Raw genomic sequence first — 115,343 nt, forward strand, 5'->3', positions numbered from 1 at the left:
GCCTTTCAACTCATTGCCGATGACCCCCGGCACCGGGGTTACTTCGAGGACCTTGAATGGGCCATTCTGCACGGCACGCCAAAACTGCCCAAAGCCGTGGACTTCGAGGCTTTTTCCGGCGACATCATGCGTACGCGCAACCTCGGCGGACTGGACCCGGCTATGGAAGAAGACCTCATGCCCTCCCAGTTGGAATGCATGGTGCTCTAGGCGGTTCCGCTGCGCCGGCCGCACCATGCACGGTGGCGCGCGGGCTTCCATGACGTTCAAAAAGCAGGGAAATGCGGATGGCGACGCCATGCTTTGGGCTATCCTGTTTTTCGGCGCACTCTGCCTGGGCTTTCTCGTCGTTCTTGGTCTCGTCGCCGTCTCATACCTGTACCGGCTGAGGGATTTCAGCGAGATTGTCGCCCAGGGGGTGCCCACGGAGGCGATGGTGGAACGCAAGTACGGAAGCCATCGCGTCGTCATCACCTACCGGGATGCGGGCGGCTGGATGCACCGGCACAGCCGGAAGCTTCTGCCCAGCGATTTCCATCGCCTGCAGGAAGGCCGCCTGGTCCGTGTCCTGTACCTGCCACATCGCCCGCACGTCTGGGCCTTTGCCGAAGATGTCGAGCAGGCGCGACGACTTCAGAGCCGCCAATAGGCAACAGGGGTGCAGAGCCACAAGGCCACTCACGGCATTCGCCAGCCGGGCTTTGGAGGGCACTGCATTGAAGCCCGTTTGTGTCTTCGGCTAGGCTGCCTCTGCTGCCGTCTTTGCCTGGCAGCGGCACTCCAGAAACACACCCAAAGGTGAGGTATGGCGGCCGAAGACTTTGTTCACCTGCATCTGCACTCCGATTACAGCCTTCTGGACGGCGCCATCCAGCACGAGGCGCTGGCCGAGCAGGCGCAGCGCCTGGGTTTCAAAGCCATTGCCGTCACCGACCACGGCAACATGTTCGGCGCGATGGGCTTCGCCAACGCCATGAAAAAAGTCGGCGTCAAGCCCATCATCGGCATGGAAGCCTACGTCGCCCGTGGTTCGCGCCATGATCGTGGCAAACCCGACACCGACGGCGAACGCGGCACCAATCACCTCATTCTGCTGGCTCTGGACGAAACGGGATACAAAAACCTCGTCCGGCTCGCCTCGCTGGGCTATACCGAGGGCTACTACTACAAGCCCCGGATTGACAAGGAAGTGCTCGCCCGGCACGCCGAAGGGTTGGTGGCCCTTTCGGCCTGTATGTCCGGCGTGCCCGCATCGCTCATCCTGCGCGACCGGGTTGAACAGGCCCGGTGTGAGATCGGGGAATACAACGAAATCTTCGGCCGGGGACGCTACTTTCTCGAACTTCAATCACACCGTGGGCTTGAAGACAACCAGACCAAGGTCAACCGGGCGCTCACCGAACTGGCAGCCCGGCTTGACATACCGCTCGTTGTCACCAATGACGCCCATTTTCTGACTCAGGATGACTACAAAGCCCACTGCGTGCTGATGTGCCTGCAAACCGGCAAGGCATTGCGTGAGGGCAGCTTTCACTACTCACCTGACCACTACGTGAAAAGTGCTGCCGAGATGTGGGCCCTGTGGGGCAATGAAAACCCGCAGGCGCTGCGCAACACACTCAAGATTGCCGAGATGGCCACCTTCGAGTTTGGCAAGGCCCCCAACTACCTGCCGGTGTTTCCCGTGCCGGGAGAGTTCACCCTGACGGGCTACTTCGAGCATGTCGTCCGGGCCGGCCTCGAGGAACGGCTGCGGCACATCGCCCCACCCAACCCGGAGCAATACCGCGCCCGCCTCGACTACGAAATCAGCATCATCGAGCGCATGGGCTATGAGGGCTACTTTCTCGTCGTCTGGGACTTCATCCGGCATGCCCGCGAGCGGGGGATTCCGGTTGGGCCCGGACGCGGCAGCGCCGCCGGTTCGCTTGTCGCCTACAGCCTGCACATCACGGATGTTGACCCGCTGGCGCACGATCTGCTCTTTGAGCGGTTTCTCAACCCGGAGCGCGTCTCCATGCCCGATATTGACGTGGATTTCTGCATGCGGGGGCGCAGTGCGGTCATCGAGTACGTCAGCCGGTTTTACGGGCGCGAAAACGTTTCCCAGATTGCCACTTTCGGGACCATGGCTTCACGGGCGGTCATCAAGGATGTCGGGCGCGTGCTGGAAATGCCCTACCCGGAGGTTGAGAAAATCGCCAAGCTCATTCCGCCGCCACAGCGTGGGCGCAATGTCTCCATTGACGACGCCCTCACCATGGTGCCTGAGCTGAAGCAGGCCTACGAGAAACGGCCCGAAGTCAGGAACCTCATCGATCTGGCCCGCCGACTCGAAGGCGGCGCCCGGCATTCGTCCATCCATGCCGCCGGCGTGGTGATCTCACCGCAGCCGGTGGCGGAACTCGTGCCGGTGTTCAAAACCAAAACCCGCGACCGCGAGCGGGGTGAAGTCGAGGTCATTGCCACGCAGTACAACATGAATGACCTCGAAAAAGCCGGCATGCTCAAGATGGACTTCCTGGGGCTGACCGCCCTGACCATCATCGAGGACTGCCTGACGAGCATCGAGCGGGAAACGGGCCAGCGTCCTGACCTGACGCAAATCCCCACAAACGATCCGGCAGCGCTCAGGCTCTTTGGAGAGGGCGAAACCGACGCCGTGTTTCAGTTTGAGGGGGACGGCATCAGCGAAATTGCGCGACGGCTCAAACCCAGCGGGCTGGATGACATCGTGGCGCTCAATGCGCTGTACCGTCCGGGGCCGCTCGATTCCGGGATGGTGGACGACTACATCGAGCGACGCCACGGCCGGCGGCGGGTGACGTACGACTTCAAGGAACTCAAGGACGTGCTGGAAAACACCTACGGCGTGCCGGTTTTCCAGGAGCAGATCATGGCGATTTTCCAGCGCCTGGCCGGGTATTCCCTGGGCGAAGCCGATCTGGTACGGCGGGCGATGGGCAAGAAAAAGCGCGAGGAACTCGACGCCCACAAAGCTAAGTTCATTGCCCAGGCTGTGGCGCGCGGACACGACCGCGCCAAACTCGAAAAGCTCTGGCAACAGCTTGAAGGCTTTGCCGACTATGCCTTCAACAAGTGTGTCACCGGCGAGGCCACGCTGCGGGATGCTGTCACCGGTGCGGCCGTTTCAATTGCCGAACTGGCCAGCCGTGACGTGGAGGCGGCCGGCGCACCCTTCATCACCTGGAGCTGGAACGGCCGGGAAGTCGTGGTCAACGAGTTGGTTGAGGTGTTTCCCACGGGTGAAAAGGAAGTCGTCGAAATTGAACTCGAAGACGGGCGGACGCTGCGCTGTACGCTTGACCACAAGTTTTACACCCGTGATGCAGATGGGCAGGGCTGTTTTCTCCCGTTGCAGGAGATTCTGGCGCGGGGGCTGGCGCTCTACACATGCGACGAACCTGCGGCTGAAGCCAAGACGCCGCCGACTGGTACGGAGAAACCGCATCCCGGACAGCCCTGCGTTCAGGACACACAAGCTGGTGCGCAGGGCCTGTACAGGTAAGACTGGAAGACGATGCCAACGAAACGCAGCATTCTCATTGTGGACGATGAGAAAAATCAGCGCGACATCCTGGACATGATCCTGTCGGCGGAGGGCTATCGGACGGCAACCGCGCCCAGCGCCGAAGCTGCCCTGCGCATGGCCCGCGCCGAACGGTTTGACGTGGTGCTTACCGACCTGAAGATGGGAGGGCAGAGCGGGCTGGACTTGTTGCGCGCCCTGACCCAGGCGGATTCGTCCCAGTTGGTCATTCTCATGACGGCGCACGGCTCGATTGAATCCGTCAAGGACGCCCTGCGGCTCGGCGCGGTGGATTACCTGGAAAAACCACTCGACCGTGAACGGCTGCTGACCGTTCTGGCGCAGGCCCTTTCCCGTCTGGATGCGCTGGATGCCGACCTCATCGGCAACAGCGAGCCGATGCAGAAGCTCAAGAAAATCATCCTGAAGGTGGCGGCTTCGGATGAAACGGTGCTTGTGCGCGGCGAAAGCGGAACGGGCAAGGAACTCGTGGCGCGCGCCCTGCACCGGCACAGTCCGCGGGCGGCCGCCGTGTTTCACGTCGTCAACTGTGCCGCCATCAATGAAAACCTGCTCGAATCCGAACTTTTCGGACATGAAAAAGGGGCTTTCACCGGCGCGGTTGCTGAGAAGAAGGGGCTGTTTGAAGTCGCCGACCGGGGCACGCTGTTTCTTGACGAAATCGGCGAACTCAACGTGGCGCTCCAGGCGAAGCTGCTCCGCGCTCTGCAGGAGGGGGAAGTGCAGCGGGTTGGCTCGACCAGGGTCATCCGGGTGGATGTGCGGGTGGTGGCCGCCACGAATCGTCCGCTCGAAGACATGGTGGCCGCCAAAACCTTCCGCGAAGACCTCTATTACCGGCTCAATGTCATTCCCATTCACCTGCCGCCGCTGCGCGACCGGCGGGAGGATATTCCGTTGCTCGTCGAGCGGTTTCTGGCCCGGCAGTCGCGTGGCGCAACGCATTACACCATCGCGCCGGAGGCTCTTCAGGTGTTGCAGGCTTACGACTGGCCCGGCAACGTCCGGCAGCTTGAATCGGCGCTCAAACGCGCGGCCCTGCTGTGTGAAGGGGATACCATCGGGGTGGAAGACCTGCCAGTGGAAATCCGCCAGGCGACAGGCGTTCCGGCATCCGCGCCGGCGCCGCCTTTTCAGTTCCGCCTTCCGCCCGAAGGTATTTCCTTCGAGGAAGTCGAGCGGTCGCTCATCGTCCAGGCGATGGAAAAAACCGACTGGAACATCACCCGTGCCGCCAAACTTCTGGGGCTGACCTTCCGCACGTTACAGTACCGGCTCGAAAAGTTCGGCCTGCGGCGTCCGAGCGATACTCCGTCCGACGACGCTCCGGCGGCGGAGGCTCCGCCGGACAGAACCGGGTAAGGGATTGTCCATGGCTTCTGCTTCCGAACCGCCTGATGAGCCGTCATACCTCAGCCCGGAGGCAACCGAACGGCGTGTCCGGCACCTGACCCTGATCATCACGTGCGCTATGGCGGTTGGGGCCGGTCTCGTCTGGGAAGCTGGAGTGGGGGCCGGGGTCGCTGTTGGCGGCGGACTGGCCTACCTGAACTTTGTGTGGATGCGGGCGAGCCTGCAATCCATCGTGGCGACGGCCGCCGCCGGTGATGCCGGCCCTGCCCGGCGGCCGTCACGTCTTCAGATGGCCAAGTTTTTTCTGCGCTGGATGGTCATCGGCGTGGTCGTCTGGCTGTCCATACAGGTTGCGTCCGGGCTGGTGGTTGCCATAGTATGCGGTCTTTTCGCATTGCCGCTGGCCGTCGTGGTGGAAGCTCTGGTGCAGGTCTGGTATGGGCTGAACGACGAGCCGGTTACGTAACTTCCGGGGTGTGTGCCAGTACGCCCGCTCACTATGGCTTTGACTATGGCATCGTCCATGACCTTTCTCCCGTTTCCACTGGCGCTGGCCGATGAGGGTGCAGCGCATGCCCATCCTTGGCTCGTGGAGCAGGTGTATCACCTGACCGGCCTTTCAGACCGCGAATTGCCGCCCCACGTCATCATGCTGCTCATTGCAGCGGTGATCTGTGTCGTCGGTTTCAAGCTGCTCGTCGGCAAGCCATCGGTGGACAAACCGGGCTTTGGGCAGCAGATTGTCGAGATCATCGTGCTTCAGGTCCGCGACATGGTGGAGCAATCCACAGGGAAGTACGGGTTCAAGTACCTGGGCTATCTGCTTCCGTTGGCGGCGCTCATCCTGACCTCAAACCTGATGGGGCTGTTTCCCCTGTTTGAGTCTCCGACGGCCAACTTCAACGTCACCCTTGCGCTGGGGCTGATGACGTTCGTGTACTACATGTTCATGGGCTTTGCGCAGCAGGGGCTTGGCTACCTGAAGCACTTTACGGGCGGACTGACGGCCGGGTTGATGGCCATTATGGGCGGCATCATTTTCATCTTCGAGATGTTCAGCAATGCCATCCGGCCGGCGACGCTGGCGCTGCGGCTCATGATCAACATGTTTGTGGACGAGCAACTGGGCATCGCTTTCGGGACCATCTACCAGATACTCGTGCCCGTGCTGCCCATGCTGCTTGGCACGTTCGTCGCCGTGGTGCAGACATTTATTTTCGTGCAACTGTCCATCATTTATCTGAGTGAAACCGTGCCCCACGATGACCACGGCCACGAAGACGAACACGCCCATGCCTGAGTGTGTTGACCGGCCAACTCCCGCTGTCGTTGCGTGGGCCGGCCGGTCATTTCTTTCCCTGGCGCCTCACGTTGCCTTTGGTGCTATGCCAATGCCCTTTTTCGTGTGTTGCTGGAACGCTGTACGTCCCAACGTCACAGGCTGCAATCCCGGACACACGGCACTTATGATTAGGCGTAGGCCGCGGGCAGGTTGGGCGTCGCTGCTGATAACCTTTTGATGTTCCCTGACTTTTCTGGAGACACACCCATGACGAAAAAACTGTTCCTGAAAACACTGGCGACGGCATCGTTCCTGATGGCGATGTCCCTTCCTGCTCTGGCTGCTGAAGGTGGCAGCGGTGGCGGTACGTACAAAATTGCCTTGGGGGCGCTTGCCGTGGGCATTGCGGCCGTTGGTTGCGGTCTGGGCGACGGCAACGCCATTGCGGCGGCCTGTGAAGGCACGGCGCGCAATCCGGGCGCGGGGCAGCGCATCTTCACCACCATGCTCATCGGTATGGTGCTCATCGAAACCCTCGTGCTGTTTACCTTCCTGGCGGCCTACCTGGGCTTCTAAGGCGGCCGTCACCACAACCGGAATCCCCGGCAAGCCACCGTTGGTCACCGATAACCGGAGGCTGGCGGTGGCTTGCTTTTGTGTTTTAACAAACCAATTGACGGATGCCGTGACACGGGTTACTTTCGCGCTGCTCACATACAAACCGTTGCTTGCCAATGCTGTCCAAGGCCGTCACTACCTGCAAGGGCAGGGGTATGTCTGGACACAGGGCGCCGGGAATGTACGTCGGGCGCGGCCCGTGTCTGACCGACACGGACGACAAAAAAGCATTTCTTTTCGGGAGGGAGTCCCCCATGTCACGCACCACAGGCAAAGTCAAGTGGTTCAATAACAGCAAAGGTTACGGCTTCATCGAGAATCCGGGTGGGCACGATGTTTTCGTGCATTACTCAGCCATCAAGGAAGACGGTTATAAATCCCTCAGCGAGGGGCAGATCGTCGAGTATGAGATTGTGAACGGCCCGAAGGGGCCCCAGGCGGAAAACGTCATCAAGACGGCCTGAGCATCCGCTCTTTGTCATTGTTCTCCTCGTTGTTGATGCGCCTTGCAGGATGACCGGCAAGGCGCTTTTTTGGCGCTATTGCCGGGTGATTCAGCCGGTTTGCCGGCCCAGTGGGCGTGGTCGGCGTCTGACAGCGCACCGCCCCGGCGGATGCAGTTTGAAATGCGGCGGCGTTGCCTGCCAGATGCGAATTGGCCGTGGTTTCGGGCTTTGGCATGGCGCACGGTCATGTCAAGATGCAGCCGGTCAACCACTCTCATGGCTCCCCAAAGCAGGCGTGAACATCGTGGATGTGCTGGAAGGTCAGATTACGATTCGGGCCCGACCGGAAACCATTTTCCCCTACCTGGTCGAACCGACGCTTCTGCCGTTGTGGTCGCCGACCGAAGCGCGGGTGGCCCGGGTCGGGCGTAAGAAGCACGGCGTCGGCGCCAGACTGCGCGTGGAGTTCGTGGCCCACGGGCTGGACCCGGTGGAGTACGAAATCATTTGCCAGGAAGCCACCCGTCTGGTCAGCCGCTTTACGGGCACGATGTCCGGCGAGGACATCTGGACGCTGACGCCCGACGACAGACAGACGAAGGTTCACAACCGGATGGTTTTCCACCAACCGGAGGATTTTCTGACTTTGGTGGGGTGGAAAACGGTTGGGCGGATGATTGCCGAACGTGACGTGCGCAACAAAATGCCGCTTCTCAAACGCGCTGTCGAAGAACAGTGGCGTCCCGCAGAGGACTGACGGGCCCGGCGGGTCTGAGCCTTGCTTCGGTTGTGTGCCACGCGAGGCTTTCTGTCCGGCTGTTTTTGGGCCGGTTGTTTTTTGGAAAGGAAAAAAACGATGGCAAATGCAGGTGGAGCGCCGGATACGCGCGAAGCAGTCTCTGAAACGAATAGCAAGCCCAAACGCGCGCCGGAACTGGTCCGTCCGCCGATTCTGCTCGCCGAAACCCAGGGCATTGTCCGGCGCATCGAAGCCCGGATCGGCGAGACCTTTCTGGTGTACTGGAACTCGCCGGGCGGTTCGGTGTGTCAGAACGACGTGGTGGGCTTTTATGAACTGCTGCGGGGGATCGGCAAGCAGGACCGGGTGACACTGTTCATCAAATCCGACGGCGGGGACGGCACCGCCTCGCTGCGCATCGTCCACCTGCTGCGGCAGTTTGCCGCGCATATCACCGTGGTTGTGCCGCTGGCCTGTCTTTCAGCGGCGACGATGATTGCGCTCGGCGCGGATGAAATCCGCATGGGGCCGCTGGCGCACCTGTCGGCTGTGGATACGGCGCTGACCCACGACCTCTCACCCATTGACAAGGACAACCTGCGGGTGCGCGTCAGCCCCGATGAACTCAACCGCATTCTGGCGCTCTGGCGACAGGAAACGCGCGGCGAAACGGTCAACCCGTACGAAAACATCTTCAAATACGTTCACCCGCTCGTCATCGGTGCGGTGGACCGGGCCAGTTCGCTGTCCATGCGGTTGTGCACGGAAATTCTGTCCTATCACCTGAAAGACGCGGAAAAGGCGCGGGCGATCAGCCACACGCTCAACGCGGAATATCCTTCGCACGTCTATCCCATCACCCTGCGCGAGGCGCAGCGGATTGGTCTCAACGCCCGTGAACTCGACCCGGAACTCAATGATCTGCTCATTGAACTCAACGAGATGTATTCCGAAATGGGACAGAAGGCGATTACGGACTTTGACGAGCAGAACTACCACGACAACGGCATTCTGAACATTCTGGAATGCCGCACGAGCCAAATCTTCTACCAGAACGATACCGACTGGCACTACATGATGAACGAACGGCGGTGGATTCGGCTCAACGACAACAGTTCCTGGCGCAAGGCGGAGCTGGTCAACGGGGAAGTCGTGCAGAGCGTCTTCCACATCCGCTAGGCACATCCGCCAGGCCGCATCCTGCGGGCCGCATCCTGGCGGGCCGCATCCTAGCCGCGCTTGAAGTTTTGTTTGAGCAGGGCATTGACCTGGCTGCGGGTCATCTGCACGGTGGCGGTGAGGCGCTTGCCGTCGGCTTTGATTTTGGTGTTGTTGAGAAAAGCAGCCGTGTCGCCCCGGCGCGGCACCAGCAGCAGCCCGGCCGTGATGAGGTTCTGCAACCCGCTGGCTTCGAGCGGTGAAGCCGCAAAGCCGGCGATGCGCAGGGTGGTGAACTGCGGGCCGACATCGAGGGTCAGCGTCGTCGAGGTCAGAATGTGCAGCGGGCCGAGCGCCTGGGACGCACTGACCGCCTGGGCAATGTTCAGGGCGGCTTCATCCACTTCGTCAATGCCCGACGATTTCACAATCCGAATGCCCGACAGCCGTCCGCTGGGTTCCACCCGAAACGCCAGCGTAATGCTGAAATCCTGGTTTTCGATGTCGAGCTGCCCGGTTTCGCTGAGGCTGTAGAGCTTCGTGACGATGGCCTTGATGGGCCCAATGTCCACTTTGCCGAAGCTGGGCGGCCCGCCGGGCTTGGGTGGTTCGTCCGCGGTGCGTTCCCGGTTTTCCCGTTCGGCAGCGCGGCGCGCTTCGGCTTCGCGTTCGGCTTCCCGTCGCCGGCGCTCGGCTTCAGCGCGGCGGCGGGCCTCTTCTTCCTCACGTTTGCGGCGGGCCAGCGCGGCGGCGCGCGCCTGGGCATCCGGTTTGGCCGGCTGGTCAGTCGGGGGCGCCACCCAGCTCTCCGGGTTGGGCAGGGGCTTGTAGCGGGGATCGGTGAGCGTGATCCAGTCCACGTCGTATTCACGCTCCACCACTTCGACTTCAAACGGAGCGATGAATGTCCGGTAGGCCAGATAGCCCAGAAACGAAAAGTGCAGCAGCAGGGCCAGCGTCAGTCCCAACCGGAACCCGTGCCGGACCCACCAGCCGGGTTCTCCCTCGAAGTCGAGGGTATGCGGTGTGGCATAGATGAAGCCGCGCAGGATGTAAGCCCTGGGCGACGGCGCGGGATTGTCTGAAGTGAGCGAAACCGGGCGTTCATCGTTCATGGCGCAAGTCAGGACGTTGCATCGTGGAAAAAAGTTTCCCACGTTGCAAGCACATTCCCGGCTCTCCCAGTCGCCGGTGCCGGCGTTGATATTCGTCCGTTGCTTGTCACACTGCACCTGCTTTCGTACTATCGGCGTGTCCGTGCAACAACGACCCCGTATGCACGGCGCGTCCGGCTGTAATTATCGTTTCACGCCATGCCATGTTGTCCGACGTGACGCTTCAGGGTTCTCCGGTCAGTCCCGCACTTCGCCCATCTTCCGTCCCCACGCACCGTTCGGTGTCCGGGCGTTACCAGGTTGCCCGGCGGGCGGCTCAGGTTGTTGGGGCGGCCACGCCGCTCATTCTGGGCTACTGGCGCGACGAGCAGCGGTTCTTCTTCTTCGGCGGCGCGCGTGAGGTGAGTGAGGCGACGCATCAGTACCGGGCGCGCCGCATCCGGCTGGAAATCGAACGCCTGGGAATCGGGTTCATCAAGGTCGGGCAGGTCATCAGTACGCGCGGGGACCTGCTGCCCAAGCCCTACCTCGACGAACTGCGTACGCTCCAGGACAGTTTATCCCCTCTGACGTTCGGGGAAGTCCGTGCGACGCTCGAAGCCACCTACGGCTGTCCCCTGGAAGACGTTTTCGAGCACTTTGAGGAAACACCCATTGCCACGGCGAGCATCGGGCAGGTTCACCGGGCGCAGTATGCCGGGCAGTCGGTTGTGGTCAAGCTCATCCGTCCCGGCATCCAGCATCAGCTTGCCACCGACTTCCGCATCGTGACGGCGCTGTTGCATTTTCTCGATGAGCAACTCGTGCGTTTCCGGCAGGAAAACTCGGATGTGCACGTGCTGACCCGCCTGTTTTCCCAGATTGTGACCGAAGTCAACGCCGGACTGCGCGAGGAAATGGATTTTGTCTTCGAGCGCGCCAATGCCGAGCGGCTCGGCGCCCTGCTGACCGATAACCCGCTCGTCGTCGTTCCACAGGTGATTGGGGAACTGTGCCGCCCGAACGTGCTCGTGCTGGAATACCGGCCGGGCATCAAAATCAGCGATGGCGACGCTCTGCGGGCCGCCGGTTTCGAGCCGCTGAAGATTGTCGAGCGGCTGGTTGAGGTCTATCTCGAAATGATACTGGTTCACGGCGTGTATCACGCTGACCCGCATCCGGGAAATGTCGCCGTGGATGAGCGCGGGCGCATCATTTTGTATGATTTCGGCATCGTACGGACGCTTTCGGCGCGCATTCGGGAGAGCCTGCTCAAGATGACACTGGATGGCCTGCGCGGCGATGTGCCGGCCATCGTGGATGAACTCTACCGCATGGGCGTGGTGGACCCGGCGGCAGACCGGGCGACGGCGCTGCGCGTTGGCGAGAAGTTCCGGGAACTGTACTTGCGGGACATGCCGACGGCTGAACGGATTGAGGGCGTCGGACGCTACATGCGCGATGCGTTTGGCTATGTTCCCCTGCGCATGCCGAAAGAAATGGTGTATGTCTTTCGTGTCGTTTCCATGCTCGAAGGGCTGGGAACGTGCTTCAAACCTGGTTGGAACATCATGGCGGACGCTTCGCCCGCCGTTCAGCGAGGCATTCGTAAAATGATGATGGCCAGTGAAACCATCCGGTGGCCGGAACTCATTGCCCAGTGGGTCGGGCGGTGGTTCCGGGCGCTCTTTACACGCCCGGCCTAGAGACCAGGGGCAACTGGCTGCACCCAGACGGCGGCCGGGCCCGGGCCCCCGTGGCCGGGCAAGTGAGGAGGACTGTTCATGCGGTATTATGCGAAGCAGTTTGGGCATTATGCGAAGCAGTTTGGATACGCCGGTCTCCGTCTGTGCGGGCTGGCGCTCTGTGTGGGATTGCTGGGAACGGCGGTGTGGGCCCAGAACGGGGCAATTCGGGGAACGGTGTATTACCAGGAAAACGCCAACGCCAAGCCGAAACCGCGGCCGGGCGTCGAGATTCTCATCCTGCGGCAGGACATCAAGGGCCAGCTCAAGACGAAGACCGACAAAAAGGGGACGTACTTCTACACCGTTCAGGCGTTTGGAACGTACGTCGTGGTAGCTCACGGGGCGGGATACAAGCACCAGGTGAAGCCCCCCGTGCGCATCACCAGCACGGAACCGGTGCAGATTGACATCACGCTGACGCCGGGCGATGGCCGCCTCCCGCCGGTGGAACAGTTGTTGGCCGAGGCCCAGGGTGGCGGAACGCCGGAAACACCACCCCCGGCTCCGGCCGCTCCGCCAGAGCCAACAGCGGAAGAAAAGGAAGCCGCCGCCAAACTCAAGGCCGAACGGGAACGCATCGAGAAGGAAAATGAACGCGCCCGGAACATCAATGAGCAGCTTCGCACTTTGATGGATTCCGGCAATACCGCCTTCAACCGGGGCGACTACGAAACGGCGGCCAGCGATTACCGGAAGGCCTTGGCGCTCGATGACAATCAACCGGGCTTTCTGGGCAACCTGGCTTCCGCCACCCTGCAAATCGCCGTGCAGCACTTCAATGCCAAGCGGCGCGATGAGGCACGGAAGGCGTTTCAGGAATCAGGTGACGCAGCCGCGCGCGCGGTGGCGCTCAACGATGCCCAGCCGGCCGACCGGCGCGATCCCACCTACCGCAGCAAAGCGGCTGAAGCTTACCGCTTCCTGGCCGAACTCTATGGCGATGCCGAAGCCGGCGAAAAGGCCGCCAAGTTTTACATCGAACTCGCCGACATGCAGACCGATGCCAAGAAGCGCAACGAAATGCGGGTTCGCGCCGGTGATTCCTACCGCTTTGCCGGCAAATTCAAGCAGGCGGATGAGTTTTACCGCGCTGTCCTGCAGGAGGATGCCAACAACATCCCGGCTATGAACGGACTTGCCATGTCGCTGCTGTCGTCTGACCCGGAGTTGCTTGACCCGAACAAAGCCGGGGAAGCCATTGCCCTGTTCGAGATGGTGGCAGCCAAGGCAACCGATCCCAACCTGAAGCAGTCGGCACAGGCCAGCGCCGAGTACATTCGGACAACTGCCAAGGAAATCGTCCGTCCCAAGCCGGGGCGGAAGAAAAACTAAGCTGGTGCGGGGCCTGTCCGGTGGCCGGCCCCGCATCCACACACGTCGAAGGATAACCCTATGCCCATTGCTCCCCGTCGGCGCTCAGTGCCGGTCAATGTCGGCGGCGTCATCATCGGCGGCGGCGCGCCGGTCGTCGTCCAGTCCATGACGAACACGGACACGGCCGATGTGGCCGCCACCGTCGGGCAGGTGGCGGCCCTGCATGCCGCCGGTTCGGAAATCGTGCGCATCACCGTCAATGACCGCGATGCGGCGGCGGCCGTCCCGGACATTGTGCGTGGTCTGCGGGCGCGTGGTGTGGAAGTCCCTCTGGTTGGCGATTTTCACTACAACGGCCACACGCTGCTGCGCGACTTCCCGGAAACGGCCCGCCTGCTGGCCAAGTACCGGATCAATCCTGGCAATGTCGGTTTCGGGAAAAAGCACGATGAAAACTTCAAGGCCATCGTCGAGCTGGCGATTCAGTACGAAAAGCCGGTACGGATTGGCGTCAACTGGGGCTCGCTCGACCAGGCGATGCTGGCGCGCATGATGGACGAAAATGCCCGGCGCGACCCACCGCTTTCCGCGCGTGAGGTCATGCTGGAAGCCATGTGCGCCAGCGCCCTGGAGTCGGCCGCGCTGGCCGAATCCATCGGCCTGCCGCATGACCGCATCATCATCAGCACGAAAATTTCGGAAGTGCAGGACCTGGTTGAGGTCTATCGGGCCATTGCCGCCCGGTGCGACTACCCGCTGCACGTCGGTTTGACCGAAGCCGGCATGGCCACGAAGGGTATTGTGGCCAGCGCCATCGGTATCGGTTTGCTGCTTCAGGAGGGCATCGGGGATACCATCCGCGTGTCCCTGACGCCGACCCCCGGCGGCGACCGGACTGAGGAAGTGCGTGTCGCCCAGACGATTCTGCAAACCATGGGCATCCGCAGCTTCACGCCCTTGGTCACAGCCTGTCCGGGGTGCGGGCGCACGACGAGCACCCTGTTTCAGGAAATGGCGCAGGACATCCAGACCTATTTGCGGGAACAGATGCCCGTCTGGAAAACCCGCTACCCGGGGGTTGAAACGCTCAAGGTGGCCGTCATGGGGTGCATTGTCAACGGCCCCGGCGAATCCAAGCATGCCGACATCGGGATTTCGCTGCCGGGCACCGGAGAAGACCCCAAAGCTCCGGTCTTCGTGGATGGCGTCAAAGTCACCACGCTCGAAGGCGAGCGCATTGTTCCGGCATTCATTGACATTCTCAATGACTATGTTGCGCGGCGCTTTGGGGCGTCTGCGGGTGTAGGTCGCTGAGCCTCATCTCTGGAGCGGAACGGCACGCGGCTCAGGTGTCGGACGGCTCAGGGCCTGAAAACGCAGGAAAAACAGGACAGCCGCCGTGGCCAGCCCGACGACATAGCCCATCCAAATCCCGACTTCCCGCCAGCCCAGCCGGAACGCCAGTCCGTAGCTCGTCGGCAGCGCCACCAGCAGGTAGGCAATGAAAGCCAGAACGGTGGGCAGCAGGGCATCGGTCATGGCACGCAAGGCGGACAGGAGCACCACCTGTAGCCCGTCGAAAAGCTGAAATACCGCCGCGACCAGCAGGAGCGTGGCGGCGATGCTGACTACCGCCGGGTCGGTGGTAAACAGGGTCGGCAGCCAGTGCCGCAGCGCGACGAAGACCAGCGCTGTAAAGCCCATGTACACCAGGACGATATGCATGGCCGCCAGTCCGGCGGCCCGCATGGCGCGCCGCTCGCCCGCGCCAAGGTAGTGACTGACCCGGATCGTTGCGGCGGCGGCAATCCCCGAAGCTCCCATGAATGTCAGCGAGGCCAGCCCAATGGCAATCTGGTGCGCGGCCAGTTCAAGCTTGCCGAGCCAGCCCATCATGACGGCTCCGGCCGCGAACGCACCCACTTCAAGCACGAACTGTCCGCCCAGCGGCAGGCCCAGCCGCAGGTAGCGCCGGATGGCGGCCCCGTCCCACGGTGTCCGGCGCAGGGCCGCGCGATAGGGGGCAAACATGCGGAGGCGGATGAAGCACAGGGCGAAGGTCCCCGCCAGGACCATGCGCACGAGCAGGGTGGCCACTCCGGCTCCCACGATACCCAGGCGCGGGAAGCCCCCGTGCCCGAAAATCAGCAGGTAGTTCAATCCCACATTGAGCAGGACTTCCAGAACCGTGATGAGGGCCGCGAGGCGCGTATTCCCCAGCCCTTCCGTAAACTGCCGGAACGTCTGAAAGACCATGACCGGCAGCAGCGAGGCCGCCAGAAGCAGGTAGTAGGGACGGGCCGTGGCCGTCACCTCCGGCGTCTGGCCAAACGCATCGAGCCACGGGTAGAGCGCCAGCAGCACAAGGGTGATGAGCAGCGCCACCGCCACGTTGACCGCCAGCCCGTGGCTGAGCCACTGCGTTGCTGCGCCGACATCCCCGGCCCCCCGCGCTGCGCCGACAAGGGGCGTCATGGCCAGGGTAAAGCCCACACCGAAAACCAGCCCGATGACGAACACGCTCTGCCCAAAGGCGGAAGCCGCCAGGGCGGTCGTGTCGTAGTGACCGAGCATCAGGCTGTCTGTAAGCTGCACGATGAGGTGGCCCATCTGGGAAAACATGACGGGCAGCGCCAGTTTGAGATGGGCGGCGTAGTGACTGGCCGGGCGGTGGTGGCGCGTGTCGGCCGGCGCGCAGCCGGAAGCAACCGGGACGGAAGCCATAACCAAAGGCGTCTGAAGACCAACGGCTGATTCAATGGCCAGGGGTGGCAGCAGGCATCATCCCTGACCACGTACCGTGCGTCTAGCTCGCCGTGGTGAGGTAGTGGGCTTCGGCGGGTGAAACAACAGCCGGAGCCGAAGCAGCCGTCGGCGCAATGATTGTCTGACGAACCGCCGCCAGCAGGTTGGAACTGGGTTCGCGTCCGATGACCACCAGCGAGCTTTCCGATGCGGCAGCGCAGGGGTTGAGGCTCATCGCCTGCCCGGCGTATTCCAGCCGCAGCCAGCCGCCGGTGGTTTTGAACACGCCTTTGGCGCGGGAGATGTCGCCAAAATCTCCGGCCGTCATTGCCTCGAACACCTGCTGTAATCCGGCCGCGTCAAAGACGGCCGAGAACGTTTCCGAGATTTGCCGGAAGGCCAGGCGTGGGGCAAGGGTTTCGCCCAGGCAGGCGTCATCCTGCGTGTCGCTGAGGTCGCGGAGATCAAGCCGCCCAAAGCTCGTGTAGATGACCTTGGCTGCAGGGTTGCAACCGGCAAGGCGCTGCTGGAGCCGGGCCAGTTCCACCTGTGAAAGACTGTCGCACTTGTTGATGACGACCGTGGCTGCCGCTTCAACGTAGGCGGCAATGGCCATCTGTACGGCACGGTCAGCCAGCAGCCACTGTTTGCCGTCCACAACCGCCACGACGCGAATCGGGCCGAGCAGTTCCCGGCAGCCCGGCTGGTGGAGCGTTCCCAGCAGGTCACTCAGGGCGGCCGCGCCAGAGGGTTCAATGAGGATGCGTTCCGGCGCATGCTCCCGGATGATGCGCGAAAGCGTGGCCGCGACATTGCGCGACAGCGTGCAGCACAGGCAGCCACCGGCGAGTTCGACCACGGGGGCGTCTTCGGTGCTGCCCTCGCGCAGGCGTGCGCCATCCAGTCCGACATCGGCAAACTCGTTGACGAGCACCACGGTCTTGTCGCCAAGTTGCGGCAGCAGGTGGCGCAAAAGTGTCGTTTTGCCGGAGCCAAGAAAACCGCCGATGACATCCACAGTGGGTTTGACTTCCGGCGCGCGGCGCGACAGCAAGCCCCACGCCCAGACGCCAACCGGCTGCGGCAGGATGAGCCACCAGTGCTCCAGAATCGCCAGCGCCATCAGGACACTCGCCAGCCCGTAGGCCGTGGCTGTAAACGCATCGGGCGCCTGCAGGGCGCGGTAAAACAGCCAGTGCGCCCAGGCGGTCGAAATCGTGACCGAGAAGGGGAAAAACCAGTTGATGGGGCGTTTGGAGAAAAACTGCGTCATCCGGCGCAGGTGCTCCGGCAGGTATTCCTCATTGAGGTTGCGGACGCCAAAAAACACGTTGAGCTTGGCCGACTGGTGCATCCACCAGTGAATGGTGAACGTCCACAGCGCAACCTGGTTCGGCCCGGGTGTGGCCCACCAGACGAGTGCAAAGCCGACAAAAATCGAAAGCTCGTGGTAGAGATTGGCTTTGACGCCATGGATGAAGTGCCGCCAGCCACCGCACTGTGGCGGACACGGCGGCACTTCCATGCCGACGACATAGCCGGTGTAGTAACTCGTCTCAAACCATCCCCAGGCGACAATCCCGGCCAGAAATCCCAGCGCCGCGCCCAGTGGTGTCGTCATGTGGCTGATGGCAGGCATCCCGGCCAAGGCTGCGACGGACACTAGGGATGACAGCACGATGACCGCCCGCCGCCAACTGCGACGCCCGCAGGCAAAAATGATGATGACCGTGGCCGCCCACCAGACGGCGACGGCAAACAGGGAGAGTCCGAGCCAGAACAGCCAGGGAGATTGCAGCAGGGTGAAAGCCATGAACACGACCGGGGGCGCATCAGGTTCGTCGGGCGCAAGCGCCAAAACCTGTCACCAACCTACTTTGCCCCTGGCACAAGCCGCAATGAAAACCCTTGTGCAGAACCGGCTGCCCCGCTGCCGGCGCCGTTGACCGGCTAGGCCGGCGGCGTTCCGGCGATGAACCGGACAATGACCTGGGCGAGTTCTTCGCCTTTGTCTTCCTGCAGGAAGTGTCCCGCGCCCCGGATGGTCGTGTGCGGCTGGTGGCGCGCGCCGGGCACGAGCTTCTGAAACACGGCGTCACCGCCCTTTGTCACCGGATCGCTGTCGCTGAACGCCGTCAGAAACGGTTTTTCCCACTGCTGAAGGCGTTGCCATGCCTGGCGGTTGGCTGGGGCTTCCGGGTCGTCGGGCGTGGTGGGCACCAGCATAGGGAAAGCACGTGCGCCGGCCAGGTAGCGTTCATCGGGGAATGGCGCATCGTAGGCCGCGATGACTTCCGGGGCGAGTTCCGTCACACAGGCCCCTTTGACGATGCCGCCGGCGTGAAAAACCGGCGTGGTCTGGGAGTAGTCCCGCCAGCGGAAAAAGGCTTCCGGCAGGGGATGATCGCCGGTTGGCAGGCCCGTATTGCCAACGACGATCCGGGCAAAGCGTTCCTCCAGGGCAACGGCCACGCGCAGCCCGATGAGTCCGCCCCAGTCCTGGCCAAAGAGCGTGACCCGGTGCAGATCGAGCGCCTCAACAAAGCGCGTCATCATGGCGACGTGAAACCGGTAGCTGTAGTCCTCCCGGTGGAGCAGCTTGTCCGAGCGCCCAAACCCGATGAGATCAGGCGCTACCGCGCGGTAACCGGCCGCCACAATGACCGGAATCATCTTTCGGTAGAGATAGCACCACGACGGTTCGCCATGGAGCAGCAAAACCGTTTCGGTGGCGTCGCGCGGGCCCTCATCCAGATAGTGCATCCGCAGACCGTCGAGTTCGATGTAGTGCGGCGCAAAGGGAAAGTCCGGCAGGTCGGCGAAGCGTTCGTCGGGGGTACGCAATACGGAGGCAGCAGACATGGCGCTGTACCTTACGGTGTGGAGTGTGACCGGCAAGACGGCATCAGACCGCAACCGCGGCCTATGGTGTGCAAACTGTAATGTCAAGCCGGCTGCGGAGCGCCGGGCGCAGGTCGGCGGAACGTTCCGGCGGCCTTGGGGCTTATGGAAGGGGCGGCCGCCTCTGCCGGGTCTGGCTTGACACGCTGCGGGGGACTCCATAACTTGTACAAGCGATTCAAACAGTTGTTTGAATTCTGTGTGCTTTCTCACCAAGTGGAGAACAAACGTCATGTGGCGGATTGGTCTGAAAATGCTGATGGGCGACCGCGCCAAGTATTTCACCCTCGTGGGCGGGGTCTCGGTGGTCGTCTTTCTGTTCGTTCAGCAGGGATCGGTCTTCTGCGGTCTGATTGGGCGGACAGCCAAGCCGGTGGAAGCCATCGGCGCGCCCATCTGGGTGGTGGACCGCAACCTGCAGGTCGTGGATGAGTTCAAAGGGCTGCTGGATACCGACCTGCTGCGGGTGCGGAGTGTGGAAGGCGTCAAATGGGCGGTGCCGCTGTTCATCCGCCAGGCCCAGGTACGGCTGCCGAACGGCAAGTTCCAGGCCGTACGCCTCGTCGGTATTGACAGTGCGACACTCGTCGGGCGGCCGCCACGTTTGCTTGAAGGAAACATCGAAGACCTCAACGCGCCGGATGCTGTCATTGTCGGACGCGCCGAAATGGAGCGGCTGGGCAGTCCCAAAATTGGCGACACCTTTGAAATCAATGACCGCCGGGCGCGGGTGGTCGGCATTGCCGACGTGCCACGCGATTTTCTTTCCAACCCGTACCTCTACACGACGTTCGAGCGAGCCGTGCAGTACGTGCCGCGTGAGCGCAAGCTGATGAACTACATTCTGGCGGCGCCGAAAGAGGGGTACACCACTCAGCAGGTGCTGGAAAACATCCAGCGCACGACCGGGCTGGCGGCCTACGACGAAGATGGCATGCGGTGGTTGACGATGAACTACTACATGCGCAACACCGGTATTCCGGTCAACATCGGCATTTCCGTCGTGCTCGTGTTTCTGGTCGGGATGGCCGTCATCGGACAGACTTTCTACGCCTTCGCACTGCAAAACGAAAAGTATTTCGGGGCGCTCAAAGCCATGGGCGCCGGGAGCGGGACGCTGGTCGGGATGATCGTCCTGCAAAGCATCATCGTCGGGCTGATTGGCTACGGCATTGGCGCGGGCGGTGGTTCGCTCGTCGGCTATCTGGGCGGGCGCGGCGCGGGCAAACTGGCCTTTTACACCCCCTATCAGCTTCTCATTATTTCCTTTGCCGCCACGATGCTGATCTGCGTGCTGTCCAGTCTGCTCAGCATCCAGCGGGTGTTGCGGCTTGAACCGGCGGTCGTTTTCCGAGGATAGGTCGAGGATAGGTTATGGCAAAAGCAACGGCGATCGCCGCCGCAGGTGAACAACCGACAACAATCATGGCCCCGGCCGTTTCCCTTCAGCATGTCAACAAGAGCTTCGGGGTCGGCAACACGTACCTGTCGGTGCTCAAGGACATCAGCCTCGACATCCGACGTGGCGAACTGCTGCTGCTGGTCGGGCCGTCGGGCTGCGGGAAAACCACACTTTTGTCGGTGATGGCCGGCATTCTGGATACCGATGACGGTGTGGTGGATGTGTTCGGTACACGGGTGGATCGGCTGTCGCAGTCCCAGAAAACCCGTTTCCGGCAGCAGACCATCGGGTTCATTTTCCAGCAGTTCAACCTCATTCCGACCTTGACCGCGACGGAAAATGTCGCCGTACCGCTCATCATCAACGGGCGTCCCTACCGGGAGGCGCTGGGCCGCGCCGAGCACTACCTGGACCTCGTGGGCTTGGGAAATCGTCTGGATCACTTCCCAACCCAGCTTTCCGGCGGACAGCAGCAGCGGGTGGCCATTGCGCGGGCGCTCGTGGCCGAGCCACGGCTGGTTGTCTGCGATGAGCCGACGGCGGCGCTCGACGGCGCAACGGGACAGATGGTGATGGAGATGTTCCGCAAGGTGGCCCTGAGCGCCGACCGGGCCATTGTGGTCGTCACGCACGACAACCGCATTTTTCCCTACGGCGACCGCATTGCCGAAATGCTCGATGGGCGCATTGTGGATGTGCATGACAACCCTGACCACATCAAGTGAGATACAGCCGTGATCAAGAAAGTTTTGTCCGTGGTGTTGCCGATTATCGGTTTGAGCTTTGCCATCTGGTGGGTCATTGCCACGGCGCGGCAGCCGATAGCGGCTCCGCCCGTTTCCCCACCGGCCGAAAGCCGCTTTGACCGCCGTATTGCCGGAGCCGGGATTGTCGAAGCCGCCACGCGCAACGTCAGCGTTGCGCCGCCGCTTCCGGGACTGGTCACGGCGGTGTTTGTCAAAGAAAACGACGTGGTGCGTGCTGGCGACCGGCTCTACCAGATTGATGACCGGGAGCAGCGCGCCCGGGTGGCGGCCGCGGAGGCCAACATTGCCCGCGCCGAGGCCGCTGTCGCCACGGCCAAGGCTGACCTGTCCAATGGACAAGAAGCCGTCCGCGTTGCCCAGTCCAACCTGGACAGCGCCCGTGCCAATCTCGCCGCCGTCGAAGCACAGTTGGTGGATGCCGAGCAGATTGTTGCCCGCAACGAAAAACTTTATGCCGCCGGCGACATTGCCGAACGGGTGCTCATTTCAAGTCGCGCGGCCAGGGATGCCGCCCAGGCGCGGGTGTCCCAGGCCCGGGCGCAGGTCACTCAGGCGCAGGCGCAGATTGCACAGGCCGAAGCCCAGGTGCGGAGCGCCGAAGCCCGGCTGCACGAGGCCGAAGCCCAGGTGGCCGTGCTGCGCGCCCAGCGCACCGAACTCACGGTGAACCTGTCGCGTCTGACCGTCGTGGCCCCCCAGGATGGAAAAGTGCTTCAGGTCAATGTCCGCGTGGGTGAGACCTTGCCCATGACGCCTGCCACCCCGCCCGTGCTGCTCGGCAATACGGACTACCTGCAACTGCGTGTGGATGTGGATGAAATCAACGCCTCGCGGATCAAGCCCAACCTCAAGGCCACGGCCAGCCTCAAGGGCGACGCCACGAAAACCGTGGATTTGGAGTTCGTGCGCATTGATCCCTACATCCTGCCGAAGCGCAGCCTGACGGGGGACAATGCCGAACGGGTGGATGTACGGGTGCTCCAAGTGATTTACCGTTTCAGGCCGCCGGCCTTTCCGGTCTATGTCGGGCAGCAGATGGATGTCTTCATTGATGCCGAGTAAGCCGGGTCCCGCTGGGGCCGCCGAATGAAGCCGGCACGCCGTCAGAGCGCGCCATACATCCGGGCGTAGTACTGGCGATACTCACCGCTGCGCGCACGCGCCACCCAGGTCGGGTGTTCCCGATACCAGGCAATGGTTTGCGCCAGCCCTTCCACAAAGGGAATCTGCGGCCGCCAGCCCAGCTCGCGTTCGATCCGGGAACAGTCCACAGCATAGCGCCGGTCGTGCCCCAGGCGGTCGGCGACTTCGGTCAGCAGGGAAGCCGGCTTTCCAAGCAGGTCCAGCAGGGTCAGCAGCACCGTCCGGTTGGGGAGCGGAGAGCGCCCGCCGATGTGGTAGGTTGCGCCGGGTTGACCTTTTTCAAGAACGACCCGCAGCGCCGCACAGTTGTCGTCCACGTGAATCCAGTCACGTACCTGCTGGCCGTCGCCATAAACCGGAATCGGACGGTTTTCCAAAGCATTGGTCAGCGCCAGCGGAATAAGCTTTTCGGGAAACTGATAGGGGCCGTAGTTGTTGCTCGTACGGGTGATGACGGCATCGAGACCGAACGTGTGGGCGGCCGCGCGCACAAGGTGCTCGGCGGCGGCTTTGCTGGCTGCGTAGGGGCTGCTCGGCACGAGTGGGTCATCCTCGCGGAAAAACCGTCCTTCGGGAAGGCTGCCGCCCACTTCATCCGTGGAAATGTGCAGGAAGCGCCGGACGCCCTTTTCCCGCGCCACATCGAGCAGCACCTGCGTTCCCAGAACGTTGGTCAGGATGAACTCACGGGCGCTCAGAATGCTGCGGTCCACGTGGGATTCCGCCGCGAAGTGAACAATGGCGTCGCATCCGTCGGGAATGGCGGCGCGCAAGGCTTCGGCGTCGCAGATGTCACCGTGGATGAAGCGGTAGGTTGGGTGGCGTGCGGCTTCGGCCACGTTGTCGAGGTTGCCGGCATAGGTCAGTTTGTCAAAGTTGATGACGGTTTCAGCCGGATAGCGTTCGATCCACGTCCGAATGAAAGCCGAACCGATGAAACCGGCGCCGCCGGTGATGAAAAGCGCCATGGAAGTGCCTCGTGAACAGATTTGCGGAGGATATAGCACGCACCCAGTTGGGTGCACAGTTTTGCGGCCAAAGGCGGACAAGTCCGCGCGCGGCCGTCCGGGCCGCCGGCAGGGGTGGTGTCCGTGCCAGGCATGAAGTAAGAGAAGGAAAAGGGGGCCGCCACGTGTTGCCCCTCCGGCCGGCGCTCGGTATAGTTTCACACGTTTAGCCACGACCGCCGCGTGGCGCTGTCCGTCCGGTACCTGTTGGTTGCCCTGCGCCCGCTCCCCCCGACGGCAAAGCCTGCGTATGTTTCACCCACCGAGGATTCGCAATGTCAACTGATGCACTCAAACTGGAGTCGTCCCTGACTTCTTCGCCCTCATCGCCGGAAGCCAGGGCATCAACCTGGCCGCGCAGTCTGCTGTTTGTCGTTCCCATTCTGGCGGCTACCGCTTTGGTTCTGGTGCGCGCCTCCGGGACGGCCCCGACCGTGCTCAGGGAAGGGAATCTCACGGTGTTGGCGCTGCTTGCCTACCTGGGGGCGACAGCGGCCTTCGTCATGTGGATGCTGGGACGCGAGTCGCTGCTTCAGCGCATTGGCATCGGCACGATGGCCTTTGGCTACGTCATGAACCTTGCCGCGTGGGGCATCCGGTGGATTGAGTACATCGAGTTTGAGAAGACCAAGCCGGCGATGCAGGCCATCTGGCACACGCTGCCGCTGATGGAAAAGATTACGCACACCTATCCGCTCAACAACCTCTACGACATCGGCCTGGCTTTTACGGGCTTTGCGGTACTTTCCAGTCTCATCCTGACCACGCAGGACAAATACCGTTTCATCGGCGCCATGACGATGCCGCTGGCGGCGCTGACGCTGACGCTCGTCGTCTTTCTGGGCAGCGAAGTGACCACGTTGCAGCCCATTTTGCGCAGCTACTGGCGTCCGATTCACGTCAGCATTGCGGCCATCAGCTATGGCGTCTGTCTCGTCAGCTTTGGTATCGCGCTGCTGTATCTGCTCAAGGATGGAGTGCGGGTCGAAAGCACGGCGTTGTGCGTGGCAATCTTCGGGCTTGTCACCTACGCCACGATTGGCGACTTCAAGGTGCTGACGACCGGCACGTACGGGTTGGGTGTCCGCTGGATGGGCAGCGGTCTCAACCTGTCCGGCGGCGGCGCGCTGCGGGCGACACTGCCCGGTGTGGGCACGCTCATGCAGCTTGGCTGGCTGGTGTATGCCGCCGCCGGCATCGCGCTGGCGGTCTATTTCTTCCGCAATGACCAACTGGCGCGGCAGTGGGGCAATCGCCTCATGGTGGCGGCGCTCATCGTGCAGGTACTCATCTTTGGCGCCATTTTCTACCGGATGAAGTCGCCGATGGACATCAACGCGGCCATTCATCCGGGGCAGCATCAGGCGTTTGGGGCCTGGCTGGCGAAGCGTTCCGACATTGACCCGGCGACGCTCGCCCCACAGCAGCTTCAGGCGGAAGGCGCGCGCTGGCTGAACCAGAATGCCAGTGCCCTGGAAATCAGCTTCAACTCGAATCCGGTCGAGCTGGCGACCATTCTCACCCTCATTGCCTGTACGGTTTTTGTCGTCCTGTTTGCCTGGCGCGGCGCGGCGATGCTCGAAAAACTGCCGAATCTCGATACGCTCGACGATCTGACCTACAAGACGGTTTCGGTTGCTTTTCCGCTGCTGCTGATGATGCTGGTGACGGGTGCGGTCTGGGCGAATGAGTCGTGGGGGACGTACTGGAGCTGGGACCCGAAGGAAACCTGGGCGCTTGTGACCTGGCTGGCCTATGCGGGGTATCTCCACACGCGGATCGTGCACGGGTGGAAGGGACGCACGTCGGCTTACTTTGCCGTTCTGGGCTTTATCTTCGTGCTGTTCACCTACCTGGGCGTGAGTTTCCTGTTGCCAGGGCTGCATTCCTACGCCGGCGTGGACTAAGCCCAACCGGTCAGTTCTTCGCACAGCAGCCCAAAGCGGCCGTCCGTCCACTTCGGGCAGGCTGCCTTGGGCGCGTTATGCTGGCGTGTCACCAGGGCGGCGCTGGGCCAGAGCGGCCCACCATTCGCCGTCGGTCTGCGTCTGCCGCAGGTCAAGCCCGGCGGCCGTCAGGGCTGCCGCTACGCCGGCCTGGCGCTCGCTGAGAATGCCGGCCGCGATGAGGTGCCCCTGCGGACGCAGAACACGCGCCAAATCCGATGCCAGCGCCGTGATGACTTCGGCGGTCAGATTGGCCAGCACCAGGTCGAAATAGCCGTCCGGGTAGGCGGTGACGCTCCCGACGTGCGTCTGAAGGCGCCCGCCAACGCCGTTGTCCTGGGCATTGACCGCCGCAATGGCGACGGCATCGGGGTCGGTATCGCAGGCGCTGCACACCGCGTCGGGAAACCGCTTTGCCGCTGCAATAGCCAGAATGCCGGTCCCGGTGCCCACATCGAGCAACCGCTCCGGTGTTGTGGGGAGCTGTTCAAGCAGCGTCAGACAGGCCCGGGTCGTGGCGTGCGTGCCGGTGCCAAAGGCCATGCCGGGTTCAATGACAAGAGGCAGGCGGCCCTGCCATTCGGGATTGGCTGCGGCTTCAGCGCGTTGCCAGGGTGGAACGATGAGCCACCGTTGTCCAACAGGCTGAACCCTCCAGTCGGCTTTCCACTTCACCAGCCAGTCTTCATGCGGACGGCGCTCGATGGCGAAATCCCGGAGATGCCCTTCGTGGTCGTCAAATGCCGCCAGTGTGTGTTCGAGCGCCGCCAGCAGGTTTTCGGCCGCCGGGGCTTCCGGGAAGTAGGCGCGCAGGGTGGTGCTGGTGTCCGTCTCGGCGACGGTTTCGAGACCCTGGGCGCCAGCCTGCCAGAAGGTCTCGCCAATGGCTTCAGCGGTGTGGGCCGGGACGGTGACGTGAACGATATGGAAGTCCATACTCGAATCCGGTAAGGGGCCAGTGACGCCCCGGAGAAAACGCCGGTTGCCCACGGGAAGCCGGAACCGACCACAACACGGTCAGCCGCACATCCTGGCGCAGGCAGCCTAGCGAATCCCCAGCTCGTCGAGGCGGCGTTCGTTGTTGCGCCAGTGTGGCTCGACCTTGACGAAGATTTCGAGAAAAACGTGGCGGCCCAGCATGGTCTCGATTTCGGTGCGGGCGGCGGCGGCCATATCCCGCAGGCGCAGGCCGCCGCGCCCCAGGACAATGGCGCGTTGTGACTGCCGTTCCACAAGGATGACACAGGCCAGGTGAAGGCTGCCGTCTTCCCGCTCCTCCCACTTTTCGACAGCCACCGCCACGACGAAAGGCAGTTCGTCGGAAAGCTGCCGGAGCAGTTGTTCGCGCAGAAATTCCGCGACGAGGGTGCGCTCGGTCTGATCCGTCAGATCGTCTTCGGCAAAGGGCGGCGGCGCGACGGGGAGATGGTCCAGCAGGCGGTGCAGGAAAACGTCTGTTCCTTCGCCCGTGAGCGCCGAGATGGGAATGTAATCCAGAAAATCGTGTTCGTGGCGATAGAAGTCAATCAGCGTCAGCAGCCTGCTTTTGTCGCCGAGCCGGTCAATCTTGTTGAGCGCCAGCAGCGCCGGGCGTCCCGACTGTTTGACAAGGTTGAGCACAAACCGGTCGCCGTTGCCCGTGGAGACGGAGGCATCGCGCAGAAGCACGACGATGTCCACCGTCGCCAGCGCGTCAAGGACAGCCTGCATCATCCGTTTGTTGAGCCGGTAGCCCGGCTTGTGGACGCCGGGCGTATCCACAAACACGATTTGCCCTTCCGGGCGCGTGACGATGCCCAGGATACGGGTGCGGGTCGTCTGGGGCTTGTCGGAGACCGCCGCGATTTTCTCTCCAACCAGGTAGTTGATGAGCGTGGATTTGCCGGCATTGGGGCGCCCGATGAAGGCGACGAAGCCGCTGCGGAGGGCAGGCGAAGCCGGAGACTCCGGTGCAGACTCCGTGGCAGGTATCAGCGGGGCATTGGAAACTTCGTGCTCCATGGAATTCAAGGTGCTGTCGTCGCCGCAGAATGCGGACTGCTGGAGAAACGTTACTGCGAGGGGCCTGATTCCGAGGCCGGTCGGGTGATACTGCCCGGCACGAGACTTTCCGCCGCGGCTTTCAGTTCATCGAACATCACCCGTACCCGCTGCCAGCAGGCCGTGGCAAATTGTTCTTTCGTCGGAAAATCGGTGGGCAGCAGCGGTTGGCCGTACTTGATCCAGACCCGCGTCGTGAGCTGTTCAATAATTTTTTCCGAGCCGAAAATGGCAATCGGGACGACAGCGATGTTTTCCTGCCAGGCCGTCCAGATGAGGCCCCAGTGCGGTTCGGGCTTGGGTTCGCCGGTTTTGCTGCGGGTGCCTTCGGGAAACAGGTAAATCGAGCTGACTTCGCGGATACGCCGGATGGCGTCGCGCTGGACGCGCTTGCGGTCTTCCGGGTCGGCCCGGTCGAACAGCAGGTTGCCGCCAATGTTGCCGGCAAAGGCAATGATGGGAACGCGCAGCACTTCCTTTTTGCCGATGAAGGGATAGGGACTCAGCGAGAGCAGCAGTGGCGTATCGGCCAGACTCAGGTGGTTGCTGATGAACAGGTGATTGCGCGTCAGCGGCCCACGGGTGTGCTCGTGGCCTTCGGCCGTCAGCCGCACCCCGAAAACCCACCGCAGCAGGTAGGAAAAGAACTTGAACGGGTACGTCATGATGCGCGTCCGCATGGGTTGCCGGAAGGGAAGGGCAATCCAGGCCGGAACGAGCAGAATCAGTGCCGCCAGAAGAAGGGTTGCTGCCAGGCGTAACCCGGTGATGATCTTCATACTTTTCCTTCAGAGGTTTTCGGTTTCCCAGCTCTTGAGGTGTGCCAGGGCGCTGCGGTCGGTGAGGTCATTGCGCAGGGGGGTGATCGCCACCAACCCTTCGGCAATGGCCGTGTAGTCCACGTCCGGCGCTTCGTCGCGTCCGTCGGCTTCCGTACCAATCCAGTAGTAGGGCCGTCCGCGTGGGTCAAACCGTTCCTCGATGTTGGTACAAAGCAGCTTGGTTCCGGTCCGCGTGAACCGGTAGCCGCGAATCGGCCCTGGCGGAATGTTGACATTCAGCAGGGTGTGTTTGGGAAGGCCGGCCTGCAGGACTTTGCGGGTCAGGCGGGCAGCAAAGGGCGCTGCGTGGGTGTAATCAAACTCTGTCCGCGAAACGAGCGAGAAAGCAAGGCTTGGGATGCCATTGACTGCACCTTCGAGCGCCCCAGCCACAGTGCCGGAATAGGTGACACTGTCACCCAGATTGGCGCCGCGATTGATGCCGGAAACGACGATGTCCGGGCGGGGCTGGCCCTTCAGAAGCCAGTGCAGCGCCAGCACGATGCAGTCCGTCGGCGTGCCTTCCACGGCATACCATCCGTCCCGCTCGCGCTGTTTGCGAATGCGGAGTGGGCGCCCCAGCGTCACCGAGCGGGAGCAACCGCTGTGTTCGCTGGCCGGGGCAACGACCATGACTTCGCCCAGGGGCTGAAGCTGCTCAACCAGCGCGCGCAGCCCGGAGGCATAGATGCTGTCGTCATTCGTGACCAAAATGAGTGGCATGGCGTAGTCAATAGCGCAACTCGGTAACTGTGCCAAGTGTGTTTGGCACTGTGACAAAGCAAAACGGCGAGGCGGGAAGTCCCGTCTCGCCGTGTGAAACGTGGTCGGGATGACTGGATTTGAACCAGCGACCTCACGCACCCCAAGCGTGCGCGCTACCAGGCTGCGCCACATCCCGTCAGGCGTGCCGCCATCAGCGACAAGCCGCCATTCAATCACAAGCGACGCCGCTTGTCACGCCTTCACTGTCCTTGGTTGGCTTGGTTCTTTCACTCCGGCAAAATCAACTTTTTGTGGAGTGGTTGCGTGTCAGGGCTGGTGCTGGCGTCAGTCGGCGACCGCACCAGCAATTGGGTTGGCGATCGCTCCAGCAATGTGTCTTGCGATGCTTCCTGCATCATCTCCTCTTTTTCGGCCGTGTTGGTACGGGAAGGGAAAGACACCCGCCCGGTCGTGGCCGTGACACCCCGGTAAGGTTGCATCCCGGCCGCCGCCGCGAGACGATTGCCAAACTCGCGCGCCGTCGGACGTTCGTCAGGTGACTTGGCCAGCGCCTGCAGAACCACGTCGGCCACTTTTGCCGGGATACCTTCCAGCGGCGGCGGGGGCTGCCTGAGGTGTCCGATGATGACGCCCAACGTGCCTTTGCCAGTGGATGGGAAGGGCACCCGCCCGGTGAGCATCTCGTACAGCACGACTCCGGCGCTATAGACATCCGAGCGCCCATCGTAGGGACGATCATCGAGCCGCTCTGGCGACATGTAGATGGGCGTTCCCACGACGCCGCCGGTTTCGGTGATCCCGGCCAGCGGGTCGTCGGCGTCCGGCTCCAACAACTTGGCAATGCCGAAATCCACGACCTTGACGACTTCACCCTCCGGTGTCTGGTGCAGAAAGATGTTGTCCGGTTTGATGTCGCGGTGAATGACCCCGGCCTCATGCGCCGTGGCCAGCACGTCACACACCGGCAGCATGATGGCGATGCTCCGTTCAACCGGGAGCGCCCCGCAGAGTTTCAGTTCCGTGGCCAGGGAAACGCCCTGGAGCAGTTCCATGGCCAGATAGGCAATGCCATCCTCCGACACGCCGAAGTCAATCACACTGACCGCATTTGGGTGATTGATGCGGCAGGCCGAAATGCCTTCGCGCCGGAAACGCTCGACACTGGCTGTCGTGGCGTTTTTGCCGCTGGGACGAAAAATCTTGACAGCCACCGGGCGTTGCAGAGCAACTTGTTCCGCCTGATAGACGACGCCAAACCCGCCCCCGCCAATCTTTTTCACCAGTCGGTACTTGCCGGCGATGACCGTTCCCGGCAGGACATCCGTCAGGGCGGTGAAAATCGCGTTGGCCTGGCGGTGTAGCTCCAGCAACGCCTCATTTTTGCGGCCCAGTTCCCGGTTTTTGAGGTTGGCTTCCTGCTGGGCCGCCTGAATTTCCTGGAGTGCGCGTTCCAGCGCCGCATTCTTTTCGTTGAGCTGCGCCGTACGGACAGCAACCTGTCGCTCCAGTGCAGCCGCCCGGCGCTGGAGCGCCAGGTTGCGCCAGCGAAATCCACCCAGAACCAGCAGACTGAGCACCAGCAGCCCCAGCCCACGGGCCCAGAGGGTCTGGTAAAAGAACGGCTTGACCACGAGGGTCGCTGTTGTGCCGGACTCGTTCCACACGCCGTCGTTGTTGCAGGCCGTGACATGGAACCGGTACGTCCCCGGCGGGAGGTTGGTGTAGTAGGCCGTACGGCGCGTCGCCGCTTCCACCCAGCTTTCGTCAAAGCCTTCGAGCCGAAAGCGGAAGCGCATCCGTTGGGGCGCCAGAAAGCTGAGCGCCGTGTAGTGAATCTCGAATTTCCCGGTGCCGGGTTCGATGACCACCTGGGTCGGCGCCAAAAAGGTTTGTCGTTCCGTGATGACACTTTCGATGACGACGGCCGGCGGCTGGGCGTTGAACGGCAGCCGTTCGGGAGCCAGCAGGGCAAGTCCGCCGATTGTGGCAAAGGCCAGCCGTCCGTCCCGCAACCGCATGGCGCAGGGTTGGGACGTGCCGTTGCACTGGTTGGCCCCCATACCGTCGCTGAGATCAAACGTTGTGCAGTTGACCTGGGATTGTGCGCCGGACAAAAAGGCTTCGCGTTCCCGCCGGTCGAGACGGAAGATGCCACGGTTGCAGCTCATCCAGAAGTTGTCGGCGGCATCGGGAAGGATGGCAAACACGGTGTCGTCGAAGAGTCCGTCTTTGTGAGTGATCGTCCCAAAACGTCCCTCGCGGTACCAGGCCAGTCCGCCGCCGGTGCCAATCCACAGTGTGCCATCGGCAGCTTCATGAAGGGCAAAAACCAGATTGCTGGGGAGCCCTTCCTTGACGGTGAAACGGGTGATGTCCTCACCCTGGACGCGAATCAGACCGCGCCCGTTGGTGCCAATCCACATCGCGTTGTCGCGCAGTTGCGCGATGACGCGAATGTTGCCACCGGTGATGTTTTCACTCTGGGCGTCAATGGTGCGGATGACTTGCCCCTCCCGCAGAACATTGATCCCGCCGCCGACCGTTCCGACCCAGAGCGTTCCATCCTGTGCGGCACAGACGGCATAGACGTTGTCGTTGGTGAGGCCGTCGGCCGTTGTGATGGAGCGCCACCGTCCATTGGTGAAACAGAGAATGCCTCCCTGGTTGAGTCCGAACCAGATACGCCCTTGGGTGTCTTCGGTGATGGACCGGACGCCCAGGGTTTTCATGCCGGTTTCCAGCCCGTAGTGCTTCCACTGTCCTTTTTCGAGGCAGTCAATGCCAGCTTCATCGAGACCGACCCAGAGCCGGCCCTGGCTGTCCTCCAGGACGACGCGCACATTCGCATCGGTCAGCCCATGGTACGTGCTCAGGTTGACGATCCTGGCTTCACGCAGGCGGTTGAGACCGCCATTCGTGCCGACCCAGCAACTCCCTTCGTGGTCGCGGCAGATGGCCCGTACGAACCGGTGCAGAAGCCCATCTTTGGGGGTGCGCCAGTCCCATTGTCCCTGCGAGAAGCGCCCCAGTCCGCCATTTTCGATGCCGATCCAGAGCGCGCCGTCGGTATCTTCATACAGGGCATGAACGGCATCATCGGGAAAACCCGTTTGGCGTGCATACTGGGCAAGCACATGTCCTTCGGCATCGAGGTGCAGCAGCCCCTGCTGGTTCGTCCCGGCCCACACCGTTCCATCCCGCGCAACGTGCAGGGCAAAAACGATGTCGTTCGGTTTGCCGCCGTTGAGGGAATGATTGTGAAAGACGCCGTTCCGAAAGGCCGACAGGCCACGCCCGTACGTGCCAATCCAGAGCGTTCCGTCGGGGGCCAGGGCAAGCTGCTGGAGGCTGTCGAGGGGGAGTCCATCCTTGGTCGTCAGTGTTTGCCACTGGCCTTGATGCCAGCGGGTCAGCCCACGGCTGGTAGCGAACCAGAGCGCACCATCCGGGGTTTGGGCAATGTCCAGCACGAAGTCACTGGCCAGTCCCTGTTCCGTGGTCAGGGGTTCAAAAACGCCATCCCGGTAGCGCACGACGCCGCCGCCAAACGTCCCAATCCACAGCGTGCCGTCGCGGTCCTCAAAGATGCACCGGATGTTATGGTTGCGGAAGGCGGGCGTGGTGCGCTTGTCAAAAGTGGCGAAGCGGACGCCATCGAAGCGCACCAGACCTTCGTAGGTGCCAATCCACAGGTAGCCCTGGCGGTCCTGCGCCAGCGCCAGAACGGCGGCCTGTGGCAGTTCATCCCGCCAGGCATCCAGCGTGTAGTCACGCAGTGAACGGCCCTCGGAGGCCATTCCGAGCGCCCACCACAGGCACACCCAGATACCGATTCCGAACAGATGCGCACTTAATCGGGACATGTCATCGGGAAGCCGTCGGCCGGCTGTTCAGGCTTTGTGGGACAGGCTGTTATATGCCGGGGGACGTGAGAACAGGGACACTGCCCACCAGATGTGAGTGATGGCTTCACCGTTTAGATGTTCATGGCCCAGCGGGGCAGAATTTTTGGGTCATCGTACCATGTCAGCAGCGGAACGGGCAGGTGATACACGCCTTCAAGCCGGATGACTTCCGAACCTTCCAGCGCCATGCAGGGTTCCGGCACGATGCCATCGCCCCAGACATCCCCCGGCGCACCCAGCAGGCTTTCATACAGGGCATAGGCTGTCCGTTCAGCCAGCGTTCCTTCACGGTTGCCCCGGATGTACCGGCTGATCACGCTCACATAGCGGATTTTCGGAGCAAAAAACGCGCCGGGATAGTGCTCATTGGCCCAGCGGGTCGAGACCGAACTGGCCGGGGCCGAGCTGTGGTGCGGCGTGCCAAGGCAGACCAGCGTGGTGACGAAGCGATGGCCGGCGTAATGGCGTCCGCAGTAGTCATCCTCGCCGAGAAACTTCCGTGTCAGCCGCCCGCCGGCGCTGTGGCCGATGACCGTGACCGGCGCACCGGTCTGTTCAGCGACGGTTTCAATGCACTGCGCGATCACGTCAATGACCGGGCGGAAGTTGGCCCCGGAGGACTGCCACCAGTGGTACGGCTCGATGGGAGCAATCCACACCTGCCGGTTGAAGGGTTCGGCCCGCAGACGGTTGGCAAGGGGAAGATAAGCCCGCCATTCAAGGAAGTGACCGGCAACGATGACAATGGGGGAAGGCATGGTTGTGTTGGGAACGGGCTGGCGGGTGACGTTCCGGGTTGCGTTTCCCCGGACTGTTGTTGAATATAGCGCATACACACGCTGTGGCCGCCGCTTTTGCCCATTTGTGGGCTGCCTGCCAGGTTTGGCGGTCTTGTTTTCCAGGGCCTGATTTCGAGGGCCTGACTTTCCAGGGACTAAACCAGGGTTTCGAGCCAGGGGTTTCCAGGGGAACTTCCGCTGGAGGTAGTGTGTGTCGTGACCCTCGATACCGTCGTGCACGGCGATTGCCTGGCCGTGTTGCGCCAACTGCCGTCGGAAATGGCTGACCTGACCTTTGCCGACCCGCCTTTCAATCTGTCCAAAAAATACCGGAGCTATGATGACCAGCGGAGCAGTGACGAATATCTCGACTGGTGTCGGCGGTGGTTGCAGGAACTGCTCCGCATCACCAAACCAACGGGGAGCATCGTGGTTCATAACATTCCCCGGTGGTTGACTCACTACGCCGCCTTTCTCAACGAAAGAGCTGACTTCCGCCACTGGATTGCCTGGGAGGCGCTGGGGATGCCGTTGGGAAAGACGCTCATGCCGCGTCACTACGGCATTCTGTTTTATGCACGGGACAAACGGCAGCAGAAGTTTTATGAAATCCGCCACCCGCACCGGCGCTGTCGCAAGTGTGGTGTCCTGCACCGGGACTATGGCGGGAAAAAACACGGGTTGCATCCTTTCGGGCCGCTCGTTTCGGATGTCTGGAGTGACCTCCACCGTGTCAAGCATGCCTCACGCCGTGACTCGCATCCCTGCCAACTGCCGGAAACCCTGCTCGAACGGCTGCTGCTGATGACGACCGACGCCGGAGATGTCGTCGTTGATCCCTTTGCCGGCACGGGCACGACGCTGGTTGCCGCCAAAAAGCTGGGGCGGCGCTATCTGGGGATTGAGATTGACGCCGGCTATGTCGCCGTAGCCCGCGAACGGTTGTCCCAGACCCAGGCCACGTCACGGATTGGGGAAGTCTGGGTCAGTCAGGTACGTGGTGCTCTGGTGACGATTCGGGATTGCGACTGGCCCTATCTGCAAGCGTACTACGCCATTCCTGCGTCAGCCGCCGCCATCGAGGCGGCTCCGATTGCTTTTGACCAGCGGTTGGCGCCCATGATTGCGCGGTCAGGCCCGACGCTGACGGAAACTTCAGCCACGCCAGCCATGCGCCGGCGAAAAACGGCTTGACCGGGAAACGGGTTGTTGCACAGGCTGCATTTCCAGTCTGCCGTTGCGTGGAAAGGCAGCACGGAACCCAGCCCATGTCCCTGTCTGTCACCAGTGGTTTGCGTCTGCCCTTTGCCGTTTGGGGGCCGCTGGCTGCCGCCAGCCTGTTTCCGGTCTGGTGTGGCTGGGGGCAGGGGTTCAACCTCAACGACGACGCCTACATCACCCTGACCTACGCCAAAAATCTGGCTGCCGGACGTGGTTTTGTGTTCAACCACCCGCCGCCCACCTTTGGCACGACGACCCCGCTGCTCACTCTGCTCGTCGCGGCGCTGGCGGCGCTGCTGCGCCAGATTCCGGTGGATGTGGTGGCTGTGTGGGCAACGGTGCTGGCGTGGCTGGCGGCCGGGTGGATGTTCTGGGTGTTTCGCCGGGTCTGGCATCTGGATGACCGGTCAGCCTGCCTTGTGGCGGTGTCCGTGCTGCTTGGTGGCTGGGCCGGGCCGCTGGGGGTTCTCGGCTCGGAGGTCTTTCTGTTTCACGCTTTGTTGATCCTTGCCCTGTCACTGCACCTGGCCGGGAAAGCCTTTCCGGCCGGAATCGTGGCCGGGTTGCTGTTTCTGACCCGTGGCGAAGGCGTGCTGGTTCTGGGGGTCATGGGGCTGTCCCTGGGGTATCGCCGGTTCGTCGGTTCCGAAGGTGAGTCAGAACCGGAAGACTGGCGGGACTGGGGCAAGTATTTCCTCGCGCACGTCGGGCGGCTGCTGGCCGGTTTTATGCTGGTGTTGACGGTATGGGCGATCTATGCCTACCGCACCTTTGGGCAGGTACTGCCGGCGACGCTGGCCGCCAAGCGAACTCAGGTGGCGTTGGGATGGCCGAGCTTCACGCATGAGCTGCTGACCAACTGGTGGCGCACCTGGGGCGGGGCAAGCGTGGGGCATCCCCTGCTGGGTTTGTGGTGGGTGCTGGTCGTCGTGGGGTTGGTGACGGCCCTCCGGTGGCGGCCCCGCTGGGGACTGTTTCCCCTGTGGCTCGTGGGGTATGTGGGGGGATATGTCGTGCTGGGGGTGGCCGGTTACTGGTGGTATCAGGTGCCGGTCTTTCTTTCGCTTCAGGTACTGTTTGCGCTGGGGTTGGTCACGTGTTGGGAAATGCTTGAAAGGCGTTTCACGCGGTATGGACACCGGATGGGGCTGGCTGTCGCCATCTGTGGGTTGGCCTGGATACTGTGGCCGGCCGCCAGAGCCGTGGTCATGTACGATGGCGACTGGCGGGCGGCTTCCTACCGGACGCTGGCGGCCTGGTTGCGTGTCCATGCCCGACCCGCGGACCGGGTTGCCTTTCATGAAGTCGGCTACCTGGGGTTTTACAGCGAGCAGCGCATCGTGGATTTGTGCGGTCTGACGACGCCGGAAGTTCTGCCGCACTTTGCCCGCCGGGACCTGACCTGGCCCCTGCGGACCCTGCTCCCGGAGTGGTATGTTGCCAGTCCCACGTGGGACATCCTGCCGGCGCTGCGTGAAGACGGTTGGCTGGACCGGCACTACCGCCGCGTCGCCGCCCTGCCGGCCCCCGATGGCGGGCAACTCCAGATTTTTCAACGCTTTGAGTCTCCTGAAAGCCAGGTGAACCACCATGCCGACGTTGACGCTGGGCTATTCGCCCTGTCCGAATGATACGTACATTTTTGGCGCGCTGGCCTTGGGGATTGTCCGCGTTCCGGGGTTGGCGTTCGACATCCGGCTGGCCGACGTTCAGACCCTCAACGAGTGGGCGCTGGAAGGCCGGCTGGATGTCACGAAGCTTTCGTTTGCGGCGTGGCTGACGCCGGAGGTCTCGGCGCCGTACGCCCTGCTGGAAGTCGGCGCGGCGCTCGGACGCAACTGCGGCCCACTGGTCGTTGCCCGTGAGCCAATGGAACTGGGGACACTACGCAACAAGCAGGTGGTGACTCCGGGAAGGTTGACGACGGCCCACCTGCTGCTGCGTCTTTTCACCGGCGACGCGCCGATTGCTGCTGAACTGCCGTTTGAGCGCATCATGCCGGCGGTGGCCGGGGGGCTTTACGATGCCGGCGTCATCATTCACGAAAGCCGCTTTGTCTATCCAGACTTTGGGTTGGTCTGCCTGGTGGATTTGGGCGAATGGTGGGAACGTCAGACCGGGCTGCCCCTGCCGCTGGGGTGCATTGCCGCCCGGCAGACTCTGGATGACACCACGCAGGCGCTTGTGACCCGGGCCATTCGGGAAAGTCTGGTCTATGCCGATGCCCATCCAGAGGTCATCTGGCCCTACATTGCTGCTCACGCGCAGGAAATGTCGGCGGAAGTTCAGGCGCAGCACATTGCCCTCTACGTCAACGATTTCACGCGGGAATTGGGCGCCGAGGGCCGGCAGGCCATCGAAACCCTGCACCAGTATGCCCGGCGACTGGCATCACCGCCGGGTGCCAGCCAGGCGGTTTAGCCGGGTGGCAGCCATGAAAGCACCATGGCGGTGACGAGTCCGGTGGGTGGCTCGTTGAAGAAATCGAAGCCGCTGACGCGCCTGAACCCCAAGGCTTCGAGGCCACGGTAGCGCGCCAGTCCCGTAACCCGTGACCAGTAGGCAAGCACGGTTCTGGCCCCGGCCGCGCGGGCGGCTGCCAGCCGGATGTCGTCGAAGCGCCGGCTCAGTCCCTGACGGCGGACGTCAGGGTGCACCACCAGCCGGTTGAGGGAAGCAATGGGTGGCGTGAGCTCGACGGGAAGCTGGGCAAACAGGTGTCCGCCGGGAGCTTCTGCAAGGCGTTCGTGGATGGAAAGCCGTCCAGCGGCAACCAGTCGCGCGCCGGCAAAAGCCGCCCAGTGCCGGAACGGTGGCTGTTCCTCGCCGGGATCACACCACTGGCCGTCAGGAAAAACGGTTGCCGGAAGCCCGGTTGTCATCCAGCACTCCGCACGCAGGCGCTGAATGCGCCGGATGGTGTCGGGGTCGGTCACTTCCGCAATGCGAAGCTCGTCATTGATCACGGCGTGTGTTCTCCTGGCAACCAGAGTGGATCGTGTCCCAGCGTGGGCCAGCGGCACCGGATGACCGGAGTACCGCCGGGAATAGGGCATTGCCGGGAGAGGTTGACCAGCACCCGCGTGGTGTGGGGCAGGCTATGCTGACTGGCGTGGCGCAACGGTAAAGGTTGGAATACTCCCGCCGCCAGCGCTGACATTGATGACGGCGCTCTGGGATGTCCGCACGACCGCTCCGGCAATCTGCCCGCCAAGGTAGAACGGGTTGGCGTTGTATTTCATCGGCTCAAACGTGAATGTCCCGTCCGCGTGATGAATCGGGAAGGTCTCGACGGGTGTTGCCACCCGTTGCTGCACCACCCAGAGGGCATCATCCCGGACGGCCCGGCGCAGCGCCTGCTCCCATGTGGCGTCATCGGTTTCGCTGCCGACATAGACATTGGTTCCGCCATAGGCATCGGCCGGTTTGAGTACGAATGCTGCGCGGTGACAGGCGACATGCTCGCACAGGTCCACGCGCTGGCCATTGGGCAGGGTGGTGTGCTGCTCCGCCACGATGCGCGTCCAGGGAAGATGCTTCAGCAGCGTGGCGCGGGCCTCGTCAGAGAGAAAGGAAAGCTGGGATGGGTCGGTGAGAAAAGCGAAGAAAGCTTTGTTTTCGCTGACGCGACAGCGGAACGAGTTGATGAAGCAGGCCGCCCGGATTTCGTAGGCCGTTGTGAAGTCACGGGTTTCATCGAGTCTGGTCAGCAGTTCACTCGTCACGACGCGCCGGTAAACAATATCCAGGCGGGTATCCCCGGCGTAGAGCCGGCCGTCCCGCAGTTCGACTTCGCGCGGATCGGCAATGACCGCGTGGTAGCCTTCGCGGATGAAGTAGTCCCGCAGGATGATCTGGTCGGCGGACGTGCGAACGTCCGTCCAGTCCACGATCCCGATGTTGGGATGTTCCTGCCCGCCAAAGTCGCGGTAGGTCGTGAGCAGCGCCGCCAGCAGCGCCGGACGTGGTTCGTCGGATTCGAGGACATACTGTTCGGCAAAACGCCGGACGATGGGCAAATCCAGATAAATTTCCGTCATCGCGGCCGAATAGCCGACACCGGCCGGTGCATCGTGGTTGAATTCCAGGAAAAATATGCCGTCTGGCGTTGGAAAAGCGTCCAGACGGGTCCAGACCACCGGGTTGTCATAGCCTGGATCGGTTCGCAGCAACTGGCGCTCGGCATCCTGAATGCGGAGCGCCTCAAAAAGGGCTTCCCGGTTGCCCCCGAACAGCCCTTTTTCAGCCGCAAGGGCGGCGTGAAGCACACTGGCGGCAGCCGTTTCAAGCTGGCGGCGCTGCTCGCGGGAAAAGAAGTGTGGACGCAGATGGGCTGGCATCGCTTTGCCGGCAAACAGGATGCCACGGGCGATGAAGGCAGCATCAAGTTGTTCGACAGCCGCCCGGGCCGCCACAACATCTTCCATAATGAGCCGGTGAAAGTCATCAATAGCAGGTTGCATGGCGGATAGACACAGCCGATTTCAGCCGGCTTACGATTGCTTTTCAGCCAAATCGCCCAGGAGCGGCAGCTTGGTCATTTCATTACCGTACGCCTTGACCATCAGGAAAATGGAAGCGCCAAGGGAGGCCAGAAAAATAACCAGGCCAAAAAGCGTCGAAAGCAGCGACAGAACACCGCTGATTTGACCGAGCACCCTGCCCAGAATTGAGTTCAGAATTTCAATGACGACTACGATGAGGTGAAAAAACAGTCCCTGCCAGGCATGAAACTTGACAAAGCGGTTGGATTTTTCCACGACAATAAAAATGATGGACATAATCAGCCCAATACAGCAGGGAGCATAAGCCAGCAGTCCGGCGACATTGGGTTGCAGCCCCAGGGGGCCGGGAGGTTGTCCGCCGCCAGGCATCATGGGGGACGGCTGGTATGGCTGGGAGGGCGGATAAGGCATCTGCCCGTAGGGATTCTGCGGGGTCATAGGGTAGCAAGGGTCTCCTTGTGGAGATTACCACTCGGCTGCGAGTGGATGTGGCGGGCTGAAACGCAGGGATTATTTCTTTTCGATGGGGGTGGCGGCAACCGTATATTCTTTTTCTTCGCGGCGGATGCGAATCTGGATGGCCGTTCCCGGACGGCTGCGGGCAATGAGCCGGTTGAAGTGACCACTCGACATCACTGGCGTTCCCTCGACGGCAACAACGATGTCGCCACGTCGCAGACCAGCCTGATCGCCGGGCAGCCCCCGCTCGACCTTTGCCACCCGTACCCCACGGACAGCGCCGGCAAGACCGGTTCCACGCCGGTCCAGCGCCGATATATCCACGGCTTCGACGCCAATCGAGCTTCGGCGCACCCGGCCAATCGAACGCAGATCGGGGAGCAGTTCTTTCAGAATGTTGACCGGAATCGCAAAGCCCAAGCCCTGGCCACGGGCGAGCACGAGCGTGTTGATGCCGATGACCTCGCCTGTGAGCGCCACCAGCGGGCCGCCTGAGTTGCCAAAGTTGATCGCCGCATCGGTTTGCAGGAAATCATCATAGGCGCCGTCGAGTCCACTCCGCCCCTTGCCGCTGATGATGCCGACCGTCACCGTGTGGTCGAGTTCAAAGGGGCTGCCAATGGCAATGACCCAGTCGCCGACGCGCACGGCGTCGCTGTCACCGAGCGGCAGCGTTGGAAGGGGTTGCCGGCCGAGGTCAACTTCCAGCAGAGCCAGATCGGTAGCTTCATCGTAGCCCCGGACACTGGCCGTCAGGATACGACCATCCTGGGTGACGGCCAGAATGGGGCCGCCAATTTTGAGAGCATCCCGGATGACGTGAAAGTTGGTGACGATTTCGCCTTTGGCGTCGAGGCAGAAGCCACTGCCAATCGAAGTGCCGCCGTCTTCGGAAACCGACTGGATGTTGACTACGCCGCCGTTCGTGCGGGCCACAACATCAGCAATGTTGGGAAGCTGCGGCGTCGGGAGCGTTGTCTGTGATTTGGCGCGCGCGCCGGGTTGTTGTTGCGCAAGGGGAAACGATGCAGGCAAACCCAGCCATATCAGAAGACAGACAGCAAACTGAAGACGGAACAAGGTCATTGGCTCGACGGCGATTGCACCCAGAGGGGGAGAGAATCGGAGGTCGGCTCATCGGAGGAAGGCCTGGACGGTGTGTCTTCACGCCGCAGCCGGGCCGCAAGCTGTTCGGCGTCATAGCCACAGACTTCGGCAAGTTGTTCCCGAATGGCGTGAAGTTTCTCCAAAAAACGTGGCTTGCGATACATCAGCAGTTGGTCTTCCGGCTTCAGTGGGGTGTCGTGGTCAGGCGAAACACGTTGATCAGTGTGCGCGGCGTCTGCCGTTCGATGTTGACGTAGGCGTGGGCGGCTGGCACCCAAGCGTCGTCGAGTATCATACCGCGTGGCTGGTATTCGGCAATCGGCAATCCGTCTGAAATCAGCGAAATCCGCCCGGAAGCGTGAAAAAACGTGACGAAGTGGGTGTGGTTTTTCGTGGCATAGACGGCCTCACCCAAATCCATTTCCGCCAGTTCGCGGTCGCCGGCAAAGGTGGCCAGGCGCATCGGCTGCTGGTCGCCATCACCAAAAAGCACCAGGTGGAAATCACCCCCCACCGACGAGGGCATCAGCGCCAGCGCCGGTGAACCCAGCGGAATCTGGTACTTGATGCGGCCGGAGGCATCCAGACACATCACTTTGGGGCGAATGGGGCCGGATGTCACCAGGATGTCATCGTCACCCAGCACCAGAAGCTGTGGTGCCTGCAAGTAGTTACACACTTCCAGTTCCCAGCATTGCCGTCCCTCCGGCGAGTAGCCGGACAGGCGCGTGTCGTTGGCCAGAAGAAACAGGTTTTCGGCCGGGGTCACCGCCAGACTGGTTACAGGAAAGGGGAGTGAAAACAGTCGCCGGGGCGACATGTCACCGGCCGCAAGCGCGTACAGGCTGCGGTTTGTGGCGAAATAGCTTGTTGTCGCCTCAGCGTGGGGCACTGTGGTCGCCGTAATGCGCTCCGGCAGAAAGTAGGGCACAAAGCGCCGCCGGTCGAGTTCCAGAAAGCCGGTCGTGCGGGCATCCACGATATAGACAGCCGGGCGTTGGAGTGGGTTGATGACAAAGAGCTGCTGGCTGCCAGCGAGTTCGAGGGTAAACCAAGGGTCGAGTTGCTGGGTTTGCGCGATCACCGTGGCCGTGCCGGGTGCATCGCTGGCTGTATCAGGAGCACACGCGGCCATCGGTGCCGCCGGATCGTCGAGTGTGTCGAGGGCTTCCAGGAGAGCCTGGGCCGACTTCATCCGTTCTCCGGACGTCTTGTGCAGGAGCGCCGCCACAATGGGGCGCACCGGCTCTGGAATCCGGCTCAAATCAGGTGGTTGCTTGGCATGTTTGGTGAAAAGCTCCTCCGGCAGACCATGGAAAGGACGATCACCGGTCAGAAGTTCGTAAAAAATCACGCCCAGGGAGTACAGGTCGCTGGCATAGGTTGAAAAGTCATAAAACTGCTCCGGCGCCATGTAAGCCGGCGACCCGTTTGGCTTTTGCTGATCGAAAACATTGGCCAGGTGATTGGCGATGCCCAGGTCCGCAATCTTGTAGCGGTTGGCGCCGGTGGGCGGGTCGGGAAAGACCAGGATGTTTTCAGGTTTCAGATCGCGGTGCAGAATCTGCCGGCTGTGGGCATAAGCCAGCCCGGCGGCCACATCCCGGATCACCCGGACGGCTTCCGCCACCGGCAGTACGGTCTGCTGGTTGAGAACGTCGCGCAAGCTACCACCGGCGGCATATTCCAGCACCAGCTTGTTGCGCGTGTTGCCCTGTCCGTAAATGAGGTCAACGCAACGGACGACATTCGGATGTTGCAGGGTCGTCAGGGAAGCCAGTTCACGGAAAAAGAGTTGGGCGGCTCTGCCGCCGCCCAGAAACTCCTTGATGGCATACAGTTCACCGGTGGTTGAGTCGCGCGCCAGATGGACAATGGCATGAGCGCCGCTACCGATAACCTTGAGCGTTTCGTACGTCATGGCGGGGGGATGACCAGCGGGCAGGATGAACGCTGGGAGTAAGCCTTATGGATGAACAACCGGCAAGTGACGGCCAAACCATACCGGCCCGGTGGGCAGACCAAGTACGTACCGGGGGAGTACAGAAGCCGGGTGTGCATACCAGAAAACTGGCCGGAAAACCAGCACTAGACGGTTTCAACAACCTGCTCGTGCGTCATGCCGGACTTGATTTTTTCACTGATTCCACGCAGGCGCGCCGCGCCGGTCACCACAAAGCGGCTGGCTTCGGCGCCACGTGAAATACACTCTGTCTGGACACCATCAAGGTCCTGGCCGCTCATATAGCTCAGCATGCCGGCGAGAATCCCGGCGATCATGGGGTCTGAAAACTCATCTTCGTCCCGGATGACCTCGGCGAAGATGGAGTCTTCGAGTGCCGCCGTCACGATGCCTGTTTCACGCGCCCGTGAGACATCAATCGTCATCAGGCCCCAGCCGTGATAGACGAAGTATTCGCGGAAAAACCGCAGGAACATGCTCACCGGCAGTTCACGAATCTGGAGGTTGCCCACCACCTGGGCTTCCCGCTCCAGACGGCGCATGATGCGTTCGCCCCAGATGCGCCCACAGGTTTTGAAAATAACGGGCCAGGCCGGGCCGGCTTCATCCTTGACCGCATTATAGACCCCGGTCAGGAAATCATTGGAGAGCAGGCACAGGCGCGTCTTGGCGGGATTCCACAGGACGCCTTCGCGCAGGTCAAAGCCAATCCGGCCTTCGTCAAAAAAAGTCTCCAGACCTTCAAGTAAATCCGTCGTCGTCATGCTCCGTAATCCTCCGACAAAACATTCATGGCAAGGTCAAGATAAGGGGCCATCAACCGGAAGCTCGTGGGCTGCAATTCCTGCTGACACTCGCGCTTGATGACGAAATACATGTGGTAGATGGACTTGACCTTGCCCTTGAAAGACTTGAGTTTTGCCGCCAGTGTCGGATCAATCCTGGAAAAGGCTTCCCGCATGGCTTCTGTTTGACCGGTTTCCGGGAACTCAAAGGACTGGAGAATGGTCTTCATCCAGATAAGCAGCTTGTCTTCAAACCAGCGCGGGTCATCAATAAGCATGGAGAGCGTGGCGTACGAAAGCACGTAGCGCGCATCACGGACACATTTTGCCGTGGCATGCTCATGGTGCTGTTCGTAGGGGTACATCGTGTAAATCTCTTTCACGCTGCGCCCCACGATGCCGGTTTCCTTGGCGCGTATGTCTTTGGCTGCCTCGATGTGCGCCTTGAGGTTGGGGTAAAGACTTTCCAGCTTGGCAAACTCGGCATCCGTGAAGTATTTGCCTTCGGCTTGCCGGAACATGTTCGCCAGCTCAGGATGACGATGTGGGGGAAGTGCCACGGCAGGTGATGTCATAGATGTGGATGACCTCCAAAAAAGCCTTGGTGCGGGAAGCCCAAGCACTGCTGACAAGCACGACAGCCCGCAGACATCTGTGGGGTCTGGTGCGCGCAGGGCGTGGGGTCAGTTTTTGGATTTTGAAGCGCGCACGGCGCTTTCCGTCGCTGCGCGCAGGAAGTCACTTGTCCCGGCGCCTGACCAGGGGGAGCGCCCGGAGCGGGTACTGCCGCCGCCTGGGTTCCAGGGAATACTCTGGAAGAAGGCCAGTGCCGTTTCTTCGTCAGCAGTCGTGGTATCGGCGGTACCCACAACCAGGGAGGCGGCGACCGAGGCTGCTACCGCGGCCGGTGGTGTGACAGCCGGCGCCGGCGCGGAGGCCGCGCCAGACGCAACCCCAGATGCGACGGCTGTCGGAAGCGGCGGCAGCGCACCGGTGGTGCGGGCGGCAGCCGTCAAACGGGTTGTGGACGGACGAACGACGACGGATCGCACCGCAGCCGCGCCACGCTGGGTCCAGGGCACCATTTCCGTGAAGAAGACCTCGGCCGTGTCTTCCAGACTCAGTGCCACACGGGCGCGCTGCATCGCCAGGTTGAGTTTCTCACGGCACCGTGCGATGCGTGCCAGCAGGGCTTCCTGTTCGTCGAGCAAATCTTGGGGGAGTGAAAGGCTCAGTGTTGTCATGGAGTTTTCGATGTGTGCGTGATGTCGGCAGATAATGTCAACGGCGGTGGATGACGGACACCACCGCCGGTGTTGCACGCAAGGCAATCAGTCAACGAGCTTTTCCATGATTTCTTTGGCTGACGCACCTTCACGGCGCCAGAATTCAGCCGCATTGACCTTTTTCTGCGAGCCAACAATGAACTTGCAGCAGTCATTTCCCATCGAGTAGCACTGCACTTCGATACCACCCCGTTCCTCGCGGTCAAACACGCTGAAAACACCGGCAAACATGCCGGCATACATGTAGCAGACCGGTTTTCCGACCTGCTCCATAGCTTTGGCAACGGCTGAATTCTTGATGGTGACAAAGACCATGCCCTGCTTTTCAAAGCTGAAATCAATTGCCCAGGCTCCCCAGCCTTCAGTCGTCAGCGGCCACCACCAAGACTCCAGTACGAACTTGCGGTTCATCTGCCATATATCGAGCTTTCCGCCGCCAAATTCATGACGCATTTTTTCGGCAAAACGCTTCATGTCGCTGACGCCCCATTCGTAGCCGTTTTTGTACATGACAAGGCTGGAAGCGTCACCGACTTCTTCATCGAGTCCGGCGTGGAGGCTGGTGATGAAATCTTCAGAAGCATAGACACCACGCTGCCCATCCCGAAGCCGGATGGTGCGGGTGCGTGAGTCACGGGAAAGGAAGTCTTCAGGGACAAAGTAGTTGTGGTAGTTCTTGATACCACCATCGGCCACATTAATTGCCATGGGCGGACACTCCTCAGCAAGGTTGGGGTGAAAATGGATGCGTTGGCGGGGTGTTATGTCTGATGCTGTGAACGTTACTGCTTTTTTTAGCCGTTGTCAATTTGTTTTAGATCGGGCTGCTTGACATCGTGCCCGGCTTTTTCAGGCGGCTGACGCCACGTTCAGGAAGCTGACGCCGCGAGCTTCGACATGTCAAAATCTTCGCCTTCCAGCTCCAGGATTCTGGACTTCGTGATGATTTTCCCGCGTTCAATGAGCACCCGACCATCGCGGGGGTGCAAAATTGGCACCTCGGCCCGCTTGCCGACGAGCACGCGGAGGTCTTCGATGTCCTGGAGATACATGCCTTCAGGGAGTTCGACGACCACGCCATCACCAATGATGCGCGCCTGGCAGGAGAGCCGTGACCGGGCCGTAGCGCCGGTAATCGTGCCCAGCGTGCGAATCTCCCGTTCGGTGCGGGGCGTGAGACTTTCCTCACCCTTGATGACAAACACGTGACAGGTTGCACACAGACCCATGCCGCCGCACGCCATGGCCACTTCGCACTGTGAGGCCAGCAGGGTGTCGAGAACCTTGGTGTCCGTTTTGACCGAAATCGTTTTGTTGATCGGTTGCAGGGTGAGAGTTTTCATGGGGCTTAGCTCCAGCGTTCGACAAAAATACTTGTTTTGGGAATCTCAGCCGACTGGAGAGTTTGCTGATAGAACTTTACTTCAGGATATTCACCGGCGACGTAAAATTTCGTATTGGGATTTTCAAGGTAAAGGCTTCCCACCATGACCGGCGTGACACGTCCCAGACCTCCGAACCACCCTGCCGGGCGGGTTGGCTGGTCGAGCAGGATGACACGGGTCAGGGGACTGTTCTGCTCAAAATGCTTAAACTCAGCATCGTAGAGTACCTGACTGGGATCAGTGACTTCATGAAAGAGCGTCATGCGTCGTTCCGGCTGACGGACAAGCATGTAGTAAAAAAAGCTGCGTGCGGCCGGAATACAGTAGTTACAGCCAATGAAACAGACCGGATCGAGGCTGTCTGTCTGAAGCTTGAGTTGTCCCATCGGACGCCCGATGGAAACGGTGTCTCCAACCTGCATCCGGTCGTAAAACTGCGTGCCAAAGTTGCCGGTCCTTTTGACCGTTAGCTGGAAGTACTTTTGATCGTGAGGAGATGAACTGATGGTCAGCGGCGCCTGGTGTTTGTCATCAAGATGAACAATGATGAACTGCCCCGGTATGAAACCAAAAGGTTGATCGCCAAAATCAAAGATAAATGAACGCACGTCCGGCGTTTCCTGGATGATACGGCGCAGGATGTAAGGGTGCGTTTTCATGAGTTAACTGCCACAAGCTTGGGTTATGCCGGGGTGGCGAGGCGATGGTACCGATGGGAATGCGGTGAAAACTTGGTATTCTGAGTTTCAGTGTTGAACTAGCGGGAGCGCAGGCTGGCCAGTTCCTGTTCCAGCGCCCGGATGTGCTTCGCCGTCATTTCATTGGTCTGGGCCGCTTCTGCAACAAGGGTATCTATTTCTTGCGTGAGCCGTGCATTTTCGGCGAGAGATTCACCATACACCCGGGCAAACAACCTGTGTTGACGATGTACCTGCTGGGATAGAAGGTCAAGTTCACCTTCGGTTTCTTTCGCCACTTCAAGCATGCCAAACAACGCCAAGTCGGCAACCTCAATCCGCCGTCCAAGCTGCTGAAGATGGCGGCGCACCGCCAGTTCGAGATCGTTCAGATCGGCCTGGACCTCCTCCATGTCCACAGCCGCTTCCTGCAAGCGGTATTGAAGCTGGAGAATGTCACCTTCACGCTGATGGAAATAGTGACGCACGGTCTCTTCAATATCGTCCAGATCAGCCTGGGCTTCCTGCATATCCATTGCGGCTTCCTGCAAACGGTACTGAAGCTGAAGGACATTGCTTTCGCGGTGGGACAGATGTTCGGCAACGTGCCTGTTGTATGTCAACAACGCCTGCCGGATGTCCTCCATCTCGCGGGTGACTTCGCTGACTACCGAGAACAGGTTGCGTACGGCGGTGTCGTAATGCGCCAGTTCCTGGTTGCGTTCACGCAGAAAACCCAGCGCTTCATCCCGTTCCTGGCGGAGACGGCGGATGGTCATTTCGGCTGCCTCAAGGCGGCTAATTCCGTGCTGAAGTGCCGGGAACCGCTCCAGGGTGCGATTGATGAGACCCACACACCAGCGGTACACCAGGCGGGTCAGGGCTGGCAAAACCTGAAGGGAATCTTTCGGCCCGCTTTCCGGTGGGGATGAGACCGGGGACAGGGACGTATCGCTGACAGACATGGGGGCTGACATGGCGTGCGTTACCTGCTTTGGGGGATGGTATGCGAAACAGACTCACCGGGGCTTATGATGACCAGACACCCCTGCCACCCGTGGGTCTGACGGCCTGCTGCGCCACTCGGACGGAGGGGCCACTTCACAGGCAGGTGAGGTGCAGGCTGGTGATTCGGCATCACACCGGAGACTCCTAGCATAGCTGGATTTGCGAAAAAGTCACGGTATTTTTCCTGCCACTTGTCCGGCGCATGTACGCTGGGATGGCTGTCGGGTGCCGTCATGAGAGCCTTGCCTGGGAGCCTTTTTGTGTTCACTCCGTGGTTGTGGGTGCGGCCTCTGCCCGTGCGAGCTGGTCTGCGGGGGTGGTGTCGTGTGCTTCATGCAGCAGGTCAAGGGCCTTCAGCCCATTGGCAAGAAACTTGAGAACGGCGGCCTGGTCAGGCAGGGGGGCTGCAATCTCCCCAAACGTGCGCTGTCCGTCGAACAGGTGCAGCAGGTGGGTTGCCTGCTGCGGGAAGTCCGCGGATGCAAGACGGTGCGACAGTTCGGGCGCCAGGGCGTAAACCTTCGACGCCTCGACGGGGGACGCCAACATGTGATCGGCCAGAGTCAGTATCAAGGCAGCGGCTTTGAGCGCCGCTTCGGTCATCTGGCGTTCCGTGGCTGGCACGGCAGTGAACGGCTGCCCATTCACTTTGTCTTCTTCCTGATCACCCGGCGGCTGGGGCGCTGCCATGCGTCCGGCTTCCACGTCTGGCTGGGGTGGACGGTGGGGCGCTGCGCCGGCCCGGGAGCGGGCTTCCTCGGCTTCATCCCGGCGGCGGAAGGCTTCCATCAGCAGCCCCATGAGGCGGTCATGGAGTGTTTTCGGAGGGGGCGTCGCTGGCAGTGTCGCCATCTGAAGCTTGACCGCTTCCCACAACAGGATGTCGTATGCTGCGGTTTCACCGGAGCTTTCGCCGGTTTCGGCGTGAAAGAGGTCGCCGTCGCAGAAGTAGAGATACCCCACGCGCCCGTTGGCCGTAACCCGCAGGGCGCAGCTTTTGCGCTCAGTTTCCAGAAGCTGGAGAAATGAAGGCAGGGTCAACCCCTGGATGACACCCTGCTGACGGGCGTCGAGTTCATTGCAGATCAGGTTATGGAGCGCCGTGACGCTGAGCGGCTTGCGGATGACCGGAAAGGCGCCGACGCCCTGCAGGCGGTTTTCGACAGCGCTGACCACCATGGCGGTCATGATGATGATGGGGATGTGGACCTGCTCGCTGAGCAGGTGGGCAATCAGCTCGAAGCCATCCATCACGGGCATCTGGAGGTCCGTCACCACGACATCCACGGGTTGGTGCATCAGGATGTCAAGCGCCTCCCGTCCGTGTTCGGCCGTGATGATGGTGAAGGTGTCCTGGTAGCGGCTGAGCCACTTGGATACAATCTGGAGTACGGCCTGGTCGTCATCAACCAATAGAACTCGCTTCATGACAGTGCGTGAGCCTCTCCGGCGAAGGATGTCGTCAGCGTGGGCGCTAGATACCGGTCATCACCAGAAACTCAGGGGTTACGATGATGGGGCAGGGAAAGCCGCTGATGAGGTTGAAGCGCCGCACCCGTGCCTGTCGGTGGATACTGGCAATATGCCCGAAATTCCACGTCACAAAAAAGTCTATGTTGTGAACTGAGGCCAGGGCGACGTGAAAGGCATCGGCCAGAAACCGCCGGTGAAAGATACCGCCGCCAACGTAGCCAGCGGCCAGCATGGTGGCTTCATCCCGGAGCGGCAGTTGTGGGAGCGGACGGATGAGGTTGAGGTAGGCGGAGCGGTACGGTTCGGCGAGTTGCTCCAGTTCGTGGTAAACTAGCGGCGAGACAAACGCCTGGTATTCCCCCATGTCATACTCCCACCACCGCAGGGTGAGGTCACGGCGGAAGGGGTCATCGTTGTCCAGGTACGCGCCAACAACCGAAGTTTCAAGATAGAGTGTCAGTTTCACCGGAAGCCCTCAAGCCGTTCCATCTATGTGACAATTGACGCTGACGCCGAATGCGCCCATACTTTTCCCGCATCGTCAGCCTGCGTCCCCGACGCAGCTACCCCGCGCAGTCTGTTTGCGCCTGATGTCTGCATCTCATCGTCCGTGACGGGAGTCGCTACCATGTCTGATACCGAAACCTCAAAGCCCGATATTGCCCAACTTTTGGAAGCACACCGGCGTGATCGTGCTTCGCTGCACTGGGAAGGGACGTTCCGTGAGTACTTTGAAATGGCGGTCAAGCGGCCTCAGCTCACGCAACTGGCACATGCCCGCATCTGCGACATGATTCTGGCTGCTGGCACGACGGTCATCAATCCAGGCACGCGAGATGAGATCACGCGCTACAACTTTTTCAGCGAGGAGCTTTTCGGCATTGATGAGGCGATTGAACAGTTGGTCGAGTACTTCAAGTCGGCGGCCCAACGCCTGGAGGTGCGGAAGCGGATTCTCCTGCTGATGGGCCCGGTCGGGGGAGGAAAGTCCACCATCGTCACTTTGCTCAAGCGGGGACTGGAGAAATGGACACGCACCGAGGCGGGCGCCGTGTATGCCATCAAGGGCGATCCGATGCACGGCGACCCCATGCATCTCATTCCCCAGGAACTGCGCCCCGAAATCCAGAAGCACTACGGCATCTACATTGAAGGTGAACTCAGCCCGCAAGCCCGCTACGATCTGGAGCACACCTACAAGGGACGGCACGAGGATGTCATTGTCGAACGGATTGTCTTTTCGGAAAAAGATCGGGTGGGCATTGGCACGTTCGCACCAAGCGATCCCAAATCCCAGGATGTCTCCGAGCTGACCGGCTCGATTGACCTTTCAACGATTGGCGAAGTCGGAGTGGAAAGCGATCCACGCGCCTATCGCTTCGATGGCGAACTCAATGTTGCCAATCGCGGCATGATGGAGTTCATCGAAATCCTCAAGTGCGATGAGAAATTTCTCTACTCACTGCTGACACTGTCGCAGGAGCAGGCCATCAAAACCGGCCGGTACGCGATGATCTACGCCGACGAGGTCATCATTTCGCACACCAACGAAAATGAGTACCAGGCGTTTGTCGGCAACAAGAAAAATGAAGCCTTGCAGGACCGGATCATCATGATCAAGGTGCCCTACAACCTCAAGGTTTCAGAGGAAGAGCGAATCTACAAAAAACTGCTCTCGCAAAGCAGCCTGCAGGGCGTGCACATTGCCCCTTACACCCTGCGCGTCGCCGCTATGTTCGCCGTGCTGACCCGCCTCGAACCACCCAAGCGCGCCAATGTGGACCTCGTCAAGAAAATGAAACTCTACGACGGGGAGGATGTGGATGGCTTCAAGAGCAAGGATGTCAAGGAACTCAAGGCCGAAACCGTCCGGGAGGGAATGTTTGGCATCTCGCCGCGCTACATCATCAACCGCCTGTCCAATGCCCTGGTGCAGGAATCAAAGAAGTACATCACGCCGATTGATGCGCTGCGGGCCATCCGGGATGGTTTCGAGCAGCACACCGGAATTACGGCTGAAGAGCGCGAGAAGTACCTCAACCTCATCACACTGGTGCGCAAGGAGTACGACGAAATCGCCAAGACCGAAGTGCAGCGGGCCTTTGTCTATTCGTTTGAAGAAATGGCCAAAAACATCTGCGACAACTACCTGGATAATGTCGAGGCTTACTGCAACAAGGAAAAAATCAAGGACGCCATCACAGAAGAGGAAATGGAGCCGGATGAACGGCTGATGCGCTCCATTGAAGAGCAGATTGGGATTTCAGAAAATGCCAAAAACATGTTCCGGCAGGAAATCCTCATCCGCATTTCGACGTATGCGCGCAAAGGCAAGCGGTTTGAGTACAATTCCCACGAGCGGCTCAAAGAAGCTATCGAGAAAAAGATATTTGCTGATTTGAAGGACATCGTCAAAATCACCACCTCGACCAAGTCACCGGATGCTGATCAGTTGCGGCGGATCAACGAAGTCATTGACCGGCTGGTGAAAAAGCATGGGTACACCCCCGAAAGCGCCAACGAGCTGCTCAACTACGTGGGGAGCCTGCTGTCACGGTGACCATGGCCGCAGAGTCTGGCATCGCCCGGCGTCTTGAACCTGTCCGGCGGCTGCGGGGAAAGGTCAGCCTGCCCGGTGACAAATCCATCTCGCACCGCATGGCGATACTGGCTGCCATTGCTGAAGGCGAGACCTTCATCGAGGGCTATTCGGAGAGTGCGGACTGTGCCGCGACCTTGGACTGCCTCCGCCGACTTGGCGCCAGCCTTCAAGTAGCAGACGGCGGTGTGCGTATCCGCGGGGTGGGAAGAACCGGCTTGCAGCCGAGCGCGGAGATGCTGGATGCCGCCAACTCCGGGACAACCATCCGCTTGCTGGCCGGTATCCTTGCCGGCCAGCCCTTTGAGACGAGCATTACGGGGGATGCCTCGCTGCGCCGCCGTCCCATGCGCCGCATCATTGAACCCTTGCGGCAGATGGGGGCAACTATCTCTGCCACGGACGACAATCTCGCCCCGCTCACGATCCGGGGTGGGGCCTTGCGTGGCATCACCTACGAGCCGCCGGTTGCCAGCGCCCAGGTCAAGTCCTGCCTGCTGCTGGCCGGCTTGTTTGCTGAAGGTGAAACGACAGTGCTGGAGCCGGTTCCGACCCGTGACCATACCGAGCGTCTGCTCCGTGCTTTTGGTGTATCCGTCACCTGCCGGGGCGCAGCGCGTACCGTGAGCGGGCATAGCCGGTTACAGAGTCCCGGACGGCTGCGCGCGCCGGGAGACTTTTCTGCCGCAGCGTTTTGGTTGGCCGCCGGCTTGATGGTTGAATCGGCTGAACTGGTCCTCGAAGATGTCGGACTCAACCCGACCCGGACCGGGCTGCTGACTGTGCTTCGGGAAGCCGGATGCGCCATCGAGGTCGTCAATGAGCGTCTGGTTGGCGGCGAACCCATCGGTGACTTGCAGGTGAACGCCGGAACCCCGCGTCCGTCGCAGCCACTGCGGCTGAAAGGGGCGTTGACGGCCAATGCCATTGATGAAGTGCCGGTGCTGGCCGTTCTGGGGGCGTGTTTCCACGGAGTTGACGTTGCCGATGCCAGCGAGCTGCGGGTCAAGGAAAGTGACCGCCTGGCGCTGATTGTGCGCAACCTGCGCGCCATGGGCGTGGAGGTTGAAGAGCGTGCCGACGGCCTGACGGTGCCCGGCGGCCAACACTTTCGGGGCGCCAGCATCGAAACAGCCGGCGATCACCGGATTGCCATGGCCTTTGCCGTTGCCGCGCTGGTGGCAGACGGGCCAACCACCCTGGATGATGCTGGCTGTGTGGGCGTATCATTCCCAAACTTCTTCACTGTTTTGGAACAGCTCCGGGGCTAGGGGCCGGTGTGGCTGTGCGTTGGGGTTGAAACATGCCAAGGAAAGGCTCGCTGCTGGTTGTTGATGATGAGGAAGTCATGCGCGACGTGCTGGAGACGTTGCTCTCCAGCGCCGGGTACAGCGTCAAGCTGGCCCGAACCGGTGAGGAAGGGCTGAACCTTTACCGGGAGCACGTTTTCGATGTTGTGCTCCTCGACGTTTCAATGCCGGGGATAGGGGGGCTTCCCACCCTGGAGTCCCTGCTGGCCCATGACCCGGAAGCTGTCGTCATCATGATTACCGCCTATGCCACGTTTGAAACGGCCGTCAGTGCCTGGCAGCGTGGCGCTTTCAACTGTATCCGTAAACCCTTTGAAAACGAGGATATTTTGCGGGTTGTCGAGGCCGGTATCCGGCGCCGGCGCAAGGACGAAGAACACGCTCAGCTCAGACGCACCCTTCAGCAAAGTGCCGACAAGCTGGGCATCATTGCCCGCAGCGCCGCCATGCGGGACATCCTGGCCCTCGTTGAGCAGATTGCGCCCGCCCGGACGACGGTTCTGATTCAGGGGGAATCAGGAACCGGCAAGGAACTCATTGCGCGTGCCATCCACTTTGCCAGCCCACGGGCCAAGACCGGGCAGTTCGTTCCCGTCAACTGTGGCAACATTCCCACCGAACTTCTGGAAAGCGAACTTTTCGGTCATTCACGGGGCGCTTTTACCGGCGCTTTTACCGCCAAAAAAGGTCTCTTTGACATTGCCGACGGCGGGACACTGTTTCTGGATGAAATTGGCAACATCTCCTTTGAAACCCAGAGCAAACTGCTGCGCGTCATCCAGGAGCGGGAGTTCATCCCACTGGGGGAAACCACACCCCACCGGGTGGACACCCGCATCGTGGCCGCCACCAATCTCGACCTGAAACAGGCCGTGATGGACGGCAAATTTCGGGAAGACCTGTTCTACCGCCTGAATGTCATCAACATCAAGCTCCCGCCCCTGCGTGAGCGCCCGGAGGATATTCTGCCGCTGGCGCGGCATTTCATCCGCAAGTACAACGCAGAAAACCAGCGTCAGATGTCAGAAGACATTGACCCCGACGTGCTGGCGCTGCTTGAAGCCTATCCCTTTCCGGGAAACGTGCGCGAACTGGAAAATGTCATCGAGCGGGCCGTTGTCATCTCACGGACGAACTCCCTGACCATGGAGTGTCTGCGGGATGAGATTCTCAACCCTCCGGTACAGGGAGAGCTTCAGTCCCTGCCTGGTGGGTTGCTGTCATCCTCACTCGACATTTCCCATGGCATACGTTTTTACGATGTCGTGGCACAGTTTGAGATTGAGCTGATTCGTCGCGCTCTGGAGCTGACCCGCAACCACCAGAGCCGTGCGGCCAAGCTGCTGGGTCTCAATCCAACCACCCTCAACAGCAAGATAAAAAATTACAACATCAAGTAACCCGGCTGCCGATTGGAGCTGCTGCTGCCTTGCTTATGAATCCCATCCTGCCTGATTTGAATACAAACGGTTTTGTTTCCCTGCTGGAGAGCGCTGCCCGGATGCTGCCCGGACTGGAGAGATTTTCACGTACTAACAACATCAGCTACCTGTACACCTCGGACGCACTGGACTGGACAATTTTCATTCTCTACTTTGGACTGCTGTTCATCCTTGCTGTTTACGGTGCTTATCGCCTGAGAATCACGTACCTGTTTTTACGTTATCACCAGTTCCGTCCGCAGCCGAAAGCCCGTTTTGACGAAGATAATCTGCCACATGTGACCGTTCAGCTTCCGCTGTTCAATGAAATGTATGTGGTCGAGCGCCTGCTGGCTGCCTGTGCGGCACTGGATTATCCAAAGGACAAGTTGGAAATTCAGGTCCTTGATGATTCAACGGACGAAACCCGGGCCATTGCCAAAGCGGCTGTTGAGCGGTATGCCGCCCAAGGATTGGATATGGTCTATCTTCACCGGACGAACCGTGCCGGTTTCAAGGCCGGGGCGCTCAGCGAAGGTCTCAAGGTGGCCAAGGGGCAGTTCATTCTGATTTTTGATGCTGATTTTCAGCCCAAGCCCGACTGCATCCGTAAGATGATTCACTATTTTACGGAGCCACGGGTGGGGGTTGTCCAGTTCCGGTGGAGTCACCTCAATGCTGACTACAATCTGTTGACCCGTGTGCAAAGCGTCATGCTGGATGGGCACTTTGTCATCGAGCACACGGCACGCCACCGCAGTGGCGGCTTTTTCAATTTCAACGGAACGGCCGGCATGTGGCGGCGGGAAGCCATTGTCTGGTCGGGCGGCTGGCAGGCTGATACCCTGGCCGAAGACACTGACCTCAGCTATCGCGCCCAGCTTCTGGGGTGGAAATTTGTTTATATTCTCGATGAAGACGTACCGGCTGAACTTCCGGTTGACATCAATGCTTTCAAGGTTCAACAGCGTCGTTGGGCAAAGGGCTATACGCAGGTGGCCCTGAAAATCCTGCCCCGCCTGGGTGGATTGAACCTGCCGCTTCATGCCAAAATTGAAACCTTCTTTCACCTGTCAGGCAATCTCATCTACCCGCTCATGATTGTCTTTCACCTGCTTCACCTTCCAGTCCTGATTGTGCGCTACAATCAGGGGTTGTTTCATCTCATGCTCCTGGATGTCCCCTTTCTGCTGCTCTCAACGTTTTCAGTGACATCATACTACTTTATATCCCTCAAAGAGCTTCATGGGAGCACCTGGAAGAACCTGCTGCTCATATATCTGGCCATGTCCATCGGAGTTGGGATTTCAATCAGCAACGCCAAGGCTGTTTTGGAGGCATTGCTCGGTATTCAGAGCGGTTTTGTCAGAACACCAAAATATGCTATTGATGAGAAAACACAGGAAAAAAGCTGGCAGCAGAAAAAATACCGCAGGACGATGGGCTGGCTCCCCCTGCTTGAGATTGGCATGACCCTGTACTTTGTGCTGACGATTGCCTATGCCGTTCACAGTGAAATCTGGGGTGTGCTGCCGTTTCTTTCCATCTTTGTCCTTGGCTACGGCTATGTTGGCGTGGCCTCACTGCTCAATGGTCTGGGTGTGAGGAAGTCCACCAGCCTGCCGGGTGGTCATCAGCTTTCACCAGCTACAGACTGATGGATGCCAAATTGGCTTCACTGCCAACACTTTGTGAGCACATTGCCAATCGCCGGAGCCTGAACGGCTTTCCTGGAGAAAGGAAAATGACGATGCCAGCATTGTTTTTCCCAAGATTTTCAAGAGTCTTTGGTATGGGTTTTTCGCGTCCTGGCTGGGCAGCCATTCAGGTTGTTTGCTGGACGTGGCTATGGGGTGTGGGCTGGTTGTAGGGCAGACGACAGACCAAGCTCCCAATGAGTACGATGGGCAAGGTTGGAAAACGCAGATTGCCAAACAGTATGGCGTCACGGCGATTCCTTTCACGTTACTTATTGGACGCGATGGCAAGATCGCGGCTGTTGACCCCCGTGGAGAAAAGCTCGAACCAGCCATACGGGCGGCGCTGGCCAAGTAAGTTTCTGTTGGCATAAGCGGCTGCCGGGTGCACAGCAACGTCCCTGTTATGTGGGATGTCCGCCGTCTGGCAGCCGCATCCGTCTCTTTCAAGTCTCTCTGGCAGGACGACTTAGGACTGCGGCTGACGCCCGAACTTGGACTGGAGACGGGCTTCGACAATCGGTGGCACGAACGGCTGGACCGAGCGCCCAAGGAAACAGATTTCCTTGACCAACCGTGAACTGACGAAGCTGTACGTGTCGGCTGACATCAGAAAGACCGTCTCGATGTCGGGTTGCATGTGCCGGTTCATCTGGGCCATCTGGAGTTCGTATTCGTAGTCGGAAACCGCGCGCAAGCCGCGAACAATACAGTTGGCCCGCTTGCGCTTGGCGAAGTCCACCAAAAGCCCTTCAAAACTGTCCACCTCGATGGTTGTCCGGGTGGTTTCAGCCAGGGGCGTGACGACAGCCTGAATCATCTCGATGCGCTCCGCTACAGTGAACAGCGGGCTTTTCTGTTCATTGTTGAGAACGCCAATGGTGATGTGATCAAAGAGCATGCAGCCCCGACGGATGATGTCGAGATGCCCGTTGGTGATAGGGTCAAAGGACCCCGGATACACAGCACGGCACACAGCGCGCAGTTACCTTTCCAAAAGGGCGGAATAGCTCAGGGACAGGTGCTGATCGGTCGTAGCGATGCCGTGCAGCAAGGGCTTCCTGAAACCTGAAAACTGCAAGTGTACTGTGTCCTTCAGGGCTTGTCGAATCCCGGCCAGGCGACCCTTCAGCCGGCCGGATTGCCAACGGCTGCATGGGCTATCTCGCGCAGGTCTTCCGGGAAGCACAGCCGACGCAGGCGGTAGGGACGCAGGCCCTGCACGGCCGCCGAGACTTCGGAAATCTCACGCGGGCGGGGGTGCGTCTGATGGTCTTCGACGATGATGTACCGTTCGGGCGCATCGGGCAGGTAGGGGTCAAAGTACGGTACGTCTCCGGCATCGTCTTCGAGCAGGTAGAACTCCGGCGGCCAGCCGCGCCGGGCCAGAGCTGCTTCCAGAGTCATCCGAAGCTCTGCGATGGCTTCTGATGAGAGGGCCGAAACGTCGAGCGACTTGAAAAGCCGCCGCTCCAGAAAACGTCCGGCCAGGTCAGACAAAATAGGGTCGGGGTCGCGTTGCCACTGCTTGATGTGAAACAGCACGTCGGCGTCGTCGAGGCTGAGATATTCGGTTGTCGTCAGCGGGGCGCCGGTGATGAGTTTGTCCATGGCGGTGCCGGAAAGCCGAAAGGCGAGTCGGCCTTCGTGGGTCAGCGTCACAGCCCGCCGGAACATGGCCACCAGCATGTTTTCGGCCGCCCGCAGGGCGTGGTGGAAATACACCCGGCGGAACATGTGGTAGCGCGCAAACAGGTATTCCTCCACGGCCAGCACCCCCCGCGCACGGACGATGAGGCTGTCGTTGGTGGTATCCACCGTCAGGGCATGGAGAATCCACGGCAGGTCATAGCCGCCGTAACTGACGCCCGTCATGAGGCTGTCCCGCAGCAGGTAGTCGAAGCGGTCGCAGTCAAGTTGTGAGGAAACCAGTTGTGCTGCGAAGCGCGGGCGAAACTGGCCCTCCAGCAGGGCAATCAGGGTGTCCGGCAACTGTGGGTCGTGATCGGTAAGCCGTCCGTGAATGGCGGTTGCCGGATCGCCGATGATGCGTTTGGTCCAGTCTTCATGGCGCTGGTGGAGAACTTTCTCCATGACGTGCGAAAACGGCCCGTGGCCGATGTCGTGCAGAAGCGCCGCCAGACGCGCCAGCCCGCAGACCTGGGCATCGAGCCGGACGCCGCTGCGCTGTAGCGTATCCAGCGCTAACGTCATCGTGTGCATCACGCCAAGGCTGTGGGCAAACCGGCTGTGTTCGGCCCCCTGAAAAACGACAAAGGCCAGTCCGAGTTGGCGAATCCGGCGCAGCCGCTGAAACTCCGGCGTGTCAATGAGCGCCATCAACAGCGCATCAAAGGGCAGGCTTCGGTCGAGCGTGATGATGCGGTGTACCGGGTCGCTGTAGCGGCGCAGTGCCATAGCTAACACCTTGTCCTTCGGACTGGCCGGCCTCTTCCGGTTGTCCGTGCTCAGGGCTTCAGCATTTCAGTAGTCAAAACCATTTTTCCGAATGCGAATCATCGGCTCGCCCTCGCTCGTGACGCTTCCGGCTACGACTTCACCCAGAAACAGGATGTGGTCGCCAGCGGTGACTTCCTGCCGCAGGACACAATCCAGATAAGCCAGGGCTTCCGGGATCACCGGCACGCCTGTCACAGCCGGCTCATGGGGAATCCCCTCGAACGCCGGCTCATCGAGTGCGAACCCCTTGGCAAAGTGCGCCACGAGTTTGCCGTTTTGCTTGTGGCAGATGTTGACGGCAAAAGCGCCGCTTTCCCGCAGGCGCGTCAGGATGGGCCGTCCCTGCCGCACCGCCGCCATGACCATCGGCGGGTGAAAGCTCACCTGCTTGATGAAGGAAGCCAGCATCCCGGTCGCCTTGGGACCGGCGCCGGTGGTGAGAATGAAAATGCCACTGGAAATCCGGCCGAGCGCCGCGCCAATGGATGCCTGTTCGGTCGGCTGTGTGTCTGTCATCGGATTGTCTCCTGCTGGAAAGATTCTGGGAAAGTTTCGCCGAAATTGAACGACCAGGCTGTGGTCGGCAAGATTTTCGTTGTACGTTGGGGCAGGGATTGAGTACGCTAGGGGCACCCTACGACGGATCATCTTTCACACGGCGTCCCCGACACAACCTACGACGGCATTCCGGCTGGCTTTGGCCCCTGACGGCTGATGCAGGGAAAAGGTCACAAGGCCCGGAATGCATAGCCAGTTTACGTGCGAGGTACGCAGTCGTTATGAGCGAAACCACCGCCCTCCCTCCTGTGACCGAACGTGGCTTCACCAACCTGATGATTACCGGTTTCGTCTATCCGATGACCGTGCTGCCGGTAACACCGCTGCTTGGTATTTACCGCTCCGGGAAAGAAACCTACCGCTTTCTTGAAGGGACGCCCTTTGGCAGTAATGACTTCATCCGCATCGGGGTCACTGTGCTGGCCACCCCCTTCGTGGCGCTGTTTATGCTCTGGCCCTTCGGCATTATCGAGGGGACAGAGCTGATCTCTGACCAGGTGGCCCGGCTGGGCCTCGACAAAGCCGTAGAAAACACCATCCACGGCGTGGCCGACAGCATCTTTGGCACGATTGGCTCGCTGCTTCCCAAAGAGTAAGTCTGGTTCCAGTTATCTTGACAAGACGCGGGGACTGGCTTCAGCCCCGCGTCTGTGACTGCCGGCGAAGGCGTACCGCCTGGGCCAGTTCGGCCAGAAGCTTCTCCGTTTCCTCCCAGCCAATACAGGCGTCGGTAATGCTTTGCCCATAGACCAGTGGCCGCCCTGGTACGTGGGTTTGTTTGCCTTCGACAAGGTGGCTTTCGATCATTGTGCCAATGATTGCCCGGTTGCCTTCCGCAATCTGGGTGGCCACATTGTGGCACACCACCGGCTGCCGCCGGTGGTCTTTGCCGGAGTTGGCATGGCTGCAATCAATCATGATGCGTGCCGGCAGGCCGGCGCTTTCCATCAACTGAACGGCTTCCGCCACGTGGTGCGCGTCGTAGTTGGGCACCCGCCCTCCGCGCAAAATGATGTGGCAATCCGGGTTGCCTGTCGTACGAAACAACGCCGAGCGGCCGTCCTTGGTGTGTGACAGGAAGGCGTGGGGTTCGCGCGCCGAGCGCACGGCATCCACTGCGATTTGAATCGTACCACCAGTGCCGTTCTTGAAGCCGACCGGGCAGGACAGCCCGGAAGCCAGTTCACGATGTGACTGGCTTTCCGTGGTCCGCGCACCAATGGCCCCCCAACTGACGAGTTCGGCCGTGTACTGTGGGGAAATCAGGTCCACGAACTCACTCCCGGCCGGAACCTGCATTTCAGCCAGCTCCACGAGCAGGTGGCGGGCCAGCCACAGGCCGCGTCGTACATTGAACGTTCCGTCCAGGTTGGGATCGTTGACGAGTCCCTTCCAGCCGACGGTCGTGCGGGGTTTTTCAAAGTACACCCGCATCGTAATCACCAGATCATCAGCATATTCCTGACACAGGGGGCGCAGGCGGGCAGCATACTCCATCGCCGCCTGTGGGTCATGAATAGAGCAGGGGCCGACCACCACCAGCAGGCGGTCATCTTCGTGGCGCAGGATGCGCTTGATGGCTTCACGGGTACGGTACACCGTCTCGGCAGCCCGGTCGCTGACGGGAAGGGCGTCCCGCAGTTCACTTGGGGTTGGGATTGGCTCGAAGGATTGAATACGAACGTCGTCAATGAGATGGCGCATGGCAAAAAGCCCCATAGCCGGATGGGGGGCCGGAAGCATAGGGTTACACACGGGCTGATGAGCGTAAACAAGGCATAGCAGTTATGCTCCGCGTGGTGCAACGGCCCGGTGACGTAGCCACTGCTGATAGACCTGGCGGCGGGGGAGTCCGTAACGCTGTGCTGTCTGCCGGATGGCTTCTGTGGCGCTCAGCCCGTGTTCCGCGATGCCCCGTTCGATTTCCGCCAGAAGTCCCCCGTCGTCCGGCGGTGAAGGTGGCGCTGTGGGCTTCCCGTCAATGAGGACGACAATCTCTCCACGCGGTGCCTCCGCCCCGAAATGCGCCGTAAGGGTGGCCAGCGTCCCCCGGACGTAGGTTTCGTGGAGTTTGGTCAACTCCCGCGCCACGACGGCCGGGCGGTCGCCCAGTATGGTCAGGGCATCCTGCAGGAAAGCCAGCAGCCGGTGGGGCGCTTCGTAAAACACCAGGGTGACCGGTTCCTCAGCCAGCCCTCCCAGCGCCTTGCGCCGGGCCGCCGACTTGGGCGGAAGAAAACCGACGAAGTGAAACCCCTCGGCCGACAGTCCGGCGGCGCTCAACGCCGTGGTGGCGGCACAGGGGCCGGGCAGGGCGCTGACGGGCAACCCCTCATCAATGGCGGCGCGCAGGAGCTGTCCGCCCGGGTCTGAAATGAGCGGCGTGCCGGCGTCGCTGACCAGGGCTATTGTGTCGCCCGCCCGCAGCCGTTCCAGCAGTTCACCTGTCCGCAGCCGTTCGTTGTGTTCGTGATAGCTGACGAGTGGCGTCGAAATGCCGTAGTGGTGCAGCAGTTGGCGCGTCCGGCGCGTATCTTCGCAGGCAATGAGGTCGGCTTCGCGTAAGACCCGAACAGCGCGGTAGGTGATGTCTTCCAGATGGCCAATGGGGGTTGGCACCACGTAGAGCGGCATGCAGGGCGGTTAGCTGGAGAGAAACTGTCTGGCCAGTTGGTTGAACCGGTCGGCGTGTTCGTCGTGCGGCAGAAGCGCGCAGTTCTCAAACAGGATGAGTCGGGTCTCCGGTTTGCGTGCGAGGAAATCTTCGGCCTGACGTGCCGGTGTGGTACGGGCGTTCCGGCCCCAGACCAGTTGCACCGGCTGCGGAAGCCGACCGAAGGTATGGCTGATGTCGCAGTTGGCCATGCCGGTCAAAAAGGCGATGGGGGCATATTTGGCATTTTTGGCCCGCATGGTGCGGTAGAGATAGTCGGCGTGCTCGTGTGTGAAACACCGCGCATCATGAAAGCCCTGGTTCGTCATGAAGTAGCGGATGACCGGCCGCGTGCTGAGCACCCGGAAGAACAATGTCCCCACCGGGGAAAACAGGATGTTGCGCGCCGTTCGGCGCAGGCGCGTGGGACGTTCATCGGCCAGGGCGCGAATGCCGGTGGGCGCAATGAGGATCAGTTTGCGGAACAGTTCCGGCGCCAGACCCGCAGCGCGGATGGCATAGGCCGCGCCAAGCGAGCTGGCAATGACATGGCACGGGATGCCGATGCGCGCGCGGCAAAAATCAAGGATGAAGTCCGTATAGAGATTGGCTGTGTAGTCCATCCGCCGGCGCTCGGAAGCGCCAAAGCCGGGCAGGTCCGGGGCAATGACATCGAAGGTATCCTCCAGCCCCAGAAACACCTTGCGCATTTCGTAGGCCGAGGCGGCAGCGTTAAGGCTGTGGATAAGCAGCACCGGCTCCCCGCTCCCGCGCCGGGCGTAGTGCATGCGCTGTCCACGCCACATCCAGACGGAAGTCAGCGCATGCACGGGAGCTTCGGCGAGAGATGACATACAGGGCAGGGAATTACTTCAACCGGTCGAACTCGGCATCATCAATCTCGAAGTTGGTCGAGATTTTCTGCACGTCATCGTGGTCGTCGAGGGCGTCGTAGAGCTTGAGCATCTGCTGGGCGTCTTTGCCTTCAAGACGAACGAAGGTTTTGGGGACGCGCGTTATGTCTGCCGAAACCGTTGGGACGCCGGCCGCCTTGAGGGCTGCCAGGACAGCATCGAACGCCTCCGGTTGGGTCTGAATTTCCCAGTATTCGCCCAGGTCGCGCAGGTCTTCAGCGCCAGCGCCGACGGCAATCTCGAAAAGTTCTTCTTCTGACTTCACATCCTTTTCGAGCGTGATGACGCCTTTGGGATCGAAGAGCCAACTTACACTGCCGGTTTCACCCAGGTTGCCGCCGTTCTTGGAAAAAAGATGGCGGAGTTCACTGACCGTACGGTTGCGGTTGTCAGTCGCAGCTTCGAGCAAAACGGCAACGCCTGCCGGGCCGTAGCCCTCATAGATGATTTCTTCGTAGGCTGCGCCCTCGATTTCACCCGTGCCCCGCTTGATGGCCCGCTCGATGGTGTCGTTGGGAATGTTCTCCGCCTTGGCATCGGCAATGGCCTTGCGGAGACGCGGGTTGGCGGCCGGATCGCCCCCTCCAACCCGCGCCGCAACGGTCAGTTCCTTGACGAGCCGGGTGGTGATTTTGCCCCGCTTGGCGTCGAGCGCGCCTTTTTTGTGTTTGATGGTATGCCACTTACTATGACCAGACATGGCTTTTCGGTCTTCCTCAAAAAGAAACGATGTCGAGAAAAAAGCTCGGCGGGCCGCCCGGCCCGTGCGGCTGAATCTAGCACAGAAATCCTGCCGGTCGGCGCCATGCAGGCGAAAGCGGACAGCACGGAAGGGTTTGTGATGCCACCTCAAGCCGTGCCGTCGGGAAGGGGCTGGCCACCGGGCGATAACGAAACCGTCGGAAGTGTCTCCCCGGACGTTGCGGAGAACTCAGCCCTGTGGCTGAAAGTAGGGTGGCAGGTGGTGTTTTTCGTCCGGCACGAGCCGCTGGTGGCTGCCGCTGTGTTTGGCCGCTGCGGCCGTCGTGGCCGCCTTTTCCGTGTAGCGTTCACGAATCTGTAAAATCTTGGGCAGGATGGACTTGAAAGCTTCCACGAGGTTGGGATCGAAGTGCCGGCCGCTCTGCCGGTCAATCTCGGCAATGACCTCTTCGACGGACCAGGCCTGTTTGTACGGCCGCTCCGTCGTCAGGGCATCAAACACGTCGCACAGCGCCACAATCCGTCCCACGATGGGAATCTGCTCGCCCTTGAGACCGTTGGGGTAGCCTGACCCATCCCATTTCTCGTGGTGGGAAAGGGCAATCTCCATCGCCATGTGCATCAGGGGGGACGTTGAGCCACTGAGGAGTTCGGCCCCGATGGTGGCATGGGACTTCATCACTTCCCATTCTTCAGGCGTCAGTTTGCCTTCCTTGAGAAGGATGCGGTCGGGAATGCCGATTTTTCCAATGTCATGCATCGGGCTGGCATGCAGAAGCATTTCACAGGCTTCATCGTCCCAGCCGATGGCGCGGGCCAGTTCGGCGCAGTAGTGGCTCATGCGGATGACGTGCATGCCGGTGACATTGTCGCGGTATTCTGCGGCACGTCCCAACCGCCGCACAATTTCCAACTGCGTTTCACGGAGTTGCTGCGTGCGCTGGCGCACTTTTTCTTCCAGAACCCGGTTCTGTTCCCGGACCTCATTGTGCAGCAGCCGCACCTCGATCATGTTGCGGATGCGGGTCAGCGCCTCGACGTGCTCAAACGGTTTGCTCAGAAAGTCGCGCGCGCCGGATTCAAGGGCGCGCAGGCGGGTGGCGTGATCGGGCAGTCCGGTCAGCACCAGAACGGGAATGTAGGAATCGTGCTCGATTTCGCGCAGGTCTTCCATCACCTGGAAGCCGTTGCGGTGGGGCATGTGCAGGTCAAGGATGACCAGGTCGGGCGACAGCTCGCGGTAGAGTTCCACAACCTGCCGTGAGTCCGTCGTGCTGAAAACCCGCCGGTAGCCGGCTTCTGCCAGGAGATTTTCCAGCAGCTTGATGTTTAGTTCAAGGTCATCAACAACAAGAATCCGTGCATCCCGAATGCGAGCGTCATCCATAGCCTTGTACTCACCCAGAGATCAAAAACAGAAAAGCGTGACGATGTCGGCCTTTAGTTGAAACGAAGCAGGAAGGGAAGCCGGGCATAGACGCCGAGCGGATCGTTGAACGCAGCCAGCGCCGCCGTTTCGGCCCACAACTGCTCCAGTTCACGTTGTACCGGCCCCTGCACCAGACGCTCCGGCTCCTCATCCGTGAACAGCTTGGCAAGCTGCTCAGCCAGGTTGCGCCGCTTGGGATACTCGGCAATTTTCCAGTCATTCCCCAGCTTGGCCAGTTCGGCAGCCGCCTGAATGGCCGCCTCCAGCCCGCCAAACTCATCCACGAGTCCGAGTCGTTTGGCTTCCGCTCCCGACCAGACGCGCCCCTGTGCAATTTCCTGTACGTTTTCCTTGGGTAGCTTCCGGGCTTCCGCCACCCGTGTCAAGAACTCATCGTAGATGCGATCCACATTGGCCTGAATGAGTTTCAGTTCGTCTTCGGTCTTGGGGCGGGTGATCGTGCCCAGGTCGGCGTAGCGATTGGTTTTGGCGGTGTCCCACTTGACGCCGTAATCGCCGGCCAGTTTCTGAACGTTGGGCAAAACACCAAAAACGCCTATTGAGCCGGTAATGGTGTTGGGCGCGGCAAAGATTTTGTCGCTGGCCGTGGAAATCCAGTACCCGCCGGAAGCCGCTACCGTACCCATCGAAACCACCACGGGCTTGCCGGCCCCACGGGTTTCGGCCAGTTCACGGCGGATGACCTCCGAGGCCAGTGCGCTGCCGCCGGGGCTGTTGACGCGCAGCACGACGGCCTTGATCTGGTCGTCCTGCCGGAGCTTGCGCAGTTCTTTTGCCAGGCGGTCGCCGCCGATCTGACCATCGCCGCCGGCCCCATCCACGATCTCCCCTTCGGCATAGATGACGGCAATGATGTTCCGTGAGGTGCGTTCCAGACCGAGTGAGCGCCGTGATACGCGGGCATAGGCGGGAAGCGTCACCTGCCGGAAAGGCGCTTTGTCGTCATTGACCTCAGTCAGCTTGCGCAACGCGCCGAGCACCTGGTCGAGATAGGCTGTCTCGTCGGCCAGTTTGGCGGCAACAGCTTCCTGTCCCGCCAGCAAGGCCTTTTCGTTGGCCAGACGCTGGAGGTCATCCGGCGTCAGTTGCCGGGCCGCTGCCACGCCACTGACGAACTCGCCCCACACGTCGTCCAGCAGCTTTTGGGTCTGCTCCCGGTTTTCAGGACTCATTTTGTCGAACAGGAGGGGTTCGACTGCCGATTTGTACTTGCCGACCCGTGTGACCTGAATGCCGACACCGTATTTCTTGAAGGCTTCGCCCAGAAACATCATCTCCGAGGCGAGGCCATTCATTTCAATGGCGCCAAAGGGGTTGAGAAAGATTTTGTCCGCCACGGACGCCAGGTAGTAATCGCGTTCGCTATACACCTGGTTGTAGGCGTAGATGGGCTTTTTGGACGCCTTGAAGCGCAGCAACGCCTCACGGACTTCCCGCAGCGCAGCGAAGCCGGAGCCGTAACCGTCCGTGGACAGGTTGCCGTGCAGGTACAGCCCCACCACCCGTTTGTCCGCGGCGGCCTTGTCCAGGCAGTCCAGAACGGTGCTCAGGGGCAGGATTTTCCCTCCACTGCCGCGCAGCAGCCGCTGCACGTCCACTTCGCGGCCGTCATCGCTGGGCGCGATGTCGGAAATCGTGGCCGAAAGGTCGAACACCAGCACTGTTTTGTCCCGTACGTCGGGTTCCGGACTGCGCCCACTGGACAGTGAGGCCACCGAAGCCAGCAGCAGCAGGATGCCGCCAAAGACAAGCCCGAAGAAAATGAGGGTGCCGGTCAGGCTGGCAAACACGTACTTCAGAAAATCGCGCATGGGCTGATTGCTTTCCTATCCTGTCCATAAAGCCGGCGGTGTGTATTCCGGCCGGGACTGACGCCCTTTGTGGCCAAAGGCGCAAGCGGTGACTATACACAGTCTCAGCGTTGCTGGACAAAGGATGCCAGCCGGGCATAGACCTCCCGCAGGGTGTCAGGCGGGGGTAGAAAGACGATGCGGAAAAAGCCATCGTGCGGGTTCAGCCCGAAGCCGGAGCCGTGCACAAAGAGCACGCCAGTGGCCCGCAGCAAGGCCAGCACGAATGCCTCATCCGTCTGTCCCTTCAGGTCAGCCACCTGTCCCATGGCATAGAAAGCTGCCTGGGGGGCGACACAACGGATGCCGGGGATGGCATTGAGAGCTTCGACGGTAATGGCCGCCCGCAGTTTCATTTCCTCGATGAGGGACGGCAGATGTGACTGGTTTTCCAGGGCCACAGGAAGCACTTGCTGCGTCGGCAATGGACTGCAAATCCGGGCTTCAGCAATCTTGCGGACGGCAGCAATCACTTCCCCAAAACGCTGTGTGTTGGTGTAGGTCATCCAGCCCACGCGCCAGCCCGGCACCAGATGCGACTTCGAGAGGCTTTCCAGCGTGACGACCGGCACATCCATTCCAGCCGCGAGTTGGGCCATGGGCGGCGGCGGCGGGCCGTAGGTCAGCCGGCAATAGACCTCATCGGCAATGACGACCAACCCGTGAGCTTCGGCAATGGTGAGCAGTTCCAGCAGCAGCCGCGCATCATAGACCGAACCACAGGGGTTGTTCGGGTTGATGATGACGATGGCACGGGTTCGGGGCGTGATCCTGTCCCGGATTTCGTCCGGGTCAGGCAGCCAGCCCTGCTCCGGGTCAAGCCGGTAGTAGTTTTCACGCGCGCCCAGCTTGGCGGTAATGGCCGTGTAGAGCGGATAGGTCGGGCAGGGCGTCAACACGTCATCGCCCGGCTCCAGCAACGCACTCAGCACCATGTCAGCCGCTTCCGACGCACCCGAACTGATGACGACATCTTCAGGCGAAAGATACACGCCGCGCTTTTCGGCTTCCTGAACGACAGCTTCACGCGCAGCCAGCGTCCCCACCGAGGGGGCGTAGCCGTTGTGTCCCTCGCGTACGGCACGGGCCAGGGCTTCCTGCAGGATGGCGGGCGGCTGAAGCCCGTACAGCACCGGGTCGCCAATGTTGAGATACGTCACCGAACGGCCTTCGGCTTCCACGGCCTTGGCGGCGGACACGATGTTGCGGATGGCATAGTTGTAGTTTTTCGTGCGCTCGGCAGGCCGAAACAATGCAGGACTGGGGCTGGTCATACGCCGTCACCTCAAGGGCAGGAGTGTCCCGACACCGGGACGCAACCCACGAAGATGTTTTGCTTGGTCAGTCACTTGTAGCGAAATCCGGCGTGGGCTGCAATCTTCGCGGGGGCGATGGGTCAGGGCGTCGCGCGCTGGACCCCGGCCGGTGGAGTAAAGGTAAAGAAGCCGTCCGGCAGAGGCGGATTTTCAACAATCTCCGAAAGCAGGAAGTCGTCCTGTTCACCGGCGGCGCTGATGAGTGAAATCCGCGCCAGTTCAAAGGTCGTGGGGTGGCATTCAACCAGTACCGCCGTCACCAGCTCGATGCGCTCCCGTGGTGTCAGCCGCAGAACGACGTAGCCCGGACGCACCGGCGGTACGGCCGCCAGTTCAACCTGACGGAACAGCCGGGCTGCCCGCCGGTCGCCCAGCAGAAACAGAAACGGCGTACGGGGATCACGGCTCGCGCGCACCGGCTCTACGGTGTACCGCTGCCGGGCGGCGCTGTAGAAGTAGGTGTGCTTGCCGTCGCACAGAAACTGTTTGACGTTGGGCGCGGTGTAATCCCAGCGCATCCGCCCCTGCCGTTGCAGCGCCAGCGTGCCCTGCTCGCGGAGGGTCTGGCGTCCCTGGTGAATCTGGGTGAATGCGGCCGTGAGCGTGTTCAGGCGGCTGTAGCGCCGGAGAACGGCTTCCAGCAGACGGGCCGCATCGGGCGTCGGGCGTGAGGCGGCATGCCCTCCAGCCGGGCCGGCCGTCAGCCACCAGCCGAAACCCACCAGGCTTTTCAACAGAAAATGGCGGCGCTGCATGAGCGTAAAACGTTGGCTGAAGCTCACTTCTTGCGCTTGCTGTCATTGCCGCCGGGTTCGATGTAGCTGCGCCGGTGCTGGACTTCGAGGCGCTTGTTATCCGGTTTGCCGTCGCCGTCCACATCCACGAGCACTTCGATCTTGCGCCGCTTGCCCTCCCGGCGCGGGTTGGTCGGTTCGTAGCCCAGGTTGTACTGGTTGCGCAGCAGGGTATCAATCGAGCGCAGGGTCGTCGGCAGTTCACCGATGAACGTCACCGGGAAATAGCGCCCGCCAGAGCTTTCGGCGAAGGTGCGCAGGGTGTTGAACGCCTGGAGGAAGGTCAGGTTGGCCTCCGGCGACAGCCGTGGGTCGTTGAGCTTGTAGAACAGGTTGCCGATGCCGATGCAATACACCGGCACGCCGGCATTTTCGACGATTTTGCGCGCCTGGTCATAGTTGATGCGGCTGAACGTATCAATGCCAAGGGCAATGAGCAGAATGGCCGTGCGGCCCTGGACTTCTTCCAGCCCGGTGTAGTCCTCGCCGTCGAGCTTTCCGCCCTTGATGACGAACTTCAGCGTGTCGAAGAGGTTGCTTTCCGTGAAGGCCGGGAAGTTGCGGTACAGGAGCGCGATGTTGGAGCGCAGCACGGCCGGGTCGTTCGTGAAGTCCGTGAGCACTTTGGGGCGCAGGTCAAACGCGACGATGGAGATGTAATCGTTGGGGCGTACGAACCGCTCGATGAACTGCGCCGCCGGTTCGAGCACTTCAAACACAAGCGGCCCAATGACACGGCTGTATTCGAGCACCATGACGAGCGTGAGGTCGCTGTCACCGGCCCGAAAATTGGTGATTTCCTGTTTGACGCCGTCTTCCAGAATGGTGAAGTTCGCCGGTTTGAGGTCGGTAAAAAGGCGGCCCGTCTTCTTGTCATAGACGACGACTTCCAGATTGACGACATCCGTCGCCAGCACGATGACATTGCCTTCGTCATCGGTGGTTGGGGCCTTGGTCGGAGGACGCCGGCGCGGCGTGCCCATCGGACGATTCGGGTCCTGCCCTTCCTGCGCTTCCTGGGAGGTGCGGCCGGGTTTTGCCGAGGGCTGTTCATCGGGGAGTGTCCGGTTGGGCTTGTCGTTTTCAGGGGGCGGCGGAGTTGTTTTCCGCGTCGCACCGGACTGCGCCAGCACCGGGCCGCAGGGCAGGACAGACGGCACACCAAGCGCCAGAAGGCACAGGCCGACGAGGATGAGACGGCCGGGCATCCGACCAGGGAGCGGGTTCAGGTTCACGTCGTCACCTCCAGGAGGATAGTGGCTTGGGTTTGGCGTTGGCAGGGGACGCAGCGTTGCCTGGCCGTGCCCACACCCGGGCCTTTTGTCACACGTCCCTACGGCCCGACAAGTTATCCCCGGACTGATGTTCAACCCGCGCGTCGGGCGAGACCGTACCCAGCCAAAGGGCGGCCAGCCCGGCTCCGCCCGCCGCCAACCAGAAGGGGGCTGCCGGCGCGACCTGCTCCCAGAGCAGTCCCGCCAGGCTGCTCGCCACAAGGACGCTGAAGCTGGCCAGCATGGTCTGCAAACCAATGGCTGACCCACGCTGTTCGGGCGGAACAAGGTCGGCAATCCACGCCTTGCTGACGCCTTCCGTCGCGGCGGCATAGAGACCATACAGCGCAAAGCACAACCAGACCTGCCAGATTTGCGTCAGGAGTGCAAACCCGGCATACACGACGGCATACAGGCCCAGCCCCAGCACGATGACCTGCCGCTTGCCCAGGCGGTCGGCCAGGTCGCCAGCCGGGTAGGCCGCCAGGGCATAGACCCCGTTGTAAAGCACATAGCCGCCAATGGCGGCCGTATCCGAAAATCCGACCTGTTTGGCCTTAAGAATGAGAAACACGTCACTGCTGTTGATCAGGCCGAACAGGGTGAGCGCTGCCACCAGTTGACGATATGCCGCCGGTGCACTGCGCCAGTAGGCAAAGACAGCAAAGGGCGCAAAGCGCCGGCCGGGCGCTGGCTGAAAGGGCACATCCTTGACCCACCACACGCAGAGCACGGCCAGGATGCCGGGCAGAAACGCCAGCAGAAACAGCGTGGTGTAGTCGCCGGGCCGCCAGGTGAGAAAGGCAATGGCCAGCAGTGGACCCAGCACCGCACCAGCCGTATCCATTGCCCGGTGGAACCCAAACACGCGCCCCTGCGCCCCGGCCGGGGCATAACCGGCCAGCAGGGCATCCCGTGGGGCGCTGCGCAGTCCCTTGCCCAGGCGGTCAGCCAACCGTCCCACGACGACTGCACCGGCGGCCGGCCACAGACCGGGAAGCGGCTTGGAAAGTGCCGACAGGGTGTAACCCGCCTGCACGAAGGGCGCGCGCGTGCCGAGCCGGTCGGAGAGCGCGCCGAAGTAGCCCTTGAGAAAACCACCCATGCCTTCGGCAATGCCTTCCAGAAGACCGACCAGGACAAGCGAAGCGCCGAGCGGCCCGGTCAGGTAGAGCGGTGCAATCGGGTAGAGCAGCTCGCTGGCCATGTCGGTCAGCAGGCTGACCAGACCGAGCAGCATAATGGGACGTGAAATGGGCGTGCGGCTGCTCACAGGTCGAGTTGAAAAGGCGTGAAATCAAGGCTGTCGGCGCTGACCAACTGCAAGCGGGTCCGCCCCAGTTGCCCGTTGAAAGCTGTGGCAATGGCCGCGCCGTGCAGGTGACCATATACACACCAGTCCACATCGTACTCAGCCAGCAGCTCCGTGAAACCGCTTGGTTCGTGGCGGGCGTTCATTGGGGGATAGTGGAGGATGACCACGAGTTTGTCGAACTCACTCCGGCGCTGGCGGGCGGCTTCGAGTCCCAGACGCAGCCTTCCGACTTCACGCAGGTAAATCTTGCGGTCCTGCGCGGTGTATTCCCGGCGCACCTTTTCGCGGCGCAACAGGGCTTCCTGGCGTTCGAGCGTATCAGTGCTTGGTTCATCGCCCGGACACTGCCAGCCGCGTGTCCCGACGAAGGCCACCCGTTCCAGCACAAAGCACGTGGCCTGCAGGGGGATGATGGAGCGGTCTGCCATGGCCCGTACCTTGGCCAGCGAGTGCCACCAGTAGTCGTGGTTGCCGCGAATGATGAGCTTTCGCCCTGGAAGCCGGGCGATCCAGTCGAGGTCGGGGCTTACATCTTCAGCGCGCATGGCCCAGGAAAGATCGCCAGCCAGAATGAGAACATCATCGGGCGTTCCCAGTGCCGACCAGGCCGCCGCAATCCGGTCGGCGTGGTTGCGCCAGTGCTCACCGAAAATGTGCATGGGCTTGGGGCGGGCGAAGGACAGATGGGGATCACCCAGGGCAAAGACACGCATGAGCTACCTTTGGAAACGCCATACGGACGGACCGCACTGAAGGAAACCGACTTTTTCGCATCCTCTGGCGTCAAAAATGACGTACATCCTATGAGAAAGCAGGCTTTTTGAGAAATTCCGGTTGAAATTACCGTGCTGAGGTAATGAAATCAGACGCGATATTTCATAGGCTGACGGCGCCTGGCTCGCGCCGTTCACTTCGTTGTCATTTCCAAAAACAAAGCATGTCACAAACAACGCTTCCGCCGCTTGGGTCGCCTTCATCTTCGACGGCCGTTCCTTTCGTTCGTCTTGTACCTTCAGTCAGCGACAGCGCGTTTCATTCCCTGGGACCTCTGGTCATTGCCGGGCTGCTGCTTTTCGATGCCCTGGCCGCCACCGGGTCACTGGCCGCCGGCATCTGGATGGCTTCGACCTTCTGGCAGGTCGAGCCCTCGTTTACCCCCTATGTTCCGTTCCTGCCGACGCTGCTGCTCGTCAGGATACTGACACTCCGGCACTATGGACTCTACCGGCTGCGCGGGGCATTTCGATACTCGGACGACCTTCTGGGGGCATTCAAAGGCGTTTCGCTGGGGTGTATCTACGGTTTCGTAACCCTGCTGTTTTTCCACCGTGGCATTCTCGACCAGCCGCTGTTTCTGTCACGGGTGGTGTTTGTCTGTGACTGGGCCATCATGCTCCTGCTGGTCGTTGCCAGCCGGGTGCTTCTGCGGCAGGCGCAGTCCTGGGCCCGGAGCGAGGGCTACGGTCTCATCCCGGCGTTCGTGGTCGGCGTCGGGGAGGAAGCCCGCGTCTGTATTGCGGAAATCAACGAGTCGCCGCGTCTGGGGTACAAGGTGCTGGGGGTCCTCACCACGGAGGAGCGGACGGCGGATGTCCCGGATACCATCGAAGATGTGCCGGTCATTGGCACGTTCGATGACCTGCCGGAGCTGGCCCGGGCGCTCGGCATCAAGGAAGTCCTCATCACCGATGCCCAGCTTCATCCGCGCCGGATTTTCAATGCCATGATGAATGCCGGCCGGAAACACCACCTCAACTTCCGGGTCGTTCCGAGCCTGTTCAACTGTCTGCCCGAAAAAACCCAGATCGAGCAGCTTGGCTCACTGCCGATGATCCAGCTTTTTCGTGATCCGCTGTCGGGGGTCAACCGGTTTCTGAAGCGCGCGTTGGATGTGGTGGGCGCCGGGTTGGGGTTGATCGTGCTGTCGCCGCTCTTGGCCCTGATTGCCATTGCCATCCGCCGTGAGTCGCCGGGTCCGATTTTCTACCGGCAGGAACGGGTCGGTATGGATGGGCGCACCTTCCAGATGCTCAAGTTCCGTTCGATGTATGCCGATGCCACGGACGAGATTCACCGGCGGTTGATGGTCGAAACGATCAAATATCCGGCCCACGCCAATCGCGGGACGCGCGGAAAACCACTCTACGGCAAGGTGTTCAACGATCCGCGCCTGACGAAAGTCGGCAAGTGGATTCGCCGCTACAGCCTCGATGAGCTGCCCAATCTGTGGAACGTGCTCAAGGGCGAGATGAGCCTGGTCGGCCCGCGTCCGCCCATTCCCTACGAGGTTGCCGAGTATCAGGACTGGCACCGGGCCCGTTTCAATGTCAGAGGCGGTGTGACGGGCCTGTGGCAGGTTTCGGGGCGCAATCGGCTCACGTTTGAGCAGATGGTGCGGCTGGACATCTACTACATCGAAAACTGGTCATTGTGGCTCGACATCAAGATTCTGCTCCGCACGATTCCGGTCGTGCTCCGGGGCGACAACACCTACTGACGACCAACCGGCTCCGGCCGGGCGTAACCTTCGGCAACGGCAAGCCCTGGCGGGTGTGTGATGTGGGAAGCACCGGAAGCACCTCCGCGACTGACGGTTTCGGCGCTGACAGCTCAGATTCGGCGACAGCTCGAAGGTGAGTTTCGGGAAGTTATCGTCGAAGGCGAGCTTTCCAACTTCGTGGCCCACACCTCCGGGCACTGGTATTTCACGCTCAAGGATGCACAGTCCCAAATCCGCTGTGCCTGTTGGAAGGGGACGAACTACCGGATTCGCTTCCGCCCGCGCAACGGCCAGCAGGTGGTGTGCCGGGGAAAAGTGACCGTCTATGCCCCCAAAGGGGAGTACCAACTGACGGTCGAAGCCATGGCGCCGGTGGGAGTGGGCGAGCAACAGTTGGCCTTCGAGCAGCTCAGGGCCAAACTGGCGGCGGAGGGACTGCTCGCGCCGGAGCGCAAGCGTCCCCTGCCCCTTGTTCCGCGTCGCATCGGGATTGTGACCTCGCCGACCGGGGCGGCGATTCAGGACATCCTCAATGTGCTCCGCCGCCGAAACGATGGTGTGAGCGTTCTGCTCTATCCCGCGCAGGTCGAGGGGGCTGAAGCGGCTGCGAGTGTGGCGGCCGGCATTCGCTGGTTCAGCGAGAACCCGGACCCGGATTTTCCCGTGGACGTTCTCATTGTGGGACGCGGTGGCGGCAGCGCCGAAGCGCTGTGGGCGTTCAACACGGAAGAAGTCGCCCGCGCCATTGCAGATTCCACGATTCCCGTCATTTCTGCCGTCGGACACGAGATAGATTTCACAATCGCGGATTTTGTGGCCGATCTGCGCGCTCCAACGCCATCGGCGGCGGCGGAAATCGTCGCGGCGCGGCGCGCCGACCTGCTCGCCGAAGTCCGGTCCATGGCGTCCACATTGACCAAAGTGATGCACATCCGGTTGTTGCGTGAGCGGCAGGCGCTGGAGGCGCTGGCGCGGCATCCTGCCTTTGACGACACCCGGGCGCGTTTGCGGGATGCGTTGCAGACGTGTGACGAGCTGACCCTGGCGGCGCAATCGGCCGTGCAGAACCGGCTTCGGCTTGCCGGTTGGCGTCTGGAGCGGGCCGGCAACCGTCTCCGGCGTCACCCGTGGCGACCGTACCTGCAACTCCACGAGCAGCGCCTGGACGAGCTGACCGCGAAGTTGATCGCGGGCGTACAGGCGCAGGCGGCAGCGGCCCAGCACCGGCTGGCGCAGGCGCTGACCCGTCTCGATACCTTGTCTCCGCTGCGGGTGCTGGCGCGGGGCTACGCCTTGGTACAGCATCCCGACGGGCGGCTTCTCCGCACCACGAAGGACGCCGTACCGGGGCAGGACATCGTGATCCGGTTGTCCGACGGCCGGCTGCTGGGGCGGGTCGAGCAGGCGTTTCCAGCGCCGGAAGCGAAGCCGGACCTGCCAGCTCATCCGTAGGCCGCTCATTCGTAGGAAGTCGGCAGCTCGCTGTTGTTTGACGGGGCGGCCGGCCAGCTCCCGCTCTGAAAGCGCCATTCGCCGCTCGTGTAGGTGGTGACGCGGTTGCCGCCAGCCCGTTTGGCGGCGTACATCATCTTGTCGGCGCGGATGGTGAGTTCTTCGGCGGATTCGCCGGCATACTCGACGATCCCGAAACTGACGGTCACTTCTCCGTTGAAGCGTTGATAGACGCCTTCGCAAATCCGTTCGCCGACGCGCCGCGCGGCTTCAGCCGGTGTTTCGGGCAGAATGAGCACGAATTCGTCGCCGCCATAACGGAAGGGCAGGTCCACCTGGCGGCGGATGATGGACTGCACCAGCTCGCCCACCCACCGCAGGAGTTCATCGCCGGCCACGTGACCGCGGGTGTCGTTGAAGCGTTTGAAGCCGTCCAGGTCGAAGTAGCACAGGGCGAAGGTGGAATCCCGGCGCTGCGCGCGCGCAATCTCGCGGGGCAGCAGGTCCTGGTAGTAGCGTTTGTTGTACAGCCCGGTCAGTTCGTCCGTGATGCTCAGTTTGAGGAGCTGTTCCTGCTGGGCGCGGCGTTCGGTGACATCGGTCAACACGAACAAAAAGCCCTCGCTGCGTTTGGCGCGGAGGGGATGGACGGACAGGCTGGCATAGAACATGCCACCGTGACGACGCTTGAGGGCAATGTCCGTTTCGCCGAAGTGCACCTGCCGCCCGGCCAGAAGCTTCTCAATGCTGGTGGCGAGACTGGAATCCTGGAACAGAGGCAGAATGGGCGTGCCGACAACTTCCTTGTCGTCGTAGCCGAACATCATTTCGGCGCCCCGGCTGAAGGTCACAATGTTGCCGGCCGGGTCGGTGGAGATGATGGCCATATCCACGGCAACATCGAGAACGGTTTGCAGGTATTCGTGTTCAGCCTGGGCGTTGCGGTACAGCCGGGTGTTCCGAATGGCAACCGACACTTGCAGCGCCAGGTCTTCTGCAATGGCGCAGTCATCGTCGTCGAACGCCCCCGGACGGACGCTTTCAAACTCCAGCACCCCCTCAATCGTGCCATCGAGCCAGATGGGCGTTGCGATTTTGGAGCGCGACAGGGTGGAGTGTCCACGCCATTCAGGCAACTGCCGCAGGTCCCGGCACAGAATCGTCTCGCCGCCTTCCATGGTTTCCCGGATGAGACCGGAGTCGCGTTGCAGCGTCGTGGCGATGACGCTGGTGCGGTTGGCAAGTGTTGAGGCGATGTGGAAGTTCTCTCCCTGCGGGCCGGTCATGTGTGGGGTGTAAATCGCCACGACCTCGCACTCCATGTAGCGTTGCAGGTGTTCGACGATGTCGGCGATGACCGTTTCCAGATCGAGGCTGCGCGTCATCTGGCGCGTCACTTCGTTGATGAGAAAGACCTGCTCCCGCTTGCGCTGGACGAAGCGGTACTGGAGTGCATTGCGGAAGGCATGGTCAAGGTGACGCGACAGCAGCCCCAGTCCCTCGATTTCGACATCGGTCAGTTTGATTCTTCGTGGATAGCCGAGAATGGCGACGCCGCTGCGCTGTGAACCATGCCGCAACTGAAGGTGGAGTTGATGGCCGTCCACGTGGGTCAGCGTGTCCGGGGCTTCCGGCAGGTTGGCCAGTTCGATGGCGGCGGCCTCGGAGGACATTTTCTGGATGACCGGCTCGCCCTGGGGGGAGAGGCTGCCTTCATATCCGAAGTTCCCCCCTTCGCCGGTGATGAGCAGCCGACCGGTGATGCAGGGGGTCAGGTGGAACAGGGTGCGGAAGGCGGTTTCCACCAGTTCGTCGAGGTCGAGGCTGGCATGCAGGTGGAGCGCAATTTCGTGCAGGGTTTGTGCAGAAAGCGGAGATGCCGTGACTTCGGTCGCCCGTTCGGCGCGGGCAATGGCCCGGCGCAGACGTTCGCCGGTCAGCGGTGGCGCCAGCACCAGCGTGACCCCTTCGGCTTTGGCCTTGGCCGCCAAAGCCGTGTCGTCATTGAAGAGACATCCGATGATGGGGAGTTTGGGATTGACCTGATGGATGTAGGCCAGATGGCCCCACGTGGCAGGGTCATCTTCCAGGGCCAGCAGGACGACATCAAACTCATACTCGGCCATCAGCGCAATGAGGGAAGTGCCATCGGCGGCTACGGTGAGTTGCAGGGTGCGACTCCGCTGAAGCAGCGCTTCGATTTCCTGTCCGGCCATGGTCGGGGAAGCTACGAACAGGACCTGCTTCCTGAACTCTACACGCGACATCTGAATGGTGGCAGGCGCGGGCATGAGGACAACCGGAGGAGCAAAGGTGAACCGGGCTGTGAGTGATGACGGAGCGAAACCCCAGTGTAGGCGAAGTTAGCGGGCGGGTACAGCCTTTTGCTCGGTCTGTCAGGGGCGGTGGGGCGCAAAACCGGTGCAAACAGCACAGCACGGTCAGTGACGACCGTGCTGTGCGTTGATTGGGAACGGATGTGTAAGCCGAATTCTGTTCCGTCACGGGGACGGCGACGGTCATTCATCTAGGCTGCCGGTTACCCGGCAGCTCAAGCGACCTACCCGGAGATGTGCCTGCCGGAGCAGGACTCGGACGAGCAGCCCTTGGACATCCCCATATTTGGTCTTGCACCACGAGGAGTTTACCTAGCCGAACGTGTTACCACGTCCGCTGGTGCGCCTTTACCGCACCGTTTCACCATCGCCACTCGCACGCCCGGCGAGGGCGTGTAAGTCAGGCTGTCTGTTCTCTGTTGCACTTGTCGTCGCGCCCGACGGGTCGTTGCCGACGCTTCGGACGCGCCCGGCCGTTAGCCGGCTCGCTGCTCTGCGGTGTTCGGACTTTCCTCTCCCCGGTTTGCCGCTGAGGGCGACAAACGGGCAGCGACCGTCCCATCCGCTCCCAAGGTCACAAAAGGCGAAAACCGGAAGGCGTCCTCAGAAGACTGGCGGAGGAGGAGGGATTCGAACCCTCGATACAGTTTCCCGTATACAGCATTTCCAATGCTGCGCCTTCAGCCACTCGGCCACCCCTCCGACAACGAATCCAACAGCCACAGCGGACAGCCACAGCGGAACTCACCCGGATTTACGCAGGTCAACCCACCAGCCAGCCCAAATGGACTGGCCGGATTCAGGTGCCATGACCGGCAGGAAACTATCCAGCCGGTCCAGCCAAACTGGCGGTGAGGGTGGGATTCGAACCCACGGTACAGTTACCCGTACATCGGTTTTCGAGACCGACCGATTCAGCCACTCTCGCACCTCACCAGAAAACCTTTTCAAACATCCTTCAGGGTCCAACGGCACCACGGCGCTGCCGAAAAAAATCACGGAGCAGATCGCCACACGTTTCAGCCAGAACCCCGCCCGTCACCAGCAGGCGGTGGTTGAGCACGTCCGTTGTGCACAGCCCGAAGTGACTCACCACCGCACCGGCCTTGGGGTCAGTTGCCCCAAAAACCAAACGCTGAATGCGGGCCTGCACCAGGGCCCCCGCGCACATTGCGCAGGGTTCGAGCGTCACATAGAGCGTCGCTCCGGTCAAGCGATAATTGCCCACCTGCCGGGCTGCGGCCCGCAGGGCGAGAATTTCAGCGTGAGCCGTCGGGTCACAGCCGGTACGCATGCGGTTGCCCGCCTGGGCAACAAGCTGACCGTTGATGATGACTACGGCCCCCACCGGGACTTCATCCACTTCAAGGCAGGTGCGGGCTGCCTCCAGAGCCAAACGCATCCAGCACTCATCATCCGGCATCTCCACGGCTGCATACCTCATCCGCTGCCTCGGCACCCGGTGCGGGCCACCCGGCGGGATGCTAGTCAGGGCAGGCAGCAGCATCAATCTTCGACGGCCGCCGTCCCCGGAGTCCCTCCACAGGCTGCCGCGTGTCAGGTCTGCCGGTGCAAGGCTTGTAGTCCACTGAACGGGTTGCCAACCTCCCGGCTGCGGATGCTTGACAAGTCAGGCTGGCGGGCTACTCATGATTTGAAAGGGCATCCAGCGGACGGTCCGGCTGACTTTGGCCACATGTCACTTGCCAAATGGCTGCGTGATGCTCACAATCGCGCTTTTTCCCACCACGGACGTTGGACAGTCCCCAGAGCCACAGTGGAATCCCTTGGTTTAGGTCAGGGCATCATGACAAAAGGATTGGTCATTGTTGAGTCTCCGGCAAAGGCCAAAACGATTACGAAGTATCTCGGCAAGGACTTTACCGTGCTGGCCTCGTATGGTCACATCAAGGACCTGCCCGAAAAGGAACTTGGTGTGGATGTCGCGCATGGTTTCGAGCCGACCTACGAGATCATTCCCGACACGAAAAAGCGCAACAACTCCAAGACCGTACGGGAGCTGAAGTCTGCTGCCCGGAAAGCGGAGTCCATCTACCTGGCGGCTGACCCCGACCGCGAAGGCGAGGCCATCTGTCAGCACCTGCGCGAAGAGTTGGTGGGCGACAAGGCACAAAAGCCGGTCTATCGTCTGCTGTTCAACGAAATCACCAAGGACGCCATTCAGGCTTCATTGCAGTCGCCGCGGCAAATCAACCAGGCGCTGGTGGAAGCCCAGCAGGCGCGGCGCGTGCTCGACCGGCTCGTGGGGTACGAAGTCAGCCCCATGCTCAACCGTGGGCTTGGCGGCGGCAAGGTGGCGCTCTCGGCCGGACGGGTGCAATCGGTGGCCCTGCGCCTCGTCGTTGAGCGCGAGCGCGAGATTCTGGCTTTTCAGCCAACCGAATACTGGACCTTTGACGCGCGTTTCGCCGCCGCACTCCCACCGGAGTTTACGGCCAGGTTGTTTTCCATTCACGGCGCAACGCTCAAAACCGGCGACTTTGACAAGCAGCGCAGGAACGAGCGCCACGTCCGTACCGAAGCTGAAGCCCGCGACCTCGAACGCCAGCTCCGCGAAGTTGCGGAATGGCACGTGGCTGCGGTGACGACCAGGGAAAAGAAACGCCATCCCGTCGCACCCTTCATTACTTCGACCCTTCAGCAGGAAGCGGCCCGGAAACTTTCCTTCCCGGTCAAGAAAACCATGTCGCTGGCGCAAAAGCTGTACGAAGGCGTCGAGCTGGGGCCGGAAGGCAGCGTCGGGCTGATTACCTACATGCGGACGGATTCGACCCGAATTGCCGATTCCGCCATAACCGAAGTACGTGACTTCATCACGGCGCAGTACGGCACCAACCGGCTTCCGGCCAAGCCCAACCAGTACAAAAACAAAAAAGGCGCCCAGGATGCCCACGAGGCCATTCGTCCGACATCGGTCTGGCGCACGCCGGAAAAGGTCGCCCCTTACCTCGAAGCCGATGAGCTGGCCCTGTACCGGCTGATCTGGCAGCGCTTTGTGGCCTCCCAGATGACACCAGCCCTCTTTGACGCCACAACGATTGACATCGAAGGTGGCCCGGGCTTTGTCTTCCGGGCAACCGGGGCGGTGCTCCGTTTCGATGGTTTTCTAGCGGTCTATGAGGAAGGAAAGGACGAACGCGATACCGACGACGAGGCCTTGGCGCTCAAGCTGCCGCGCGTCACGGAAGGGGAGCGCGTCGAATGCCGTGAACTTCAGGTCAACCAGAGTTTTACCCGTCCACCGGCCCGCTACACGGAAGCCACTCTGGTCAAAACCCTTGAGGAGCGGGGCATCGGGCGCCCCTCGACCTATGCCCAGACGCTGTCGGTCATTCAGTCCCGCAACTACGTCGAGAAACGTGACGGGCGGTTTCATCCCACGCCCCTTGGGATGGTGATTGCCGACGTCCTCACGGAAAATTTCGCCGACCTTTTTGACCCGGGCTACACAGCGGTGCTGGAGACCCAGCTCGATGAAATCGAGGAAGGCAAACTCAACTGGCGGGAAGCGCTCGAAGAGTTTTACCGGAAGTTTCGCGCCGACCTGGAAGCCGCCAAAATCAACCTCAAAAAAGCCAAGGATGGCGTGGCTACCGACGAACGCTGCCACAAATGCGGGTCTGCCATGGTGCTCAGGCTGGGGCGCTTTGGAAAGTACCTGTCATGTACCAACCCGGAGTGCAAGGCCACCCGGGATTATGGCACGCCACCGGCGGCGACCGCTGAGCAGGTCACGTCTGCCGAGGTGGCCGGGGAAATTGCCTGTGACGCCTGCGGGCGTCCGATGGTGCGCAAACGGGGACGCTGGGGTGAGTTTCTCGCCTGCACGGGCTACCCGGAGTGCAAAACGACCCGCAATCTCACCAAGACCGGCGCTCCCAAGCCTGCCCCTGTCCAGCTTGATGAAGCCTGTCCAACCTGTGGCCAGCCACTGGCCGTCCGGCAGGGACGCTATGGCGAATTCATCGGCTGCTCAAACTATCCGAAATGCACGTATATCAAGCGTGAAGCCATCATGCCCTGTCCGCGGCCGGGCTGCGGCGGCGACATCACCGAACGCCGGTCCGGGCGTGGCCGGGTGTTCTACAAGTGCACCAATACAGCCTGTGATGTGGTCTATTGGGACAAGCCGGTAACTCACCCCTGCCCAAGCTGCGGGGCGCCCTTTACCCTCCAGAAAACGAATGCCCAGGGGGAGACGTACCATTACTGCGCCGACAAGGAACATTGCGGCTGGACGGAACTTCCCGCTGACAGGCGAAAGAAAAAAGACACACCGCCGTCATCCAAAAAGCGGTCTGCCTCTGAGGCAGCGTGATGGACAATCGCCGGGTTGCTGACCCAGGGTGGGTGTGCGGCGCATTGCCTTGGCTTCGGGAACTGTCCTACAACATGTCGCCATGCACGGTCAGGGGCTGCGGCGACGACAATTTCTTCGGTATGCCACATCCGGTGCCTGTGGCGGTGTCTTTGGGCTGCTGGCCGCCGGTCTGCCCAACACAGGTCTGGCGGAAGCTGGCGTCCTTCCCGCGACCGATGAAGGGAAGCTGCCCAAAGGCTTTCGTGAGCCGACCCTGACGCTCGACGAACTCGAAGTCCAGCAGGTGGACTATCCGCTTGCCGATGTGCTGGCCCGCGTCACGATTGACAATCCCAACCAGGCGCTCACCCTGAGCAAACTGACCTACCGGATTGTGCTCAATGGCGTCGAGTGTGGGACAGGCGAGCATCCCGAAAAGCTGACGCTACCCAAAAAGGCTGCCCTGGCCCTGTCATTGCCGATAACCGCCGATCTTTCCTCGGTGCCGCACCTTGGGATCAACACCCTGTTGCAGACCCGCCTGGGCGAGGGCGTTTTCATCAACTACGTCATCCACGTGGCCTTTGAGGTGAGCGTGCTCTGGCTCTTCAAACGCCAGATCAAGGCCAAACTCGCCGGGCGGTTGCCCCTGCGCGATGTTCTGGGCAAGCTATCCCTACCGTAATGACTGATATGCATCTTTTCGAAAAGTTTCTGAGCGTCAGCGCTGAAGACATTGGTTTGAGGCTTTTGGGTTGTACCGTTGTTGAGTGGCTTGACTTCTTACTAAATCCTCGACGTTTACGTGGCAGTGATTTCTTGATGCGTTGGTCACAGGGTGTGTGGAGTGAGGAACGTATTGTTCAAGCCATCAACGACACGACTGAATTCTTTGCAATTCCCTATGGCCCAAGTGGAGCTGCTCCCGATAAAGACATTAGATCATTTGAACTTTACTTTGAACGGCTCGAAAAAGCAGGCTTTGGGAAAAACAAACGCCCCGATCTGTTGATTTTCAAAAACTCATCACGAGAAACTATATGTAATATTGTTAATTCCTTTGGCGGAATAAACGAGCTGCCTTTTATCCCAGAAAGCGATGACAAAGTACGAAAACTCTTGGATAGAGCGATACTTGCAGTAGAATGTGAGAATAGTCTTTGGAAAGGTAAACTTATGCCAGACTATGGCAAAGAGTTGAAGCCCCAAAAACGGTTAGGCGGCAAACTCGGTTTAAAGAAAAATGCCGTCTTGCCGACCCTAATACTCAAAGAAGAAGATCGCAAGCCATTGCAAGAATGGCAAAACATGAATAATGTTCCTATTCATATATGGCATGCTTTTTACGATATAGCTTTTGGTATCTCTTTCAGTGAAGTTCAGAAGCTTATTAACGAAGGATTTATTTTGCCTACAGAGCAAGTTTTTCAATCCCCCGGAGGTGTCATTACAAAAAAGCTCATTTACAAAATCTACTATCATCATGCTTACCCTCTCGACAGTACAATCGAAGAACCAAGATTGCAGGCCAGGTTTCTTGAAGATAAGAACGGGCATATCTTACCTTATGTCCACTTTGAGGGTGGCAAGATGACTTTGAGCGAAGAAGCACTGTCGGTTTTGCGAAAGGCTGGAAATGCTAAAAACTAGTAACCACAAACTTTCATCATCATGGAAAACTAGAGAGCTCTTGAGGAGCAAGGGGCAATTTTGGACACCCGATTGGGTCGCTGAGCCAATGGTTGAATATGTTCTTGCCGAAAAAGGCGGCCTTCTCTTTGACCCAGCAGTTGGGGCAGGAGCATTCTTCCGTGCTGCGAAAGTAGTAGCTAGTGAAAAAGGTCTCTCCGTTAGATTTGCCGGAATGGAAATTGACCCAGTAACACTATCTCAAGCCCAAGAGAATGGCCTAACTAAAGATGATATTGCTTTGGTAGAAATTGCTGATTTTGTACTCCAAGCACCCTGTAAGAAATTTCACGCCATTGTAGCTAATCCTCCATACATTCGGCATCACCGAATCACTCCAGAGAAAAAAGTACAACTTAGGCGTTTGAGCATTCAAACAATTGGCAAAGCACTTGATGGACGAGCAGGGCTACATGTGTATTTCTTGATGCGTGCTTTGTCACTACTTGAAGAAAATGGAAGATTAGCATTTATTGTACCTGCTGACGTATGTGAAGGTAAATTCGCCTCTGAGTTATGGACTTGGATTACAGCAAATTTTACTTTAGATGCCATTATAACCTTTTCTCCAGAAGCATCACCATTTCCTCAAATTGATGTAAATCCAATTATTTTACTTATTCGCAGATCAGCGCCGAGAGAGAGATTTCTGTGGGCCAAGTGCTGCTTTCAGGCAACCAGCTCATTCAAATATTGGGTGAGGTCTCAATTTAGGGATACATCTAAACGAGACTTGATTGTAATTGAACGAGACTTGAAAGAAGGATTATCTGAAGGATTTTCAAGGGAACCTACTTTATGTAAAGGAAAAAGTAGATACGTTCTTGGTGATTTTATTTCGGTTAAGCGTGGCATTGCAACAGGAGCAAATGACTTTTTCTTTATGACTGCCGAGAAAGTAAGAGAATTAAGAATACCTGAAAAGTATCTCACTCAAGCAATTGGCCGCACAAGAGACGTTGTAGGAGACGAAATTACTTATCGAACACTTGAAGAAATTGAGAAAAAGGGAAGGCCCACTCTACTACTATCGCTCAATGAGGATAACTTAGAAAATTTTCCAGAATCTGTTAAACAATACCTCAGCAAAGGTGAAGAACTAGGATTGCCTAACCGTCCTTTGATTTCACAGCGCAATCCTTGGTATAAAATAGAAACCCGTATTCCACCACCTTTTTTATTTGCTTATTTGGGCCGTCGTAACTCAAGGTTTATTCGAAATTACGCTTACGTTGTTCCATTGACAAGCTTCCTGTGCATATATCCAAAGAGGAATGATAAAAAAAACATAGACCAAATTTGGAAAATCCTCACTCATCCAGATGTGTTAGCAGGTCTTTCAATGGTTGGGAAAACTTATGGTGACGGCGCAATAAAGGTTGAGCCTAGATTTTTAGAGAAGCTTCCTATTCCAGACCATGTTGTTGAACTGTCGGGCCTTTCGATGCAGATGTGTCTATTTGAGCGATAAGATTTAAATAAGGCCTATGAAGTGTGCTGAAAGTAGCTGCATACTTCATGCTTGCTATTTCTTTTCTGAAATTTGCCATGCGGCTTGTTATCCAGCGTGTGACTCAGGCTTCCGTGACCGTCGGGGGAAAGCTCGTCGGGCGCTGCGGTCGCGGTTTGTGCATTCTCGTCGGCATCACACACCGGGATACCGCCGCCGATGCCGACTGGCTGGCCGAAAAAACAGCCAATCTGCGCATTTTTGAGGATGAAAACGGGAAGATGAACCGCTCGCTGCTCGACATCGGTGGCGAGGCGCTGGTGGTTTCCCAGTTCACCCTCTACGGCGATGCGCGCAAGGGCCGCCGCCCTTCGTTTACCGCCGCGGCTCCCCCGGAGACCGCTGAACCACTCGTGACGCGCTACGCTGACGCCCTCCGGCTGCTGGGCATTCCGGTTGGGACCGGTGTCTTTGGCGCCATGATGCAGGTCGAAATCCACAACGACGGCCCGGTGACACTCATTCTGGAGCGGGGCGGAATATCAGTCAGCGCGGAGGTCGAGTAAGTACGTGTCTGAAACATACCCGTCCGGGTTCATCACCTGGACGCTGACGTAACGCTCGCGCAGGACTTCCGCCGGAAGCCGGAAGTACACCCGCTGGTTGAACAACCCACGGAGAGACTTCTTGACGCTGGCCTGTGTCTCAATGCCGTTGACGATGAGGGTTGGAGTATCACCCAGCCCCTGACCGCGTACAAACAACCCGACCGTCGGTACAGATGACCGGCCGGGCAGGTGAACCCGCGCCACGTTGGTGACTTGGATATTGTGGCAAACCACGGTGTGCGTATCGGTAAGCTGCTGCCCCTGCTCATCGGACAACCAGACGGTGTAGCGTCCCACGCGCGGCGGTAACTCAAACAGCCCCAGCCGCCCCGACCAGGCACGGAAGGGAAGGCTCAGAAAAGTTCCGTCTTCGGCGAGCAGCGAAACCTGTGAGGCCCGTTCCAGATGGTCGCCCAGCACCATGACGCGCCGGTTCTTGAGCGTGACGAAGTTGTTGACGAAGCCGCGCAGACGTGGCTCGGTGGCTGTCGGGCCTGCTGAAACCTCGACGGTGGTCACAAATGGCTTCCAGGCCTGTTCGTCGCCAAGCGCGCCGACCAACAGTGCGCGCCCAACCGCGTTGCCCTGTATTACCAGGGTACTGTTGGAAAAACTGCCTTGGATACAGCCTGAATCCAGACTAAGAACGGCGAAATCAAAGACCGGCAGCCGTCCCGCAAGGGACTGGGCAAAACCACTCCAGGTCATCCGTTCGCCGACGTACAGGGGCAAAAACGCCGGCGGCGGCTCGGCTTTGACGCTGGATGGCGGCAGGCTGCCGGCGGCGGTGGCGTCCAGGACGCGGATGGCCGCAACCTGGGAAACGACTTCGCCTTCCGGTGTGCGGTTGGCGCAGACCGCCAGAACTCCGGCCATCCCGGCGTGGCGCGCTGTCACCCGCCAGACGACTTCATGTGGGGTCGGACTCGGAAGCACATCAATGTCGAGGACGGCCGACAGGCGGCTGCGATCAGCCAGGATGCGCCCGGCCGAGTAGTAAATGGCATCCCGTACCGGATGGGATTCAAAGGCCACTGCGCCGGCCAGTCGTGCCGAGACGCCATCGCCAGCAAAACGAAACGTCACCGTCCGCGTATCGCCGACGCGCATCAACTCCGGCAGCCCGTCAATCACTATCGGCGTGTCGCCTTTCGGCAGAGCTGTCATGAGGCGGAGGTCGGCCAGCGTGCGCATCGAACTCGTGCTGGACAGGGTGTAGCCAGGATACAGCGCCACCTGCCGCTCAACGGCAATATCAGCCTGGGCCGTCAAAAGGCCACCAAAGAAGAGAAGCAGTGCCAGTGGAAGTACTGATGGCTTCAAAAGGTATGTCCGGTAGGTTGCGGCGGCCCTGCCCATGGCAAATTACCTCGGCATCAAGGAGAGTTTGTGGACATCCGGTGGTATCCGGTTATGTAACACAGTGCCTGCCAACAACGGAAAGGCTTTTCATGGCAACAGAAAGCGGACTACAGTGCCGTATCACACGCAGAAGCCATGGCTAAACCATCTCAAAACGGCACTTCCAGAGGTGCCGACGGTCCGGTGCACGTCCTTCACGTCACGGACAGCCATCTGTTTGCCCAGCGCACCGGTCGCCTGCTTGGCCTGGTGACGTATGATTCCCTGACGGCCGTGCTCGCCGCTGCGGCTGCCGAACCACCCGATATGGTCTTGGCGACGGGCGACCTGGCGCAGGACGGCACGGCGCAGGCCTACGCGCACCTGGCCGAAGCCTTCTCCGGCTTTGCCGCTGCCTGTCCGCTCCCGCCGCCAGTCTATTGGTTGCCCGGCAACCACGACGAGCCGGCAGTGATGCGCGCAACGCTGACCTGTGCGCCACTGCGCCCGGAGACGGAGGTCGTCGTAGGCGGGTGGTACATCATTCTGCTGGATTCAACCGTTCCCGGCGAGGTTGGCGGCGCCTTGTCCGAAGATGAGCTGGCGCGTCTTGATGCCGGCCTCCGCGCCCATGCCGATTGCCCGGCGCTGGTCTGCCTGCATCACAACCCCGTGGTGACAAGCGCCCGGTGGATGGATGACATCGGGCTGGCCAATGCCGATGCCTTTTTTGCCGTTCTCGACCGCCATCCCCAAGTGCGTGGCGTGCTGTGGGGGCATGTTCACCAGGCAATAGACCTGGAGCGCCAAGGCGTCCGGCTGATGGCCTCACCTTCAACCTGCATTCAGTTCAAACCGGAAACAGTCGAATTTGGTCTTGACCCGTCAGCGCCGGGCTACCGGCGGCTGTGGTTGTATCCCGATGGCCGGCTGGAAACCCGGGTGTTTCGGATCAGCAATTTTGCCGGTTGCGCCGATCCTGACGCAACCGGCTACTAGATGTTCAGGTGGTTTCAGTCGTTACAGCACGGTGACAGGGCCGTGATCGTCACAGTGCCCGTCGTGGACGTGATGCAGCCGCCCGTCCACGAGGTAATCCACATGGTCACCGTGCGGAACGGCCTCATGTCCGCAGCCCGGGCCGTGGACGTGCGCGCACGCCGTGGGGTATGGCGCACAGCCATCGGGGTTCGTGCTGCTGACGGCAATGCAGTGTTCGTCGTAGTGGTCGCCGTGCGGAGAGTGCAGGTGGCCATCGTGGAGGTAGTCCACGTGATCATCGTGCTGAATGCGTGTATGCCCGCAGGCGGCGTCATGGGTGTGGGCGTGGTCGGGGTGGGTTGTGCAGCTCGTCATTGGATGACTCCTTTCAGGTGGATAGGGTGGTGAGACCGTTCCGCCGGATGCCTTCATGCGTTACGCATCATCGTGAATGATGTCGTGCCGCGCATGGGCCAGCCCCTGGTGGAACAGATGCCGGACGTGTTCATCTGCCAGGCGGTAGTAGGCGTGCTTGCCTTCGCGGCGAACGGAGACAATCCCCAGCGTACGCAGCAAACGGAGCTGGCTGGAAATCGCCGGCTGCGACATCCCCAGCGTCAGGCACATTTCGCCGACACACATTTCGCCGGCATCGAGCAGAGCGATGATTTTCACCCGGGTCGGATCGCCGAGCGCCTTGAACATATCGGCAACGCGCCAGGCCAGCGGGGCCGTGAGCACTTCCCGTTCGGCTGGTTGGTGTTGATTGCTACATGGGGAGGCCATAGATTACCGCTAACAGATAAGCATTTGATTATGTGTTTTATCTGAAAGCCCCCCCGGCGTCAAGCGGGAAGCCGGGGGCTGCCGGTTGGGAAGCGCCGGATTCAGTGCACCTCATTCAGTGCACCTCCGGCGCGATGGCAGGCTGACGCGGCGGTTACGGGGGCTGCTGGTTGGGAAGCGCCGGATTCAGTGCACGGCCTGGGCTTCAGCCTGTTCCATCAGGGCTGCGATGTGCTGGGCTGTTTTGGCCCCTTTGACCAAGGCTTCGCCGAGGTTGGTATCGCCAGTCAACGTGGCAAAGGCATAGAACCGCGCAACCTGGTTGGTCACTTCGAGGACGTGACAGGTTTCGCAGGACAGCAACTCCACCTGTGGGACAAGCAGGCAGAACTGGCTTCCGAAGTGATGCCGCCGGACGGGTTCAAGGGCCGTCGTCAGGCGCAGGGCAGGGCGTTTGGGGAGTCCGGTCCACTGGGCGCTGGGCAGGCGCGCGGCGAGAACATCCAGATAATCGCGTCCCGACGCGATTCGGGCCTGGAGCGTTGAAATGAGTTGCACCTGTTGCGAGGCGGCTTCCGCCTGGGCAAGAATTTCCAGTTCCAGCGAGCCGTAGCCGGCAACCTGTCCGAGGTCGTTGCGCAGCGCATCCACGAAACCGATGTGCTGACCCATTGCCGACTCGGCGCTGGCCAGTTCGGCCAGGGCCAGGGAGAGTTCGGCCTCGGTACTTCCGGCCGGGCGCTCATGAGTCGCCAGATAGGCGCGGAGGTGTTCTCCCTGTCCCTGAACGACGTTGTGGGCAATGCCGCCAAGAACCGCCGTGCCACCGGCAGAGAAGAAGAACGTGCCCAACAGGGAGGGGGTCGCCCGCAGCAGCCGGTAGATCGAAAAGGGATGGGCGGCCGTCGGACGTTCCAGGCGCTGCGCCAGCGTGGCCACGTGAAGCTCACCGGCGGCAATGCACTGTTCCGTGTGTTCAACGGCCTGCCGGAACTGCTCCGGTGTCATGGGGGTGACGATGGAACGCGACGTTGGGCGTGGCAGCGCCGGTAACACCGGGAATGGGCCGTCGAGTTGTTGCGCCACGGACTGGAGGCGCTGTTGCGCGGCGGCGTAGTCGGCTTCGAGCCGTTCAGTCCGTCCGTCGGTCGGGACATTGACAACGATATGCAGGCGCTGGTGGGCATGGTCAAACACGATGACCGTGCCAAAAGCGGCGAGGACCCCTTCCACGGTCGGCGGTACGCGGGGCGGTACGCCGTGAAGCTGGTGGGACGCTTCGTGCGCCAGATAGCCAAAGGCGGCACTGGCCAGCGCCGGTATATCCGCTACGGGCGCGAGGATGTCGGCCCGAAGCCGCCGCCGGACGGCTTGCAGCAGCGTTTCCGTGCGTTCGAGCGTGGCGTGCGGGGTGCGTAGCTCAACCTTTCCATCCCTGCCGGTGATGATCCAGCGTGGGTCGAGACCGATGAGGGTATAGGGGGGGAGATGGCGTTCGAGGCGTTGATTCTCGAACAGGCCGACATCGCCGGATTGACCGGCCACTTTCAGAAAGACCCCAACCGGTGTGTGAACGTCCGCCGGCAGGGTCACGGCCACGGGAACGACGGTTGCTTCCTGGGCCAGCGCCAGGAAGGCATCGTATGTTGCCGGCTGAAATTGCAGCGTGGACACGGTGGACTCGCTCCGGGGCTTACTCCGTGGGAAGAGGTCGGCGTTTGCCGGCGCGGCTGCGCAGAATTTCGGCCACGTCGTGGGGTGTCACATCCCGCGCCACCATCAGGACGAGCAGGTGGTAGAGCAGGTCGGCCATTTCAGCGGCCAATTCCGTGCGGGGTTCATTTTTGGCGGCAATGATGGTTTCGGCCGCTTCCTCGCCGACCTTTTTGAGAATCTTGTCCAGCCCGGCCGTAAACAGATAGGTGGTGTAAGCGCCTTCCGGCCGTTTTGCCTGGCGTTCCTGGATCAGGGCATACAGCTCATCAAGCAGAATGCCCAGTTCGAGCGCGCTGTGGGGGACGAGTTTAACTTCCGGCGGGGCAATGGACGGCGTTCCATCGGGGGCGTGGGCCGCTGGTATCGGGGGGGCACTGTCGGTTTGGGCGGTAGTCGCGTTGCATGGGAGCAGGGATTGGAAAAAGCAACTCGTGGCGCCGGTGTGACAGGCCGGCCCACGCGGTTCAACTCTGACGACAAGGGCATCGCCGTCGCAATCCAGCCGTATGTCCACAACCCGTTGGGTGTGGCCCGACGTGGCCCCCTTGTGCCACAGGGATTGACGCGAGCGGCTCCAGAGCCAGACCTCGCCGGTTTCGCAGGTGAGTTGGTAACTGGCAGCATTCATGTAGGCCAGGGTGAGCACCTCGTTGGTCGTGGCATCCTGAATGACGACCGGCACGAGGCCGTTGGCATCGAAACGAATCGCTTCCGTCATGGCTTGGTTACGGCAACACGTTACCGGCGTTGTAGCACAGTTGAATGGTTTCCTGACACCCTGCTGGCAACTCCCGTCGCAAACCGGGGCACAACCGTCTAACTGTGGCGCGCCAGGACGTAATCACAAACCTCGTCCAGTCGGGAAAAACTATGTGGAATCGAAAGGCGGCTGACGCGAACCGCCGTGACCAGTTGGGTCAGGGTATCCAGAATGGCAACCCGCGCTTCCGGCAGGGGAAGCCAGTCGGGATAGATGTTGGGCAGGAGCTGCATTACAGCCTGCATCGGAGGGAGTTGCGTACTGCTGACCGGAGCCTCCGCCGGAACGACCTCCAAGAGGTACACGGCCGTGAGCCGTGCCGGCCGGTGTTGTTCATGGGTATCGAGAGGCAGGTAGCGTTTTTCCCAGTGCCTGGAGATGCAGGGAAGTGCGTCGGGGCGGCCGTAAAGGGCTGTGACAGAAGGGTCCCACAAGCGGATGGCGCGCGGCCCCAGATGGACCACAAAGCCATCCGTCTGCTGTTCAACAGCAGCGACATCCTCGGCGATAATCTCCGCGCCGCGCCGGAGCAGCGCCGCTGCAAGGGTGGATTTGCCGGTACCGTTCGGTCCCACAAAGGCCACGGCTGAGGCACCTATGGCTACTGTGCTGGCGTGCAGACACACCCGCTGCTGAATCTGGAGAACAAAACCAAGGATGGGGCCGGTCAGGTAGGTACAGGTATCCTCAAACGTCTGCGGCGGTGACCAGAGCGCCGTGATACGGCGTTGAGGGTGGTCGTAGGTGAAAGCCGTGCCGACGTTATAGCAAAAGTGAAACAGACCGCGCTCCGGCTCATGGTAGCCAATGAGTTCGGGGCCCTGCCTGGCGTCCACAATTTGCCCCTGATACCACGGTGCACACGCCGGGGGGCGTGGTGGCGTGGGATTTTCCTCAAAGGCGAGAAAGCCATCGGCGGTGTCTTCACCAAGGTGCACCGGCTGGAGAAAAGGAACCGGGCGGGTTGTCGTCAGTCGCCGTCCATAAACCATCTGCGCTGATGCCATCTGGGGAGACACTCACCGTGAGAGACGGTTTGGGGGGGGGCCAACCCGGTCACGCACGGTTATGCCAAAAGCGGCCCAAGTACATTCAACAAGTGACCCGTAATCGGCGAGCATCGGCGACTGGTATGCCTTTTTGGCAGACCGCCCGGCTTGTGAAGAGGTGGCCGGTTGTTTGTATGGCAATGATGGTCTTTTCATAAATTGGTTTCCAAAAAGCGAAAAACTGTGACGGGATCGAAGCTATAAATCCTTGAAACGCTGTCACTTATGTGGAACTTATACAAGCCTGGCGGGCTGGGAATCAACAAATTCATGTCCCTGCCGCGCACTTCACACGAGGGCACGCGTCAGGGCTTCGACATGTGTGAAACAGGCAGCGTGGTGGTCTGTTTTCAGAGGGGAGTCAGGACTGGAAGGCTTGCTCCACTACCCATCAGCCCCAAATGACAAGTGATCTTGCATCTGGCAGCCGACCAGTCCTGTCCCTTGCTCGGTTTCTGCCGGCTATCCTGAATACCCGACACTTGCTGCCGATTGGCCGATGCAGCAGCGTCAGGAAACCTTCCTTGAGGGGCAAAAAGGCTGTTTGGCTCTGTCTTCAACAAGGCACACTGGCTGGAGGAAGGTCACCGGGAGGGGCGTCACCAGTCGCCCCATCCGTACGCTGCCTGCGCCAGTGTCCTTTGTGAAGAATTTACCGTGAAGCACGAGAGGTTCTGAGAGCGCGATCGACACGGAATCCCGTACCAGAGGCACGGGTGAAATCAATGAGTGAGCCGTAACCCATAAGGGTTGGTGGTTGGTATGCCTTTCTGTTGGGTTGCCGGACCTGTGATGGGCTTGCAGTTTGTTCACGTGGCAGTGAAGGCTGTTTCATAAGTTGGTCTCCAAACGGCGAAAGCACAATAGTTCTGGAAGTCTATACAACCTTGGATTGCAACCATTTGTATAGGCTCAGCGGGCTGAGGTCAACAAAAGATTTGGCCTCGTGCTGTGCATCCCACACGAGAGGAATAACCAAGGCTTCGACGTTCACGAAGCAAGCCAAGTGATGGCGGGCTTCCGGGGGAAGTTCCGCCCAGCCTGTGCCATGCCGCCTGATGTAGCCGGTGACGGGAAACTGAGGAAGGGGAGACTTGGCGCGCCGGACGACAGCGCGTGGGAGCCGGTCCTTGAGCAGTTCCCGGAAAAGCCACTTGTCCAGGCAAAGGGGAACCGTTGGCGCCGCCAGGAGAAATCTGATGATGCGCTGGTCAAGCAACGGGGAGCGCGTTTCCATCAAAGCGCCGGTAAATGACAGGTCGCTGTATTCATTGTCGTTGGCCAGGTGAACCCGACTCATCGCCTGCAGCATAAGCCGCCGGTAGGGGTGCTGTGGTGGACTGGGTTGCATGCGCTCGAAATAGCCAGCCCGACGCAGGCGCGTCACAAAGTCTGTTGCCAGCCAGCGGGGGATTTCTGACCGGGTTGGGTGTTTTCGTCCAAGTATCCGCCCAAACTGACGCCGAAGTGAAAAGAAGCCATTGCGGACGTCAGCTACAAAGTACGCCACAAGAGCCTCGCCCAAGCGGAGTAACTGCCGCCGGGCAACGAGATCGCGCAGGTAGGGTGCTGTTTCCTGAAGCATGACTTCATCGCCCCACTGCCCGGTCAGGACAATGCGGGCGTGGCTGCCCACCTGGCGGTAACTTTCCATGATGCCATTCCAGAAGGGTTCGTGAACCGGCTCAGGTGGTGGGGGAACGCCGGCCGGGGGGGGCGCATACGGCTGCCAGTGGTCCTGCTCAATGAAGGTAATGGGAATACCGTGACCCCGGGCGGCCAGACCGGCAAAATGCCGCTCGCAGTCGGGAATGAGTGTGTTGAAAACACAAGTAAAAGCGTGGAGGTCTGTCGTTGGGCAGGCGCGCCGCGCGGCAGCCGTCACAACGTTGGAATCCAGCCCGCCGCTGAGAAGAACAGATGCACGTGGTGCGCGCAGCCGGTCAGCTACAGCCTGTTCCAGAAGCGCCTGAAAATGCTCAACGTAATCACTCGTGCGGGCATAGCGGAGATACCCATTGGTCGGCCAGTCCCAGTAACGCCATTGCCGCTGTGCGCCCCCTTCAAGGCACAGCGCCGTAGCCCGTGGCAGGCGGCGGATGGCGCGGTAAAACGTGCCGTCTTCGTCCAGCTTCATCCCTTCGATGAGAAAATCGGCAACGGCAAAGTCGTCCAAATCGGTTGGGATGGAGGTGGGAATCTGCGGGTGGGCGCAGATGGTCGCAAGGTCGCTGGAGGCAACAAACAGCCCCGGCTGATAGCTGTAATAGAGCGGCTTGACGGCGAACGGGTCGCGCGCGCAGAACAGCCGTCGGCGACGGGCATCCCACAGGGCAAAGGCAAAGTCGCCCTGAAGGTAGTGCAGGCAATCCAACTCCCACAGGTGGTACGCCTGCCAGAGCAGTCTGGCATCCGGCATATCTTGGTCGGCCTCCCCGCCAGCCGTCTGGATGGCACGGCAGAGTCCTTCGCGCGCATCCAGCCGGATGTCAGCCGCAAGCCATACCTGTCCGTCGAATGTCAGCGGCGGTGGGATGCGCGTCAGGTTATCTACCCAGAGATGGGCGTACCCCAATGCAACATTTGCCCCCAGCCAGTGGGATTGACCATCAGGGCCGCGCCAGGCCATCTGCTGAAGCAACCGTGCGACAAGCGGCGGCTCAACCAGCCGGCCGTCGGGATGGAAGATAACGAAAAAGCTGCTCACAAGGCGTTGAGAGGCGTATCAAAGACGGCATATCGCTGCCGTACGTCCGGGGATTCCATCACCGGCTGGCCGCACCATTCCACCCATGCATGGGCTTCAAACGTCTGGGCGTCTTTCTCAACACCCAGCCGGAGGTCACAGACAATGCCGCGTCGCGCCAGCAGAAACCACAGCACCAGCGCGCGGATGAGGCAGGTTGGCGACCGGGGACAATACCGGGCCGCCCAAGCGACAAGAACACCTTGGTGATCCACCCAATCCGCCGGGCAGGTTGCGGATGACACCGGTGGCGGCTGACGGCCAACCATCCACCGCATCCACCGCAGGCAGGCGCGTACACCGACGAGGCGGCACAGTCCGGGCAAACCCAGCAACAAAAGCCAGGCTGTTACCAGGTTCGCCCGGTCTTCCGATGGAAGACGGCAGAAGATATGCAGTCGGTACAGCCAACGTTTCATGAGATTGGAGCTGCCGCTGGCGGCGAATCTGAAGAAACCGGGTCAGGCGGAACAATCTCGATGAGATCAGCTTGTCGAAGCTGCTCCAGCAGGCTGTCGAAATCCCGCTGAAGCCGTTCCGGTTCGACTTCATATTCGTCCAGCAGAGCCGCCAAAGCGTCTTGCAACGTCGGGCAACTGGTGGCTTGCCGCAGCATGCTGTAAGCCACACTGTCCAGGCCGTAGTAATGCTCTGTGACCAGATTGAGCAGGATGGCTTCATCCGCAACAGAGCGCACAATGACATGCTTGGGAATCAGGGCACGGTTCATAAGAGAAAGCATCGTTGCGTCAGGCAGGTGCGGGATTGGGAATAGTTGATAGGCACTTGTTCATCAGGAACAACTGCTATCACGGGTTAAATGTGCAAGCCAATATACTTGTTCGCTGCTCAGAGCGCACGTACTATCGGGTAACATTTTCACTCCGGGTTGAGACAACAGCCAATGTACCCTGATTATGCAGCCCTAACCTACCATGCTTCACTGATTGCTGATGAGCGTCGGGTGCAACCCTTTCAGTCTGCCATCGAGTCTGTCGTACGCCCCGGCGATGTCGTTGCCGACGTTGGCTGCGGAACAGGGATTCTGACGCTTCTGGCATGCCGGGCCGGCGCCCGGCACACCTATGCCATTGATGAAGGCCCCATCATTGAACTTGCCAGGCTGATTATTGAGCAGAATGGTTATGCTGACCGCGTGACATTCATCAATCACCTGTCCACCCGCGCCCGGCTGCCAGAGCCGGTGGATGTCATCGTCTCTGAGACGATAGGCAACTATGGCGCAGAGGAGCTTATTCTCCCGACGCTCCGGGATGCCTGTCGCCGCTGGCTGAAGCCAGGCGGAAAGCTCATTCCGCAGGCACTCGAACTGTACTGCGCACCGATCACCTGGCCGGAAGCCAAGCCAGATTTGTCCGTCTGGCGTGAGCCGGTGTGTGGTTTTGATTTTTCGTCTGCGTTGTCCTTTGCCGTCAACCAGCAGTATCCACGCCGGTTGAGTCCGCAGCACGTGCTGGCCGAAGGGCGCTGCTACTGCCGGGTTGACCTGACCCCCGCCGCGCTGGATGGTGATGCCCTGCCTAGAATAGCCGGGACAGCATGCTTTCGGGTGGCGCAGCCGGGGGTGATGCATGGCATCGGCGGGTGGTTCAAGGCGTGGCTTACGGAAGACATCACGCTGACGAACAGCCCCCTTCTTGAGTCTCCAACCAGTTGGGGACACGTGTGTTTACCGATTGCCGAGCCGCTGCCGGTGGCCGTTGGGGATGAAGTCGAAGTGACGCTCCGGGCGGTTGGCGGCGGCGGTGTGTTGTGCTGGGACGTGACCTGGCGCAGTGTTGGGGGGGAATCCAAAACGTTCCGCCATTCGGACTTCGAGGGCTGGCTGGCAACACCGGAACGCCTGCGTCCGCTGTCGCCCACGGCGGCGCCGGGGCTGGGAGTGGAAGGCAAAATGCAACTCTTTCTGCTGACAAAGCTCGACGCCGGCTGGACAGTTGAGCAGGTCGCCCGTGGGCTACGCGAAAGCTTTTCTTCCGAGTTTCCTACGGATGAGGATGCTCTGGTCTATGTGAAAAGGCAGGCACTGAAGTTCGCTCGTTGAGGCGTAGGGAGCCGGAAGTGCGTCCAGACTCTCCGTTATCCAGTTCGATCGGTTGACCTTCTCCGTAGCGGTCGCTGAGAACAACGCGAAAGCCAAGCGTCGTCAGCAGTTCTTCACGGTGCAGCCCCTCGCGGATTGAGCAGCGGCAGCCATCCGGGAGTGAGGCCCACGAGCCGCCCCGGATGGTGCGGTGTTGCGCCCATTCTTCCTGGCGGATGTTGCGCACCGGCGCGCCCTGCGCCTGAATTCCCGTCAGGCGGGAAGTATAGGTGTCCAGACACCACTCCCGTACGTTGCCGTGCATATCGGCCAGTCCGAAGGGATTGACCCCCAGCGATCCGGCCGGCGTTGGCTTCTTGCGTGGCGGGGCGGCTGGCTCGCCCCGGTAGGGCAGAGACCCGTCGTAGTTTTCAAGCGTCGGCAGCAGGACAGCACCGTAGGCAAACAATCCGATGGCGCCGGCCCGGCAGGCATATTCCCATTCGGCTTCGGTTGGCAGCCGGTAGGGGCGGCCGGTTCTTTTGGTCAGCCGCCGGCAGAACTCGACGGCTTCATCCCAGGTGATGCTGTCCACGGGGAGGTCGTCGCCGGTGTACTTCGATGGGGAAGGCGGTAGGTCACGTTCGACTTTGGGCCAGGACGCGACTTCCCGCCATTGCGCCTGGGTGACTTCGGTCCGCCCCATGTAGAACCCGAAGACCCGCGCGCGCATCGGCGGACGCTCGTTGTCATAGCTTTCGGTTTCATCGGAGACCGTGTTGCCCATGGTAAAACAGCCGCCCGGTACGGCGACCAATTCCAGCGTCACCTGGTTGCCCAGGTTTTCGACAAACCGTTGCGTTTCGCCTTTGACGGTCTCGACGGTGTTGCCTTTGTCGTCCAGTCTGGGAGATTCAAAGGTGACGGTGGAAAGCTGTTCGGCTGGAAGGGCCACGGTTGGCGCCAGCGGCCCGGACGGGCAGGGAACTGCCGGTGGACGTGCCCCCTTGCTGCTGCTGCGTCCACGCCCGCTGCCAGGTGAGGATGTCGTTTCACCGCCACCGGCTTTTCCCCCGCCCACACTCGTGCTGCGTTCCTGGGCAGCAACCTGGGTCACAGGCAGGTTTGGCATGGTCATCGCCCAAAGAAATCCCAGCGCCAGACCAGCCGGCCAGATATGCCAACCTGTTTTCCGTTGCGCCATGCTTTGTCCCTCGGAGCCGCGTTGTCTCGGCCGTCAACGTGCAGTGTAGCAGCTTTGGGATTGCCTGAAGAATGCCCCTGTTGGCTGAACAGACATTTTCATTGGCATTGTGGATGCCGTGTGAAACGGACTCACTTGATGCGCCAGGGAAGTCCGGCCACGACGAAATAGACTTCCGTTGCCGCTGCGGCCACCGACTGGTTGACATTGCCCAGCAGGTCCCGGTAGCGCCGCGCCAGAGCATTGTCGGGAACAATCCCCAGCCCGACTTCATTGGACACGACGATAACCGTCTGCTCACGGCGCGAAAAGGTCTGCAAAAAGGCCGCCAGCGTGGTTTCCAGCGCATTGAGGCACTGCGCCTCATCGTGTGGCATAGCCAGCAGCCAGTTCGAGACGAGCAGCGTCAGGCAGTCCACCACCACGACACCGGCTTCCGCCGCCTGGGCGTAAGCCGCCGCCAGCGCGCGCGGCTCCTCAATGGTACGCCACTCCGGCGGGCGTTCCGCCCGGTGGCGCAGAATCCGCCCCTGCATGTCTTCGTCGAGGGCTTCCGCCGTGGCAATGAAACACACGGCTGCGCCGGTGGTATCAGCTTTCGTCTGGGCAAGCTGCTGGGCAAACCGGCTTTTGCCGGCCCGTGCGCCGCCCAGTACCAGAATGAGTTCGCGCGTCATCAGGCATCCGTATCCAGCATGGGAAGCCACAGCCCCTGCGCCCTGGCACACTCCACGGCATCGGCATAGCCGGCATCAGCGTGCCGCATCACACCGGTTGCCGGGTCATTCCACAGCACCCGTTCCAGACGCCGTTCAGCGGCTTCCGTACCATCACACACGATGACCATCCCGGCATGCTGCGAATAGCCCATGCCAACGCCGCCCCCGTGGTGGAGTGAAACCCACGTCGCGCCGCTGGCCGTGTTGAGCAGGGCATTGAGCAGCGGCCAGTCGGAAACCGCATCCGAGCCATCCCGCATCTGCTCGGTTTCCCGGTTGGGGGAAGCCACCGAACCCGCATCCAGGTGATCGCGGCCGATGACAACGGGCGCTTTGAGTTCGCCCTTGCGGACCATCTCGTTGAACGCCAGTCCCGCCCGGTGGCGTTCACCCAGACCCAGCCAGCAGATGCGCGCTGGCAGCCCCTGAAAAGCAATCCGCTGCTCAGCCATGGTCAACCAGCGATGCAGGTGGTCGTTGTCAGGAAACAGCTCCATCAGACGCCGGTCGGTGCGGTAAATGTCTTCCGGGTCGCCCGACAGCGCCACCCACCGGAACGGCCCCTTGCCACGGCAAAACAGCGGGCGGATGTAGGCCGGGACGAAGCCCGGAATCATGAAGGCATCCGTCACGCCTTCGTCAAAAGCGACTTGGCGCAGGTTGTTGCCGTAATCCACTACCCTGGCGCCCAGGGCCTGAAAGTCGAGCATGGCCCGGACATGCCGCGCGCAGCTTTCCGCCGCTGCCCGGCGCAGCGTCCCGTGCTGTGCCGGATCGCGTTGGGCCGCCTGCCACTGCTCAACCGTCCAGCCCACCGGCAGGTAGCCGTGAATCAGGTCGTGCGCGGCTGTCTGGTCGGTCACGATGTCAGGACGTAGCCCCCCCTGCCGGGCGCGTTCCACCAGCGCCGGGAGGATTTCCGCCGCATTGCCGAGCAGGCCGACGGAAACCGCCTTGTTCTCCGCCGTGTAGCGTTCGATGCGCCGGAGGGCGTCGTCGAGGTTGTCCGTCCACTCATCGAGGTAGTGCGTCCGGCAGCGGGCTTCCATCCGGCTGACCTGGCACTCGATGACCAGCGCCGCCGCCCCGGCAAACACCGCCGCCAACGGCTGTGCCCCGCCCATGCCGCCCAGCCCGGCCGTGAGCACCCAGCGCCCGCGCAGGTCGCCGCCGTAGTGCTGGCGGCCCATTTCGGCAAAGGTCTCGTACGTGCCCTGCACAATGCCCTGCGTACCGATGTAAATCCACGAACCGGCCGTCATCTGCCCGTACATCATCAGGCCGCGCCGGTCGAGTTCGTCGAAGTGTTCCCACGTAGCCCAGCGGGGTACGAGGTTCGAGTTGGCCAGCAACACCCGTGGGGCGTCCGGGTGCGTACGAAAGACGCCCACCGGCTTGCCCGACTGGATGAGCAGGGTTTCATCTTCTCCCAACCGGCGCAGGGTGTCGCAGATGGCTTCAAAACACGCCCAGTTGCGGGCGGCTTTGCCGGCCCCGCCATACACGACCAGGTCTTCCGGTCGTTCGGCAACTTCCGGGTCAAGGTTGTTGTGCAGCATGCGGTACGCCGCTTCAATCTGCCAGTTGCGGCAGGAAAGCTCCGTTCCGCGTGGTGCGCGAAGAATTCTGGACATGGCAAGGCTTCGCTATACGGGAATCCGATGCGCCAAGACGCGCTGCCAGCGACGTTAGTGGGGTGGGCCAGTGGCGTCAAGCCACGGCTTTTCACCACACACCACGCACGGTAGGATGTTGGCTTACGCACAACGGCGCTGGGGGCAGGCAGGGGAAATGTTGGCATTGTGGCGCAACGCGCGATTGGCGACGTTGGCAGACGCGGCCGCCTGGGGCTGGATTGAAGACGGCGCCCTGGTCGTTGCCGGTCAATACCTGCACTGGGTTGGCGATGCGCGCCACCTGCCCCGCAGCCTGCCCATTGCCGAAGAACATGACCTGGGCGGTGCACTGGTGACGCCGGGACTGGTGGATTGCCACACGCACCTGGTCTATGGCGGAACACGCGCCGATGAGTTTGAAGCCCGGCTGCACGGCGCAACCTATGCCGACATGGCGCGGCAGGGCGGCGGCATTCTCTCCACCGTAAGGGCAACCCGCGCGGCTTCTGACGACGAACTTCTGGCCGCCGCCATCCGCCGCGCCCGCGCACTTCTGGCAGAAGGCGTCACGACGGTCGAAATCAAGTCCGGGTATGGGCTGACCTGTGCTGATGAAGCCCGCTGCCTGCGCATTGCCCGCCAACTGGCGCAGCGCCTGCCGCTGACGGTCTGCACGACTTACCTGGCTGCGCACGCCCTGCCGCCGGAGTTTGCCGGTCGCCCGGATGACTACATTGCCGAAGTCTGCGCCTGGCTGCCGGAGTTGCACGCCGCTGGCCTGGTGGATGCTGTGGATGCCTTCTGCGAAACCATCGGGTTTTCGGTCGAACAAACGCGGCGCATCTTTGAAACAGCCCGGCAGTTGGGGCTGCCGGTCAAACTCCACGCTGAACAGTTGAGTGACCAGGGCGGAGCGTTGCTGGCGGCTGAGTTTGGCGCGCTTTCCTGTGACCACCTGGAATATGTCAACCCGGCTGGCATCCGCGCCATGGCGCAGTCCGGCACAGTGGCCGTCCTGTTGCCGGGAGCCTTCTACTTTCTGCGTGAAACACAACGTCCGCCGGTGGCCGCGCTGCGGGCCGCCGGTGTTCCGCTGGCGGTAGCGACCGACCACAATCCGGGTTCGTCACCGACACTCTCCCTGCTGCTGATGCTCAATCTGGCCTGTACGCTCTTTCAGCTTACGCCGGAAGAAGCCCTGCGTGGCGTTACGGTCCATGCCGCGCGGGCGCTGGGACTTGCCGACCGGGGCATCCTGGCGGCCGGCAGGCGGGCGGATTTCGTCGTCTGGCCGCTGGAACATCCCCGTGAACTGGCCTACTGGTTCGGTGGCTGTCATCCGCAGCAGGTGATCGTGGGAGGCAAAGAGGTGGTGCGTCATGGCGTCATCGTCGGTTGAACCGGTATTTGAACTCCATCCGGGTGATGTTCCCGTGCTGATCAGCCTGCCGCACGTGGGGACGGTTGTGCCGCCGGAGATTGCCGCCGACTGGACTGACGAAGCGAGAACCCTGCCCGATACTGACTGGCATCTGGGTGAACTCTACGCCTTCGCCCGCCAACTGGATGTCGGCATCCTGCAGGCGCGGCTGTCACGGTACGTCGTGGATGTCAACCGTCCGCCCGACGACCTGCCGCTCTATCACGGCAAGCACTACACGGAGCTTTGCCCGACGCGCATGTTCACCGGAGAACCCATTTACTGCGAAGGGAAGACACCGGATGCAATGGAAATTGCCCGACGGCGCGCACATTACTGGCAGCCGTATCATGACGCGCTCGAACAAGAGTTGACGCGCCTTCAGGCGCGTCATGGTTATGTCATCCTGTGGGAAGGCCACAGCATCAAGTCCCGGTTGCCGTGGCTTTTCGAGGGAACGCTGCCGGATTTCAACCTTGGCACAGCCAGTGGTGCAAGCTGCGCACCAGAGCTGCGCCAGGCGCTGTGTGCTGCGCTGGCTGCGCAAAAGGAACTGACCTACGTGGCTGATGACCGCTTCAAAGGTGGCTACATTACGCGCCATTACGGCCGGCCGGAGCAGGGACGCCACGCCGTCCAACTGGAAATGGCCTGGTCCTGTTACATGCGCGACGAAGCGCCGCCCTATCGGATTGACCCGGAACGCGCCGGGCGTCTGCTCCCGATTTTGGAGAAACTCATCATTACGGCGCTCGCCTGGAGTCCGTCATGACGCTTGAGCCGGTCCCGCCCAAAGCTCTGTGGACACCCTTGGCTTGGCTGCCCCACGGCTGGCAACGCCACGTCCTGCTGACCATTGGACAGGATGATTGCTGGGCGGATGTGGAAACAAATGTGCTGACGCCTCCGCCCGAAGCTGTGCCACTTGCAGGCGCTTTGCTGCCGGGTCTTGTCAATGCCCACAGCCATGCGTTTCAGCGTGCCTTTGCCGGACTGGCCGAAACCACCACGGGCGAACAGGATGATTTCTGGTCCTGGCGAAGCCGCATGTACCACCTTGCGGCGCGCATCACACCCGAACTTCTGCGCGCCATCGCAGCACAACTTTACCTGGAACTGCTCCGGGGCGGATATACCCAGGTTTGCGAGTTTCACTATCTCCACCGCGATGTATCCAGCGAACCTTATCCCGAACCGCTGACGATGCTGGAAGCTCTCATTCATGCTGCCGAAGACGTTGGGATCGGGTTGACGCTGCTGCCCACCGTGTATGAGCGGGCCGGGTTCGGACAGCCTGACCTGCTGCCAGAGCAACGCCGTTTTTTTGCCACACCTGATTTCGTATGGGAGGTGGTCAAAGCTGTGGAGGCAGGCAATCGTCCCGTCATCCATGTCGGTCTGGCGCTACATTCCGTCCGGGCGGTGCGCCCGGAAAGTTTCGACCACCTGCGGCGGCTGGCTGAGGATTTTACCGGGCCTATTCACATCCATGTGGCCGAGCAGGTGGCGGAAGTCGAAGCCTGCCTGCGCGCAACGGGTGCACGTCCGGTCGCCTGGCTGGCGCGTGAGGGGTATCTCGATCCCCGCTGGCAGCTTGTGCATGCCACGCATACCGATGCCGCCGAACGCGAGGCCATTGCCCGGAGCGGGGCCGGTGTGGTGGTCTGCCCGACGACCGAAGCCAATCTGGGTGACGGTTTCGTGGACCTGCCGGCCTGGGCGGAACTTGGCGTACCGCTGGCCATCGGCTCAGACAGCCACGTAAACCGCGACTGGCGCGAGGAACTGCGCTGGTTGGTGTACAGCACGCGCCTGTTGACGCAGCGCCGGGGGATTGCCGGACTGCCGTCGCCGGCGGCCAGCCTTTTTACCGGCGCACAACTTGCTGGCGGTGATGCTGCCGGCCAGCCGACTTGGGGACTGACACCCGGCGCGCGTGCCGATGCGCTGGTATTGGCAACAGACACCCCAACCCTGCTCGGCGCAACACCCGAACACCTGCTGGAAGCGGTGGTGTTTTCAAGTCCGGGGCCGGCCTGGTCTGATGTGCTCGTCGCCGGTCGCTGGTGGCTGCAACGCGGACGCCATCCCCGCCAGGGACGGATTCATGCGCGTTTCAAGGCGGCTATGGAAACGCTGTGGGAAACGGCCCGGCTGAATGTGCCAGTCAACGGGCTGCTGGTTTCCCAGAACGCTGAACCAACTGAGCCGTCAGCAGACGATGACCGCCCGTGACACTAACTAGCCCGCGTTTTCGGGCAGGAAAGGACTTCAGCGTGGTAGGCCCGAAAAGCCGCTGCTTCGGCGCGCCCCATGTAGCGCTCCAGCGTGCGGAGGTCACTGTCGAGCAAATCCACCATGATGAGGCCGTCCAGCGCATCGCCAAAGTCCGGATCAATGTTGAAGGCCAGCACCTTTCCACCCAGTTTGAGGTACTGCCGTAGCAGCACCGGGACGCCTTTGGCATCCGGCTCGATGTCAGCCACAAAGGCCGAGACTTCTTCAATGTCAGCCGCCGGAATCGGGGACGGCTTGAGTCCAAGCAGGGTCTGGGTGATGGCCAGGGTACGCGACTCGAAAGGCATCCGTGGACGGACCAGCCGGGCCAGTTGCGGCTGAAAGCTGTTGGCCTTGAGAAACTCCACGATCAAGCGCCGGGAAGCCGTGCGGTACTCGTTGGTAATGCTCACCGGGCCGAACAGCACCCGGTAGCGTGGATGCTGGGCAATGTAGCGCCCAATACCTTTCCACAACAGCATCAGCGGCGCGTAGCTTTTCTGATACTCCGGGCGGACGAACGAACGTCCCAGTTCGAGCGCCGGCCCGATGCTGTGCAGAAAGGCCGTGCGGTAGGCAAACAAAGTGTGAGTGTAGAGTCCACGTTTGCCAAAGCGCGCCAGAATCTCATCCGTTTGCCCGAAGCGGTAGCCGCCAACGATTTCCTGCCGTTCCTGGTTCCAGACAAAAAGGTGCTGGTAGCAGGCATCAAAGCTATCTATGTCAAGGGCCTTGCCGGTGCCTTCTCCGGCGGCCCGGAAAGTGATTTCGCGCAGGCGTCCAATCTCGTGAAGCACGTGCGGAATGTGCTCGGCGCCCGCGCACCAGACCGTCAGTTCGCCCTGTCTGACCAGGCAGGCGGTTTCGGGAAGCGCCTTGATTTCAGCCTCCAGCAGGGCAGCCGCACGTGGCGGCGCAATGGCCGCCGGCACAGGTTGCGGGCGTTGCAATGACGGCATCGGGAGTTTCGGAAAGCTTTTTGGAAAGCGCAGTGGAGCGGCCAGCGCCCGTGGCAGCCGTGAGGCCGGTTCCGTACGCGAAGCCAGCAGGTAGGTGCGCTGCCGCAGGTGCTCGGTCAGGGCTTCATCATCCAGGAGCTTGAGCTTCGACCAGGGAATCGGGTGCCCGATGCGCACTTCAATCTCCCGATTCCGCTTGTTGAGAAACTCATAGGGCAGCATGGCCGTGCGCAGGCGTGGATGAACAAAGCCGGCCATCTGGAAGAGCGCGCCATTTCTGCCGTCAAAATACACCGGCACAACGGTTGCCTTGCTGGCGCGTACCAGCCGCGCCAGCGTGGGTTTCCAGGCCGGATCGGTAACGACGCGCTTGCCGGCCTGCCAGTGGGCCACCTCACCGGCCGGGAACAGTCCAATCGCACCACCCTGGGCAAGGAAGCGGAGTGCCGCCCGGAGAGGGCGGAGATTGGCCTGTGGCGAGTTTGGACGCTCAAACGGGTCAACGAGAATGAAGTAGTCGTGCGCTTCAGGAATGCATCCGAGCAGGTAGTTCGCCATCACTTTGGCGTCAGGTCGCACTGAGCGGAGCAGGGAAGTCAGGATGATGCCTTCAATGCCCCCGAAGGGATGGTTGGCCACCACAATGACCGGCCCTGCAGCCGGCAGCCGCGCCACATCGCTTTCCAGCACGTGATAGCGGACGTTGAGCGCCGCCAGAACCGCCTCAAAAAAGGCATGCCCATCGCTGCCCGTGGCAGCCAGGGCTTCCTGGTAAAGCTCATCGAGTTGGTGAAACAGAAGCCAGCGTTCGAGCAGACTTTTGATGGGGGCAAACATCCGTTGCCGCAGCGGATCACGAAACGGCGTCGGAAGTTGAAAGATGCGACCGGACATAGGCGTGCGCAAAGCTCCTTTGGCAGGGCGGATGGCATCGCTTATCCGCAGTCTGTAACACTGCTATGAACACTGTTCGTCCGGGATGTTGCCGGGCCAGGTCAGGCGAAAAAGTCCTTCACCGCCTGGATGACGTAGTCCTGCTGCTCAGCCGTCAGTTCAGCGTACATCGGAAGCGACAGAATCTCATCCGAAAGCCGTTCGGTGATGGGAAATGCCCCGCGACCGTAACCCAGGTCGGCATACGCCGCCTGCAGGTGCATCGGTACGGGATAGTGGATGACCGTCGCAATGCCGCGCTGGTTGAGGTGTGTCTGGAGGGCGTCGCGCCGTTGCGTACGGATGACGTAGAGGTGAAAGACGTGATCGCCGGTGACAACACGCGGAAGCTGCAAGTCTCCCACGCCTTCGAGCGCGTGCGTGTAGGCGGCCGCATGCGCCGCCCGGCGGGCATTCCAGGTATCGAGATGCCGGAGTTTCACGCCAAGTACGGCGGCTTGCAGCGTGTCGAGCCGCAGGTTGTATCCTTTGACGACGTGCTTGTACTTGACCTCCTGCCCGTAGTTGCGCAGGAAGCGGACTTTCTCAGCCAGTCCGGTGTCGTTGGTGACGAGTCCGCCGGCATCACCGTACGCGCCCAGATTCTTGCCGGGATAAAAACTGAAGCAGCCGGCATCGCCGAACGTGCCAACCCGCTGCCCCCGGTAGCGTGCGCCATGCGCCTGGGAAGCATCCTCGATGACGCGCAGATTGTGCTGCCGGGCAATGTCGAGAATGGGGGCCATATCGGCTGGTTGCCCGTAGAGGTGAACCGGCATGATGGCTTTCGTGCGGGGGGTGATGGCGGCTTCGATACGTGCCGGGTCAAGGTTGAAACTGGCTTCATCCACTTCGACGAGCACCGGACGCGCCCCAACGGCCGATACGGCCAGCGCCGAAGCAATGAAGGTGTGCGCCGGCACGATGACTTCATCCCCCGGGCCGATACCAAAGGCTTCCAGCGCAAGCTTGAGCGCATCCAGTCCGCTGGCCACCCCGACACAGTGCCGGGCGCCGACGTAATCGGCAAAGGCCTGCTCAAAATCACTCACTTCCTTGCCCAGAATGAAGTTGCACTGCCGCATGACGGTCAGTACGGCCGTGTCGAGTTCGTCTTTGAGCGACTGGTACTGCGCCTGTAGGTCAACGAAGGGAATCTGCATGCCCCGCCCCTTTCTGCTTTGCGGTTACTTTTTCAAACCCAGCCCCAGGTAAATGATGGGGCGAAGAATGCTCCACCAGCCGGTAAACGGCTTCATTTTGGTGTAGCCCAGTTCTTTTGGGGGATAAATCTTGGTGACGGGCACCTCTTTGAACCGGTAGCCCAGCCGGATGGCCTTGAACATGATGTAAGGCTCCAGCTCGTACTTGTCGAGCCAGTCCTGGTCAATGTCTATGCGCGGATCGTCAAAAAGCGAAAGGCGGATGGCGCGAAAGCCGTTGGTGCTGTCGGTGACGCGCCGCCGTGCGGCCAGCGAAAACAGCAGCGGGTGGACGAAGCGCGTCGCCAGTTGGCGATACAGCGGCATGTTGCCGAAGTCGCCACCCGGCAGATAGCGTGACCCCTGCACAAAGTCATACCCTTCGTTGACAATCGGCTCGACCAGCCGGGGGATTTCGGCCGGGCGGTCCTTGTCGTTTCCGGCCAGAATGACGATGACATCGTAGCCCTGTTCGCGGGCGTAGCGAATCGCCGTGCGGATGGCGGCTCCGGCACCCGACTGCCGCTCATGACGCAGATGAATCGCGCCCTTTTCACAGATGACCTGGGGCGTGCCGTCCGTCGAGGCATCATCCACAACGGCAATGGCATCCACGACATTCGGTGGAAAGCGGTCCAGGACGCGCCCGATTTTCTTTTCCTCGTTGAAGGCAATCGGTACGGCCAGCACCTTCAACATCCTCTGTGGTGCGTCAGACGATGCGGATGATGCCGCCTGGTGTTTGGCGGTATTGGTCGCCACATTCACGGCAGGTCGTTTCCTCTCCCTCAAAGGTCAAACGTGCGGCGCAGCGGCAGACCCAGCCGCGGACGGCGGCCGGATTGCCGAAACAGAGTGCGTGGGCCGGGATGTCTTTCGTGACCACGGAGCCGGCCCCGACCAGGGCGTATTCGCCAATCCGTACCCGGCAGACAATCGTGGCATTGGCGCCAATCGTCGCCCCGCGCTCGATGTAGGTTGGATGACAGACCCAATCGGGCTTGCGGCTGCGTGGCAGCAGATCATTGGTCAGGGCCACGTTGGGGCCCAGGAACACGTCGTCGCCGAGATGAACCCCTTCCCACACGGCGACGCCGTTTTTGATCGTGACGCGGTTGCCGACCACGGCGCCCGACTCGATGTAGCAGTGATCGCCAATGTTGCAGTCTTCGCCAATGATGGCGCCGGGAAGCACGTGGACGAAGGCCCAGATGCGCGTCCCGCGTCCGATATGTTCGCTTTCGACCAGCGCCGTCGGGTGTTTGCGGTAGGGCAGGGCTTCGGTCATGTCGGTCATGCCGGCGATACCAGACTCGTCAAGTGTCGGACAATGCTACGCCAACGGTCTCTCACCTGCCAAGCCGGTCACGGGACGGTCACGGTTTGTCCGGCCCTGTGACGAAACCGCCGGACAGTCCCCGCTGTGGGTCACGCAGCCGAAAACCTGTTTTGTGGTAGGGCGGCGAGCACGGGAGCGGCAGGTCCCAGCAGATGGCGTGGGGGACAGTCACTTCAATGCCGTTGATAAGTTGCCGCTTCACCGTCGTGTCAGCCACCGGTGGCTCACTTTCCAGATACTCGATGCGGCGGACACGCGGCGGCCATATCCATCCGGGCGCGTGGTCAGGTGTGTTGGAGACCTTCCCGGCAGCAATAGCCCGTTGGATGAGGCACTCCGTCTTGGATGAGATCAGGGATAGTCCTGTGAGGGCCGCCGTCAGGAAGCCAGCGAGGATGAAAATACCGACGTGCCCCGTGTGTTTCCACTGCATTCTGGTTGTACCAAGCTGCCAGCGCGCGGCAAGGCGCGGAACGAAGTCAGCAAGTCCAAGACTGATGGCAATGACCGGGTAGCCCAGCAGAAAGCGCAGTGATGGCGCAGCGGCCATGACGTAGAGTGTGCCTGCCGTTGACAGTACCAATGCCCACCGGAAGGCAGGTGTCCACTGCCGCCAGTGTCGCCAGCCCCAAACAAGAACGCCAAGCTGTATCAGCAGCAGCCCGGTTGCCAGCCGTTCGTGGGCAAGCCAGTGCGGAAGCCACCGGAGCGGGTAATCCGGGCCCGGCGGAACAGGCTGCCCTGACCACTGCGCAAACACCCGAATGGCATTGGTCGTAAAGACCGGGTTTTCATACTGCCAGGGCAATCCCAATCCAAAGGCCCGTGAAGGGAAAAAGGGGTAGCCGGACATCGCAACGCGCGCCACGACGCCGGGGGCAAGCAACAGGCTGCCAAGCAGACCGGCCCGCAGAAGGTATCCAGGTTGCCGGCTGGCGGCAAAAACAAAGCATCCGCCGATGATGACCACCGGCAGGGCATTGAGTTTGACACCGGCCAAACCAAGCGCCATCAGCCAGACCAGAAGACGTGCATTGCCGGCGTCCTGAGTGGATGCCGGTGTTGTCGTGAGAAAAAACATCCAAGCTACGATGATCACGCCGAAAATCACCGGAATATCCGGTGACGGCGAAACGATGATGGCTCCCAGAAAGCGTGCCGCCAACAGCCACGTCAGCCCGGAGGCTATCAGTAAAAACCAATCGGCAGGTTGTTCTGTCCGTCGCCAGATGCGGCTGCCGGCGAGTAAGAGATGCAGGGTCAGCAGGGCATAAGCAACGCTGTTGGCAACGTTGTAGGCGCGTCCCGCCAACGGCCCGGCATTGAACGGCGCTGCCAGCGCAAACCAAGTCGAACCGTAACCAAGCGTCAAGTTGAGCAAGGCCAGGCCGGGAACCGTACCGTAGTGTGACAGCCATTCAATGCTCCCGATGTGATAAACGCCGGCATCAATGATGAAACTGGGACGATTGAAAAACGCCCCGTTGCTGACCGCAATGGCTGCCAGGGCCACAATCCACGCTGGTTGTCGCCGAAGCCGTTGATATATTTCCAGCCACCGTAGGTGCACCCGGCCTGTCGTCAGTGCCGGAAGACAGAGCACAAGTGCCAGCAGCGCCCCGGAAAGAGGCGTAAGCGGCATCAGCAACGACAGCGCCAGCAAGGCATTGCCAAGAGTCAACAGCCCAATCCAGATGGCGGCCAACCAGTAATCCCCAAGGCGGTATGCGGGAGACAGCGCCCGTGACACATACCCGACGCTGACCCCGACGAGGTAGCTGGTCAGGGCGAGAAGGCCAAAGGCAAAGGCGAAAAACAGCATAAGGTGCGCTTGAACCAGACCGTGACGTTATGGCAGGCGCTCAAAGCGGTTGCCGGACCAACCGAGCCGGTAGCGTTCCCGTCCCGCGCCATCTTTGACCACAACCGTCGTCCCATAGCGCGGTAGTTCATACACGTGGCAGTCCGCCGCCTCGAAATCCTCACAGCGGCGATAGTCAGGGATGAGGTTCCGGGTCACGTCCACGAAGCCGGCCGGTTGCTCGTCCAGCAGCCAGCACTCTGAACCCATTTCGTAGTCGGCGGTGACCGCGATCAGGTACGTCCCATCGCTCCGGCGGAACTTGGCCACCGTGACCGTCGGCCGTGCGCCGTCGCCGGCAATTTCCAGATAGCCGTTGCGCTCGTCGCGGACGATGACATGCTCCGGGCGCAGCAGCGCCCGCCGGCGCGCGCGCGGTATGCCGGGCAGATAGCTGTCGGGAATGGCCAGAAAATACTCGTCCAGGGTGCGCCCCCGGCTGGGGCGCGAAGCGCGGTTTTTCAGTGCGGCTTTCTGTTCGGCAGTGTCCTGCCCGGCAACGTCCGGCGACCACAGCCAGACACCCAGCAACAACCCTACCCCGGTGACAAACCAGGGCGGGAACCTTTCCGTCATCCAAAACATAACCAGTCCTCTCGCACAGCTTGCCCAACCGGAAACCGTGAGGCGATGATAGATGATTCGGGTTGGAAAACGTTCAATACCTGCAAGGAGATTGACAGCCTTTGATGCACTCTGCCAAGCCCTGGACGGCCCTGTTCCAGCCGGTTCGATGGATGGCCGTCCTGTTCCTGTCGTTTCTGGCGATAACCTGGCCCGGCGCAGCCCAGCAGCCGCGCCTTGGTGAACAAGGTTCGCCCAAAACCTATCCGCCGCCCAGACTCAACCCGCGTGAAACACACCTTGCCAACCTGCGCCAACTCACCTTCGGCGGCGAAAACGCCGAAGCCTACTTTTCCTTCGATGGCAAACAGCTTGTCTTTCAGTCCACCCGCGACGGCCGCGCCTGCGACCAGATTTACGTGATGGACGCGACCGGCGCACGCCAGCGGATGGTCAGCACCGGTCTTGGGCGTACGACCTGCGCCTATTTTCTCCGCGACGGCCGGCATATCATCTATTCCTCCACACATTTGGCCCAGCGCGAGTGTCCGCCCCGGCCCGACTTCTCGCGCGGCTACGTATGGGCGCTCTACCCAGGCTACGACATTTTCAAGGCCAGCCTGGACGGGAAGCGTCTGGTACGTCTGACCGACGCGCCCGGCTACGACGCCGAAGCCACTGTGTCACCTGACGGTAAGCACATCGTGTTTACTTCTGACCGCTCCGGCGATCTGGAGCTGTACATCATGGACACCGACGGCAAAAACCTCCGGCAGTTGACCCATACGCCCGGCTACGACGGCGGCGCGTTCTTTTCGCACGACGGGAAGCAGATCGTCTGGCGGGCCAGCCGGCCCGAAGGCGCAGAACTGGAGGAATACCGGGCGCTGCTCAGGGAGCATCTCATCCGTCCTTCCCGGCTCGATATTTACGTCATGAATGTGGACGGCTCGAACGTGCGCCGCCTGACCAACAACGGCAAGGCCAACTTTGCCCCGTTCTTTACGCCGGATGACCGGAAGGTGATCTTCTCGTCGAACATGGATGATCCGCAGGGACGCAACTTCGAGCTGTATCTCATCAACCTGGATGGCACCGGGCTGGAGCGCGTCACCTACGAGGAGACCTTCGACGGCTTTCCGATGTTTTCACCCGACGGGAAAAAACTGGTCTTTGCCTCGAACCGCAACGGACGGGCACGCGGCGAGACCAACATCTTCATGGCTGACTGGATTCCATAAGCCGGCCGGCCCACCACCCGGCCCGCCACCTCACAACAGCCGGGCGGCCAGGGCATCGAGGGAAGCCTGGAGGCGCGATACGTCGCGGTCCGATCTGAATGCCGGTGCACGCGGCGGCGCCGGGCGGTGGGCTGGTACTGAAAGCGGGATGCGTCGCCCCGGCCGAACCATCTGAATGCCGTGGTGGGCAAACAGGGAAGCGTATTCGTCGAAGTGTTCCGCCAGATGCGCCATGGCTGTGTCACAACCATGCTTGGCCATAGGGACACGCGCTTCGTAGTCCATGATGTTGTGGAAAAACATCCGGTAATCGTCCATCCGTGGCTCGATGAGGATGATGTCCACATCCGGGTGCAGGCGTTTGTAGCGTTCCAGCCCCAGCTCGATGCGCGAGTGCAGCAAGACCCGCAGCATCTGCCACGCAATGTAGCCAAAGCCTTTTTCCCGCAAATAGCGCCCCTTACCCTCGAACAACGGGACGGCTTCCCGCTCGATGTCGTTCCGCAGGGGAACAACGGGGTTGATGCAGACGATGAGTTTCGCCCCCTTGGCAATGGCAATGTCGGCGTGCAGTGTTTTGCGCATGGCGCCATCCACGTAGTCGCGCCGTCCGATCCGCACCGGGCGGTAAAACAACGGGATGGCCGTCGAAGCCTGGACGGCTTTCGAGATGGGCACGTGATCGTGGCCTTCGTCGCCAAAAACGATGCGGTCGCCGGTGTCGAGTTCCGTGGCGATGACGTAAAGCCGACGCCGCAGTTGGCGAAAGTCATTCGTGCGTCCCAGCCGGTGAAGACTGTGCCGCAGATAGCTTTCCACCCGGTCGTTGACAAAGATTCCCGAAGGCAGCACTTCGTCAAAGACACTCACGTAGGGATTGCCACCGGCCACCTTGCGCAGCTTTTTGAAAGCGTTGAGCGCCAGCGTGCGGGGCAGCGCCAGGGCGCGCTCGAAAAACTCGCCAAAGTTGGGGCGGAACACATCCCATTTGGGGAAGGGCGCAATGGGGGCGGTTGGGTCCTGGCGCAGCGCGGCAAACATGGCTTCCGGCGTGATGCCATTGGCCAGAAACGAACCGACAAACGCCCCGGCCGACAGGCCGATGATCATATCGAAGTCAGCGATGGTAAACCCTTCGCCAAGGTACTGATCAAGTGCGTGCAGGGCGCCAATCTCATAGACGACGCCGGTGATACCGCCCCCGGCCAGGATGAGCGCCGTCTTGCTGCGGGCTGTGGGTGGCTTTGATTTGGGCATAGGTGAGAGAAGCGAAGGGGGTGTCGTCCACGGCTTCCAATCGGCGGCCGGTCAGCCGGCGGAGGACAAACCACCGGCCAACCAACCCGCTGAAACCCCAACCGTCAGGATGACGCCACGCGCTGGCTGTAGAAGTCGTAAATGCGGTTCAGGCGCTTGAGTTCACGCTCGTAAATCGTATCCGTGAACGGCTTGATGCTTTTGACCGGCCGCAGCGCCTGGTAGCCCCGTTCAAGCATGTCCACGATGCTGTCCTTCGATGAGCTGAAAAGATGGGAGGTCATCCGGGCCGTTTTGAGGATCATCCCGATGAAGCGGTACTGGCAGAGACTGTGGGTGAAGTGAAAACACTCCACGATGAGGTCAAGCTGCTCGACGCGCTCATCGTAGTTGTCGCACCGGTAGTAGGCTTCATCGTACTGTTCCTGTGAAATGTCCTTCCTGACCCCCATCTTCTCCAGCGTCACCACCATGAGATTGTCCATGGCGTCGGACATTTCGTAGAGGTCGAGCAGGCGGATGAGTCCGTGGAAGAACCGTTCACCGAGCGCATTGCGGAAGTAACCCGAAATTTGCTCGAAGCTGCGGTTGCGCTCCTCGAAGTCACGGGGGGCATAGATGTCCTGAGCAAAGAACTCACACAGTTGCCCGTAATCCTTCGAGGCGTAGAGGTCGCTGAAGTTTCTTTTGAGTTGTCTGACTTGAAAATCCTGGAGTTCACGCTTGAGGGCCAGGTTGACCTTGGGTTTCGCTGACGCTTTCTTGGGCATGGTTGTGGGGTGACAGAGGGAGAGCGATGAAAAGTGGGCGTGATAGTTCCATCACACAATACGCAATTATACTTCGCCAGGGCAAAGCTGAAAGAGGGGGAATACCCGGCTTTTCAGGCTGGATTGGTTGGCTCTGGCTCGGTCTGGTTCTCGCCCTGCCGGGCGGATGGCTTGCCGCCCAGTCGCCGCCGCCGGGCCCTGCCATCAGTGGCGTGGTGGTTGGTGAGTCCGGCACACCGCTGTCCGATGCCAAGGTGGTCTGTACCGGACCCGCTGCGCCGTCAACCTCACTCCTGACGGCCGGAGATGGCAGGTTCACCTTTCCGCTCCCGCGCGTTGGCAAATACACCCTCACGGCGACGGCCAGCGGCTACCGCCCACAGACCCAGACCATCACCCTGAATCGCCTGGATGAAACTCCAGCCGACATCAAACTCCAGCTCTCACCCAGTTCCCTGCGCGTTCTGGTGCGGGACGAACGGGTCGGTACGCCCATGGCCGGCGCCGTGGTGACC

At 60.9% G+C, this 115,343-nt stretch carries 102 protein-coding genes, 3 tRNA genes and 1 other RNA gene (2 of these 106 only partly in view); 40 read left to right on the forward strand and 66 right to left on the reverse strand.

Features of this window, described 5'->3' with window-relative positions:
* From J8C05_RS04515 to J8C05_RS04560, 10 genes are all read left to right on the forward strand, one after another.
* Positions 1–210, forward strand: the final stretch of a protein-coding gene (locus tag J8C05_RS04515) for a chlorophyllide a reductase iron protein subunit X (RefSeq protein WP_211422989.1). Its footprint begins 675 nt before the window's first position; the window shows 210 of its 885 coding nt (coding positions 676–885); the start codon falls outside the window, past its left edge; its stop codon occupies positions 208–210.
* A 49-nt stretch (positions 211–259) separates the two neighbouring features.
* On the forward strand, positions 260–649 hold the full coding sequence (locus J8C05_RS04520; RefSeq protein ID WP_211422990.1) for a DUF3592 domain-containing protein: 390 nt from the start codon (positions 260–262) through the stop codon (positions 647–649).
* Between the two features lie 156 nt (positions 650–805).
* Positions 806–3,529 carry a DNA polymerase III subunit alpha gene (gene dnaE / locus J8C05_RS04525; RefSeq protein WP_211422991.1) on the forward strand — a complete coding sequence of 908 codons (2,724 nt, stop codon included), beginning with the start codon at positions 806–808 and terminating at the stop codon, positions 3,527–3,529.
* Between the two features lie 12 nt (positions 3,530–3,541).
* A complete protein-coding gene (locus J8C05_RS04530) occupies positions 3,542–4,933 on the forward strand; it encodes a sigma-54-dependent transcriptional regulator (protein WP_211422992.1) in 1,392 nt (463 codons plus the stop codon).
* A gap of 10 nt (positions 4,934–4,943) precedes the next feature.
* A complete protein-coding gene (locus J8C05_RS04535; RefSeq protein WP_211422993.1) occupies positions 4,944–5,390 on the forward strand; it encodes an ATP synthase subunit I in 447 nt (148 codons plus the stop codon).
* Between the two features lie 57 nt (positions 5,391–5,447).
* The gene (locus tag J8C05_RS04540; RefSeq protein ID WP_211422994.1) at positions 5,448–6,224 is read left to right on the forward strand and encodes a F0F1 ATP synthase subunit A; all 777 of its coding nucleotides are present in this window, start codon (positions 5,448–5,450) and stop codon (positions 6,222–6,224) included.
* A 249-nt stretch (positions 6,225–6,473) separates the two neighbouring features.
* Positions 6,474–6,782 (forward strand): ATP synthase F0 subunit C, encoded by a 309-nt coding sequence (locus tag J8C05_RS04545; protein ID WP_014099435.1) that lies wholly within the window; start codon positions 6,474–6,476, stop codon positions 6,780–6,782.
* Positions 6,783–7,078: 296 nt separating this feature from the next.
* Positions 7,079–7,288, forward strand: a complete 210-nt coding sequence (locus tag J8C05_RS04550; RefSeq protein WP_058866757.1) for a cold-shock protein — start codon at positions 7,079–7,081, stop codon at positions 7,286–7,288.
* A 277-nt stretch (positions 7,289–7,565) separates the two neighbouring features.
* Entirely contained in the window at positions 7,566–8,027 is a 462-nt protein-coding gene (locus tag J8C05_RS04555; protein ID WP_211422995.1) for an SRPBCC family protein, read from the forward strand.
* Positions 8,028–8,126: 99 nt separating this feature from the next.
* Positions 8,127–9,188 carry an SDH family Clp fold serine proteinase gene (locus J8C05_RS04560; RefSeq protein ID WP_246840747.1) on the forward strand — a complete coding sequence of 354 codons (1,062 nt, stop codon included), beginning with the start codon at positions 8,127–8,129 and terminating at the stop codon, positions 9,186–9,188.
* A 50-nt stretch (positions 9,189–9,238) separates the two neighbouring features.
* Here J8C05_RS04560 and J8C05_RS04565 read toward each other — a convergent pair whose 3' ends face one another.
* Positions 9,239–10,282: an energy transducer TonB family protein gene (locus tag J8C05_RS04565; protein ID WP_211422996.1), complete on the reverse strand. Its 1,044-nt coding sequence runs from the start codon at positions 10,280–10,282 to the stop codon at positions 9,239–9,241.
* A 203-nt stretch (positions 10,283–10,485) separates the two neighbouring features.
* Between J8C05_RS04565 and J8C05_RS04570 the strand changes: the two genes are divergently transcribed.
* The 3 genes from J8C05_RS04570 (at position 10,486) to ispG (ending at position 14,637) form a co-directional block, all read left to right on the forward strand.
* Entirely contained in the window at positions 10,486–11,967 is a 1,482-nt protein-coding gene (locus J8C05_RS04570) for an ABC1 kinase family protein (protein WP_211422997.1), read from the forward strand.
* A gap of 78 nt (positions 11,968–12,045) precedes the next feature.
* The gene (locus J8C05_RS04575) at positions 12,046–13,341 is read left to right on the forward strand and encodes a carboxypeptidase-like regulatory domain-containing protein (RefSeq protein ID WP_211422998.1); all 1,296 of its coding nucleotides are present in this window, start codon (positions 12,046–12,048) and stop codon (positions 13,339–13,341) included.
* A 60-nt stretch (positions 13,342–13,401) separates the two neighbouring features.
* The gene (gene ispG, locus J8C05_RS04580; RefSeq protein ID WP_211422999.1) at positions 13,402–14,637 is read left to right on the forward strand and encodes a flavodoxin-dependent (E)-4-hydroxy-3-methylbut-2-enyl-diphosphate synthase; all 1,236 of its coding nucleotides are present in this window, start codon (positions 13,402–13,404) and stop codon (positions 14,635–14,637) included.
* A gap of 3 nt (positions 14,638–14,640) precedes the next feature.
* Here ispG and J8C05_RS04585 read toward each other — a convergent pair whose 3' ends face one another.
* The 3 genes from J8C05_RS04585 to J8C05_RS04595 form a co-directional block, all read right to left on the reverse strand.
* Positions 14,641–16,047 (reverse strand): MATE family efflux transporter, encoded by a 1,407-nt coding sequence (locus J8C05_RS04585; protein WP_211423000.1) that lies wholly within the window; start codon positions 16,045–16,047, stop codon positions 14,641–14,643.
* Between the two features lie 82 nt (positions 16,048–16,129).
* A complete protein-coding gene (puhE, locus tag J8C05_RS04590) occupies positions 16,130–17,881 on the reverse strand; it encodes a putative photosynthetic complex assembly protein PuhE (RefSeq protein WP_211423001.1) in 1,752 nt (583 codons plus the stop codon).
* A 137-nt stretch (positions 17,882–18,018) separates the two neighbouring features.
* Positions 18,019–18,930 (reverse strand): haloalkane dehalogenase, encoded by a 912-nt coding sequence (locus J8C05_RS04595; protein WP_211423002.1) that lies wholly within the window; start codon positions 18,928–18,930, stop codon positions 18,019–18,021.
* Between the two features lie 271 nt (positions 18,931–19,201).
* Between J8C05_RS04595 and J8C05_RS04600 the strand changes: the two genes are divergently transcribed.
* Genes J8C05_RS04600 through J8C05_RS04610 form a run of 3 tightly spaced genes read left to right on the forward strand, consistent with a single transcriptional unit; the run spans position 19,202 to position 22,200 of the window.
* Complete coding sequence (locus tag J8C05_RS04600; RefSeq protein ID WP_211423003.1) at positions 19,202–20,329, forward strand: ABC transporter permease; 1,128 nt, start codon at positions 19,202–19,204, stop codon at positions 20,327–20,329.
* 14 nt (positions 20,330–20,343) lie between these two features.
* Positions 20,344–21,096 carry an ABC transporter ATP-binding protein gene (locus J8C05_RS04605; protein ID WP_211423004.1) on the forward strand — a complete coding sequence of 251 codons (753 nt, stop codon included), beginning with the start codon at positions 20,344–20,346 and terminating at the stop codon, positions 21,094–21,096.
* Between the two features lie 9 nt (positions 21,097–21,105).
* Positions 21,106–22,200: an HlyD family secretion protein gene (locus J8C05_RS04610; protein WP_211423005.1), complete on the forward strand. Its 1,095-nt coding sequence runs from the start codon at positions 21,106–21,108 to the stop codon at positions 22,198–22,200.
* Positions 22,201–22,241: 41 nt separating this feature from the next.
* Here the strand turns inward: J8C05_RS04610 and rfbB are convergent, their stop codons facing one another.
* A complete protein-coding gene (gene rfbB / locus J8C05_RS04615; protein WP_211423006.1) occupies positions 22,242–23,249 on the reverse strand; it encodes a dTDP-glucose 4,6-dehydratase in 1,008 nt (335 codons plus the stop codon).
* A 314-nt stretch (positions 23,250–23,563) separates the two neighbouring features.
* Between rfbB and ccsA the strand changes: the two genes are divergently transcribed.
* A complete protein-coding gene (ccsA, locus tag J8C05_RS15695) occupies positions 23,564–25,195 on the forward strand; it encodes a cytochrome c biogenesis protein CcsA (protein WP_343316652.1) in 1,632 nt (543 codons plus the stop codon).
* A gap of 75 nt (positions 25,196–25,270) precedes the next feature.
* Here the strand turns inward: ccsA and J8C05_RS04625 are convergent, their stop codons facing one another.
* The 7 genes from J8C05_RS04625 to J8C05_RS04655 form a co-directional block, all read right to left on the reverse strand.
* A complete protein-coding gene (locus tag J8C05_RS04625) occupies positions 25,271–26,170 on the reverse strand; it encodes a 50S ribosomal protein L11 methyltransferase (protein ID WP_211423007.1) in 900 nt (299 codons plus the stop codon).
* A 108-nt stretch (positions 26,171–26,278) separates the two neighbouring features.
* Entirely contained in the window at positions 26,279–27,235 is a 957-nt protein-coding gene (gene era / locus J8C05_RS04630) for a GTPase Era (protein WP_211423008.1), read from the reverse strand.
* 50 nt (positions 27,236–27,285) lie between these two features.
* Positions 27,286–28,053 carry a lysophospholipid acyltransferase family protein gene (locus tag J8C05_RS04635; protein WP_211423009.1) on the reverse strand — a complete coding sequence of 256 codons (768 nt, stop codon included), beginning with the start codon at positions 28,051–28,053 and terminating at the stop codon, positions 27,286–27,288.
* Between the two features lie 9 nt (positions 28,054–28,062).
* On the reverse strand, positions 28,063–28,818 hold the full coding sequence (gene surE, locus J8C05_RS04640) for a 5'/3'-nucleotidase SurE (RefSeq protein ID WP_211423010.1): 756 nt from the start codon (positions 28,816–28,818) through the stop codon (positions 28,063–28,065).
* Between the two features lie 101 nt (positions 28,819–28,919).
* Positions 28,920–28,996 (reverse strand) — tRNA-Pro (locus tag J8C05_RS04645).
* Between the two features lie 91 nt (positions 28,997–29,087).
* Complete coding sequence (locus J8C05_RS04650; RefSeq protein ID WP_211423011.1) at positions 29,088–32,684, reverse strand: two-component regulator propeller domain-containing protein; 3,597 nt, start codon at positions 32,682–32,684, stop codon at positions 29,088–29,090.
* Positions 32,685–32,797: 113 nt separating this feature from the next.
* Entirely contained in the window at positions 32,798–33,484 is a 687-nt protein-coding gene (locus tag J8C05_RS04655) for an esterase/lipase family protein (RefSeq protein WP_211423012.1), read from the reverse strand.
* Positions 33,485–33,721: 237 nt separating this feature from the next.
* On the opposite strand from J8C05_RS04655, the gene J8C05_RS04660 reads away from it, so the two are divergent.
* From J8C05_RS04660 to J8C05_RS04670, 3 genes are all read left to right on the forward strand, one after another.
* On the forward strand, positions 33,722–34,699 hold the full coding sequence (locus J8C05_RS04660) for a DNA-methyltransferase (protein ID WP_246840748.1): 978 nt from the start codon (positions 33,722–33,724) through the stop codon (positions 34,697–34,699).
* A 74-nt stretch (positions 34,700–34,773) separates the two neighbouring features.
* Complete coding sequence (locus J8C05_RS04665) at positions 34,774–36,357, forward strand: hypothetical protein (protein WP_211423013.1); 1,584 nt, start codon at positions 34,774–34,776, stop codon at positions 36,355–36,357.
* The gene (locus J8C05_RS04670) at positions 36,317–37,147 is read left to right on the forward strand and encodes a 1,4-dihydroxy-6-naphthoate synthase (protein WP_211423014.1); all 831 of its coding nucleotides are present in this window, start codon (positions 36,317–36,319) and stop codon (positions 37,145–37,147) included. Before J8C05_RS04665 ends, J8C05_RS04670 begins: the two co-directional genes overlap by 41 nt.
* Here J8C05_RS04670 and J8C05_RS04675 read toward each other — a convergent pair.
* From J8C05_RS04675 to J8C05_RS04745, 15 genes are all read right to left on the reverse strand, one after another.
* Positions 37,144–37,692, reverse strand: a complete 549-nt coding sequence (locus J8C05_RS04675) for a GNAT family N-acetyltransferase (protein ID WP_211423015.1) — start codon at positions 37,690–37,692, stop codon at positions 37,144–37,146. The genes J8C05_RS04670 and J8C05_RS04675 overlap by 4 nt on opposite strands.
* Before the next feature lie 132 nt (positions 37,693–37,824).
* Positions 37,825–39,189 (reverse strand): circularly permuted type 2 ATP-grasp protein, encoded by a 1,365-nt coding sequence (locus J8C05_RS04680; RefSeq protein WP_211423016.1) that lies wholly within the window; start codon positions 39,187–39,189, stop codon positions 37,825–37,827.
* A 30-nt stretch (positions 39,190–39,219) separates the two neighbouring features.
* Positions 39,220–39,669, reverse strand: a complete 450-nt coding sequence (locus J8C05_RS04685; protein WP_211423017.1) for a DUF4870 domain-containing protein — start codon at positions 39,667–39,669, stop codon at positions 39,220–39,222.
* Positions 39,670–39,741: 72 nt separating this feature from the next.
* The gene (locus J8C05_RS04690; RefSeq protein WP_211423018.1) at positions 39,742–40,725 is read right to left on the reverse strand and encodes a S1C family serine protease; all 984 of its coding nucleotides are present in this window, start codon (positions 40,723–40,725) and stop codon (positions 39,742–39,744) included.
* A gap of 47 nt (positions 40,726–40,772) precedes the next feature.
* Entirely contained in the window at positions 40,773–40,961 is a 189-nt protein-coding gene (locus J8C05_RS04695) for a hypothetical protein (RefSeq protein WP_058866292.1), read from the reverse strand.
* 20 nt (positions 40,962–40,981) lie between these two features.
* The gene (locus tag J8C05_RS04700; RefSeq protein ID WP_211423019.1) at positions 40,982–42,718 is read right to left on the reverse strand and encodes a serine/threonine protein kinase; all 1,737 of its coding nucleotides are present in this window, start codon (positions 42,716–42,718) and stop codon (positions 40,982–40,984) included.
* Between the two features lie 167 nt (positions 42,719–42,885).
* Positions 42,886–43,524, reverse strand: coding sequence for a hypothetical protein (locus tag J8C05_RS04705; RefSeq protein ID WP_211423020.1), 639 nt, complete (start codon positions 43,522–43,524; stop codon positions 42,886–42,888).
* Complete coding sequence (locus J8C05_RS04710; protein WP_211423021.1) at positions 43,521–44,120, reverse strand: globin family protein; 600 nt, start codon at positions 44,118–44,120, stop codon at positions 43,521–43,523. Before J8C05_RS04710 ends, J8C05_RS04705 begins: the two co-directional genes overlap by 4 nt.
* A gap of 108 nt (positions 44,121–44,228) precedes the next feature.
* Positions 44,229–44,789 carry a hypothetical protein gene (locus tag J8C05_RS04715; protein ID WP_211423022.1) on the reverse strand — a complete coding sequence of 187 codons (561 nt, stop codon included), beginning with the start codon at positions 44,787–44,789 and terminating at the stop codon, positions 44,229–44,231.
* A gap of 87 nt (positions 44,790–44,876) precedes the next feature.
* The gene (locus J8C05_RS04720) at positions 44,877–45,539 is read right to left on the reverse strand and encodes a V4R domain-containing protein (protein WP_211423023.1); all 663 of its coding nucleotides are present in this window, start codon (positions 45,537–45,539) and stop codon (positions 44,877–44,879) included.
* Positions 45,540–45,700: 161 nt separating this feature from the next.
* Positions 45,701–46,174 carry a 2Fe-2S iron-sulfur cluster-binding protein gene (locus tag J8C05_RS04725; RefSeq protein ID WP_211423024.1) on the reverse strand — a complete coding sequence of 158 codons (474 nt, stop codon included), beginning with the start codon at positions 46,172–46,174 and terminating at the stop codon, positions 45,701–45,703.
* Between the two features lie 5 nt (positions 46,175–46,179).
* Positions 46,180–46,875, reverse strand: a complete 696-nt coding sequence (locus J8C05_RS04730; protein WP_211423025.1) for a ferredoxin--NADP reductase — start codon at positions 46,873–46,875, stop codon at positions 46,180–46,182.
* Between the two features lie 98 nt (positions 46,876–46,973).
* Positions 46,974–47,870: a coiled-coil domain-containing protein gene (locus J8C05_RS04735; RefSeq protein WP_211423026.1), complete on the reverse strand. Its 897-nt coding sequence runs from the start codon at positions 47,868–47,870 to the stop codon at positions 46,974–46,976.
* Between the two features lie 295 nt (positions 47,871–48,165).
* Positions 48,166–49,329 (reverse strand): response regulator, encoded by a 1,164-nt coding sequence (locus J8C05_RS04740; RefSeq protein WP_211423027.1) that lies wholly within the window; start codon positions 49,327–49,329, stop codon positions 48,166–48,168.
* Positions 49,330–49,375: 46 nt separating this feature from the next.
* Positions 49,376–49,840, reverse strand: coding sequence for a PIN domain-containing protein (locus J8C05_RS04745; RefSeq protein ID WP_211423028.1), 465 nt, complete (start codon positions 49,838–49,840; stop codon positions 49,376–49,378).
* Between the two features lie 162 nt (positions 49,841–50,002).
* Between J8C05_RS04745 and J8C05_RS04750 the strand changes: the two genes are divergently transcribed.
* The 5 genes from J8C05_RS04750 (at position 50,003) to J8C05_RS04770 (ending at position 56,759) form a co-directional block, all read left to right on the forward strand.
* A complete protein-coding gene (locus J8C05_RS04750) occupies positions 50,003–51,934 on the forward strand; it encodes a PrkA family serine protein kinase (RefSeq protein ID WP_058866281.1) in 1,932 nt (643 codons plus the stop codon).
* A gap of 2 nt (positions 51,935–51,936) precedes the next feature.
* Positions 51,937–53,244 (forward strand): 3-phosphoshikimate 1-carboxyvinyltransferase, encoded by a 1,308-nt coding sequence (gene aroA, locus J8C05_RS04755; protein ID WP_211423029.1) that lies wholly within the window; start codon positions 51,937–51,939, stop codon positions 53,242–53,244.
* Positions 53,245–53,276: 32 nt separating this feature from the next.
* A complete protein-coding gene (locus J8C05_RS04760; protein ID WP_211423030.1) occupies positions 53,277–54,683 on the forward strand; it encodes a sigma-54-dependent transcriptional regulator in 1,407 nt (468 codons plus the stop codon).
* Between the two features lie 35 nt (positions 54,684–54,718).
* On the forward strand, positions 54,719–56,362 hold the full coding sequence (locus J8C05_RS04765) for a cellulose synthase family protein (RefSeq protein ID WP_211423202.1): 1,644 nt from the start codon (positions 54,719–54,721) through the stop codon (positions 56,360–56,362).
* A 190-nt stretch (positions 56,363–56,552) separates the two neighbouring features.
* A complete protein-coding gene (locus J8C05_RS04770) occupies positions 56,553–56,759 on the forward strand; it encodes a TlpA family protein disulfide reductase (protein WP_211423031.1) in 207 nt (68 codons plus the stop codon).
* 111 nt (positions 56,760–56,870) lie between these two features.
* Here the strand turns inward: J8C05_RS04770 and coaD are convergent, their stop codons facing one another.
* From coaD to J8C05_RS04785, 3 genes are all read right to left on the reverse strand, one after another.
* A complete protein-coding gene (gene coaD, locus J8C05_RS04775; protein WP_058866278.1) occupies positions 56,871–57,377 on the reverse strand; it encodes a pantetheine-phosphate adenylyltransferase in 507 nt (168 codons plus the stop codon).
* A gap of 152 nt (positions 57,378–57,529) precedes the next feature.
* The gene (locus J8C05_RS04780; RefSeq protein WP_211423032.1) at positions 57,530–58,819 is read right to left on the reverse strand and encodes an HD domain-containing protein; all 1,290 of its coding nucleotides are present in this window, start codon (positions 58,817–58,819) and stop codon (positions 57,530–57,532) included.
* A gap of 66 nt (positions 58,820–58,885) precedes the next feature.
* Positions 58,886–59,377 carry a flavin reductase family protein gene (locus tag J8C05_RS04785; protein ID WP_211423033.1) on the reverse strand — a complete coding sequence of 164 codons (492 nt, stop codon included), beginning with the start codon at positions 59,375–59,377 and terminating at the stop codon, positions 58,886–58,888.
* Between the two features lie 263 nt (positions 59,378–59,640).
* On the opposite strand from J8C05_RS04785, the gene J8C05_RS04790 reads away from it, so the two are divergent.
* Positions 59,641–60,015 (forward strand): hypothetical protein, encoded by a 375-nt coding sequence (locus J8C05_RS04790; protein WP_058866275.1) that lies wholly within the window; start codon positions 59,641–59,643, stop codon positions 60,013–60,015.
* Between the two features lie 40 nt (positions 60,016–60,055).
* Here J8C05_RS04790 and J8C05_RS04795 read toward each other — a convergent pair whose 3' ends face one another.
* The 11 genes from J8C05_RS04795 to J8C05_RS04845 all read right to left on the reverse strand — a co-directional run bounded on the left by J8C05_RS04795 (position 60,056) and on the right by J8C05_RS04845 (position 72,400).
* The gene (locus J8C05_RS04795) at positions 60,056–61,162 is read right to left on the reverse strand and encodes a 3-deoxy-7-phosphoheptulonate synthase (RefSeq protein ID WP_459543837.1); all 1,107 of its coding nucleotides are present in this window, start codon (positions 61,160–61,162) and stop codon (positions 60,056–60,058) included.
* Positions 61,163–61,204: 42 nt separating this feature from the next.
* Positions 61,205–62,053, reverse strand: a complete 849-nt coding sequence (rsmI, locus tag J8C05_RS04800) for a 16S rRNA (cytidine(1402)-2'-O)-methyltransferase (protein WP_211423034.1) — start codon at positions 62,051–62,053, stop codon at positions 61,205–61,207.
* A gap of 9 nt (positions 62,054–62,062) precedes the next feature.
* On the reverse strand, positions 62,063–62,926 hold the full coding sequence (locus J8C05_RS04805) for an alpha/beta fold hydrolase (RefSeq protein WP_211423035.1): 864 nt from the start codon (positions 62,924–62,926) through the stop codon (positions 62,063–62,065).
* 13 nt (positions 62,927–62,939) lie between these two features.
* Entirely contained in the window at positions 62,940–63,686 is a 747-nt protein-coding gene (locus J8C05_RS04810; RefSeq protein ID WP_211423036.1) for a YebC/PmpR family DNA-binding transcriptional regulator, read from the reverse strand.
* A gap of 231 nt (positions 63,687–63,917) precedes the next feature.
* Positions 63,918–65,075 carry an HD domain-containing phosphohydrolase gene (locus J8C05_RS04815; RefSeq protein WP_211423037.1) on the reverse strand — a complete coding sequence of 386 codons (1,158 nt, stop codon included), beginning with the start codon at positions 65,073–65,075 and terminating at the stop codon, positions 63,918–63,920.
* A 53-nt stretch (positions 65,076–65,128) separates the two neighbouring features.
* Entirely contained in the window at positions 65,129–66,949 is a 1,821-nt protein-coding gene (sppA, locus tag J8C05_RS04820) for a signal peptide peptidase SppA (protein ID WP_211423038.1), read from the reverse strand.
* 104 nt (positions 66,950–67,053) lie between these two features.
* Positions 67,054–68,262: an aminotransferase class I/II-fold pyridoxal phosphate-dependent enzyme gene (locus J8C05_RS04825; protein ID WP_246840749.1), complete on the reverse strand. Its 1,209-nt coding sequence runs from the start codon at positions 68,260–68,262 to the stop codon at positions 67,054–67,056.
* Positions 68,263–68,384: 122 nt separating this feature from the next.
* Entirely contained in the window at positions 68,385–69,059 is a 675-nt protein-coding gene (locus J8C05_RS04830; RefSeq protein WP_211423039.1) for a LolA family protein, read from the reverse strand.
* Between the two features lie 23 nt (positions 69,060–69,082).
* Positions 69,083–70,333 (reverse strand): VWA domain-containing protein, encoded by a 1,251-nt coding sequence (locus J8C05_RS04835; protein ID WP_211423040.1) that lies wholly within the window; start codon positions 70,331–70,333, stop codon positions 69,083–69,085.
* Between the two features lie 88 nt (positions 70,334–70,421).
* Positions 70,422–71,645 (reverse strand): MFS transporter, encoded by a 1,224-nt coding sequence (locus J8C05_RS04840; RefSeq protein WP_211423041.1) that lies wholly within the window; start codon positions 71,643–71,645, stop codon positions 70,422–70,424.
* Positions 71,642–72,400: a metallophosphoesterase gene (locus J8C05_RS04845; protein WP_211423042.1), complete on the reverse strand. Its 759-nt coding sequence runs from the start codon at positions 72,398–72,400 to the stop codon at positions 71,642–71,644. Before J8C05_RS04845 ends, J8C05_RS04840 begins: the two co-directional genes overlap by 4 nt.
* A gap of 224 nt (positions 72,401–72,624) precedes the next feature.
* On the opposite strand from J8C05_RS04845, the gene J8C05_RS04850 reads away from it, so the two are divergent.
* Positions 72,625–74,184, forward strand: a complete 1,560-nt coding sequence (locus J8C05_RS04850) for a sugar transferase (protein WP_211423043.1) — start codon at positions 72,625–72,627, stop codon at positions 74,182–74,184.
* Between the two features lie 60 nt (positions 74,185–74,244).
* Complete coding sequence (gene xseA / locus J8C05_RS04855) at positions 74,245–75,639, forward strand: exodeoxyribonuclease VII large subunit (protein WP_211423044.1); 1,395 nt, start codon at positions 74,245–74,247, stop codon at positions 75,637–75,639.
* A 5-nt stretch (positions 75,640–75,644) separates the two neighbouring features.
* Here the strand turns inward: xseA and J8C05_RS04860 are convergent, their stop codons facing one another.
* From J8C05_RS04860 to tadA, 5 genes are all read right to left on the reverse strand, one after another.
* Positions 75,645–77,930, reverse strand: a complete 2,286-nt coding sequence (locus J8C05_RS04860) for a diguanylate cyclase (RefSeq protein WP_211423045.1) — start codon at positions 77,928–77,930, stop codon at positions 75,645–75,647.
* 175 nt (positions 77,931–78,105) lie between these two features.
* Positions 78,106–78,544: RNase P RNA component class A (rnpB, locus tag J8C05_RS04865), an RNA gene on the reverse strand.
* A gap of 43 nt (positions 78,545–78,587) precedes the next feature.
* Positions 78,588–78,677, reverse strand: a tRNA-Ser gene (locus J8C05_RS04870).
* A gap of 144 nt (positions 78,678–78,821) precedes the next feature.
* A tRNA-Ser gene (locus J8C05_RS04875) sits at positions 78,822–78,911 on the reverse strand.
* Positions 78,912–78,933: 22 nt separating this feature from the next.
* Positions 78,934–79,419 carry a tRNA adenosine(34) deaminase TadA gene (tadA, locus tag J8C05_RS04880; protein WP_246840750.1) on the reverse strand — a complete coding sequence of 162 codons (486 nt, stop codon included), beginning with the start codon at positions 79,417–79,419 and terminating at the stop codon, positions 78,934–78,936.
* Positions 79,420–79,782: 363 nt separating this feature from the next.
* Between tadA and topA the strand changes: the two genes are divergently transcribed.
* The 5 genes from topA to dtd are packed head-to-tail and all read left to right on the forward strand — an operon-like array spanning position 79,783 to position 86,001.
* Positions 79,783–82,314, forward strand: coding sequence for a type I DNA topoisomerase (topA, locus tag J8C05_RS04885; RefSeq protein WP_211423046.1), 2,532 nt, complete (start codon positions 79,783–79,785; stop codon positions 82,312–82,314).
* Between the two features lie 34 nt (positions 82,315–82,348).
* Entirely contained in the window at positions 82,349–82,981 is a 633-nt protein-coding gene (locus tag J8C05_RS04890) for an LEA/WHy family protein (protein ID WP_211423047.1), read from the forward strand.
* Positions 82,982–82,989: 8 nt separating this feature from the next.
* Complete coding sequence (locus J8C05_RS04895) at positions 82,990–83,946, forward strand: AccI family restriction endonuclease (RefSeq protein WP_246840751.1); 957 nt, start codon at positions 82,990–82,992, stop codon at positions 83,944–83,946.
* Entirely contained in the window at positions 83,933–85,456 is a 1,524-nt protein-coding gene (locus J8C05_RS04900; protein WP_211423049.1) for an HsdM family class I SAM-dependent methyltransferase, read from the forward strand. Before J8C05_RS04895 ends, J8C05_RS04900 begins: the two co-directional genes overlap by 14 nt.
* Positions 85,457–85,503: 47 nt before the next feature.
* Positions 85,504–86,001, forward strand: a complete 498-nt coding sequence (gene dtd / locus J8C05_RS04905) for a D-aminoacyl-tRNA deacylase (protein WP_459543838.1) — start codon at positions 85,504–85,506, stop codon at positions 85,999–86,001.
* On the opposite strand, the gene J8C05_RS04910 is transcribed toward dtd, so the two are convergent.
* Positions 85,978–87,315 (reverse strand): hypothetical protein, encoded by a 1,338-nt coding sequence (locus J8C05_RS04910; protein ID WP_211423050.1) that lies wholly within the window; start codon positions 87,313–87,315, stop codon positions 85,978–85,980. The genes dtd and J8C05_RS04910 overlap by 24 nt on opposite strands.
* A gap of 225 nt (positions 87,316–87,540) precedes the next feature.
* On the opposite strand from J8C05_RS04910, the gene cpdA reads away from it, so the two are divergent.
* On the forward strand, positions 87,541–88,383 hold the full coding sequence (gene cpdA / locus J8C05_RS04915) for a 3',5'-cyclic-AMP phosphodiesterase (RefSeq protein ID WP_211423051.1): 843 nt from the start codon (positions 87,541–87,543) through the stop codon (positions 88,381–88,383).
* A gap of 21 nt (positions 88,384–88,404) precedes the next feature.
* Here cpdA and J8C05_RS15440 read toward each other — a convergent pair whose 3' ends face one another.
* From J8C05_RS15440 to J8C05_RS04950, 8 genes are all read right to left on the reverse strand, one after another.
* Positions 88,405–88,740: a hypothetical protein gene (locus J8C05_RS15440; protein ID WP_072234215.1), complete on the reverse strand. Its 336-nt coding sequence runs from the start codon at positions 88,738–88,740 to the stop codon at positions 88,405–88,407.
* 60 nt (positions 88,741–88,800) lie between these two features.
* Positions 88,801–89,151 carry an ArsR/SmtB family transcription factor gene (locus tag J8C05_RS15445; protein WP_246840753.1) on the reverse strand — a complete coding sequence of 117 codons (351 nt, stop codon included), beginning with the start codon at positions 89,149–89,151 and terminating at the stop codon, positions 88,801–88,803.
* A gap of 186 nt (positions 89,152–89,337) precedes the next feature.
* Positions 89,338–90,825 (reverse strand): chorismate-binding protein, encoded by a 1,488-nt coding sequence (locus J8C05_RS04925; RefSeq protein ID WP_211423052.1) that lies wholly within the window; start codon positions 90,823–90,825, stop codon positions 89,338–89,340.
* Between the two features lie 19 nt (positions 90,826–90,844).
* The gene (hisIE, locus tag J8C05_RS04930; protein ID WP_211423053.1) at positions 90,845–91,585 is read right to left on the reverse strand and encodes a bifunctional phosphoribosyl-AMP cyclohydrolase/phosphoribosyl-ATP diphosphatase HisIE; all 741 of its coding nucleotides are present in this window, start codon (positions 91,583–91,585) and stop codon (positions 90,845–90,847) included.
* A 98-nt stretch (positions 91,586–91,683) separates the two neighbouring features.
* Positions 91,684–92,634, reverse strand: a complete 951-nt coding sequence (locus J8C05_RS04935) for a phosphoenolpyruvate carboxykinase (ATP) (protein ID WP_211423054.1) — start codon at positions 92,632–92,634, stop codon at positions 91,684–91,686.
* Between the two features lie 919 nt (positions 92,635–93,553).
* On the reverse strand, positions 93,554–95,383 hold the full coding sequence (locus J8C05_RS04940) for an asparagine synthetase B family protein (RefSeq protein ID WP_211423055.1): 1,830 nt from the start codon (positions 95,381–95,383) through the stop codon (positions 93,554–93,556).
* On the reverse strand, positions 95,380–95,841 hold the full coding sequence (locus tag J8C05_RS04945; protein ID WP_211423056.1) for a lasso peptide biosynthesis B2 protein: 462 nt from the start codon (positions 95,839–95,841) through the stop codon (positions 95,380–95,382). Before J8C05_RS04945 ends, J8C05_RS04940 begins: the two co-directional genes overlap by 4 nt.
* Positions 95,838–96,152, reverse strand: coding sequence for a PqqD family protein (locus J8C05_RS04950; RefSeq protein ID WP_211423057.1), 315 nt, complete (start codon positions 96,150–96,152; stop codon positions 95,838–95,840). The genes J8C05_RS04945 and J8C05_RS04950 overlap by 4 nt, the downstream gene beginning before the upstream one ends.
* Positions 96,153–96,326: 174 nt before the next feature.
* On the opposite strand from J8C05_RS04950, the gene J8C05_RS04955 reads away from it, so the two are divergent.
* Positions 96,327–97,487, forward strand: a complete 1,161-nt coding sequence (locus tag J8C05_RS04955; RefSeq protein WP_211423058.1) for a 50S ribosomal protein L11 methyltransferase — start codon at positions 96,327–96,329, stop codon at positions 97,485–97,487.
* Here the strand turns inward: J8C05_RS04955 and J8C05_RS04960 are convergent.
* The 3 genes from J8C05_RS04960 to hutU form a co-directional block, all read right to left on the reverse strand.
* Entirely contained in the window at positions 97,429–98,598 is a 1,170-nt protein-coding gene (locus J8C05_RS04960) for a formylglycine-generating enzyme family protein (RefSeq protein WP_211423059.1), read from the reverse strand. The two genes, J8C05_RS04955 and J8C05_RS04960, sit on opposite strands and share 59 nt — an antisense overlap.
* Positions 98,599–98,801: 203 nt before the next feature.
* Complete coding sequence (cobU, locus tag J8C05_RS04965; RefSeq protein ID WP_211423060.1) at positions 98,802–99,347, reverse strand: bifunctional adenosylcobinamide kinase/adenosylcobinamide-phosphate guanylyltransferase; 546 nt, start codon at positions 99,345–99,347, stop codon at positions 98,802–98,804.
* The gene (gene hutU / locus J8C05_RS04970; protein ID WP_211423061.1) at positions 99,347–101,023 is read right to left on the reverse strand and encodes a urocanate hydratase; all 1,677 of its coding nucleotides are present in this window, start codon (positions 101,021–101,023) and stop codon (positions 99,347–99,349) included. Before hutU ends, cobU begins: the two co-directional genes overlap by 1 nt.
* Before the next feature lie 157 nt (positions 101,024–101,180).
* Between hutU and hutI the strand changes: the two genes are divergently transcribed.
* Genes hutI through hutF form a run of 3 tightly spaced genes read left to right on the forward strand, consistent with a single transcriptional unit; the run spans position 101,181 to position 104,660 of the window.
* Entirely contained in the window at positions 101,181–102,404 is a 1,224-nt protein-coding gene (gene hutI, locus J8C05_RS04975; RefSeq protein ID WP_211423062.1) for an imidazolonepropionase, read from the forward strand.
* The gene (hutG, locus tag J8C05_RS04980) at positions 102,385–103,197 is read left to right on the forward strand and encodes an N-formylglutamate deformylase (RefSeq protein ID WP_211423063.1); all 813 of its coding nucleotides are present in this window, start codon (positions 102,385–102,387) and stop codon (positions 103,195–103,197) included. The genes hutI and hutG overlap by 20 nt, the downstream gene beginning before the upstream one ends.
* Positions 103,194–104,660, forward strand: coding sequence for a formimidoylglutamate deiminase (gene hutF / locus J8C05_RS04985; RefSeq protein WP_246840754.1), 1,467 nt, complete (start codon positions 103,194–103,196; stop codon positions 104,658–104,660). The genes hutG and hutF overlap by 4 nt, the downstream gene beginning before the upstream one ends.
* Before the next feature lie 2 nt (positions 104,661–104,662).
* On the opposite strand, the gene J8C05_RS04990 is transcribed toward hutF, so the two are convergent.
* The 6 genes from J8C05_RS04990 to J8C05_RS05015 form a co-directional block, all read right to left on the reverse strand.
* On the reverse strand, positions 104,663–106,555 hold the full coding sequence (locus J8C05_RS04990) for a lysophospholipid acyltransferase family protein (RefSeq protein WP_211423064.1): 1,893 nt from the start codon (positions 106,553–106,555) through the stop codon (positions 104,663–104,665).
* 101 nt (positions 106,556–106,656) lie between these two features.
* Positions 106,657–107,757: a DegT/DnrJ/EryC1/StrS family aminotransferase gene (locus J8C05_RS04995; RefSeq protein WP_211423065.1), complete on the reverse strand. Its 1,101-nt coding sequence runs from the start codon at positions 107,755–107,757 to the stop codon at positions 106,657–106,659.
* A gap of 24 nt (positions 107,758–107,781) precedes the next feature.
* Positions 107,782–108,495, reverse strand: a complete 714-nt coding sequence (locus J8C05_RS05000) for a glycosyltransferase family 2 protein (RefSeq protein WP_211423066.1) — start codon at positions 108,493–108,495, stop codon at positions 107,782–107,784.
* Positions 108,496–108,508: 13 nt separating this feature from the next.
* Positions 108,509–109,093, reverse strand: a complete 585-nt coding sequence (locus J8C05_RS05005; RefSeq protein ID WP_343316654.1) for an acyltransferase — start codon at positions 109,091–109,093, stop codon at positions 108,509–108,511.
* Positions 109,094–109,172: 79 nt separating this feature from the next.
* Complete coding sequence (locus tag J8C05_RS05010; RefSeq protein WP_211423067.1) at positions 109,173–110,957, reverse strand: LIC_10190 family membrane protein; 1,785 nt, start codon at positions 110,955–110,957, stop codon at positions 109,173–109,175.
* Between the two features lie 27 nt (positions 110,958–110,984).
* Positions 110,985–111,572 carry a hypothetical protein gene (locus J8C05_RS05015; RefSeq protein WP_211423068.1) on the reverse strand — a complete coding sequence of 196 codons (588 nt, stop codon included), beginning with the start codon at positions 111,570–111,572 and terminating at the stop codon, positions 110,985–110,987.
* Positions 111,573–111,685: 113 nt separating this feature from the next.
* Between J8C05_RS05015 and J8C05_RS05020 the strand changes: the two genes are divergently transcribed.
* Positions 111,686–112,801: a TolB family protein gene (locus J8C05_RS05020; RefSeq protein ID WP_246840755.1), complete on the forward strand. Its 1,116-nt coding sequence runs from the start codon at positions 111,686–111,688 to the stop codon at positions 112,799–112,801.
* A 30-nt stretch (positions 112,802–112,831) separates the two neighbouring features.
* On the opposite strand, the gene J8C05_RS05025 is transcribed toward J8C05_RS05020, so the two are convergent.
* Positions 112,832–114,058: a patatin-like phospholipase family protein gene (locus J8C05_RS05025; RefSeq protein WP_211423069.1), complete on the reverse strand. Its 1,227-nt coding sequence runs from the start codon at positions 114,056–114,058 to the stop codon at positions 112,832–112,834.
* A gap of 104 nt (positions 114,059–114,162) precedes the next feature.
* Entirely contained in the window at positions 114,163–114,828 is a 666-nt protein-coding gene (locus J8C05_RS05030) for an FFLEELY motif protein (RefSeq protein WP_211423070.1), read from the reverse strand.
* 26 nt (positions 114,829–114,854) lie between these two features.
* Here J8C05_RS05030 and J8C05_RS05035 point away from each other — a divergent pair, with 26 nt between their 5' ends.
* A protein-coding gene (locus tag J8C05_RS05035; protein WP_211423071.1) for a two-component regulator propeller domain-containing protein crosses the window boundary here: on the forward strand, positions 114,855–115,343 show its 5' end (the start). It continues 3,636 nt past the right edge of the window; 489 of the gene's 4,125 nt are visible here — the first part of the coding sequence; the start codon lies at positions 114,855–114,857; the stop codon falls past the right edge of the window.

It is taken from the genome of Chloracidobacterium sp. N (assembly GCF_018304765.1).
Taxonomy (GTDB): domain Bacteria; phylum Acidobacteriota; class Blastocatellia; order Chloracidobacteriales; family Chloracidobacteriaceae; genus Chloracidobacterium; species Chloracidobacterium aggregatum.

Bases quoted from the DNA above. Each gene is read 5' to 3' on its own strand.
- J8C05_RS04520 (WP_211422990.1), top strand. From the start codon at position 260: ATGACGTTCAAAAAGCAGGGAAATGCGGATGGCGACGCCATGCTTTGG.
- dnaE (WP_211422991.1), top strand. From the start codon at position 806: ATGGCGGCCGAAGACTTTGTTCACCTGCATCTGCACTCCGATTACAGC.
- J8C05_RS04530 (WP_211422992.1), top strand. From the start codon at position 3,542: ATGCCAACGAAACGCAGCATTCTCATTGTGGACGATGAGAAAAATCAG.
- J8C05_RS04535 (WP_211422993.1), top strand. From the start codon at position 4,944: ATGGCTTCTGCTTCCGAACCGCCTGATGAGCCGTCATACCTCAGCCCG.
- J8C05_RS04540 (WP_211422994.1), top strand. From the start codon at position 5,448: ATGACCTTTCTCCCGTTTCCACTGGCGCTGGCCGATGAGGGTGCAGCG.
- J8C05_RS04545 (WP_014099435.1), top strand. From the start codon at position 6,474: ATGACGAAAAAACTGTTCCTGAAAACACTGGCGACGGCATCGTTCCTG.
- J8C05_RS04550 (WP_058866757.1), top strand. From the start codon at position 7,079: ATGTCACGCACCACAGGCAAAGTCAAGTGGTTCAATAACAGCAAAGGT.
- J8C05_RS04560 (WP_246840747.1), top strand. From the start codon at position 8,127: ATGGCAAATGCAGGTGGAGCGCCGGATACGCGCGAAGCAGTCTCTGAA.
- J8C05_RS04565 (WP_211422996.1), bottom strand. From the start codon at position 10,282: ATGAACGATGAACGCCCGGTTTCGCTCACTTCAGACAATCCCGCGCCG.
- J8C05_RS04570 (WP_211422997.1), top strand. From the start codon at position 10,486: ATGTTGTCCGACGTGACGCTTCAGGGTTCTCCGGTCAGTCCCGCACTT.
- J8C05_RS04575 (WP_211422998.1), top strand. From the start codon at position 12,046: ATGCGGTATTATGCGAAGCAGTTTGGGCATTATGCGAAGCAGTTTGGA.
- ispG (WP_211422999.1), top strand. From the start codon at position 13,402: ATGCCCATTGCTCCCCGTCGGCGCTCAGTGCCGGTCAATGTCGGCGGC.
- J8C05_RS04585 (WP_211423000.1), bottom strand. From the start codon at position 16,047: ATGGCTTCCGTCCCGGTTGCTTCCGGCTGCGCGCCGGCCGACACGCGC.
- puhE (WP_211423001.1), bottom strand. From the start codon at position 17,881: ATGGCTTTCACCCTGCTGCAATCTCCCTGGCTGTTCTGGCTCGGACTC.
- J8C05_RS04595 (WP_211423002.1), bottom strand. From the start codon at position 18,930: ATGTCTGCTGCCTCCGTATTGCGTACCCCCGACGAACGCTTCGCCGAC.
- J8C05_RS04600 (WP_211423003.1), top strand. From the start codon at position 19,202: ATGTGGCGGATTGGTCTGAAAATGCTGATGGGCGACCGCGCCAAGTAT.
- J8C05_RS04605 (WP_211423004.1), top strand. From the start codon at position 20,344: ATGGCAAAAGCAACGGCGATCGCCGCCGCAGGTGAACAACCGACAACA.
- rfbB (WP_211423006.1), bottom strand. From the start codon at position 23,249: ATGGCGCTTTTCATCACCGGCGGCGCCGGTTTCATCGGTTCGGCTTTC.
- ccsA (WP_343316652.1), top strand. From the start codon at position 23,564: ATGTCAACTGATGCACTCAAACTGGAGTCGTCCCTGACTTCTTCGCCC.
- J8C05_RS04625 (WP_211423007.1), bottom strand. From the start codon at position 26,170: ATGGACTTCCATATCGTTCACGTCACCGTCCCGGCCCACACCGCTGAA.
- era (WP_211423008.1), bottom strand. From the start codon at position 27,235: ATGGAGCACGAAGTTTCCAATGCCCCGCTGATACCTGCCACGGAGTCT.
- J8C05_RS04635 (WP_211423009.1), bottom strand. From the start codon at position 28,053: ATGAAGATCATCACCGGGTTACGCCTGGCAGCAACCCTTCTTCTGGCG.
- surE (WP_211423010.1), bottom strand. From the start codon at position 28,818: ATGCCACTCATTTTGGTCACGAATGACGACAGCATCTATGCCTCCGGG.
- J8C05_RS04650 (WP_211423011.1), bottom strand. From the start codon at position 32,684: ATGTCCCGATTAAGTGCGCATCTGTTCGGAATCGGTATCTGGGTGTGC.
- J8C05_RS04655 (WP_211423012.1), bottom strand. From the start codon at position 33,484: ATGCCTTCCCCCATTGTCATCGTTGCCGGTCACTTCCTTGAATGGCGG.
- J8C05_RS04665 (WP_211423013.1), top strand. From the start codon at position 34,774: ATGTCCCTGTCTGTCACCAGTGGTTTGCGTCTGCCCTTTGCCGTTTGG.
- J8C05_RS04670 (WP_211423014.1), top strand. From the start codon at position 36,317: ATGCCGACGTTGACGCTGGGCTATTCGCCCTGTCCGAATGATACGTAC.
- J8C05_RS04680 (WP_211423016.1), bottom strand. From the start codon at position 39,189: ATGCAACCTGCTATTGATGACTTTCACCGGCTCATTATGGAAGATGTT.
- J8C05_RS04685 (WP_211423017.1), bottom strand. From the start codon at position 39,669: ATGACCCCGCAGAATCCCTACGGGCAGATGCCTTATCCGCCCTCCCAG.
- J8C05_RS04695 (WP_058866292.1), bottom strand. From the start codon at position 40,961: ATGTATCGCAAGCCACGTTTTTTGGAGAAACTTCACGCCATTCGGGAA.
- J8C05_RS04700 (WP_211423019.1), bottom strand. From the start codon at position 42,718: ATGACGTACGAAACGCTCAAGGTTATCGGTAGCGGCGCTCATGCCATT.
- J8C05_RS04705 (WP_211423020.1), bottom strand. From the start codon at position 43,524: ATGACGACGACGGATTTACTTGAAGGTCTGGAGACTTTTTTTGACGAA.
- J8C05_RS04710 (WP_211423021.1), bottom strand. From the start codon at position 44,120: ATGACATCACCTGCCGTGGCACTTCCCCCACATCGTCATCCTGAGCTG.
- J8C05_RS04715 (WP_211423022.1), bottom strand. From the start codon at position 44,789: ATGACAACACTGAGCCTTTCACTCCCCCAAGATTTGCTCGACGAACAG.
- J8C05_RS04720 (WP_211423023.1), bottom strand. From the start codon at position 45,539: ATGGCAATTAATGTGGCCGATGGTGGTATCAAGAACTACCACAACTAC.
- J8C05_RS04725 (WP_211423024.1), bottom strand. From the start codon at position 46,174: ATGAAAACTCTCACCCTGCAACCGATCAACAAAACGATTTCGGTCAAA.
- J8C05_RS04730 (WP_211423025.1), bottom strand. From the start codon at position 46,875: ATGAAAACGCACCCTTACATCCTGCGCCGTATCATCCAGGAAACGCCG.
- J8C05_RS04735 (WP_211423026.1), bottom strand. From the start codon at position 47,870: ATGTCAGCCCCCATGTCTGTCAGCGATACGTCCCTGTCCCCGGTCTCA.
- J8C05_RS04740 (WP_211423027.1), bottom strand. From the start codon at position 49,329: ATGAAGCGAGTTCTATTGGTTGATGACGACCAGGCCGTACTCCAGATT.
- J8C05_RS04750 (WP_058866281.1), top strand. From the start codon at position 50,003: ATGTCTGATACCGAAACCTCAAAGCCCGATATTGCCCAACTTTTGGAA.
- aroA (WP_211423029.1), top strand. From the start codon at position 51,937: ATGGCCGCAGAGTCTGGCATCGCCCGGCGTCTTGAACCTGTCCGGCGG.
- J8C05_RS04760 (WP_211423030.1), top strand. From the start codon at position 53,277: ATGCCAAGGAAAGGCTCGCTGCTGGTTGTTGATGATGAGGAAGTCATG.
- J8C05_RS04765 (WP_211423202.1), top strand. From the start codon at position 54,719: ATGAATCCCATCCTGCCTGATTTGAATACAAACGGTTTTGTTTCCCTG.
- J8C05_RS04770 (WP_211423031.1), top strand. From the start codon at position 56,553: ATGGGGTGTGGGCTGGTTGTAGGGCAGACGACAGACCAAGCTCCCAAT.
- J8C05_RS04780 (WP_211423032.1), bottom strand. From the start codon at position 58,819: ATGGCACTGCGCCGCTACAGCGACCCGGTACACCGCATCATCACGCTC.
- J8C05_RS04785 (WP_211423033.1), bottom strand. From the start codon at position 59,377: ATGACAGACACACAGCCGACCGAACAGGCATCCATTGGCGCGGCGCTC.
- J8C05_RS04790 (WP_058866275.1), top strand. From the start codon at position 59,641: ATGAGCGAAACCACCGCCCTCCCTCCTGTGACCGAACGTGGCTTCACC.
- J8C05_RS04795 (WP_459543837.1), bottom strand. From the start codon at position 61,162: ATGCTTCCGGCCCCCCATCCGGCTATGGGGCTTTTTGCCATGCGCCAT.
- rsmI (WP_211423034.1), bottom strand. From the start codon at position 62,053: ATGCCGCTCTACGTGGTGCCAACCCCCATTGGCCATCTGGAAGACATC.
- J8C05_RS04805 (WP_211423035.1), bottom strand. From the start codon at position 62,926: ATGTCATCTCTCGCCGAAGCTCCCGTGCATGCGCTGACTTCCGTCTGG.
- J8C05_RS04810 (WP_211423036.1), bottom strand. From the start codon at position 63,686: ATGTCTGGTCATAGTAAGTGGCATACCATCAAACACAAAAAAGGCGCG.
- J8C05_RS04815 (WP_211423037.1), bottom strand. From the start codon at position 65,075: ATGGATGACGCTCGCATTCGGGATGCACGGATTCTTGTTGTTGATGAC.
- sppA (WP_211423038.1), bottom strand. From the start codon at position 66,949: ATGCGCGATTTTCTGAAGTACGTGTTTGCCAGCCTGACCGGCACCCTC.
- J8C05_RS04825 (WP_246840749.1), bottom strand. From the start codon at position 68,262: ATGACCAGCCCCAGTCCTGCATTGTTTCGGCCTGCCGAGCGCACGAAA.
- J8C05_RS04830 (WP_211423039.1), bottom strand. From the start codon at position 69,059: ATGCAGCGCCGCCATTTTCTGTTGAAAAGCCTGGTGGGTTTCGGCTGG.
- J8C05_RS04845 (WP_211423042.1), bottom strand. From the start codon at position 72,400: ATGCGTGTCTTTGCCCTGGGTGATCCCCATCTGTCCTTCGCCCGCCCC.
- J8C05_RS04850 (WP_211423043.1), top strand. From the start codon at position 72,625: ATGTCACAAACAACGCTTCCGCCGCTTGGGTCGCCTTCATCTTCGACG.
- xseA (WP_211423044.1), top strand. From the start codon at position 74,245: ATGTGGGAAGCACCGGAAGCACCTCCGCGACTGACGGTTTCGGCGCTG.
- J8C05_RS04860 (WP_211423045.1), bottom strand. From the start codon at position 77,930: ATGCCCGCGCCTGCCACCATTCAGATGTCGCGTGTAGAGTTCAGGAAG.
- tadA (WP_246840750.1), bottom strand. From the start codon at position 79,419: ATGAGGTATGCAGCCGTGGAGATGCCGGATGATGAGTGCTGGATGCGT.
- topA (WP_211423046.1), top strand. From the start codon at position 79,783: ATGACAAAAGGATTGGTCATTGTTGAGTCTCCGGCAAAGGCCAAAACG.
- J8C05_RS04895 (WP_246840751.1), top strand. From the start codon at position 82,990: ATGCATCTTTTCGAAAAGTTTCTGAGCGTCAGCGCTGAAGACATTGGT.
- J8C05_RS04900 (WP_211423049.1), top strand. From the start codon at position 83,933: ATGCTAAAAACTAGTAACCACAAACTTTCATCATCATGGAAAACTAGA.
- dtd (WP_459543838.1), top strand. From the start codon at position 85,504: ATGCTTGCTATTTCTTTTCTGAAATTTGCCATGCGGCTTGTTATCCAG.
- cpdA (WP_211423051.1), top strand. From the start codon at position 87,541: ATGGCTAAACCATCTCAAAACGGCACTTCCAGAGGTGCCGACGGTCCG.
- J8C05_RS15440 (WP_072234215.1), bottom strand. From the start codon at position 88,740: ATGACGAGCTGCACAACCCACCCCGACCACGCCCACACCCATGACGCC.
- J8C05_RS15445 (WP_246840753.1), bottom strand. From the start codon at position 89,151: ATGGCCTCCCCATGTAGCAATCAACACCAACCAGCCGAACGGGAAGTG.
- hisIE (WP_211423053.1), bottom strand. From the start codon at position 91,585: ATGACGGAAGCGATTCGTTTCGATGCCAACGGCCTCGTGCCGGTCGTC.
- J8C05_RS04935 (WP_211423054.1), bottom strand. From the start codon at position 92,634: ATGGCATCAGCGCAGATGGTTTATGGACGGCGACTGACGACAACCCGC.
- J8C05_RS04945 (WP_211423056.1), bottom strand. From the start codon at position 95,841: ATGAAACGTTGGCTGTACCGACTGCATATCTTCTGCCGTCTTCCATCG.
- J8C05_RS04950 (WP_211423057.1), bottom strand. From the start codon at position 96,152: ATGAACCGTGCCCTGATTCCCAAGCATGTCATTGTGCGCTCTGTTGCG.
- J8C05_RS04955 (WP_211423058.1), top strand. From the start codon at position 96,327: ATGTACCCTGATTATGCAGCCCTAACCTACCATGCTTCACTGATTGCT.
- J8C05_RS04960 (WP_211423059.1), bottom strand. From the start codon at position 98,598: ATGCCAAACCTGCCTGTGACCCAGGTTGCTGCCCAGGAACGCAGCACG.
- cobU (WP_211423060.1), bottom strand. From the start codon at position 99,347: ATGACGCGCGAACTCATTCTGGTACTGGGCGGCGCACGGGCCGGCAAA.
- hutU (WP_211423061.1), bottom strand. From the start codon at position 101,023: ATGTCCAGAATTCTTCGCGCACCACGCGGAACGGAGCTTTCCTGCCGC.
- hutI (WP_211423062.1), top strand. From the start codon at position 101,181: ATGTTGGCATTGTGGCGCAACGCGCGATTGGCGACGTTGGCAGACGCG.
- hutG (WP_211423063.1), top strand. From the start codon at position 102,385: ATGGCGTCATCGTCGGTTGAACCGGTATTTGAACTCCATCCGGGTGAT.
- hutF (WP_246840754.1), top strand. From the start codon at position 103,194: ATGACGCTTGAGCCGGTCCCGCCCAAAGCTCTGTGGACACCCTTGGCT.
- J8C05_RS04990 (WP_211423064.1), bottom strand. From the start codon at position 106,555: ATGTCCGGTCGCATCTTTCAACTTCCGACGCCGTTTCGTGATCCGCTG.
- J8C05_RS04995 (WP_211423065.1), bottom strand. From the start codon at position 107,757: ATGCAGATTCCCTTCGTTGACCTACAGGCGCAGTACCAGTCGCTCAAA.
- J8C05_RS05000 (WP_211423066.1), bottom strand. From the start codon at position 108,495: ATGTTGAAGGTGCTGGCCGTACCGATTGCCTTCAACGAGGAAAAGAAA.
- J8C05_RS05005 (WP_343316654.1), bottom strand. From the start codon at position 109,093: ATGACCGACATGACCGAAGCCCTGCCCTACCGCAAACACCCGACGGCG.
- J8C05_RS05010 (WP_211423067.1), bottom strand. From the start codon at position 110,957: ATGCTGTTTTTCGCCTTTGCCTTTGGCCTTCTCGCCCTGACCAGCTAC.
- J8C05_RS05015 (WP_211423068.1), bottom strand. From the start codon at position 111,572: ATGACGGAAAGGTTCCCGCCCTGGTTTGTCACCGGGGTAGGGTTGTTG.
- J8C05_RS05020 (WP_246840755.1), top strand. From the start codon at position 111,686: ATGCACTCTGCCAAGCCCTGGACGGCCCTGTTCCAGCCGGTTCGATGG.
- J8C05_RS05025 (WP_211423069.1), bottom strand. From the start codon at position 114,058: ATGCCCAAATCAAAGCCACCCACAGCCCGCAGCAAGACGGCGCTCATC.
- J8C05_RS05030 (WP_211423070.1), bottom strand. From the start codon at position 114,828: ATGCCCAAGAAAGCGTCAGCGAAACCCAAGGTCAACCTGGCCCTCAAG.